At 71.1% G+C, this 114737-nt stretch carries 104 protein-coding genes, 3 pseudogenes and 2 riboswitches (1 of these 109 running past the window's edge); of the genes and pseudogenes, 34 read left to right on the top strand and 73 right to left on the bottom strand.

Annotated elements, in window-relative coordinates:
- Nucleotides 1–394 precede the first annotated feature (394 nt).
- Nucleotides 395–838 (bottom strand): annotated as a pseudogene (locus tag ACGFIV_RS12915) (IS3 family transposase); the annotation flags it as partial.
- A gap of 63 nt (nucleotides 839–901) precedes the next feature.
- Here ACGFIV_RS12915 and ACGFIV_RS12920 point away from each other — a divergent pair.
- Nucleotides 902–2605 (top strand): ISAzo13 family transposase, encoded by a 1704-nt coding sequence (locus tag ACGFIV_RS12920; protein WP_392834496.1) that lies wholly within the window; start codon nucleotides 902–904, stop codon nucleotides 2603–2605.
- A gap of 143 nt (nucleotides 2606–2748) precedes the next feature.
- Here ACGFIV_RS12920 and ACGFIV_RS12925 read toward each other — a convergent pair.
- The 5 genes and pseudogenes from ACGFIV_RS12925 to ACGFIV_RS12945 form a co-directional block, all read right to left on the bottom strand.
- Nucleotides 2749–2940 (bottom strand): annotated as a pseudogene (locus ACGFIV_RS12925) (transposase); the annotation flags it as partial.
- Nucleotides 2941–3021: 81 nt separating this feature from the next.
- A pseudogene (locus tag ACGFIV_RS12930) lies at nucleotides 3022–3906 on the bottom strand (IS481 family transposase); the annotation flags it as partial.
- Between the two features lie 275 nt (nucleotides 3907–4181).
- Nucleotides 4182–4619: a hypothetical protein gene (locus ACGFIV_RS12935; RefSeq protein ID WP_392834499.1), complete on the bottom strand. Its 438-nt coding sequence runs from the start codon at nucleotides 4617–4619 to the stop codon at nucleotides 4182–4184.
- A complete protein-coding gene (locus ACGFIV_RS12940; protein WP_392834502.1) occupies nucleotides 4616–4828 on the bottom strand; it encodes a DUF397 domain-containing protein in 213 nt (70 codons plus the stop codon). Before ACGFIV_RS12940 ends, ACGFIV_RS12935 begins: the two co-directional genes overlap by 4 nt.
- A gap of 13 nt (nucleotides 4829–4841) precedes the next feature.
- A complete protein-coding gene (locus ACGFIV_RS12945; protein ID WP_392834505.1) occupies nucleotides 4842–5738 on the bottom strand; it encodes a helix-turn-helix domain-containing protein in 897 nt (298 codons plus the stop codon).
- Between the two features lie 143 nt (nucleotides 5739–5881).
- Here ACGFIV_RS12945 and ACGFIV_RS12950 point away from each other — a divergent pair, with 143 nt between their 5' ends.
- Nucleotides 5882–6334, top strand: coding sequence for an ATP-binding protein (locus ACGFIV_RS12950; RefSeq protein WP_392834508.1), 453 nt, complete (start codon nucleotides 5882–5884; stop codon nucleotides 6332–6334).
- A 67-nt stretch (nucleotides 6335–6401) separates the two neighbouring features.
- Here ACGFIV_RS12950 and ACGFIV_RS12955 read toward each other — a convergent pair whose 3' ends face one another.
- Nucleotides 6402–6527 (bottom strand): hypothetical protein, encoded by a 126-nt coding sequence (locus ACGFIV_RS12955; protein WP_392834511.1) that lies wholly within the window; start codon nucleotides 6525–6527, stop codon nucleotides 6402–6404.
- A gap of 265 nt (nucleotides 6528–6792) precedes the next feature.
- Here ACGFIV_RS12955 and ACGFIV_RS12960 point away from each other — a divergent pair, with 265 nt between their 5' ends.
- From ACGFIV_RS12960 to ACGFIV_RS12985, 6 genes are all read left to right on the top strand, one after another.
- Nucleotides 6793–7914, top strand: coding sequence for an adenosylhomocysteinase (locus tag ACGFIV_RS12960; protein WP_392834514.1), 1122 nt, complete (start codon nucleotides 6793–6795; stop codon nucleotides 7912–7914).
- A gap of 3 nt (nucleotides 7915–7917) precedes the next feature.
- Nucleotides 7918–8511, top strand: coding sequence for an NUDIX hydrolase (locus ACGFIV_RS12965; RefSeq protein WP_392834516.1), 594 nt, complete (start codon nucleotides 7918–7920; stop codon nucleotides 8509–8511).
- 83 nt (nucleotides 8512–8594) lie between these two features.
- Nucleotides 8595–9551, top strand: a complete 957-nt coding sequence (locus tag ACGFIV_RS12970; protein ID WP_392834519.1) for a cyclase family protein — start codon at nucleotides 8595–8597, stop codon at nucleotides 9549–9551.
- A 467-nt stretch (nucleotides 9552–10018) separates the two neighbouring features.
- Nucleotides 10019–10564: a UTRA domain-containing protein gene (locus ACGFIV_RS12975; protein WP_392834521.1), complete on the top strand. Its 546-nt coding sequence runs from the start codon at nucleotides 10019–10021 to the stop codon at nucleotides 10562–10564.
- Between the two features lie 3 nt (nucleotides 10565–10567).
- Entirely contained in the window at nucleotides 10568–11335 is a 768-nt protein-coding gene (locus ACGFIV_RS12980) for a GntR family transcriptional regulator (protein WP_392834524.1), read from the top strand.
- A gap of 236 nt (nucleotides 11336–11571) precedes the next feature.
- Nucleotides 11572–11964: an ATP-binding protein gene (locus ACGFIV_RS12985; protein WP_392834528.1), complete on the top strand. Its 393-nt coding sequence runs from the start codon at nucleotides 11572–11574 to the stop codon at nucleotides 11962–11964.
- A 19-nt stretch (nucleotides 11965–11983) separates the two neighbouring features.
- Here ACGFIV_RS12985 and ACGFIV_RS12990 read toward each other — a convergent pair whose 3' ends face one another.
- The 19 genes from ACGFIV_RS12990 to mraZ all read right to left on the bottom strand — a co-directional run bounded on the left by ACGFIV_RS12990 (nucleotide 11984) and on the right by mraZ (nucleotide 34045).
- On the bottom strand, nucleotides 11984–12106 hold the full coding sequence (locus ACGFIV_RS12990) for a hypothetical protein (protein WP_392834531.1): 123 nt from the start codon (nucleotides 12104–12106) through the stop codon (nucleotides 11984–11986).
- Nucleotides 12107–12643: 537 nt separating this feature from the next.
- A complete protein-coding gene (locus tag ACGFIV_RS12995) occupies nucleotides 12644–14887 on the bottom strand; it encodes a hypothetical protein (RefSeq protein ID WP_392834534.1) in 2244 nt (747 codons plus the stop codon).
- A 44-nt stretch (nucleotides 14888–14931) separates the two neighbouring features.
- Complete coding sequence (locus tag ACGFIV_RS13000) at nucleotides 14932–15801, bottom strand: DivIVA domain-containing protein (protein WP_358557406.1); 870 nt, start codon at nucleotides 15799–15801, stop codon at nucleotides 14932–14934.
- 48 nt (nucleotides 15802–15849) lie between these two features.
- The gene (locus tag ACGFIV_RS13005) at nucleotides 15850–16140 is read right to left on the bottom strand and encodes a YggT family protein (protein WP_358557432.1); all 291 of its coding nucleotides are present in this window, start codon (nucleotides 16138–16140) and stop codon (nucleotides 15850–15852) included.
- 82 nt (nucleotides 16141–16222) lie between these two features.
- Nucleotides 16223–16732, bottom strand: a complete 510-nt coding sequence (locus ACGFIV_RS13010) for a cell division protein SepF (RefSeq protein ID WP_358557408.1) — start codon at nucleotides 16730–16732, stop codon at nucleotides 16223–16225.
- Nucleotides 16733–16838: 106 nt separating this feature from the next.
- On the bottom strand, nucleotides 16839–17549 hold the full coding sequence (locus ACGFIV_RS13015; protein ID WP_392834539.1) for a YggS family pyridoxal phosphate-dependent enzyme: 711 nt from the start codon (nucleotides 17547–17549) through the stop codon (nucleotides 16839–16841).
- A 105-nt stretch (nucleotides 17550–17654) separates the two neighbouring features.
- Nucleotides 17655–19109 carry a cell division protein FtsZ gene (ftsZ, locus tag ACGFIV_RS13020; protein ID WP_392834542.1) on the bottom strand — a complete coding sequence of 485 codons (1455 nt, stop codon included), beginning with the start codon at nucleotides 19107–19109 and terminating at the stop codon, nucleotides 17655–17657.
- 235 nt (nucleotides 19110–19344) lie between these two features.
- A complete protein-coding gene (locus tag ACGFIV_RS13025; RefSeq protein ID WP_392834545.1) occupies nucleotides 19345–20016 on the bottom strand; it encodes a cell division protein FtsQ/DivIB in 672 nt (223 codons plus the stop codon).
- Nucleotides 20013–21422, bottom strand: coding sequence for a UDP-N-acetylmuramate--L-alanine ligase (murC, locus tag ACGFIV_RS13030; RefSeq protein WP_392834548.1), 1410 nt, complete (start codon nucleotides 21420–21422; stop codon nucleotides 20013–20015). Before murC ends, ACGFIV_RS13025 begins: the two co-directional genes overlap by 4 nt.
- Nucleotides 21419–22510: an undecaprenyldiphospho-muramoylpentapeptide beta-N-acetylglucosaminyltransferase gene (murG, locus tag ACGFIV_RS13035; protein WP_358557423.1), complete on the bottom strand. Its 1092-nt coding sequence runs from the start codon at nucleotides 22508–22510 to the stop codon at nucleotides 21419–21421. Before murG ends, murC begins: the two co-directional genes overlap by 4 nt.
- 10 nt (nucleotides 22511–22520) lie before the next feature.
- Nucleotides 22521–23825, bottom strand: coding sequence for a putative lipid II flippase FtsW (gene ftsW, locus ACGFIV_RS13040; protein WP_392834552.1), 1305 nt, complete (start codon nucleotides 23823–23825; stop codon nucleotides 22521–22523).
- Complete coding sequence (murD, locus tag ACGFIV_RS13045) at nucleotides 23822–25195, bottom strand: UDP-N-acetylmuramoyl-L-alanine--D-glutamate ligase (RefSeq protein WP_392834555.1); 1374 nt, start codon at nucleotides 25193–25195, stop codon at nucleotides 23822–23824. The genes ftsW and murD overlap by 4 nt, the downstream gene beginning before the upstream one ends.
- On the bottom strand, nucleotides 25192–26250 hold the full coding sequence (gene mraY / locus ACGFIV_RS13050) for a phospho-N-acetylmuramoyl-pentapeptide-transferase (protein WP_358560688.1): 1059 nt from the start codon (nucleotides 26248–26250) through the stop codon (nucleotides 25192–25194). Before mraY ends, murD begins: the two co-directional genes overlap by 4 nt.
- Entirely contained in the window at nucleotides 26247–27620 is a 1374-nt protein-coding gene (murF, locus tag ACGFIV_RS13055; RefSeq protein WP_358560690.1) for a UDP-N-acetylmuramoyl-tripeptide--D-alanyl-D-alanine ligase, read from the bottom strand. Before murF ends, mraY begins: the two co-directional genes overlap by 4 nt.
- Nucleotides 27621–27730: 110 nt before the next feature.
- Nucleotides 27731–29248: a UDP-N-acetylmuramoyl-L-alanyl-D-glutamate--2,6-diaminopimelate ligase gene (locus ACGFIV_RS13060; protein WP_358560693.1), complete on the bottom strand. Its 1518-nt coding sequence runs from the start codon at nucleotides 29246–29248 to the stop codon at nucleotides 27731–27733.
- Nucleotides 29249–29289: 41 nt separating this feature from the next.
- Nucleotides 29290–31083, bottom strand: a complete 1794-nt coding sequence (locus ACGFIV_RS13065; protein ID WP_392834561.1) for a peptidoglycan D,D-transpeptidase FtsI family protein — start codon at nucleotides 31081–31083, stop codon at nucleotides 29290–29292.
- A gap of 650 nt (nucleotides 31084–31733) precedes the next feature.
- Complete coding sequence (locus ACGFIV_RS13070; protein ID WP_392834565.1) at nucleotides 31734–32351, bottom strand: hypothetical protein; 618 nt, start codon at nucleotides 32349–32351, stop codon at nucleotides 31734–31736.
- Nucleotides 32348–33319 (bottom strand): 16S rRNA (cytosine(1402)-N(4))-methyltransferase RsmH, encoded by a 972-nt coding sequence (gene rsmH, locus ACGFIV_RS13075; protein ID WP_358554798.1) that lies wholly within the window; start codon nucleotides 33317–33319, stop codon nucleotides 32348–32350. The genes ACGFIV_RS13070 and rsmH overlap by 4 nt, the downstream gene beginning before the upstream one ends.
- A gap of 294 nt (nucleotides 33320–33613) precedes the next feature.
- Entirely contained in the window at nucleotides 33614–34045 is a 432-nt protein-coding gene (gene mraZ, locus ACGFIV_RS13080) for a division/cell wall cluster transcriptional repressor MraZ (protein WP_358554804.1), read from the bottom strand.
- A gap of 432 nt (nucleotides 34046–34477) precedes the next feature.
- Between mraZ and ACGFIV_RS13085 the strand changes: the two genes are divergently transcribed.
- The 3 genes from ACGFIV_RS13085 to ACGFIV_RS13095 are packed head-to-tail and all read left to right on the top strand — an operon-like array spanning nucleotide 34478 to nucleotide 39308.
- Nucleotides 34478–35554 carry a MoxR family ATPase gene (locus ACGFIV_RS13085; RefSeq protein WP_358554795.1) on the top strand — a complete coding sequence of 359 codons (1077 nt, stop codon included), beginning with the start codon at nucleotides 34478–34480 and terminating at the stop codon, nucleotides 35552–35554.
- Complete coding sequence (locus ACGFIV_RS13090) at nucleotides 35554–36834, top strand: DUF58 domain-containing protein (protein WP_358554792.1); 1281 nt, start codon at nucleotides 35554–35556, stop codon at nucleotides 36832–36834. The genes ACGFIV_RS13085 and ACGFIV_RS13090 overlap by 1 nt, the downstream gene beginning before the upstream one ends.
- Nucleotides 36831–39308 (top strand): DUF3488 and transglutaminase-like domain-containing protein, encoded by a 2478-nt coding sequence (locus ACGFIV_RS13095; RefSeq protein WP_358554789.1) that lies wholly within the window; start codon nucleotides 36831–36833, stop codon nucleotides 39306–39308. The genes ACGFIV_RS13090 and ACGFIV_RS13095 overlap by 4 nt, the downstream gene beginning before the upstream one ends.
- Before the next feature lie 110 nt (nucleotides 39309–39418).
- Here the strand turns inward: ACGFIV_RS13095 and ACGFIV_RS13100 are convergent, their stop codons facing one another.
- From ACGFIV_RS13100 to ACGFIV_RS13130, 7 genes are all read right to left on the bottom strand, one after another.
- On the bottom strand, nucleotides 39419–39808 hold the full coding sequence (locus ACGFIV_RS13100; RefSeq protein ID WP_358554786.1) for a DUF3040 domain-containing protein: 390 nt from the start codon (nucleotides 39806–39808) through the stop codon (nucleotides 39419–39421).
- Nucleotides 39809–39955: 147 nt separating this feature from the next.
- On the bottom strand, nucleotides 39956–41212 hold the full coding sequence (dinB, locus tag ACGFIV_RS13105; RefSeq protein WP_392834572.1) for a DNA polymerase IV: 1257 nt from the start codon (nucleotides 41210–41212) through the stop codon (nucleotides 39956–39958).
- Between the two features lie 65 nt (nucleotides 41213–41277).
- Complete coding sequence (locus ACGFIV_RS13110) at nucleotides 41278–42063, bottom strand: methyltransferase domain-containing protein (RefSeq protein WP_358554783.1); 786 nt, start codon at nucleotides 42061–42063, stop codon at nucleotides 41278–41280.
- Nucleotides 42064–42124: 61 nt separating this feature from the next.
- Complete coding sequence (gene nusB, locus ACGFIV_RS13115; protein ID WP_358554780.1) at nucleotides 42125–42535, bottom strand: transcription antitermination factor NusB; 411 nt, start codon at nucleotides 42533–42535, stop codon at nucleotides 42125–42127.
- A gap of 1 nt (nucleotide 42536) precedes the next feature.
- Nucleotides 42537–43097: an elongation factor P gene (gene efp, locus ACGFIV_RS13120; RefSeq protein ID WP_358554777.1), complete on the bottom strand. Its 561-nt coding sequence runs from the start codon at nucleotides 43095–43097 to the stop codon at nucleotides 42537–42539.
- A gap of 52 nt (nucleotides 43098–43149) precedes the next feature.
- A complete protein-coding gene (locus ACGFIV_RS13125) occupies nucleotides 43150–44199 on the bottom strand; it encodes a M24 family metallopeptidase (protein WP_392834578.1) in 1050 nt (349 codons plus the stop codon).
- Between the two features lie 63 nt (nucleotides 44200–44262).
- The gene (locus ACGFIV_RS13130; RefSeq protein WP_392834582.1) at nucleotides 44263–45837 is read right to left on the bottom strand and encodes an MFS transporter; all 1575 of its coding nucleotides are present in this window, start codon (nucleotides 45835–45837) and stop codon (nucleotides 44263–44265) included.
- A 104-nt stretch (nucleotides 45838–45941) separates the two neighbouring features.
- On the opposite strand from ACGFIV_RS13130, the gene ACGFIV_RS13135 reads away from it, so the two are divergent.
- Nucleotides 45942–46505, top strand: coding sequence for a TetR family transcriptional regulator (locus ACGFIV_RS13135; protein ID WP_392834584.1), 564 nt, complete (start codon nucleotides 45942–45944; stop codon nucleotides 46503–46505).
- Nucleotides 46506–46563: 58 nt separating this feature from the next.
- Here ACGFIV_RS13135 and ACGFIV_RS13140 read toward each other — a convergent pair whose 3' ends face one another.
- Genes ACGFIV_RS13140 through ACGFIV_RS13160 form a run of 5 tightly spaced genes read right to left on the bottom strand, consistent with a single transcriptional unit; the run spans nucleotide 46564 to nucleotide 51521 of the window.
- On the bottom strand, nucleotides 46564–47604 hold the full coding sequence (locus tag ACGFIV_RS13140; protein WP_358554765.1) for an LLM class F420-dependent oxidoreductase: 1041 nt from the start codon (nucleotides 47602–47604) through the stop codon (nucleotides 46564–46566).
- A gap of 58 nt (nucleotides 47605–47662) precedes the next feature.
- Complete coding sequence (locus ACGFIV_RS13145; protein ID WP_358554762.1) at nucleotides 47663–48325, bottom strand: nucleotidyltransferase family protein; 663 nt, start codon at nucleotides 48323–48325, stop codon at nucleotides 47663–47665.
- Nucleotides 48322–49470, bottom strand: a complete 1149-nt coding sequence (locus ACGFIV_RS13150) for an XdhC/CoxI family protein (protein WP_358554759.1) — start codon at nucleotides 49468–49470, stop codon at nucleotides 48322–48324. The genes ACGFIV_RS13145 and ACGFIV_RS13150 overlap by 4 nt, the downstream gene beginning before the upstream one ends.
- Complete coding sequence (locus ACGFIV_RS13155) at nucleotides 49463–50629, bottom strand: VWA domain-containing protein (protein ID WP_358554756.1); 1167 nt, start codon at nucleotides 50627–50629, stop codon at nucleotides 49463–49465. The genes ACGFIV_RS13150 and ACGFIV_RS13155 overlap by 8 nt, the downstream gene beginning before the upstream one ends.
- Nucleotides 50622–51521 carry an AAA family ATPase gene (locus tag ACGFIV_RS13160; protein ID WP_392834591.1) on the bottom strand — a complete coding sequence of 300 codons (900 nt, stop codon included), beginning with the start codon at nucleotides 51519–51521 and terminating at the stop codon, nucleotides 50622–50624. The genes ACGFIV_RS13155 and ACGFIV_RS13160 overlap by 8 nt, the downstream gene beginning before the upstream one ends.
- 162 nt (nucleotides 51522–51683) lie before the next feature.
- On the opposite strand from ACGFIV_RS13160, the gene ACGFIV_RS13165 reads away from it, so the two are divergent.
- The 5 genes from ACGFIV_RS13165 to ACGFIV_RS13185 all read left to right on the top strand — a co-directional run bounded on the left by ACGFIV_RS13165 (nucleotide 51684) and on the right by ACGFIV_RS13185 (nucleotide 56329).
- Nucleotides 51684–52553, top strand: a complete 870-nt coding sequence (locus tag ACGFIV_RS13165) for an ABC transporter permease (RefSeq protein WP_392834593.1) — start codon at nucleotides 51684–51686, stop codon at nucleotides 52551–52553.
- Entirely contained in the window at nucleotides 52526–53284 is a 759-nt protein-coding gene (locus tag ACGFIV_RS13170; protein ID WP_392834596.1) for an ABC transporter ATP-binding protein, read from the top strand. Before ACGFIV_RS13165 ends, ACGFIV_RS13170 begins: the two co-directional genes overlap by 28 nt.
- Before the next feature lie 34 nt (nucleotides 53285–53318).
- Entirely contained in the window at nucleotides 53319–54314 is a 996-nt protein-coding gene (locus tag ACGFIV_RS13175) for an ABC transporter substrate-binding protein (protein WP_358554744.1), read from the top strand.
- A 3-nt stretch (nucleotides 54315–54317) separates the two neighbouring features.
- Nucleotides 54318–55484, top strand: coding sequence for an LLM class flavin-dependent oxidoreductase (locus ACGFIV_RS13180; RefSeq protein ID WP_358554741.1), 1167 nt, complete (start codon nucleotides 54318–54320; stop codon nucleotides 55482–55484).
- Nucleotides 55485–56074: 590 nt separating this feature from the next.
- A complete protein-coding gene (locus ACGFIV_RS13185) occupies nucleotides 56075–56329 on the top strand; it encodes a hypothetical protein (protein ID WP_358554738.1) in 255 nt (84 codons plus the stop codon).
- A gap of 165 nt (nucleotides 56330–56494) precedes the next feature.
- Here ACGFIV_RS13185 and ACGFIV_RS13190 read toward each other — a convergent pair whose 3' ends face one another.
- Genes ACGFIV_RS13190 through ACGFIV_RS13210 form a run of 5 tightly spaced genes read right to left on the bottom strand, consistent with a single transcriptional unit; the run spans nucleotide 56495 to nucleotide 59951 of the window.
- Complete coding sequence (locus tag ACGFIV_RS13190) at nucleotides 56495–56947, bottom strand: PH domain-containing protein (RefSeq protein WP_358554735.1); 453 nt, start codon at nucleotides 56945–56947, stop codon at nucleotides 56495–56497.
- A gap of 47 nt (nucleotides 56948–56994) precedes the next feature.
- Nucleotides 56995–57465, bottom strand: coding sequence for a 6,7-dimethyl-8-ribityllumazine synthase (gene ribH / locus ACGFIV_RS13195; protein WP_392834602.1), 471 nt, complete (start codon nucleotides 57463–57465; stop codon nucleotides 56995–56997).
- A gap of 46 nt (nucleotides 57466–57511) precedes the next feature.
- On the bottom strand, nucleotides 57512–58729 hold the full coding sequence (locus tag ACGFIV_RS13200; protein ID WP_358560996.1) for a bifunctional 3,4-dihydroxy-2-butanone-4-phosphate synthase/GTP cyclohydrolase II: 1218 nt from the start codon (nucleotides 58727–58729) through the stop codon (nucleotides 57512–57514).
- The gene (locus tag ACGFIV_RS13205; RefSeq protein WP_358560994.1) at nucleotides 58726–59346 is read right to left on the bottom strand and encodes a nicotinamide mononucleotide transporter family protein; all 621 of its coding nucleotides are present in this window, start codon (nucleotides 59344–59346) and stop codon (nucleotides 58726–58728) included. The genes ACGFIV_RS13200 and ACGFIV_RS13205 overlap by 4 nt, the downstream gene beginning before the upstream one ends.
- Nucleotides 59343–59951, bottom strand: coding sequence for a riboflavin synthase (locus tag ACGFIV_RS13210; protein ID WP_358560991.1), 609 nt, complete (start codon nucleotides 59949–59951; stop codon nucleotides 59343–59345). Before ACGFIV_RS13210 ends, ACGFIV_RS13205 begins: the two co-directional genes overlap by 4 nt.
- Nucleotides 59952–60289: 338 nt before the next feature.
- A riboswitch (FMN riboswitch) is annotated at nucleotides 60290–60420 on the bottom strand.
- A gap of 553 nt (nucleotides 60421–60973) precedes the next feature.
- On the opposite strand from ACGFIV_RS13210, the gene ACGFIV_RS13215 reads away from it, so the two are divergent.
- The 9 genes from ACGFIV_RS13215 (at nucleotide 60974) to ACGFIV_RS13255 (ending at nucleotide 74217) form a co-directional block, all read left to right on the top strand.
- Nucleotides 60974–62002, top strand: a complete 1029-nt coding sequence (locus ACGFIV_RS13215; RefSeq protein WP_358560988.1) for an ABC transporter permease — start codon at nucleotides 60974–60976, stop codon at nucleotides 62000–62002.
- A gap of 57 nt (nucleotides 62003–62059) precedes the next feature.
- On the top strand, nucleotides 62060–63841 hold the full coding sequence (locus ACGFIV_RS13220; RefSeq protein ID WP_358560985.1) for an ABC transporter substrate-binding protein: 1782 nt from the start codon (nucleotides 62060–62062) through the stop codon (nucleotides 63839–63841).
- 79 nt (nucleotides 63842–63920) lie between these two features.
- On the top strand, nucleotides 63921–64901 hold the full coding sequence (locus tag ACGFIV_RS13225) for an ABC transporter permease (protein ID WP_358557622.1): 981 nt from the start codon (nucleotides 63921–63923) through the stop codon (nucleotides 64899–64901).
- A 38-nt stretch (nucleotides 64902–64939) separates the two neighbouring features.
- Complete coding sequence (locus ACGFIV_RS13230; protein ID WP_358557616.1) at nucleotides 64940–66004, top strand: ABC transporter ATP-binding protein; 1065 nt, start codon at nucleotides 64940–64942, stop codon at nucleotides 66002–66004.
- Nucleotides 66001–67041: a dipeptide ABC transporter ATP-binding protein gene (locus tag ACGFIV_RS13235; protein WP_358557613.1), complete on the top strand. Its 1041-nt coding sequence runs from the start codon at nucleotides 66001–66003 to the stop codon at nucleotides 67039–67041. Before ACGFIV_RS13230 ends, ACGFIV_RS13235 begins: the two co-directional genes overlap by 4 nt.
- An 89-nt stretch (nucleotides 67042–67130) precedes the next feature.
- The gene (locus tag ACGFIV_RS13240) at nucleotides 67131–67874 is read left to right on the top strand and encodes an SDR family oxidoreductase (protein ID WP_358557610.1); all 744 of its coding nucleotides are present in this window, start codon (nucleotides 67131–67133) and stop codon (nucleotides 67872–67874) included.
- Between the two features lie 117 nt (nucleotides 67875–67991).
- Nucleotides 67992–69176: an ROK family protein gene (locus ACGFIV_RS13245; RefSeq protein WP_358557608.1), complete on the top strand. Its 1185-nt coding sequence runs from the start codon at nucleotides 67992–67994 to the stop codon at nucleotides 69174–69176.
- Between the two features lie 484 nt (nucleotides 69177–69660).
- Nucleotides 69661–70800 (top strand): TIM barrel protein, encoded by a 1140-nt coding sequence (locus ACGFIV_RS13250; RefSeq protein WP_358557605.1) that lies wholly within the window; start codon nucleotides 69661–69663, stop codon nucleotides 70798–70800.
- A 102-nt stretch (nucleotides 70801–70902) separates the two neighbouring features.
- Nucleotides 70903–74217 carry a PQQ-dependent sugar dehydrogenase gene (locus ACGFIV_RS13255; protein WP_358557602.1) on the top strand — a complete coding sequence of 1105 codons (3315 nt, stop codon included), beginning with the start codon at nucleotides 70903–70905 and terminating at the stop codon, nucleotides 74215–74217.
- A 150-nt stretch (nucleotides 74218–74367) separates the two neighbouring features.
- Here the strand turns inward: ACGFIV_RS13255 and rpe are convergent, their stop codons facing one another.
- The 22 genes from rpe to pyrR all read right to left on the bottom strand — a co-directional run bounded on the left by rpe (nucleotide 74368) and on the right by pyrR (nucleotide 98947).
- Nucleotides 74368–75030 (bottom strand): ribulose-phosphate 3-epimerase, encoded by a 663-nt coding sequence (gene rpe / locus ACGFIV_RS13260; protein WP_358557599.1) that lies wholly within the window; start codon nucleotides 75028–75030, stop codon nucleotides 74368–74370.
- Between the two features lie 114 nt (nucleotides 75031–75144).
- Complete coding sequence (locus tag ACGFIV_RS13265) at nucleotides 75145–75639, bottom strand: cupin domain-containing protein (protein WP_358557597.1); 495 nt, start codon at nucleotides 75637–75639, stop codon at nucleotides 75145–75147.
- Nucleotides 75640–75700: 61 nt separating this feature from the next.
- Entirely contained in the window at nucleotides 75701–77107 is a 1407-nt protein-coding gene (locus ACGFIV_RS13270; protein ID WP_392834614.1) for an RsmB/NOP family class I SAM-dependent RNA methyltransferase, read from the bottom strand.
- A gap of 69 nt (nucleotides 77108–77176) precedes the next feature.
- The gene (gene fmt / locus ACGFIV_RS13275; protein ID WP_358557594.1) at nucleotides 77177–78127 is read right to left on the bottom strand and encodes a methionyl-tRNA formyltransferase; all 951 of its coding nucleotides are present in this window, start codon (nucleotides 78125–78127) and stop codon (nucleotides 77177–77179) included.
- Between the two features lie 4 nt (nucleotides 78128–78131).
- Nucleotides 78132–78680, bottom strand: a complete 549-nt coding sequence (gene def, locus ACGFIV_RS13280; protein WP_358557591.1) for a peptide deformylase — start codon at nucleotides 78678–78680, stop codon at nucleotides 78132–78134.
- A gap of 167 nt (nucleotides 78681–78847) precedes the next feature.
- On the bottom strand, nucleotides 78848–80209 hold the full coding sequence (locus ACGFIV_RS13285; protein WP_358557588.1) for a hypothetical protein: 1362 nt from the start codon (nucleotides 80207–80209) through the stop codon (nucleotides 78848–78850).
- A 63-nt stretch (nucleotides 80210–80272) separates the two neighbouring features.
- Nucleotides 80273–81991, bottom strand: coding sequence for a hypothetical protein (locus ACGFIV_RS13290; protein WP_358557585.1), 1719 nt, complete (start codon nucleotides 81989–81991; stop codon nucleotides 80273–80275).
- Nucleotides 81992–82041: 50 nt separating this feature from the next.
- Nucleotides 82042–84273: a primosomal protein N' gene (locus ACGFIV_RS13295; RefSeq protein WP_392834620.1), complete on the bottom strand. Its 2232-nt coding sequence runs from the start codon at nucleotides 84271–84273 to the stop codon at nucleotides 82042–82044.
- 87 nt (nucleotides 84274–84360) lie between these two features.
- Nucleotides 84361–85554 (bottom strand): methionine adenosyltransferase, encoded by a 1194-nt coding sequence (gene metK, locus ACGFIV_RS13300; protein WP_392834623.1) that lies wholly within the window; start codon nucleotides 85552–85554, stop codon nucleotides 84361–84363.
- A 132-nt stretch (nucleotides 85555–85686) separates the two neighbouring features.
- Nucleotides 85687–86055 carry a hypothetical protein gene (locus ACGFIV_RS13305; RefSeq protein ID WP_392834626.1) on the bottom strand — a complete coding sequence of 123 codons (369 nt, stop codon included), beginning with the start codon at nucleotides 86053–86055 and terminating at the stop codon, nucleotides 85687–85689.
- 88 nt (nucleotides 86056–86143) lie between these two features.
- The gene (coaBC, locus tag ACGFIV_RS13310; protein ID WP_392834629.1) at nucleotides 86144–87364 is read right to left on the bottom strand and encodes a bifunctional phosphopantothenoylcysteine decarboxylase/phosphopantothenate--cysteine ligase CoaBC; all 1221 of its coding nucleotides are present in this window, start codon (nucleotides 87362–87364) and stop codon (nucleotides 86144–86146) included.
- A gap of 26 nt (nucleotides 87365–87390) precedes the next feature.
- A complete protein-coding gene (rpoZ, locus tag ACGFIV_RS13315; protein WP_203982740.1) occupies nucleotides 87391–87654 on the bottom strand; it encodes a DNA-directed RNA polymerase subunit omega in 264 nt (87 codons plus the stop codon).
- Between the two features lie 98 nt (nucleotides 87655–87752).
- On the bottom strand, nucleotides 87753–88346 hold the full coding sequence (gene gmk, locus ACGFIV_RS13320; protein ID WP_358554122.1) for a guanylate kinase: 594 nt from the start codon (nucleotides 88344–88346) through the stop codon (nucleotides 87753–87755).
- A gap of 121 nt (nucleotides 88347–88467) precedes the next feature.
- A complete protein-coding gene (mihF, locus tag ACGFIV_RS13325) occupies nucleotides 88468–88791 on the bottom strand; it encodes an integration host factor, actinobacterial type (protein WP_114031276.1) in 324 nt (107 codons plus the stop codon).
- A gap of 298 nt (nucleotides 88792–89089) precedes the next feature.
- On the bottom strand, nucleotides 89090–89788 hold the full coding sequence (pyrF, locus tag ACGFIV_RS13330) for an orotidine-5'-phosphate decarboxylase (RefSeq protein ID WP_358554120.1): 699 nt from the start codon (nucleotides 89786–89788) through the stop codon (nucleotides 89090–89092).
- Entirely contained in the window at nucleotides 89785–90759 is a 975-nt protein-coding gene (locus ACGFIV_RS13335) for a dihydroorotate dehydrogenase (RefSeq protein WP_392834636.1), read from the bottom strand. The genes pyrF and ACGFIV_RS13335 overlap by 4 nt, the downstream gene beginning before the upstream one ends.
- Nucleotides 90749–91645, bottom strand: coding sequence for a dihydroorotate dehydrogenase electron transfer subunit (locus ACGFIV_RS13340; protein ID WP_358554114.1), 897 nt, complete (start codon nucleotides 91643–91645; stop codon nucleotides 90749–90751). The genes ACGFIV_RS13335 and ACGFIV_RS13340 overlap by 11 nt, the downstream gene beginning before the upstream one ends.
- Before the next feature lie 14 nt (nucleotides 91646–91659).
- The gene (gene carB, locus ACGFIV_RS13345; protein WP_358554111.1) at nucleotides 91660–94950 is read right to left on the bottom strand and encodes a carbamoyl-phosphate synthase large subunit; all 3291 of its coding nucleotides are present in this window, start codon (nucleotides 94948–94950) and stop codon (nucleotides 91660–91662) included.
- On the bottom strand, nucleotides 94943–96097 hold the full coding sequence (carA, locus tag ACGFIV_RS13350) for a glutamine-hydrolyzing carbamoyl-phosphate synthase small subunit (protein ID WP_358554108.1): 1155 nt from the start codon (nucleotides 96095–96097) through the stop codon (nucleotides 94943–94945). The genes carB and carA overlap by 8 nt, the downstream gene beginning before the upstream one ends.
- Nucleotides 96094–97398 (bottom strand): dihydroorotase, encoded by a 1305-nt coding sequence (locus ACGFIV_RS13355; RefSeq protein WP_358554105.1) that lies wholly within the window; start codon nucleotides 97396–97398, stop codon nucleotides 96094–96096. The genes carA and ACGFIV_RS13355 overlap by 4 nt, the downstream gene beginning before the upstream one ends.
- Nucleotides 97395–98330, bottom strand: coding sequence for an aspartate carbamoyltransferase catalytic subunit (locus ACGFIV_RS13360; protein ID WP_358554103.1), 936 nt, complete (start codon nucleotides 98328–98330; stop codon nucleotides 97395–97397). Before ACGFIV_RS13360 ends, ACGFIV_RS13355 begins: the two co-directional genes overlap by 4 nt.
- Complete coding sequence (gene pyrR, locus ACGFIV_RS13365) at nucleotides 98327–98947, bottom strand: bifunctional pyr operon transcriptional regulator/uracil phosphoribosyltransferase PyrR (protein WP_358554100.1); 621 nt, start codon at nucleotides 98945–98947, stop codon at nucleotides 98327–98329. The genes ACGFIV_RS13360 and pyrR overlap by 4 nt, the downstream gene beginning before the upstream one ends.
- A gap of 461 nt (nucleotides 98948–99408) precedes the next feature.
- Here pyrR and ACGFIV_RS13370 point away from each other — a divergent pair, with 461 nt between their 5' ends.
- Nucleotides 99409–99903 (top strand): transcriptional regulator, encoded by a 495-nt coding sequence (locus tag ACGFIV_RS13370; protein ID WP_189166358.1) that lies wholly within the window; start codon nucleotides 99409–99411, stop codon nucleotides 99901–99903.
- 521 nt (nucleotides 99904–100424) lie between these two features.
- Here ACGFIV_RS13370 and ACGFIV_RS13375 read toward each other — a convergent pair.
- The 3 genes from ACGFIV_RS13375 to ACGFIV_RS13385 form a co-directional block, all read right to left on the bottom strand.
- Nucleotides 100425–100865: an SAV_6107 family HEPN domain-containing protein gene (locus ACGFIV_RS13375; RefSeq protein WP_358554096.1), complete on the bottom strand. Its 441-nt coding sequence runs from the start codon at nucleotides 100863–100865 to the stop codon at nucleotides 100425–100427.
- A 598-nt stretch (nucleotides 100866–101463) separates the two neighbouring features.
- Entirely contained in the window at nucleotides 101464–102294 is an 831-nt protein-coding gene (locus ACGFIV_RS13380) for a phosphotransferase enzyme family protein (RefSeq protein ID WP_392834646.1), read from the bottom strand.
- Between the two features lie 310 nt (nucleotides 102295–102604).
- Nucleotides 102605–103444, bottom strand: coding sequence for a L,D-transpeptidase family protein (locus ACGFIV_RS13385; RefSeq protein WP_392834649.1), 840 nt, complete (start codon nucleotides 103442–103444; stop codon nucleotides 102605–102607).
- Nucleotides 103445–103574: 130 nt separating this feature from the next.
- Between ACGFIV_RS13385 and ACGFIV_RS13390 the strand changes: the two genes are divergently transcribed.
- On the top strand, nucleotides 103575–104051 hold the full coding sequence (locus ACGFIV_RS13390; RefSeq protein ID WP_392834652.1) for a YbaK/EbsC family protein: 477 nt from the start codon (nucleotides 103575–103577) through the stop codon (nucleotides 104049–104051).
- Between the two features lie 85 nt (nucleotides 104052–104136).
- The gene (locus ACGFIV_RS13395) at nucleotides 104137–104691 is read left to right on the top strand and encodes a GNAT family N-acetyltransferase (protein ID WP_358554084.1); all 555 of its coding nucleotides are present in this window, start codon (nucleotides 104137–104139) and stop codon (nucleotides 104689–104691) included.
- A gap of 7 nt (nucleotides 104692–104698) precedes the next feature.
- Here the strand turns inward: ACGFIV_RS13395 and metF are convergent, their stop codons facing one another.
- On the bottom strand, nucleotides 104699–105637 hold the full coding sequence (gene metF / locus ACGFIV_RS13400) for a methylenetetrahydrofolate reductase [NAD(P)H] (RefSeq protein WP_358554081.1): 939 nt from the start codon (nucleotides 105635–105637) through the stop codon (nucleotides 104699–104701).
- A 243-nt stretch (nucleotides 105638–105880) separates the two neighbouring features.
- Here metF and ACGFIV_RS13405 point away from each other — a divergent pair, with 243 nt between their 5' ends.
- On the top strand, nucleotides 105881–106948 hold the full coding sequence (locus ACGFIV_RS13405; protein ID WP_358554078.1) for a polyprenyl synthetase family protein: 1068 nt from the start codon (nucleotides 105881–105883) through the stop codon (nucleotides 106946–106948).
- A gap of 170 nt (nucleotides 106949–107118) precedes the next feature.
- Here the strand turns inward: ACGFIV_RS13405 and thiE are convergent, their stop codons facing one another.
- Genes thiE through ACGFIV_RS13420 form a run of 3 tightly spaced genes read right to left on the bottom strand, consistent with a single transcriptional unit; the run spans nucleotide 107119 to nucleotide 109328 of the window.
- Complete coding sequence (thiE, locus tag ACGFIV_RS13410; protein ID WP_392834657.1) at nucleotides 107119–107757, bottom strand: thiamine phosphate synthase; 639 nt, start codon at nucleotides 107755–107757, stop codon at nucleotides 107119–107121.
- Nucleotides 107735–108109, bottom strand: a complete 375-nt coding sequence (locus tag ACGFIV_RS13415) for an Rv2175c family DNA-binding protein (protein WP_358554072.1) — start codon at nucleotides 108107–108109, stop codon at nucleotides 107735–107737. The genes thiE and ACGFIV_RS13415 overlap by 23 nt, the downstream gene beginning before the upstream one ends.
- Nucleotides 108110–108158: 49 nt before the next feature.
- Complete coding sequence (locus tag ACGFIV_RS13420) at nucleotides 108159–109328, bottom strand: FAD-dependent oxidoreductase (RefSeq protein WP_358554069.1); 1170 nt, start codon at nucleotides 109326–109328, stop codon at nucleotides 108159–108161.
- 138 nt (nucleotides 109329–109466) lie between these two features.
- Nucleotides 109467–109579, top strand: a riboswitch (TPP riboswitch).
- Here ACGFIV_RS13420 and thiO point away from each other — a divergent pair.
- The 4 genes from thiO (at nucleotide 109575) to pknB (ending at nucleotide 113931) form a co-directional block, all read left to right on the top strand.
- Nucleotides 109575–110876 (top strand): glycine oxidase ThiO, encoded by a 1302-nt coding sequence (gene thiO / locus ACGFIV_RS13425; RefSeq protein ID WP_358554066.1) that lies wholly within the window; start codon nucleotides 109575–109577, stop codon nucleotides 110874–110876. Its footprint overlaps the riboswitch before it by 5 nt.
- Nucleotides 110873–111073 carry a sulfur carrier protein ThiS gene (thiS, locus tag ACGFIV_RS13430; protein WP_358554063.1) on the top strand — a complete coding sequence of 67 codons (201 nt, stop codon included), beginning with the start codon at nucleotides 110873–110875 and terminating at the stop codon, nucleotides 111071–111073. Before thiO ends, thiS begins: the two co-directional genes overlap by 4 nt.
- Before the next feature lie 73 nt (nucleotides 111074–111146).
- Nucleotides 111147–111935: a thiazole synthase gene (locus tag ACGFIV_RS13435; protein WP_358554136.1), complete on the top strand. Its 789-nt coding sequence runs from the start codon at nucleotides 111147–111149 to the stop codon at nucleotides 111933–111935.
- A 73-nt stretch (nucleotides 111936–112008) separates the two neighbouring features.
- On the top strand, nucleotides 112009–113931 hold the full coding sequence (pknB, locus tag ACGFIV_RS13440) for a Stk1 family PASTA domain-containing Ser/Thr kinase (protein WP_392834661.1): 1923 nt from the start codon (nucleotides 112009–112011) through the stop codon (nucleotides 113929–113931).
- Between the two features lie 22 nt (nucleotides 113932–113953).
- On the opposite strand, the gene alc is transcribed toward pknB, so the two are convergent.
- On the bottom strand, nucleotides 113954–114737 hold the 3' portion of the coding sequence (gene alc / locus ACGFIV_RS13445) for an allantoicase (protein ID WP_358560436.1). Its footprint extends 191 nt past the window's final position; 784 of the gene's 975 nt are visible here — the last part of the coding sequence; its start codon lies off the right edge, out of view — the gene reads right to left on this strand; the stop codon is at nucleotides 113954–113956.

The raw sequence follows: 114737 nt of genomic DNA on the forward strand, positions 1-114737 counted from the left end.
TGACGACTGGCGACGCGTCACTCAACCTTCGGTGGCACGAAACTAGTGGTCATCAACCTTCGGTGACAATGCTCAGCCTTCGCTGTCACAGGACATCGATCACCGTGGCCAGGTACAGGAAGCGGTGGTTTTGTTCGCCATTTCCGACCGCAGTTGTTCGCGACCGGCGACCGCACCCCCCGACCCGGCGGAGTTGATGTTCGCCAGTTCTGACCGCACCCGGCCGCCACGCGAGTGGACGCCGCTGACCTCGGCCAATGCCCTACCTCTCGTCGATGCCAATGGCCCTGAGCCGATGGCTGCGGTCACTTCTCGCGAACACCGACGCCCTGGCGCCCGCCTCGGTGCGGTCGAAAGCGGCAAACATTTGCGGTTGCTTCTCACGAACGAAACCAAAGCGGCCCTCGGCTACGGGCAGATAGGTGATGTCGCCCACGTACCGCTGGTTCGGCCCGGGTGCGGTGAAGTCCCGCCCCAGCAGGTCAGGCACCGCCTGCCGCGACCGTTCGGGCACCGTCGTGCGGACCTTCTTGCGCAGATGCACACCGACGATGCGATGGGCGCGCATCACCCGCTCCACCCGCTTGTGATTGACACGCACACCGCCGTGGCGCAGCTCAGCGGTGACACGCGGACTGCCGTAGGTGCCGTCGAACTCCGCGTGAATCGTCCTGATCCGCCTCGCGAGCTCGGCATCAGCGTGAGCGCGGGCCGCCCGCACCTGTGCGGCGGCACGCCACCGGTAGAACCCCGAGCGGGAAACAGCAAGGACACGGCACAGTCGCTTCACGCCGAAGGCGCTGGCGTGGTCGGCGACGAACTGGAAGCGACTCAGGACCCGTAAGACAATTACTGCTGGTTTCGGTGCGACTTCAGTGAGTGGTGTGCTAACTGGCTTTCCATGGCGATGTCGGAGACGGGCTTGGCGGTCCTGGATGTGAAGTTCGCGGCTGTGCTTCCGCATCTGGACGAGCGGCAGCGCCGTTTGTATCTGGCTGCTGAGGCGGATGCGCTCGGGCATGGCGGGATCGCGGTGGTGGCCAGGCTGGCAGAAGTATCGGAGTCGACCATCACGCGGGGACGTCTCGAGCTCGCGGGCGGTGCGCCGGTCTTGGGACGGGTGCGCCGTCCTGGTGGCGGACGTAAGTCGGCTGCTGAGCGGGATCCTGGTCTGGTTCCGGCGCTCGAGGCGTTGATCGAGCCGCGGGAGGTCGGTGATCCGGTTTCTCCGCTGCGCTGGACCACTGCCTCGCTGCGGGACCTGGCCGGAGAGTTGACCGAGGCGGGCCATCCGATCAGCGCCCCGGCGGTAGGCGATCTGCTGCGCTCGATGGGATTCAGTCTCCAGGGCATGGCCAAGAAGCGTGCCGGCAGCCAGGTTCCTGACCGCGACGCCCAGTTCCAGCACATCAACACCACGGTCGAGCAGTTCCTGGCTGAGGGCTTGCCGGTGGTGAGCGTGGACGCCAAGAAGAAGGAGCCGATCGGTGACTTCGCCCGGGCCGGCCGCACCTACCGGCCGAAGGGGAACCCGATCACGGCCCCAGATCACGACTTCACCTTCGCTGATACCCCGGTCGCGATCCCGTATGGCGTCTATGACCTGGGTCAAGACGTCGGCTGGGTGAATGTGGGCACCGACCGCAACACCGCGGCGTTCGCGGTGGAGTCGATCCGCCGCTGGTGGAACCAGCAAGGCCGAGATGGCTACCCGGACGCGACTCGGCTTCTGATCACCGCCGATTCCGGAGGGGCGAACTCCGCTGACTCCCACCTGTTCAAGAACGACCTGGCCGACTTCGCCGACGAATGCGGGCTGGCCGTCACCGTGCTGCACTTTCCGCCCGGGACATCGAAGTGGAACAAGGTCGAGCACCGCTTGTTCTCCCGCATCACCCACAGCCTGCGTGGACGGCCCCTGACCAGCTATGAGGTGCTGCTGCAGAGCATCTCGGCAACCCGCACCAGCACCGGCCTGACCGTCAGCGCCGTCCTGGACGAGGGCGACTACCCCACCGGCCGGACCCTCACCAAGGAGCAGCGCCAGGTACTCCTGCAGCGCGTCCAGCGTGACGACTTCCACGGCGAGTGGAACTACACGATCGCGCCCTACGATCCCAGCACGGCGCCACCAGCCGAGCCGGAACAGGGCAAGGCGCCCCCGATCCCGGCTGAGGGCACCTACCTGCTCACCCACCCCGCTCTGACCGGCATGTCCCGCGACCAGTTCGACCGGCTCGTGACCGAACTCGAGCCCTGGCGCCGGACCCTGGCCGAGGCCGAACGTGAGAAACGCAAGGGCATCAACCGGCGTGGGCACAATCCCGGGTTCGGGTTCCTCGACCACCAGCACCACGTCCTGGCCGCGGTGCTGAGCCACCGCAACACCGTCACACTCACCCTGGCCGCCCGGCTACTCGGCCGAGACCGCAACACCCTCAGCTACCACGCCCACCGGACCCGGCCCCTGCTGGGCTTCGCCGCCCCCGACCTGGCCGCAATCCTCGCCCAGCCCCGCCGCCGGACCCACCCGCCCCGCTCGATCGAGGCCCTCCAAAACGAGATCACCGCCTACGAAACCAACATCAACTCGGGCAGTAGTTAATTGACGGGTCCTCACCAGTTGGTCTCCCCGGCGAAATACTTGGCCGCCCGGCGCAGGATGTCGCGCTCCAGCTCCAGCTCCCTGATCCGGGCCTTGAGCTGCTTGTTCTCCTCTTCCACGTCGTCGGAGGGTATCGGGGCGTTCGAGCGCTTCGGCACCGGCCCGGCCTTGGCCGGTGCGGTGCCGGCCGCTTGGGCCTGGCGCACCCACAACCGCAGCGTCTCCCGGCTGATACCCAGATCCCGGGCCACCGAGGCGATCGTCCGGGCCGGATCCGACAGGTACAACGCGACAGCATCGGCTTTGAACTCAGCCGGATAGACCTTCATGACCACCAGGAACTCCTTGGTCTCCAGATCTCCATGATCTGGCACTCAAGGTGTCCACGCTTCGGGGGGAGGGGCCGGATCAAGTGCTGCGCGGCGTTCGGCTTCTGAGGTGTAGGGGCGGGCGTAGGCCCATTCTTCGGCCAGGGTGCGGTGGAAGCGTTCGACCTTGCCGTTGGTCTGTGGCCGGTAGGGGCGGGTGCGCTTGTGGGTGATGGCCAATTGGGCGCAGGTGTCGGCCCACAGGCGTGATCGGTAGCAGCTGCCGTTGTCGGTCAGGACGCGCTCGATGGTGATGCCGTGAGCGGCCAGCCAGGCTTGGGCGCGGGTCAGGAAGGCGGTTGCGGTTTGCTTGGTCTCGTCGGTGAGGATCTCGGTGTAGGCCAGCCGGGAGTGGTCGTCCAGGGCAGTGTGCAGGAAGCCGTGGCCCAGGCGTGGGTTGCCGTGGGCGTTGCGTGAGGTGACGGGGGTGGCTTGGCGGTTGCGTCGTCCGGCGGCGCGGCCCAGGACGCGGTGGCCGCCGCCGTCGGGGATGTTGCCCAGTTTCTTGATGTCGATGTGCACCAGCTCGCCGGGGCGTTCGCGCTCGTAGCGGCGGATGGGTGTGGCGGTGGCCCGGTCCAGGTGGGCCAGCGGTGGCATGCCGTACCGGATGAGGACGCGGTGCACGGTGGAGGGCGTCAGGCCCAGGCGGGCGGCGATGCGGGCTGGTCCTAGCCGCAGGGTCACCCGCAGCTTGCAGATCCGCCGTTCGGTGCGTTGCCGGGTGCGGGCCGGGCTGCGGTGCGGGCGGGAGGAGCGGTCGGCCATCCCGGCCGGGCCGTACTGGCGGTAGCGGCCGGCCCACCGGGCCGCGGTGGTGTGGGAGACCTGAAAGCGTTCGGCCGCGCGGCGGATGCTCCAGCCGTCCTCGACGATGCAACGCGCGAGCCGAAGTCGGCCGGTCTCGGTCAGCGGGGCGTTACGGTGGGGCATGAGGGCCTCCGGCGGGCGATGTGAATCTTGGTCGACTCACACCACGCCAGAAGGCCCTCACCCATTTCAAGACCATCAACAGCGTGTCGCTGATCCTGTCGTGCTGTCACCAACGTCCGTGGTCAGTACACCAGGCCCGCCTCGGGCAACCCTCCGGCGTGGCAGACGTCGTAGCCTTCCTCGCCGGCCCCGACGCCCTCTGGCTGACGGCCACGCCAATGGCGGGCTGGCCTGACCGCCATCAGCGAACGTCTAGGTTCCGGTGAAGGCGGGCCTCAATCCCTTGGCGCTAGCACTTTCTCCCGCACGAGGGGACCGTAACAGTGACCGAGAGTGTCGTACCGCGTCATGAGCTCCTTCAGGAACATCATCTCGAAGCTCTCGTCCACAACCTCGGAGCCCATTGCGAGGATCCGTTCGAAAGCCCGCATGAAGTTTCGCAGGATCGGCAGGTCCCCGGTCTCCACAGCGGGATAGAAGAGGGCTTCCCACAGTTCGAGGAAGTACATGTAAGGGTTGTCCTGAGGTACGGCGACAGGTGGCTCGCCAGGCGCGACCCCTTCGAGCGCGTTGATGGTCGGTCGACCCTCCGGAACCTCCTCCCAGAGGATGGCCCGGACCCCCAGCGAGTAGTCGTAGGTGGGATCCGGCTTCCACTTCCTGGCGAGATCAACCAGCGACGGAGCCCGCCTACGCCACCTGAAGTTGATCAAAGGGTTGCGGCGAGGCTGCCGGACTTCACGCCTAGGACGAAGGCGTGCCACTCGTCAGAGTTGAACGCCAGGACAGCGCCGCCGAGGTTCTTGCTGTCTCGAACACCGATCACACCGGCGTGAGCCGCTACTTCGACACATGCGCCGTTGGCACCGCTTCGGCTGCTCTTTCGCCAGATGGCGAGGGACAGGTCGGGGGTCTGCGACATCCTGCGGTTCCTCTCACTTGATCTCCGCTTCCAGCACAGCGGCCACCATGGCTCGGGTAGCCTCTGGGCTCGCGGCGACGGCCCGAAGGTGTTCAAAGACCAGGTTATATCGCTGGATGTCGGTCTCGTTCTCCAGAAACAGATCGGCCGTCGTGCCCTCGATGTAGATCACATCTTCGTTTCCCTCGCCGAACTGCATGATGATGAAGCTCCCATGCATACCTGGGTGTGCGCCTCCGTTGAACGGGACCACTTGGAGCGTGATGTTGGGCTCCTGGGAGACCTCGTGCAGCTTGCGAAGCTGGGCTTTCATCACATTCCGTCCGCCCACATGGCGATGAAGCACCGCCTCGTCGATGACGGCCCAGAGGTGCAGTGGGCGCTCCTGGGCGAGGAGAGCCTGCCTCTGCAGACGAGCCTCGATTCGGGCTTCCACCTCTTCACGGCTTGCCATCGGCGGCATGCTGCGGATGACGGCACGAGCGTAGTCCTCGGTCTGAAGGAGTCCCGGGACGAACAGGGATTCGTAGTTGAGCAGACGCTGAGCCTCCTGCTCGAAGCCGATGTAAGCCGTGTACTGATCGGGTAGCTCACGCTCGAACGTGTGCAGCCAACTCCGTTCGGCCGACTCTTTCAGGATCGCCTGAAGCTCTTCACGTAGCGGCCCTTCGACCTTGTACAGGTCGAGAAGCGTCCTCAGCGTACGCACCTGGGGGCGGGCCTTGGCGGTTTCAAGGCGGTAGAGCGTCGCCCCGTTGATGCTCGTGATCTCGGTGACCTCGTCTCGGGTCATGTCGGCGGCGGCCCGGAGTTTGCGCAGTTCGGAAGCCAGGCGCCGGAGACGGACGGTGGGGGTGGTACCTCGCCGTGACATGACGACCTTCTCTCTATGCCGTGTGCGTTCACGCATACCTTGCGTTATTCCTTGACGCGAACGAGCTGTAGTCATTAGATTACCGCGAGTCACCAAGCGATGTCGCGCGAAGCCCAGAGTCCAGGGCATCGATTCGGCTTCGCGTCCTCTGTCCAAGGTCTCCCGATAGGGGCAGCACCGTGAACCCAACGAGCGTCCAAGCGGCCGAACCGCCCCCAACGAGCCGCCTCGCGCTGGCTGCCCTCCCCGGTTCGGTACGTACCGCCCGCCGCCACGTCCACGATCTTCTGCACAGGTGGGAGCTTCCCCACCTCATCGAGACCGCCGAACTGGTGGTCTCCGAGCTGAGCACCAACGCCATCAGGGAGACGGGCATCATGACCGACAGCCCCGGCTACGGCGAGCTCACGAGCGGCCTCAACGCGATCTGCGTCAGCCTGCACGTCGTGGACTCGCGAGCCGTGATCGAGGTGTGGGACGCAAGCCCCAGCCCCCCGCACATCAAGGACGCCGACCCTGACGACGAGGGCGGCCGTGGCCTCTTCCTGGTCGAGGCGCTCACGACGCGATGGGGTTTCCGCCGGCCCGAGACCGGCGGCAAGGTCGTCTGGGCGGAGATCAAGCCCGGTTGACGCCGGCCGGTGCCACAGCCGCAAGCATCCTGGAGGCCCACATCGTGAGACGTGAAGCGGACCTGCATCAGGCCGCCTCGGCGCTCCAGCGGGAGAACGCCGGGTGGGTCGTCATGTGGGCGAGTTGGCGGAGGAGGTTCTGCGCCTTCTCGGGTCTGATCCACCCGACCGGCGTCATCGTGGAAGCGACCACCCCGCAACGCCTCCTCGTCCTGATGCGCCAGGTCGAAGCAGAAACCCGAACCACCCGGCCTGTCTCAAGCCCCGAGAAACCGGTGAACATTCATCCCGCGTAGCCCGCCGATGAGCTGGGTTCCAGCGGCGAGGTCACCGATACCCATCGTTCAAGGGCACACCGGCGACCTCTCCGGCCGTATCCGGGCCGGTGTCACCCCGCCCGACCCCTCACCGCGCCAAAGCCAGACGTCTCCGCCCCTCGTCCCCCAAGAGAGAACTACATGGAGTCATTCGAACGTGCCCGGCTCGACGCCTACTTCGGCAAGATCGGCGCTCAGCTCGCACCCGCCGCGCGGCCGACGTGTTTCATGGTCACGCACCTGCTGTCCGAGCGCCCGAGCTTCGTACAAGCCGTCGCCTCCGTCTCCCGGTTGCGCTCGGTGCTGCCCAAGCCGAAGTCGATCGACCCCATGGCGCGGCGCGAGGTCGAGCGCCTGGTCTCCTGCGACCCCCTGTCCCGCGAGCTGTTCGGGACGCCCGAAGCCGCCCTGGACTACTTGGAAGCGCGAGCGGCCGGCGAGCCGCTCGTGCTTCTGGACGTCGGCGGCTACTTCGCGCCCTCGCTGGCCGCGCTGTGCGAGCGGTTCTCCGGGTCCGTCCTCGGCGTGGTGGAGGACACCGAGAACGGGCATCGCCGCTACGCCGGGCTCGCCGATCTGGCCTGTCCGGTCGTCTCCGTCGCCCGATCCCCGCTCAAGGATCCCGAAGACTTCCTCGTCGGGCAGTCCGTCGTGTTCTCCACCGAGGCTCTCCTACGCGGCCGGGGGGACATCCCGTCCGGCCGACCGGCCCTGGTCGTCGGCTTCGGCAAGCTGGGCAGCTCCATAGCCCGGCTCCTGCATGCGAAGGGTGTGCACGTCACGGTGTTCGACATCGACCCCGTGCGGCGTGCCCAGGCGCTCAGTCAGGGATTCGCCGTGGCCCGCGACCGCGAGACGGCGCTGGCGGGAGCCGGGCTCGTGCTGTGCGCCACAGGTGCGCTGTCACTGCGGGGCGAGGACTTCCCTCGCCTGCGCAACGGCGCCTACGTCGCCACCGTCACCAGCAGTGAGGACGAGCTCGACCTCGCTGGCCTCCCGAACGTGTACAGCCGGGCCGACGCCGGCGAGCACATCACCCGCTACCAGACAACCGGGCATTACTTCTACCTGCTCAACGAGGGCAACGCCGTCAACTTCCTGCACGGCGCCAGCGTGGGACCGTTCATCTACCTCGTACAAGCTGAGATAGTCGCCGGGATGCACATGCTCAGCCGGGGCGACCTCGCCCCCGGGATGCACGAAGTCAGCGCCACCGACAGAGCCGCGATCGCGGCGACCTGGCTCAACTACTTCGACAGGTGATCCATGACCATCACGGCACGGCACATCCGCGACACCCTGACCGGCTACCTCGCCGCCCACCCGGACGAGACGGCGGCGCTCACGCCCGTACTCGGCCTTCTGGACGCCGGGGCCGACATCGCCACCCGCAAGGAGTTCCGTGGCCACGCCACCGCCGGAGCCGTTCTCGTCAACGACCTGGGTCTCGTCCTTCACGTCCACCACCGGGTCCTCGGCACCTGGCTGCTCCCCGGCGGACACCTCGAAGACACCGATGAGACCCTGCTCGGCGCGGCCCTGCGGGAACTCTCCGAAGAGACCGGCATCCCGGCCGGCGCCGTGAACCCGATGGGAGACGGGCCGCTCCACATCGACGTGCACCCCATCCCCGCCAACGACGCCAAGAGCGAACCGGAACATCAGCACTTCGACTTCCGTTTCCTCTTCCACACGACGGCCGACATCGCCGAACTACAAATGGAAGAAGTCACCGCCGCCACCTGGCGCCCCGCCGAAAGCCTTCACGACCAGCACCTACGCCGGCGCCTGCCGATCGGCAAGACGAAAGCCCGGTCACGGCGGGCCAGACCCTCTCACTCACAATGGCCCAGCGGATAGCCGAGGCTGAAGAGGGGTTCGAGGAAACGGGATACCCTGCCTGCTGTGCCTCGAAGGACGTGACCGGAGGAGTCGATGCGGGGATGACGGCAGGACGACCGGTGCCCACACAGGACGACGTGCTCGGGTATTTCAACACGCTGTCGAACTGGGGACGGTGGGGTGACGACGACGAGCTCGGCACTCTGAACCACATCACCGACGACGTCCGGCTGGCGGCGGCGCGGGCCGTGCGCCACGGCAGGAGCGTGTCGTGCGCATGGGAGGTCGCCGTACCGGAGGACATGGAGCGGTCGACGACGACGTGCCCGTGCGCCGCCGACATGCCGGGTGCCGAGGACATGCCGGTGCCCGGATTCCGCGACGACCGGCGCTGGGGCTTTTCGTCCGAGCGGCTCGGCGTCACGTTCCACGGCAACACCCTCACCCACGTCGACTCGCCGTGCCACATCTTCTGGGACGGCACGATGTACAACGGGCGGTCGCACTCGCTGGTCGACGCCGCGACGGGATCGGCGTGGGCGTCCGTCACGGCGGCGGCGAACGGGATCATCACGCGTGGTGTCCTGCTGGACATCGCGAGCGTGCGGGATGTGCCGTGGCTGGAACCGGGACAGGGTGTGTTTCCCGACGATCTTGAGGAGGCCGAGCGTCGCCAGGGTGTGCGGGTGCGATCCGGCGATGCGGTACTCCTGCGGACCGGCTATGGCCGCGCCCGGCACGAGACCGGTGCGGTCAGCGGTTTCACGCAGGCCGGGTGGCACGCGTCCTGCCTGCCGTGGCTGCATGAACGGGAGGTCGCGCTGATCGGCGCTGACACCCCCCAGGACGTTCAGCCATCGGGGTACGAAGCGGTGTTGATGCCGGTTCACGCCGTGAGCCTCGTCGCCATGGGCCTGTGGATGCTCGACAACTGCGACCTGGAGGCGTGCGCGACGACGGCTGCCGAACTCGGCCAGTGGGACTTCCACCTCGCGGTCGCGCCGGTCCGCTTCGCCGGTACGTCCGGCAGCCCGGTCAACCCGATCGCCACATTCTGACCGCGGTCCACGAGGAGGTGCGACGCCACCCGGCCCGCACCTGGAACGCGGTCGTGGTCGCTTGGGACACGCCGCCGGGCCGCCCGCCCTGATCAGGACCGAGCGGCTCGTTTGATCTCGTTGACGAGCTTGTCCACGTGTACGACGTCGATCCGGGCCCGTAGCGTGCCGTCGGGAACGAGCAGATCGAGCTGATGGGCCAGAGCTTCCACGAGGTCTTGGTGAACGTGGTGACCAGGATTGGCCGGTGTCCGCTGAATGCTCGGCGAGGTTGGCCGCCCGGTGCAGACGGTGACGCGACTCTTCGATGACGGCCTGTTCCCGCCGAATGGGCACATTGTTCTAGAGGGAACAGAGTAGCGATGCACTGTTGCGTGCCCTTCAAGCGGTCGTGAGGCGCGGGAACAGTGGCCGGTAGAGTGAGACCAGCCTTACTACTTTGCCACCTAAACCGCTCGGAGTGCTCCATGGACCATTTCGGAGGCTGGATCGGCAGTTCGGAGTCATACCTGTCCCCACGTGCGCAAGGCCAGGCGGATGCCTGGTCGGAGGAACTTTCCGAGAGGGGCAGGTCCGGCTCTCAGCGCCTTCGTGAGGTGACCGAGATAGTGCCGCCCGCTCCGGTGGCCCAGGCTCTGCGGATCGAAGAGGGTGGCACCGCCATCGTTCGCCGCCGCGTGATGCTTGTGGATGAGCGCCCGGTTGAGCTCACCGATTCGTACTACCCGGCAGCGGTCGCCGCCGGCACACGGCTTGCCGAGTCCCGCAAGATCCCTGGTGGAGCGTCTACTCTTCTGACGGAACTCGGCTATGTCCCCGACGAGGTGTACGAGGACATCTCCATCAGTCGGGCGCTGGAGGAGGAGGCCGCACTTCTCGACGTGGAGGTTGGCACGCTGGTGGTTGTGCTGTTCAGGGTTGTCTTCGCGGCGGGACGGGTGCCGTTCGAGGCTTCGGTGATGACGATGCTTCCCGAAGGTCGCCGTTTCCGTTACCAGTTCAAAGTGAGATGATCCATGACCAAGAAGACAGACCCCCGGCCCCGACACCAGCAGATCGCGGCGGAGATTCGCGCCCTGATCATGTCGGGGGACCTGCTGCCCGGCGTGCGTTTGCCGACGACTCAGCAACTGATGGCCCAGTACAGCGTGACCAGTCAGACCGTGCAGCGGACCCTGAACGTGCTGAAAGACGAGGGCTTCATCGTAGGCCGGGCCGGCGTGGGGGTCTTCGTGCGCGCCGAGCCGGCCTTGGCGATCGTTCCCGCTTCCTACATGCCTCCACGCCGTGACGATGAGGCTTATCCCTGGATGACCGAGGCGGCCAAGCGATCGCTCCGGGGAGCCGTGAAGCTTCTGGATGTAGCCGAGGTGAAGCCTCCCACAGCTGTCACCGAGACCTTCGACCTCACCGAGGACGATCTTGTTTCGGTCCGCCACCAGCTCCTGTTGCTCAACGACGCACCCACCGAGCTCGCGTGGATCTATCATCCGCTCTCCATCGCCACGGGCACTGCCCTGACGGAACGTCGCAGGATTCCTGGTGGCTCGCCACGTCTGCTCTCCGAGCTGGGGCTCCCACCACATCACTGGGTGGACAAGCTTTCCGTGCGGCTCCCTACCACCGACGAGCTGGAGCGCTTGGAGCTTCCCGATGATGTGCCCGTACTACGCACATTTCGCACGGTTCACACCGCTGATAACCAGCCGATCGAAGCACAAATCCTGATCAAGGGTGGCCATCTCTACGAACTGGTTTACCAGCAGCATCTGCTTGGGAACTGAGTTACACCGCCGACCACATCGTGCGAAGAAAGCCACACGGGCCGGTGCACTACCTTGCTACATTAGCGGCTAAGGAGATAAGCATCTCCTGCCACGAAGAGGCCTCGGCGGGATCAATGAGGGGTGCGCCAACAATGCAAGAACAGGCTAACCCGCACGATGTGCCCCCAGGGAGCGAAGCTTCTCGTACGACGCCCGCCCACAGGACCAGTATCAAGGCATTTGAAAACCATCTCATGACGGTCAAAGAGGCAAGGGACTTCGCGACCCACACGATGAGGGCCTGGGGAGTGACGGCACGCGTCGAAGACATACGCCTCTGCGTGTCCGAACTCACGACCAATGCACTCGCTCACGGCGCCGTGGCCGGCCAGGGGTTTGTCGTCAAGATGAAAGCTGCACCCGGCATGCTTCGCATCGAAGTGCATGACAGCAGCAATTGTCGTCCTGAGCTTCGCGAGCCCGAAGACACCGAGACATCCGGGCGAGGACTGCTCATGATCACTGTCCTGTCCGATGACTGGGGCATCGAAGATCGGCACCCCTTCGGCAAGATCGTATGGTCGGTATTCAAGCTCGACGAGTCACCCGTGGCGTTCGAATCCGAGTCCACTGGAGACCCATCGTGAGACCTGAAGCGGACCTGCATCAGGCCGCCTCGGCGCTCCAGCGGGAGAACGCCGGGTGGGTCGTCATGTGGGCGAGTTGGCGGAGGAGGTTCTGCGCCTTCTCGGGTCTGATCCACACGACCGGCGTCATCGTGGAAGCCACCACCCCGCAACGCCTCCTCGTCCTGATGCGCCAGGCCGAAGCAGAAACCCGAACCACCCGGCCTGTCTCAAGCCCCGAGAAGCACGTGAACGTTCATCCCGCGTAGCCCGGCCGATGAGCCGATTCCAGCGGCGAGGTCACTGACACCCACCGTTCAAGGCCACACCGGCGACCCCTCCGGCCGTATCCGGGCCCGGCTCCGGGTTCCAGTCGGACTCGGGACGCCGGCCCCTACCTGTACCGCTCGCACTTCTACGCCACGACCGAGGCCGAGGAGACGGCACGCGCGCTGGCCCACCTGGAGCACGTCATCGCCTTCGAGGGCCCGTCGACCGTCGCCACCGTCGTGCTGGAGATAAGGGACCGGCGCCCAAGCGATCTCCTGTCCCATCGCGGCTCGCCCGAAGCGCCGGCGGATGAACCATGGTCCCCGCACGTGACCCCATGTCACCCGGGATCGCCGCTCGGCCGACGCGGTCGCGAACACGCGGCCCGGCCCGTCAGGAGTCGCGGGCCGGGGGGGAAACGTTGAAAGCTTCAGTCGTCGCGGTCGCAGACGGAGCAGTGGGTCAGGCCGGCGGCCTCGGCGTCGGGCTTGGACATCGTCTCCAGGGTGCCCGGGTCCGATCCCTTGATCAGCGGGCAGGCGGAGCTGTGGTAACGCCGGGTGCCGGGGATGACCTTGACGATGCCGGGGCGCATCACCTCGACGGTCGAGTCACTCTTCCTCGGCCTGTCCCCGGCGGTGCCCTGCCCGTCCCCTGTACCGGTCTGCCTGTCACCGGCGCCGCTCGGCTTGTCACCGGCATCACTTGACGGGGTGCCGGTGTCCCCCGGCTCGACGTCGCTGTGCCCGCTCGTGGAGTCGCTGTCCCCGCGCTTGGCGTCGGTGTCCCTGCGGGCGGGGCCGGTGTCGGACCGCTCGGGGGTGCCGCCGTCCGGCTGCGGCTTCGACGGCTTCTCGGCGGGCGCGGCCGGCTTGGGGTTGGCGCCGGTGGAGCCCGCGCCACCCGAAGTCGCGGTGGCCTTCTCCGGCTTCGCGGGCTTCCCGGCGGCAGGACTGACGGCGCCCTTCTCGGGCCCAGCGCCCTTCTCGGGCCCGGCGCTCTTGCCGGGCTCGGTCCCTCGCTCGGGTCCGGCGCTCTTCGCGGAGTCGGTCCTTCTCTCCGGTCCTGCGCTCTTCGCGGAGTCGGCGTCCTTGGACGTGTCCGCCTTGCCGGGGGTGGCGGCCGTCCTGTCGCTGGTGGTGGCCGTCTTGCCGGGGGTGGCGGCCGGGCGGGGCGCGCCGCTGACCACGACGACCGGATCATCGTCGTTGTCGTCGTCGTGAGCCTCGGCGGGCTTCATGCCTGCCGTTCCGGGCTTGCCCGCGGAGGGGCTCGGGTCGGATGACGCCGTGCGGGGCCCCCCGCCAACGGGCTCTCCGGGCCTCGCGTCACCGGCCGACGGCTTGCCCGGCCCGGCTGACGGCTTGCTCGTGCCGGCTGACGGCTTTGGCGGGTCCGAACGCTTGAAGGCCTCGAAGGGGGAGAGGGCCTCGGGAAGCTTGACGGGGGTGATCGGAAGGTCGATCGGCGTGGAAGAGGGGCCAGGCTTCTTCGCGGAGGAGGAGCCACCGGGTTCGCCCGAAGAGCTGCTCGAAGGGCTGCCGGTCGGCGGCTTGTCAGTGGACGAGCCCGGGGAAGGAGCCGCGAACCATGCCTCGGACCGCCAGGTGGAGGACTGCTCCCCGTCGGGACGCTCGGTCTCGGCGTCCGCGGCGGAACCGGAGGAAGAGGAGCCGGCCTGAGTCCCGGCGCGCCCGGGAGTCTTCTCGATCGGACCCGATGAAGAGGAACCGGTCTGAGTCCCGGCGCGCCCGGGAGTCTTCTCGATCGGATCCATCGGTGACTTGGCGGGGACCTGGGGCACCGGCCGCGTCTCATCGGACCTGTAACCGGACGCGGGCCCGCGTCCCGTCTCGGCGGCCTTGCCCTCGGCCTCGTTCCGGCTCTCGGCCTGGTGCTCGGGCTTGGTCGCGGCCTGGCCTTCAGGCTTGTGCCCTGTGCCGGAGCCGGTCGCCGCCCTGTCGCCCGCCGCGCCCGTGCCGCCGACCTCGGAGCCCCGTCCGGATTCGGACGTGCGACCTGTCTCGGACGCGCGACCTGTCTCGGGCCTGTCGCCAGGCTCGGATCTGTGGCCGGTCTCCGTGGTGCGGGGGGTGGGCTCGGGGGTGCGGACGCTGTCGGACTTGCGGGCGGTGTCGGGCTTGTAGCCGTCGGGGAGGCAGGTGGTGCAGGCCGTGAAGCCCTCCTCGCGGGCCTCCTCGTACGTCAGCTCCTCGAACTCGCGCCCGGCGAGCTGGCGGCACCCACGCAGGTGGAACCGCTTGCGCCCGGAGATGACCAGCACGATCGCGTCGGCGGACGGCCCGCCTCCCGCGCCACGCCCCGGCCCTGTCGCGGGGAACGCCCGCGGCGGAGCCAGCGTGGCCGTCTGGAACCCCAAGTGGGGCGCGGCCATGAGGGGGACCCCCGGGGAAGCCGCCACTCCACCGGGACGGCCCATCGAGCCACCCGCGACTCCGGCGCCTGCCACGGGCATCGGCGACGCGGTGGCCGCCGTAGTGCCGCCGGAGGGGAACAACTCATGGCGACGCAGCAGCGCCCCGATCATAAGGAAGACCGCGGACAGCACGCTGACCACGATCGACCACATGACCAGGACCGCTGTTCCGGTCACCACGCCCGCGACCAGCAGGCCGAAGGCGAGCACCACCAGAATGGCGCTGAGGTAGATCACAGGGACTCCAAGTCGCGGGTCGGTGAGGAACCTGACCCGTTACCCTAACGGCGATCGTTGTGGGGGCCGTCGACTCCCTGGAAGGCTCCGGAGTGCTGCGTGGGCTCGGGGCCGAACGGGTTGTTCTGGCCACCGGGGATCTGCTGCTGGCCACCGGGAGCGACAGCGTGGGACATGGCAGGAGCCCCGCCCATCTGAGCACCCACGACGGGGAAGCCGCCACTGCCCTCGGCCGACACGTTGAGCTCGGCGAGCTGGTTCTCAAGGTAGAGCTTCAGCCTGCTGCGGTACTCGCGCTCGAAGCTCCGCAGCTCCTCGACCTTGCGCTCAAGCTCGTCACGGGTCTGCACCAGCGAGCCCATCGCCTGCCTGTGGCGCTCCTGCGCGTCGCGCTCAAGCGTCTCAGCGCGGGCACGGGCGTCACCGATGATCTGCTCGGCCTGGCGGCGGGCCTTGCCGAGGACCTCGTCGGCCTCGCGCCGCGCCCGGGTGACCGTCTCGTCGGCCTCGCGGCGCGCGTCGGCGATCGCCTGGTCCGCGGTCTGCTGCGCCAGGGCGAGCACGCGGGCGGCGGTGTCCATGTTGTCCTCGGCGGGGGGCATTCCCATGCCGACGGGGACAGGCTCGGGCCTGATGGGCTCCGGTGGCTTCATGGGCTCCGGCTGCGGCATCATCATCTCGGGCTTGGGCTCGGCCACCGGGGCGGGCGCCATGCTCATGCCCATCCCACCCGGCACCTTGCCACGCAGGCACTCGGTCAGCTTCGCACGAAGCTCCTCGTTCTCCTGGATGAGGCGGTCGAGCTCGGCCTCCACCTCATCAAGGAAGGCGTCGACTTCTTCCTCGTCGTACCCCGGCCGCAGCCGGGTGGTACTGAACTGCTTGTTCCGCACATCAGCGGGCGTCAGCGGCATTTCGGTCTCCTTGGCGCGCTCGGAGTCTGTCCGGAGGACGGTACCCGATCAAAAACGAAGCGCGGACACGATTTGGATCATGACCAAGACCACAATGAACAGCACTGTGAAGCTTAGGTCAAAGGCCACCGTACCCAACCGGAGGGGCGGAATGAAACGGCGGAGGAACTTGAGAGGTGGATCGGTTGCCGTGTATGTGGCTTCCGCGAGCACCAGGACGAGCCCTGTGGGACGCCAGGAGCGGGCGAACGCCTGCACCGTCTCGAAGATCATCCTGCCGATCAACAGTATGAGATAGATGTACAGGACTCCGACCAAGATGTCCTTAACGATCCCCACGGTCGCGTCCTGCCTCCATCCCGATCTGCCGACCTCGGTCCGGGCGGGCCATGTCTGGCCGTTCACTGTTCATGGTGGAACTCTAGCTCTGGTTGAAGAACCCGCGTTCCGCGATTCGGGCCTTGTCCTCGGCGGTCACCTCGACGTTGGCAGGGGACAACAGGAACACCTTGTTGGTAACACGTTCAATGCTGCCATGTAGGCCAAAGACCAGACCTGCCGCGAAATCAACAAGACGCTTGGCGTCGCTGTCGACCATTTCTGTCAAGTTCATGATGACGGGAGTTCCCTCGCGGAAGTGCTCGCCGATCGTTCGCGCTTCGTTGTACGTACGAGGATGAAGGGTTGTGATTCGCGCCAGATCGGTCGTACGGCGCTCGACGACCGCGGACCCGGACCTCGGAGCCGGGACCGGGGTCTCGACCTCCTCCTGGCCGTCTTGGGGCGTTCCAAGCCCGCGCTCGTCACCGCGGCGCCGGTCGACATAGTCGTCCGTGTAATCCTCGTCGTCGGCGTAATTGCCATAATCCGGGTAGCGGTCGTCCTCCACGAGACCGAGGTAGACCGCCATCTTGCGCATCGCGCCGGCCATCGCTACGTCGTCCTCCTGCTCATGGTCGCCGTACCCAAGGCAACCTAAGGCACCGCTGTCGACCTCTGCTCGGATACATGGACATCAAGGTCCACTCGGGGGGACATTACCTGACGAAGGGCTTCCGGCGACCGAGCAACGCCGTACCGACACGCACGTGTGTCGCTCCATGCGCGATCGCCTCGGCCAGATCTCCACTCATTCCCGCCGAAACGACGGACGCATCCGGATGGATCACCCTTAGAACAGATGAAAGTTCTGAAAGCCTCGCGAACGCCCTATTTGGATCGCCCCCGAGTGGGGCCACCGCCATGACGCCGCCGAGGGCCAGACCCTCGGTCCCGGCGATCAGGTCTGCCATGGCCGGCAGCTCCGCCGGCGGCACTCCGCCGCGGCCCGGATCGTCGTCCAGGGCTACCTGGACCAGGCAGGTGACCCGCCGGCCCGCCTTGACGGCCTCGCGGCCCAGGGCCCCGGCCAGCCGCGCGCGGTCGACCGAGTGGATCACGTCGGCGTAGGAGACGACGGACCTGGCCTTGTTCGTCTGGAGCTGCCCGACGAAATGCCACGTCAGAGGCAGGTCGGCGCATTCGGCGGCCTTGGCGGCGGCCTCCTGGTCGCGGTTCTCGCCGACGTCGCGGATGCCGAGCCCGGCGAGGATTCTCACGTCGGAGCCGGGATAGGTCTTGGTGATCGCGACAAGGGTGACGTCCCGGCGCGCGCGCCCGGCCCTCTCACAGGCGCCGGCGATCCGGCGCTCCACCTCGGCCAGGCTCGCCGCGATCTCGTCGCGTCGTGTGGTGTTCGCGTTCTTCACGTGGGGGTTCGGTCACTTCAGAAGGTCAGGAACATGCGGATGGGACGACGTCGCGAGCGCGGCACGTGCCCGGCTCCCCGGAGGGGAACAGGCACGTGCCGGCACTCACTTCAGGAAGTCAGGGACGTCCAGCTCCTCTTCCTGCTCCTCGAAGACCACCGGACGGCGCCGGGCGGGCTCGGAGACGCGGGAGGTGATGGGAGTGGGCGGCTCGGGCGCCGGCCTCGGGATCGACACCGGCCCCTGGAGCTGCTGCTCGGAATGCGAGGCGGAGCCATGCGAGCTGTTCGAGGACTCCCCGGTCTCACGCCCGAACGGGGTGGGAGCCGAAGCGGTCACGGGCGCCGGGTCGGGCGCGGGAGCGGGCTCCGGCGCCGGGGGCGGAGGCGCGGCCTGGGTCACCGGAGCGGGCTGCGCGGGCGGCAGCGGACGTACCGGGGCCGGGCGCTGCTCGGCGCGCGCCGGCTCGCTCTTGGGCGCGGGGAAACCCGATGTGACCGGGCGGGACTGCTGGCTCGGCTGGGACACGGGCGCCGGCGCCGCCTGCGGGGCGGGACGCGCCGCGGGCTGGGGGCGCGCGGCGGGCTGCGGCGGGGCGGCCGGCTTCTCCGGCTCGGGCTCGTCGAAGCCCGCGGCGATCACCGTGACCCGCACCTCGTCGCCGAGGGCGTCGTCGATGACCGTGCCGAAGATGATGTTGGCGTCCAGCGCGGCGGCGTTGGACACCAGCTGCGCCGCCTCGTTGATCTCGAAGAGCCCGAGGTCGGACCCGCCCGCGATGGACAGCAGGACCCCGTGGGCCCCGTCGATGCTCGCCTCCAGCAGCGGGCTGGACACCGCCATCTCGGCCGCGGCGACGGACCTGTCGTCCCCGCGCGCGTGGCCGATGCCCATCAGCGCCGAACCCGCGCCCGACATGACCGACTTCACGTCGGCGAAGTCCAGGTTGATCAGACCGGGGGTGGTGATGAGGTCGGTTATGCCCTGCACACCCGAGAGCAGCACCTGGTCGGCCGCCTTGAAGGCGTCGAGCACGCTGACCTGGCGGTCGGAGATCGACAGCAGGCGGTCGTTCGGGATGACGATGAGCGTGTCGACCTCGTCGCGGAGGGTCTCGATGCCCGCCTCCGCCTGCGCCGCGCGCCGCCGCCCCTCGAAGCTGAAGGGCCGGGTCACGACACCGATGGTCAGCGCGCCGAGCGACCGGGCGATGTTCGCCACGACGGGCGCTCCGCCCGTGCCGGTGCCGCCGCCCTCGCCCGCCGTGACGAAGACCATGTCGGCGCCCTTGAGCACCTCCTCGATCTCCTCGCGGTGGTCCTCGGCGGCCTTGCGCCCGACCTCGGGATTGGCTCCCGCGCCGAGGCCGCGCGTGAGCTCGCGGCCCACGTCCAGCTTGACGTCGGCGTCACTCATCAGCAGCGCCTGGGCGTCGGTGTTGATGGCGATGAACTCGACGCCCTTGAGTCCCTCCTCGATCATCCGGTTCACGGCGTTCACTCCGCCGCCGCCGATGCCGACGACCTTGATGACCGCGAGGTAGTTCTGCGGTGCTGCCACGACGAGGGGCCTTTCCGCTCGTTTACTTGCATTACGTGAAGCCCGAAACGGGGCCGGACCTTCTTGTTTAACTCTCACCCTCAAGTTGAGATTTAGAGTTATGTCAACCTGAGGAATGATACGGACAGTAGGGTTGCCCCTCCCCCAGGGTCAACTCACCGCGCCGCAAGCTCGCCCGGCGTGTCGCAGCCTGTCCCATTCGCTCCTGCCGGATCCTGTCCGGCTGTGGGGCATATCACTTGACTGTCACGACATCCGGTGAGCTGACGTCGTAACTGTCGGCCGGGCGTTGGAGCAGCGTGAGGGCGATGCGCGCCTTGTCACGGGTGCGCTCGGCCCCGCCCCACACGATCGTACGGCCGTCGGCCAGGCGAAGTGAGACATCGTCCGGCGACACGGCCCGCACCATCTCGACTCTGCGCGCCAGATCGCCGGGAAGGCCGCCGGCGACCGCGAGCGCGGCCTTGGTGGCGGGGTCGTCCGCGGCGAAACGGTCGACGTGGAGGGCGGGAAGGCCGCCCGGGGCGACGTCCCTGACCTCGATCACGACCCCGTGCCGGTCGACCACCGACGCCTTGCCGCCCCCGAGGACGACCGCCACCGGCCTGCGCTCCACCAGGCGGACGCTGAGGGTGGCCGGCCAGTTCCGCTCCACCTCGACCGACTCGACCTGCCGCAGCGCGGCGATCCTGCTCCGGACCGTCTCCAGGTCGACCATGGCCATCGGCTGGCGGTCGGGCACCGCCGCCGCCTGGCGGACCTGGTCGCCGGGAAGCGTGAGGTTCCCCGAGATGGCGATGTCGCGCACGCCGAGGACCGGCGAGAAGAACACCAGCCAGGCGGCCGCTCCCACCACCCCGCAGGACAGCAGGACGGCGAAGGCCGTGCGCCACGCCGACTGGCTCACCGCGAGGCGAGCTCGGCGACGATGTGCGGGCCGAGCTCGGTCACGTCTCCCGCGCCCATGGTGAGCACGACGTCACCCGGCCGGGCCCGCTCGGCCACGATGGCCGGGACCGAGGCCCGGTCGGGCACGTAGATCACCTGCTCGGGCGGGAGCGGGACCTTGCCGGCGACCAGGGCGCCGGAGACCCCGGGCTCGGGGTCCTCGCGGGCGCCGTAGACGTCGAGGACGATGGCCTCGTCGGCCAGCCCGAGCGCGGCTCCGAACTCGTCGGCGAAGAAGCGGGTGCGGGAGTACAGGTGGGGCTGGAAGACCGCGATGACGCGGCCGGACGGCCCGGAGAACGACGCGACCACGTCGCGGGCGGCGCGCAGGTCGGCGGCCAGCTCGGTCGGGTGGTGGGCGTAGCTGTCGAACACCGCGACCCCGGCCGCCTCGCCCTTGGCCTCGAAGCGGCGCTTGGCCCCGGTGAACGCCGCGAGCCCGTCGCGGAACTCGTCGAACGGGACCCCGAGCTCCTCGGCCACCGCCAGCGCAGCGGTGGCGTTCAGCGCGTTGTGGCGGCCCGGCACCGCCAGCCGGACGTCGCCCTTGCCCTCCACCGTGAACGCGACCCCGAACCCGTCGGGAGCGATGTCCACGACGCGGAGGTCGGCGTCCTCTGACTCGCCGTAGGTGCGCACGAGCAGGCCACGGGCACGCGCCAGCGGGATCAGCGCAGCGGCGCCCGGGTCGTCGGCGCAGACCACCAGCGCCGAGCCGATGCGCTCGACGAAGCGGGCGAAGCTGTCATGCACCGCCTGCGGGTCGCCGTAGTTGTCGAGGTGGTCGGCCTCGACGTTGGTCACCACCGCCACCCGGGGGGCGAGCATGAGGAAGGACCCGTCGCTCTCGTCGGCCTCGGCCACGAAGACGTCTCCCGCGCCCTCGTCGGCCCCGAGGCCGGTGGTCACGAGCTGGCCCCCCACGCAGTAGGAGGGGTCGCGCCCGCACTTCTGCAGGGCGACCGTGAGCATCGAGGTGGTGGTGGTCTTGCCGTGCGTGCCGGCGACCGCGATGCCGACGCGCCCGACCATCACGGCGGAGAGCGCGGCGGCGCGCGGGATGACGCGCAGCCCCTGGCGCAGCGCCTCGCCGAGCTCGGGATTGGAGTCGCGGATCGCGGTGGACACCACCACGGTGTCGACGTTCCTGATGTGCGAGGCGGCGTGGCCCACGTGCACGGTGGCGCCGAGCTCGCGCAGCTCGGACACCATCTGCGAGCTGCGGGCGTCGCTCCCTGACACGTCGACGCCGCGCTTGAGCAGGATGCGCGCGATGCCGGACATGCCGGAGCCGCCGATGCCGATGAAGTGCACCCGGCCGAGGTCGCCCGCGGCCACCGGCTCGATCAGCTTCACAAGGCTCATCGGCGGCCTCCGGCGGAGACGATCTCGATGACCTTGCGTGCCAGCACCGTGTCGGCGTCCTTGCGGCCCATCCGCGAGGCGGCGTCGGACATCGCCACCACCCGCTCGGGGTCGCGCAGGACGGGAAGCACCGTCTGGATGATCCAATCAGCGTTCAGGTCGGCGTTGTCGACCATCATCCCTCCCCCGGCCTCGACGATCGGCATCGCGTTGAGCTTCTGCTCGCCGTTGCCGTGCGGCAGAGGCACGTACGCCGCGGGGAGCCCCACGGCGGTGAGCTCGGCGCAGGTCATCGCCCCGCTGCGGCACAGCACGAAGTCGGCGGCCGCGTACGCCAGATCCATGCGGTCGACGTAGGGCAGCACGACGTACTGCGGGTCGCCGGGCGGGGGCTCCTGGCTGACGGTGTTCTTCGGGCCGATCACGTGGAGCACCTGGACGCCCGCGTGGCGCAGGGCCGGGGCGGAGGCGAGGGCCGCCTCGTTGATGGCGCGCGCCCCCTGCGAGCCGCCGAAGACCAGCAGCGTCGGCCGGTCGTTCTCAAGGCCGAAGTAGGACCTGGCCTTGTCGCCCGTCGACAGCCGGTCGAGCGCGACGATCTCGCGCCGCAGCGGGATGCCGACGTACTCGGCGTGGGGCAGCGCGGCGTCGGGATGGCCGGTGAACACGTGGTCGGTGAGCCGGGCGCCGAGCCGGTTGGCGAGGCCGGGACGCGGGTTCGCCTCGTGCACCGCGATCGGCACCCCGCGCCGCCGGGCGGCGAGGTAGGCGGGGGTCGCGACATACCCGCCGAAGCCGACCAGCACGTCGGCCCGCACGCGGTCCATGACGCCGGCGGCCGCGTTGATCGCCCCGGCCAGCCGGCCGGGGACCGTCAGCAGCTGCGGCGTGATGGCGCGCGGCAGCGGGACCGCGGGCACCAGCGCCAGCTCGTACCCGCGCGCGGGAACCAGCCTGGTCTCCAGGCCGCGCTCGGTGCCGAGGCAGGTGATCCCGATGCTCGGGTCCTGCCTGCGAAGCGCGTCGGCCAGCGCCAGGGCGGGTTCGATGTGGCCGGCGGTGCCGCCGCCTGCGAGGACCACCCTCATGTCGGTCCTTTCACTCCACGTGCCTCGATGTCGGTCGGGGCCGCCCCGTCCGGCGAATCTTCGCCAGCGTGCGACCCAGGCCAAGCCAGCTTAGAGCCCGCGCCGCGGGCCCGGGTCCACGAGCGGCGAGCGCGGCGGCCGCGCCGGGCTCGCGCTTGGCGAACGACAGCAGCATGCCGAGCGCCGCCAGCGTGGGCAACAGCGCCGACCCACCGTAGGACACGAGCGGCAGCGGGATGCCGGTGATGGGCAGCACACCGATGACCGCGCCGATGTTGACGATGGCCTGACCTGCGATCCAGGCCACGGCGGCGGAGGCCGTCAGCCGGATGAACGGGTCCTTGACGCGGGACGCCACGCGCAGCCCGGCGTACCCGAGGAGGCCGAAGAGCGCGACCACGAGCAGCGTGCCCATGAGCCCCAGCTCCTCGCCGATGATGGAGAAGATGAAGTCGCTCTCGGCGTGTGGCACCCAGCTCCACTTCTGCCTGCTGCTGCCGAGGCCGAGCCCGAACCAGCCGCCCGAGCCCATCGCGATCTGCCCCTGCGCCGCCTGGTACCCCGACCCCTGGGCGTTGCCCCAGACGTCCAGCCAGCCCTCGATGCGGGCCGAGCGGTAGCCCTCGACGCTGATCATGATGATGGTGGCCAGCGCGGCGACGGCGAGGATGCCGGAGAACAGCCGCAGCGGCGCGCCGACGACCCACAGCAGCGCCAGGAATATCAGCATGAGCACGAGCGTGGTGCCGAGGTCGCGCCCGAGCATGACCATGACCGCGAGGATCGCGGTGCCGGGCATGAGGGGGATCAGGAGCTGCCGCCACTCGATGAGGCCGCCCTTGGCCTTGCGCGCGAGCAGGTCGGCGCCCCAGAGCACCAGGCCGAGCTTGGCGGGCTCGGACGGCTGGATGGTGAGCCCGCCCATGTAGATCCACCGCTGGGCGCCCAGCTCGGTCTCGCCGATGAAGATGACCATGATCAGGCCGATGATGGACAAGGCCATCAGGGGGTAGCCGGCGAGCCGGAAGAACCGCTGCGGCAGCCGCGAGCAGATCCACATCACCGGGATGCCGAGCCCGACCGACAGCGACTGCTTGAGGAACCAGTAGAAGGGGTTCCCCGTCTTCTGCAGCGCCTCGATGCTGGAGGCCGACAGCACCATCATCAGCCCGAGCGCCAGCAGCAGCGCGCTGCACCCGAGCACCAGGTAGTAGGAAGTGAGCGGGCGGTTCAGCAGCTCGCCGAGGGCGGACAGCCGCTCGCGCCGCCATCCGGCGGCCTGCGCGCGCCCCGGCGCGATCGGGACGTCGCTCATCGCGCCCGCAGGCGGTGGACGGCTCGGGCGAAGGCCTCCCCACGGGCGCCGTAGTCGGCGAACATGTCCAGCGACGCGCCGGCGGGGGCGAGCAGCACGGTGTCCCCCGGGGAGGCGAGCCTGGCGGCTTCGGTGACGACACGGTCCATGACCCCAGTGTCTTGCCCATCGACCTCCACGACCGGAACATTCGCCGCGTGTCGCGCCAGAGCCTGGCGAATTCGTGCCCGATCGGCCCCGAGGAGGACGGCTCCGCGCAACCGGCCCGCCGCCCGCCGCACGAGGTCGTCGACGTCGGCGCCCTTGAGCAGCCCCCCGGCGATCCACACGATGGTGGAGTAGGAGGCCAGGGACGCGGCGGCGGCGTGCGGGTTGGTGGCCTTGGAGTCGTCCACGTAGTCGACCTCGGCGAGGCGCGCGACGTGGGCGATGCGGTGCGGGTCGGGCACGTAGTTGAGCAGTCCCTGCCGCACGGCGGCGGCGGGGACCCCGTGCGCGCGTGCCAGCGCCGCGGCGGCCAGCGCGTTGGCCACGTTGTGCGGGGCGAACGGGCGGACGTCGGCCAGCGTCGCGAGCTCCTCGGCCCCCCCGTCGGGGTCCTCGACGAAGGCGCGGTCGACGAGCAAATCCTCCACGAGGCCGAGCTGCCCGCGCGCGGGCACGCCGAGCGTGAAGCCGGCCACCCGCGCGGGCCCGCCGGCGTACGGCGCGGCCAGGCGGGCCGACCACGCGTCGTCGGCGTTGTGGACGACGACCTCGGCGCGCTCGTAGACGCGGGCCTTGGTGCGGGCGTACTCCTCCATCGAGCCGTGCCAGTCGAGGTGGTCGTCGGCCACGTTGAGTATCGAGGCGGCGCGGGGGGCCAGGCTCGACGACCAGTGGAGCTGGAAGCTGGACAGCTCGACCGCGAGCACGTCGTACGGCCCGCCGACGGCCTCGACGATGGGGGTGCCGACGTTGCCCACGGCCGCCGCGTCGTGCCCGGCGGCCCTCAGCATGGCGGTGAGCATGCGCACCGCGGTGGTCTTGCCGTTGGTGCCGGTGAGTGCCAGCCAGGGGGCGGCGCCCTCGGGCCGCTGCCGCCAGGCCAGCTCGACCTCGCCGATCACCTCGACGCCCCTGGCCGCCGCCTCCAGCAGGAGGGGGTGGTCGGGACGCCAGCCCGGCGAGGTGACGACCATGGCGGCCTCGGGCGGCAGCCCGCCGCCGAAGCGCACCTCCACGCCGAGCGCGGCCAGCTCGGCCGCGGCGGCCCGCTGCCGCTCGCCGTCTCCGGTCTCCACCACGATGACGTGCGCGCCCGTACGGGCGAGACCGCGGGCGGCGGCCATCCCCGACACCCCGAGCCCCGCCACGCAGACGGTGCTCATTGCTTGGGCATCCACTCGACGTAGAACAGCCCGAGGCCGGCGGCGGCGCACAGCATGGCGATCAGCCAGAAGCGGACCACGATGGTCGTCTCGGCCCAGCCCGCCAGTTCGAAGTGGTGCTGGAGCGGGGCCATGCGGAAGACCCGTCTGCCCGTCATCTTGAAGAAGCCGACCTGGATGATGACCGAGGCGGTGATGATGACGCACAGGCCGGCGAGGATGAACAGAAGGAACTGCGTGCGCGTGGTGATCGCCAGCCCGGCGAGCACCCCGCCGAGGGCCAGGGAGCCGGTGTCGCCCATGAAGATCTTCGCGGGCGGGGCGTTCCACCACAGGAAGCCGACCAGCGCGCCGAGGACGGCCGCCGCCACCACCGCGAGGTCCAGCGGATCGCGCACCCAGTAGCAGCTCGGGCCGAGCTGGTTCAGGCAGCTGTTGCGGAGCTGCCAGTTGCCGATCAGCACGTAGGCCGCGAGGACGACGCCGGTGGCGCCGCTGGCGAGGCCGTCGAGGCCGTCGGTGAGGTTCACGGCGTTCGAGAAGCCCACGATCATGATGAGGACCCAGATCGTGAAGACCACGATGCCGACCGACGGCCCGAAGTCCCGAAGGAACGACAGGCGCGTCTCGGCGGGCGTGATCGAGTAGGCGTTCGGGAACCGGACCACCAGCACCGCGAAGACGGCGCCGACGATGAGCTGCCCGAGGGCCTTGGCCCCGCTGCGCAGGCCGAGGCTCCGCTGCTTGTAGATCTTGATGAAGTCGTCGAGGAAGCCGACCGTGCCGAGCCCGGCCATGAGGAACAGCACCAGCACGGCGGAGACCGTGGGCGGCGTCCACGTGGCGAGGTGGGAGCAGGCGAACCCGATGAGCGCGGCGATGACCAGGACCGTGCCGCCCATGGTGGGCGTGCCGCGCTTCTCGTGGTGGCCGGAGGGCCCTTCCTCACGGATGTTCTGACCGTAGCCGCGGCGGCTGAACAGCCTGATCGCCAGAGGGGTGCCGAGCATCGACAGCAGCAGCGCCACCGCCGCGGCGACGAGGACGTCCATCATCGGGCATCACCGCCCAGCAGCGCCTCGGCGACGCGTTCGAGACCGGCGGCGCGGGGGCCCTTGACGAGCACCACGTCCCCTGGACGCAGCTGTGCGGCCAGCTCGGCCGCGGCGTCGGCCGCGGCCGGCACATGGACGGCCGGAGCCCCCTTGGCGCCCGCGAGGACCGGCCAGGGATTCTCCCCGACCACCCACAGCCCGGTGAGGCCGGCCTCGGCGGCGAGCCGGCCGACCCCCTCGTTCAGCGTGTCGCTCTCGTCCCCGAGCTCGCGCAGCGAGGCGATCACGGCGAACCTGCGCCGCTCCCCGCCGAGGACGCCGAGCGTCTGGAACGCCGCGCGCATGGAGTCGGGGTTGGCGTTGTACGCGTCGTTGATCACGGTCACGCCGTCGGGCCGGTCGGTGACCTCCATGCGCCACCGGCTGCGCGGCTCGGCGCGCGAGAGCTCCTCGGCGATGGTCGCCACCGGCAGGCCCAGCTCGTACGCGGCCGCCGCGGCGGCGAGGACGTTCTCGACGGCGTGCGCCCCGTAGAGGCGCAGCCGTACGTCCGCGGCGCCCGACGGGGTCACCAGCCTGAACGACGCCCTGCCACGCTCGTCCATCGTCTCGTTCTCGGCCCGCACGCCCGCGCCCGGGGAGCGGCCGAACCAGCTGACGCGGGCCTGGGTGCGTTCGGCCATGGGCCGTACGAGCGGGTCGTCGGCGTTGAGCACCGCGACCCCGCCTGCGGGCAGCGCCTCGACCAGCTCGCCCTTGGCCTTGGCGATCTGCTCGCGGCCGCCGAACACGCCGAGGTGGGCGGTGCCGACGTTGAGCACCACGCCGATCTTGGGCGGGGCGATGCGCGCCAGGTCGGCGATGTGGCCCTCGGAACGGGCGCTGAGTTCGAGGACGAGGAACCGGGTGTCCTCGCCGGCCCTCAGCACCGTGAGGGGGTGGCCGATCTCGTTGTTGTAGGAGCCGACGGGGGCGACCGTCGGGCCGATCAGCGCGGTCAGCCTGGCGAGCAGGTCCTTGGTGGTGGTCTTCCCCGCCGACCCGGTGACGCCGACGACGGTCGTGCGCGGCAGCGCGGCGACCGTGGCGGTGGCCAGCTCGGCCAGCGCCGTGAGGACGTCGCCCACGATGAGACAGGGCGCCTCCACGGGCCGGCTCGCGAGCACGGCCACCGCGCCGGCCTCACATGCCTGGGCGGCGAAGTCGTGCCCGTCGGCCCGCTCCCCCCTGATCGCCACGAACAGCGATCCGGGCTCGGCGGCGCGCGAGTCGATCAGGACGGGCCCGCGGACCACGGCGCGGGGATCGGCCATGCCCGCGAGGGCACCCGAGGTGATCTCGGCGATCCTTGCCAGCGGCAACGGGATCATTCGTTTCTTCCCTACTTCCATACAAGCTGCTCGTGGGTGTGCGGGGGGCCCGCGCCTCGCCCCTGGGCGCCCGGCCGGGCTACCGGCTCAGCCTCGCACAACGCCGTCGGTCACATGCGCTCTCGTCTGCCGATGGCCTCGGCGACCACCTGCCTGTCGTCGAACGGCAGCACTTCACCGTCGATGTACTGACCCTGCTCATGGCCCTTGCCGGCGACGACGACCACATCGCCGGGTACGGCCCGGCCGATCGCGAGGTCGATCGCCGCGGCCCTGTCGGGTTCCATGATCACATGGGCGCGCTCGTGCGGGGGCACGCCGAGTGCCCCCTCCAGCATCTCGCCGAGGATCCGCAAAGGGTCCTCGGTGCGGGGGTTGTCACTGGTGAGGATCGCCACGTCGGCGAGCCGCGCGGCGGCGTCCCCCATCATGGGCCGCTTGCCCCGGTCGCGGTCGCCGCCGCACCCGAGGACGATGATCAGGCTGCCCGAGGTGACCTCGCGCAGCGCCGCCAGCACCGACTCGACGGCGCCCGGCTTGTGGGAGTAGTCGACGATCGCCTGGAAGCCCCGGGTGCCCGGCACGCGCTCCATGCGGCCCGGGACGCCGGTGACGGTCCCCACGCCGTGCACGGCGGCCTGCAGCGGCACCCCGGCCTCCACGAGGGTGACCAGCGCGCCCAGCGTGTTGGCGACGTTGAACGGGCCCGGCAGGGCCACCGACACGTCGGCCTCGATGCCGCCGGGGCCGATCACCCGGAAGGTGCTGCCGTCGGCGCCGAGACGCACGTCCTGCGCCCGCCAGTCGGCCTCTGGCGCGCCCCGGGCGGAGAACGTGGTGACGGGCACCTTCGCGAGGCCCACGAGCTCCCTGCCGTGGTCGTCGTCGATGTTGACCACGCCCACCCGGCACAGCTCGGGGGTGAACAGCCGGGCCTTGGTCAGGAAGTAGTCGTCGAGGTCGCTGTGGAAGTCGAGGTGGTCCTGCGAGAGGTTGGTGAACAGCGCCACGTCGTAGAAGACGCCGTCGACGCGCTTGAGCGCCAGGGCGTGGCTCGACACCTCCATGGCGGCGGCGGTGACGCCCTCCTCGCGCATGAGCGCGAACAGGCCCTGCAGGTCGCTGGCCTCGGGAGTCGTCAGCGTGGGCGGGAAGCTCTTGTCCCCCACGTGGATCTCCACGCCGCCGATCAGGCCGGTGCGGTGGCCCGCGGCCCGCAGGCCCGCCTCCAGCAGGAACGTGGTGGTCGACTTGCCGCTGGTGCCCGTCACGCCGAGCACGACGACGCCCGCGGCGGGCCGGCCGTACACCCAGGCGGCCGCCTGGCCGAGCACGGAGCGCGGGTCGGGCACCACGAGCACCGGCACCCCGGCCGCGACCGCGGCGGGACGGCCGGCGGGGTCGGTCAGGATCGCGACGGCCCCGCCGGCGACGGCGTCACCGGAGAACGCGGCGCCGTGGGCGGCGCGGCCGGGCAGCGCGACGTACAGATCGCCCTGGCGCACCTGGCGCGAGTCGATGGTGATGCCGGTGACGGCGGCGAGCGGCGCGCGAGGGCCGCCGGAGGGCGCGCCGAGCAGGGCCGCCAGGCCGGACAGCGGGCGGACCGGGCATGCCGTGGGACGCATAGACGACGGGGGACGCACGGGCGAGAGCGTACCTTCCCCCGTCACCCGTCGGTGCTCATGCGCACCGATGGAGCGGTCGTACCGGTCGGCGGAATCTTTCGGCTCTTCAACGCGAACGTCATGACATCCTTGAACACAGGCGCGGCGATCTCCCCGCCGAAGTGGCCGTTCTCGGGTGCCTGAATGACGGCCAGCACCACCAGACGCGGCGCGTCCGCGGGAGTGAACCCCACAAACGTAGCGGTATATCCGCAATACCCTCGGCAGTTCTCGTCGTATCGCATTGCGGTGCCGGTTTTACCCGCTACTCGGTATCCCTTGATGGCGGCGAGCGAGCCGGTGCTGCCCTCGGCGCTCACCGCGGCCTCCAGCATCCGCGAGATGTCCTTGGCCGTACGGGGACCGATGACCCTGGTCTGCTTGGGCGCCTTCGCCGGGATGAGCCTGTGGTGCTGATCGACCGTGCCCGCGACGATCTGCGGCGTGATCCGCACGCCTCCGTTGGCGATGGTCTGGTAGACGCTCGCCATCTGCAGGGCCGTCACCGAGACGCCCTGCCCGAAGGCGATCGTGCACCGCTGGCTCCCCGACCACGACTCGCGCTTGGGGAGCAGCCCGGCCTCCTCGCCGTAGAAGCCCCCGCCGGTCTTGGCGCCGAAGCCGAACCCCTTGAGCATGTCGTACAGCGACTGGTCGCCGATCCGCTCGGCGGCCATGATCGTGCCTACGTTGCTGGACTCGGCGATGATCCCCGTGAAGGTCAGATGCTCGGGCGGGTGCGGGTGGGCGTCGCTGAGCAGCCGGTCGGCGCACTGGTACTTGTCCTTGACCTCGAACACCGTCTCGGGCCTGACCGCCCCCGCCTCCAGCGCGGCGGCGGCCGTGATGACCTTGTTCGTGCTGCCGGGCTCGAAGACCTCCGACACCGCCCGGTTGCCCCAGTCGGTGGCGGGAAGCGACCTCCACTTGTTGAGATCGACCTCCGGGGCGTTGGCCATGGCCAGCACCTGGCCGTTGCGCACGTCCATGACGATCACGCTGCCGCTGCGGGCCCCCGCGGCCTTGACCTGCTTGGCGATCGCCTCCTGCGCGGCCCACTGGATGTCGCGGTCGATGGTCAGCCGCACGCCCTGCCCTGCCACCGGCTCCTGCCGGGTGCTCCGCGTCATGGGGATGCGCTGCCCGGTGCCGCCGATCTCGATGGTCTGGCGGCCGTCCTTGCCGCCGAGGAGCTTGTCGTAGGTCTGCTCGAACCCGGTCAGGCCGGTGCCCGCGTCGCCGACGAAGCCCACCAGCCCGCCTGCGAGGTTCCCGCCCGGGTAGAGCCTGCGGTACTGCGGCGCGGCGGCGACCCCGTCGATCTTCAGGTCGAGCACGCTCTTGGCGGTGCCGAGGGGGACGTCGCGCGCGAGCAGCGTGTAGTGGGTCCTCGGCAGGGAGAGCTTGGCCACGATGTCGGCCCTGTCGGCGCCGAGCGCCGTGGCGAGGGTCGTGGCGACCTGGTCGCGCTCGGCGGGCGGCACCTTGGTCGGGTCCGCGGAGATCTCGCGGGCCTCCACCGTGACGGCCAGCGCGTGGCCGTTGACGTCGGTGATGGAGCCACGGCGCGCGGGCAGCGTCTCCTCGCGCACCCGGAGCGAGGCGGCCTTGGCCTCGAAGACCTTGGAGTCGAGCCCCTGGAGCTGGACGAGCCGTCCGGCGAACAGCGACAGCACGACGGCCATGCCCATCAGGCCGATGTTGATCCGCCGGGCCGGGTTGCCGAGGCGCAGCGGGGCCACGGGCCGGGGCGCCCAGGAACGGGGGGGCACCGCGCGGCGGGTCGGCCCGTCCATGCCGGCGCGTCCCGCCGGCGGGACGCGCCGCGAGTCCCGGCCTTGGCCGAGGAGGCGGCGGGGCAGCGGGCTTGTGGCCTCGGGCCCGCCCCTGCCGGGCCTTGGGGGGCGTCCGGCCGCGCCCGTCCTGGACGGGCCGTCGGGGCGGGGCGGCCGTCCGGATCCGGAAGCCTCGGATCGTGGCGGACGGCCGGACCCGGCGGAGCCGGGCGCCGTCTCGGGACGGCCGGTGCGCCCGTCGGTCCGGCCGGATCCCTGTGACCGGCCCGGCCCCTTGGCCCGCCCGGCCCCGTCAACCCGCCCGGAGCCGTCGATCCGTCCAGAGCCCTCGGAACGTCCAGAGCCTTCCGGCCGTCCGGAACCGCCGGAACGTCCAGAGCCTTCCGACCGGCCGGAGCCATCGGAACGTCCGGAACCCTGGGGGCGATCGGCGTCGCCTGGACGCCCTCCGGAGCCGGGACGCCCGGGGCCGTCGGGACGCCCTCCAGAGCCGTCGGGACGCCCGGGGCCCTCGGGCCGTCCGGTGCGCCCTCCGGAACCGGAGGTGCGCCGGGGGCCGCCGGGGCCGCCCCGCCCGCCCCCGGATCCACCGCCGGGCCCGTTGCCGGGCCCGCTGCGGCCCGGCCCCGGGGGACGGCCGCCGCCTTCTCTCACGGCCTCGCGACCTCCGCCTGCGCCTGAGCGTCCGCTCCCGCCGCGTTCGCCGTGTCGTCACGGCCGGAGCCGCCCGAGCCCTCCTGGACCACGAGGACCTCCGGCTCGGTGGTGTCCGGCCTCACGCCCGAGCCGTCGTTCTTGACGCGCTGGTCGAGCGCTCCCGGCTGGTCCTTCAGCATGACCTCGGTGTCCTTGTCCTGGGCCTGCTGGCGTAGCTGCTCGGTGGTCTTGCGCAGGTCGTTCACCCTGAAAGAGTCCTGCGCGAGCACCAGGTTGAGCAGCAGCAGGCTCACCAGGCCGCCGCACAGCAGGCCGACGACGAGCAGCACGAACGGGGCCCGCGGCGCGGACGCCCGCCGCGTGCCCTGGGCGGCGCCGCCACCGGCGGCCGGCCTGGTCGCCGCGCCGCGCCGCGCCGGGCGGGGCGCGGCGGAGCGCCGCACGGTCCTTCCGGGCCCCGAAGGAACGGTCCTCCCGGGCCCCGAGGGCACGGTCCTTTCGGGCCTCGGAGGCGCCGCGACCCCACCCGGCGCGCGCGAGGGCCTCTCACCGAGCGCGATCGCGCCGTCGCCCATGCCGGTGTCCTGGGTGTTCTCCTTGTCAACGCTCATTCCGGCTCCCGGATCCTCTCTGCGGCCCGCAACCTGGCCGAGGCAGCGCGCGGGTTGCGCGCGACCTCCTCCTCGTCTGGGAGCTCGGCTCCCCTCGTCACCAAGCGGAACCTCGGCTGGTGGGCCGGCAGCGGGACGGGCAGCCCCGGAGGGCTGGTGTCCCTGGTTCGCGCGGTGAGGGCCTGCTTGGTCAGCCGGTCCTCAAGTGAGTGGTAGGAGAGCACGACCACGCGCCCTCCGACCGCCAGTGCGTCGAGGGCGGCGGGAAGCGCCCGTTCGAGAGCGGTCAACTCCCCATTCACCTCGATCCGTAACGCCTGGAACGTTCTTTTTGCGGGATTTCCCCCGGTTCGTCGGGTCGCGGCGGGGATCGCCTCGCGGACGATCTCCGCAAGTCGCTTGGTGGACGTGACGGCGCTCGCGGCGCGCTCCCTGATGAGGAAGCGCGCGACGCGGGACGCGAAGCGCTCCTCGCCGTAGTCGCGCAGGATGCGGGTCAACTCCCCCTCGGAGTAGGTGTTGACCACCACATCGGCCGTGAGCTCCTGCTCGGGATCCATCCGCATGTCGAGTGGAGCGTCGTAGGAGTAGGCGAATCCGCGCTCCGCCTCGTCGAGCTGCGGGGACGAGACGCCCAGGTCGAACAGGACGCCGTCCACCCGTGGGAACCCGGCGCGGGAAAGCACCCCCGGAAGCTCGTCGGAGACCGCCCTCACCAGGGTCACGCGCCCGGAGTACGGCGCCAGGCGCGCGGTGGACCGCTCGATGGCGGTGGGATCGCGGTCGATGCCGACCAGGTGAAGATCGGGATGCGCTGCCAGCAGTGCCTCGGCGTGACCGCCAAGGCCCAGGTTGGCGTCGACCAGAACGGGGCTGGGACCGGAGAGCGCGGGAGCGAGGAGCTCCAGGACACGGCGGAGCATCACCGGAACGTGCCCGCCCGGCTCGGCATGATTTTCGACATGCATGGTCAAACCCCCTTTGCCGCCATGGTTGTGTCGGTTCAACCCCGGGACACTACCTGCTCGCGGATATGCGGCTTTTGTATCGTCTTGTCGCCGGTGGGCTCACGCCCCCACCCCTGTGAACGGCTCGCCCGGCCAGGTCCCCATCCGCGTCCCCAGGTCGCGCCCCGCCACCTGACACCGGGGAAGGTGCATCAGCTGGCGGCGGCGCTGGTGGTGGACCGGGAGTCTCCCAGGCACCGTGGGAGCGGGTGGAGACCTCGCCGAACGACGTCTTCACCGACGAGTCGACCGTTTCTAAAGGACTCCTGGCAGCACCTCCTCCGACAGCTCGGAGAACGCCTGCTCTTGGTCGGCCAGGTAGGTCTCCCAGGCCGTCGCGTCCCAGATCTCCAGCCGGGTGTTGGCCCCGATGACCGCACAGTCTCGGCGGAGGCCAGCGTATTCACGCAGGCTCTGGGGAATGGTGATCCGCCCCTGCTTGTCGGGCGTCTCGTCGGAAGCACTCGCGAAGAAGACACGACTGTAGTCGCGGACGGCCTTGGCTGTCACAGGCGCGGTGCGCAGCGCATCGGTAATGCGCTGGAACTCCTCCACGGGAAAGACGTAGAGGCACCGCTCCTGGCCCTTGGTGATCACAAGACCCTCCGCCAGCTCCTCACGGTACTTCGCCGGCAGGAACAGTCGTCCTTTCTCATCCAGACGCGGTTGATGGGTGCCGAGGAACACCGGCCCCACCTCCCGTGCCATGTGGAACGGCTGGCGCATGGACCCCAGCCCCTCCACTGCGCACCACCATACTCCACTTCTCCCCACCGTCAACTGATTCAAACGGTATTCGACCGGGGTTCCGCTCGCGTTTACGCAGGTCAGACGGGGTGGAGCGGAGTGGAGCGCCAGAGGGCCCCCGCACAGGCGCACGGGCGTGTCGGCGTCCGCCCTTGACACGCTTGGCCCGCTCTCGCCGGGGATGCCGGGAAAGGGGGTCCGCGGGTGGGGGGAAGTGGGGGGCCGGACCCGCCCCGACGTCGCCTTATGTCACGGGATTCGCACCTCGGCGCGACAGGAACATGACCCCGGAGAAGAACACTTAGCCTGTTCACCCGAAATATTACGGAAAGTCGCTCCGGAACCTGCGGCATCGTAGTGTCGGTAAGCACAATGAAGAAGGAATCGCAAAGCCCCCCGCATAACGATCCCGGCGCGGGGCTGCCGCACCCCCATGGAGGCCCAGTGGGAATAACCCACGATGTCGGACAGGAGCTGGAAGGTCTGGTCGCCACGGCGCATCGGATCCGTGAGGCGATCGAGTCGGTGATCGAGGGAAAGAGCGATGTCATCCGCCTGACCCTCACCGTGATGCTGGCGGAGGGGCACCTCCTGATCGAGGACGTGCCCGGCGTCGGCAAGACGATGCTGGCCAAGGCGTTGGCGCGGTCCATCGACTGCCCGGTGCGCCGCGTGCAGTTCACCCCCGACCTGCTTCCCAGCGACATCACGGGCGTCAGCGCCTTCAACCAGCAGTCGCGTGAGTTCGAGTTCAAGCCCGGCCCTGTCTTCGCCAACATCGTGGTGGGCGACGAGATCAACCGCGCCTCCCCCAAGACCCAGTCAGCGCTGCTGGAGTGCATGGAGGAGCACCAGGTCACCGTCGACGGCACGACGTACTACCTTGAGACGCCGTTCATGGTCATCGCGACCCAGAACCCCATCGAGATGGAGGGCACCTACCCCCTCCCCGAGGCCCAGCGCGACCGCTTCACCGCGAGGATCGCGATGGGCTACCCCGAGCCCGCCGCCGAGCTGGAGATGCTCGACGTCCACGGCGCGTCCTCGCCGCTCGACAAGCTGGAGCCCGTGGCGACGACCGCCGAGGTCCGGGCCCTGATCGACGCCGTGCGGGCGGTCTACGTCTCCCAGCCCGTCAAGAAGTACGCCATCGACATGGTCACCGCCACCCGCCAGTCCCCCGACCTGCGCCTGGGCGCCTCCCCCCGCGCCACGCTCCATCTCGTACGGGCGGCCCGCGCCCACGCCGCCCTGTCGGGCCGCGACTACGTCATCCCCGACGACCTGCAGGACCTGGCCATCCCCGTGCTGGCCCACCGTCTGCTGCCGAGCCTGGAGGCCCAGGGTCAGCGCCGCCGCCCCGAGCACGTCATGGCCGACCTCGTGCGCCGCGTCCCCGTGCCCGAGAGCCTGGAGAAGGGGTTCGACGGGGCGGGATCGCGGCGGTGATGGCGGGGCTGAGGGCGCTCACCTCACGTGGCAGGTCGTTCCTCGCCTCCGGCACCGCCGCACTTCTGTGCGCGATCGCCCTCGGAGAGCACGACCTGCTGCGCGTCAGCGTGCTCGTCATCGTGCTGCCGCTGCTCGCGGCCCTCGTCGTCGCGCGCACGCGCTACCGCCTGAGCTGCGCCAGGCGGCTCGACCCGAGCAGGGTCGCGGTCGGCTCCGACAGCACGGTGACGCTACGGCTGGAGAACGTCACCCGGCTGCCCACCGGCCTGCTCCTCATCGAGGACACCGTTCCCTACGCCGTGGGCACCCGCCCCCGGTTCGTCCTCGACCGGGTCGAGTCGCGCGGCATCCGGGAGATCGACTACAAGGTGCGGTCCGACCTGCGGGGCAGGTTCCCGGTCGGGCCGCTGTCGGTCCGCATCACCGACCCCTTCGGCCTGGTCGAGCTCACCCGGGCGTTCAACACGACCGACACGCTGATGGTGGTCCCGGAGGTCGTGCCGCTCCCGCACATCCGGCTCTCGGGAGAGTGGACCGGCGGCGGCGAGAGCCGTACCACCAGCGTCGCGTCGGCCGGGGACGACGACATCGGGCCCCGCGAGTACCGCCAGGGCGACGACCTGCGCCGGGTGCACTGGCGCTCCACCGCCCGGTACGGCGAGCTCATGGTCCGCCGCGAGGAACAGCAGTGGCAGAGCCGGGGCGCGCTCCTGCTCGACACCCGCAGGCACGCCCACCGGGGCGAGGGCCCCCGCTCGTCCTTCGAGGTCGGGGTCTCCGCGGCGGCGTCCATCGGGGTCCATCTGGCCCGCGAGAGCCTCGGCCTGCGACTGGTCACCGACCAGGGCGCCCAGCACCTCGCCGACGGCGGCGCGGGCAACTCCCTGCTCGACGCGCTCGCCGTCGTGCGGCAGAGCACCGCGCGGTCGCTGGAGTCCGGCATCACGGCGCTGCGGCAGGGCGGCGGCGACGGGCTCATCGTCGCCGTGCTCGGCGACCTCGACGCCGAGGAGGCCCATGCGCTGGCCCGGCTGCGCCACGGCGGCATCACCGGGGTGGCGGTCATGCTCGACGTGCGGAGCTGGCAGCAGACCCCCTCCCACCACTCCGAGGCGGACGAGTCGTACGAGACCGCGCGCGCCGTGCTCGCCGGTTCGGGCTGGCGCGTCGTACGGCTGCCGGCCGGCACCTCGCTGGCGGCGGTCTGGCAGGACGCCGCCCAGAACAGCAGGTACATCGGGCCGCAGGCCACGATCACGGCAGGAGACGCCGCATGAGACTCCCGATCGCGGCGGGCCTGGCCACGGCCGCGGTGTCGATCACCCTGTACCCGCTGTTCAGCGGGGGCGCCTGGTTCTGGACCGGGATGGGCGCGATCGCCGTGGTGACCGTCGCCTCGGCCCTGACCATGCGTCACACGGTGCCCCGGTGGCTCGGCCCCCCGCTGGAGCTGCTGCTGCTGTGGATCTACCTGACGCTGGTGTTCGCCGGTGACGAGACGTGGGCCTGGGTGATCCCCACCAAGGACACGGTGGTCGCCCTCGCCGACCTGACGCGCGCCGGGTTCGCCGACATCCAGCAGTACGCCGCCCCGGTGCCGTCCAACCCGGGGATCTCCCTGCTCACCGCGGGGGGCATCGGCCTGATCGCCCTGCTCGTCGACCTCCTCGCCGTACGGGCGCGCCGCGCCGCGCTCGCGGGGCTGCCGCTGCTGGCGCTGTTCACGGTCCCCGCGGCGGTGATCTCCGACCCCATCGCGTGGCCGGCGTTCCTCATCGGCGCGCTCGGGTTCGTGGGCCTGCTCACCGCGGACGGGCGCGAGCGCCTCAGCCACTGGGGCCGCGCGGTGCTCGTACGCCGCTCGCGCGGCACGGACGCCAGGGTCAAGACCGACGCCGCCCCGCTGTCGCTGGCCGGAAAGCGCATCGGGTTCGCGGCCATCGCCCTGGCCATCGGGCTCCCTGCCACGCTGCCGACCCTCCAGCCCAACCCGTTGTTCGGCTTCGGCGTGGGCTCCGGCACCGGCGAGGGCGGCAACACGATCACGATCCCGAACCCGATCGCGAGCCTGCGCGGCCAGCTCACCCTGCCCGACAACGCCACGGTCCTCACCTATACCAACAGCGACAACATCCCGCGCTACCTCAGGATGTACTCGCTGGACACCTTCGACGGCGTGCAGTGGACCATGTCGCAGCCGAAGGGCCGCCCGGAGAACCGCGTGTCGCGGGGCCCGCTGCCCTCTCCCCCCGGCCTCTCCCCGACCGTCCCCCTGAAGGGGGTGACGACCCAGGTCACGGTCAGCGACGATGTCGAGAAGCTCAGCTTCCTGCCTCTGCCTTACCCGGCGACGCAGGTGCGGGTGGAGGGCGACTGGCGGGCCGACGAGAGCACGCTCATGGTCTTCTCCACCCACGACACGGCCGGCGGCCAGAAGTACGACGTCGCGAGCCAGGAGCCCCAGCCGACGCCGGACGGCCTGACGGGGCTGACCGAGCCCCCCGCGCCGGAGGTGGGCGAGCGGTACCTGCAACTGCCCCCGGACCTGCCTCAGCAGATCGCCGCCGCGAGCGAGCGCCTGGTCGACGACTCCGACACGCCGTACCAGAAGGCGGTCAAGCTCCAGGCGTGGTTCACCTCCAACGGCGGGTTCGCCTACAGCCTCCGCACCCAGGGCAACGGCACCGAGGCGCTGCTCGACTTCCTGAACAACCGCAGGGGCTACTGCGAGCAGTTCGCCGCCGCCATGGCGGTGATGTCCCGTGTGCTCGGCATCCCCGCCCGCGTGGCGATCGGCTACACCGGCGGCTCCCTCATCGACGGCGTGTGGCAGGTCCGCACCCACGACCTGCACGCCTGGCCGGAGCTGTACTTCGAGGGAGCCGGATGGCTGCGCTTCGAGCCCACCCCCGCGGGCGGTCTCGGCCAGGCGACGGCCCGCGTCCCCGACTACTCGCGCCCGCCCGTCTCGACGGCCGCGCCCGGCGACGGGGAGACCGCGAGCCCGACGTCGGACCCCGACTCCACCGACCTGGCCGAGACCCTGGCCGGGAGGAAGCGGGACCCCCGCGACCCCGACGCGGGCCTGTCCACCGACCCGATCATCGTCGACCAGGGCCTGTCCGTGCCCGCGAAGATCGGCGTCGGCCTCGGGATCCTGCTGCTGGTCGTGCTGGTCCCCGCGGCAGGGCGCGCGGTGACCCGTCACCGGCGCCGGCGCGCCTGGACGCTCCAGGCGGCGGCCGGGCCCTCGGCCCAGGAGGCGCGTGTGAGCGGGCGCCCAGACGGAACCGCGCACCTCGGGCACGCGGTCCACGCGGCCTGGCGCGAGCTGATCGACACTCTGCACGACCTCGGGCTCGGGCACGAGGCCAGCGAGACCCCGCGCGCGCTCGCGAGACGGCTCACCGAGAAGTACGAGCTGGACGCGGAGACCTCGGCCTCGGTCGCGAGGATCGCCTCGGCCGAGGAGCGGCTGCGGTACGCGCCCACGCCCGGCCCGGTCGGCTCGCTCGGGGCCGACGTGCGGCGCGTGCGGGGGGCGCTCATGGCGGCGGTGCCGCGCGGGCGGCGGCTGCGGGCCGTGTTCCTTCCGCCCTCGACCCTGCTGAGGGTGCGGAGGGCGGGCGAGAAGGTGCTCGACGGGTTCGACAGCCTGGAGACGCTCCGGCTGTGGCCGCGCCGCGACCGCCCCGAGCCGCCCGACGGGCAGGCGGCCGGGGAGCGCGTGCTCACCGGCTCCCACCGCTGACGACCCCCCGGGCGGACCGGCTCAACGGTCGTACGAGCCGTCCGCCCGGCCAGGTCTGATCGAGGTCTCCCCGGCGGGCGCCCCCCGAAGGGGGCCCGCCGTGACGCGGCTCAGCGCTCTTCGCCCCTGCGGCGCCAGCGCTCCTCCATGCGTTCCATGAAACCGGGGCGGTTGGCACGCCGCCGTTCCGGCTGCCCGGGGGCACCCGGCCTGGCTTCACCGCCGAACCCGTTCATGCGTTTCCAGCTGGACAGACCCCACAGACACGCGGCGAGCATGACCACGAAGCCGCCGACACCGAGTGGGATAATCGGTGCCACGACGCCGACCATCAACAGGACGACACCGAGGACAAAGCCGATGGAGGCTTTCACCAGGCGACGTTTGTAGTGGTTGCGTGGATCACTGATCCGAACGGTATTGGCCCACTTCGGGTCCTCGGCGTAGAGGGCCTGCTCGATCTGGTCGAGCAAGCGCTGCTCGTGCTCAGAGAGCGGCACGGCGCCTCCCAAGGACAGCCCCTTGACGGGGAAGACGGCAACGGGCACCACAGGGTGTCCGGACCTCGCGGTCGGTTATCCCCAGAATACGAGGCTGTAGACGTAGGCGAAAGAAAACGTCCAACGTAGACCAAACCGGAGGTGACGTCATAGATCTATTCCATCAAACGGAGACCGGACCAGCGACGCCGGGCGGACCGCTTCGGGACCGAACCTCCGCATCGCCTTGTCCATAGCCATTTCGGCCTCCCGCCAGCCTGTTTCGCGCTCCCCGAGGCCGAGCTGGCGGGTCGCCGTGCCCGCCGGGCGCAGGTTCTCCACCCTCACACCGACCAGGCGGAGCCGCACACGATCGAGCCCGGCGGCCCCGTAAAGGTCACAGGCAGTGGCATATATCTCTTTCGCAACATCGGTCGCCTCGCGGAGGGTGCGGGAACGGGTGATCGTCGTGAAGTCGGAGCGGCGGAGCTTCACGCTGACGGTGCGGCCCACGTGACCGCCGCTCCGCAGCCGCGCGGCGACCCGCTCGGAGAGCCTCAGCAGCTCGCGGCGGATCGCCTCCGGGTCGTCGACGTCGTGGGAGAAGGTCTCCTCGGCGCCGATGCTCTTGTCGGGGACGTGCGGGGTGACCCTGCGGTCGTCGCGGCCCCAGGCGAGTGCGGCCAGATGCGCGCCCGCGGCCCCGAACTCGCGCTGGAGGGTCGAGGGGGGCACCTGGGCCAGATCGCCCACGGTCTTGATGCCCAGGCGCACCAGGGCCTGCTCCGTGCGCTCCCCGACGCCCCACAGGGCCGCGACGGGCAGCGGGTGGAGGAACTCCACCACCCCGCCCGCGGGGATGACCAGGAGGCCGTCAGGCTTGCAGTGCCGGGAGGCGAGCTTGGCCACGAACTTGCTGCTCGCCACGCCCACCGAGCACGTGATGCCGTGACGCTCGGCGACCTGGGCGCGGATCAGCGCGGCGATCTCGGCGGACGGCCCCAGCCTGCGCAGGGCCCCGCCCACGTCGAGGAACGCCTCGTCGGAGGAGATCGGCTCCACCTCGGGGGTGATCGCGTGGAAGATCTCCATCACGCCCTTGGAGACCGCGGAGTACTTCCCGTGGCTGGGCGGGATGATCACGGCCTGCGGGCAGAGCCGGCGGGCGCGCGTCATCGGCATCGCCGAGTGCACCCCGTACGCGCGGGCCTCGTAGGTGGCGCTGAGCACGACCCCGCGAGCGCCGGCGGCCCCGATGATCACCGGGGTGCCCTTCAGCTCGGGACGGTCGAGCAGCTCGACGCTCGCGAAGAAGGCGTCCATGTCGACGTGGAGGATCGGGCACCCGGTGTCGTCGGCCAGCGGCGCCCGGCCAGGGCCAGGGCCCTGCCCTGGCTCCGACCGCAGAACCTGCTTGCGCGACACAGGGCAATCCTAACCGAACAGGCGTTCCATCAGGGGCCTGCGCCGGCGGCGTCCGGCCGTGGCGCTCATCGGTGGCCGAGGACGTGGAGCTGGGTGGCGATGTCGCGGAGCACGGGATGGGCGGCGGCGGCCTGCTCCAGCGCGATCAGCGCCTGGGCGGCCCCCGGCTCCCCGTCGAGCAGGCGGCCGGGCACCAGGTCGGCGAAGACGCGCACGCCCCTGGCCTCCCCGGGGGTGAACCCGGCGGCCGAGAGCAGACCGGCGAGCGCTTCGCCGCTGAACCGGCGGGGCGTCGGGTCCTGGTCTCCCCACCTGCCGGAGGGGTCGGCCAGCGCCTGCCTGGCCTCGTCGAAGTGGCCGGAGAGCGAGCGGTGGATCGCCGTGGCGACCGGGTTGGCCGCGAGCACGCTGACGACCCCGCCCCGCCTGAGCAGGCCCGCGACGGCCGACAGCGCGCTCTGGGGATCCTCGACGTACTCAAGGACGCTGTGGCACAGCACGAGGTCGGCGCTGCCCGGCTCCAGCAGGTCGCGCAGGTCGGCCGCGTCGCCCTGGATGCCCTTGACGGCCACCCCCGCCTCGGCGGCCCGCCGCTCCAGGCCCGCCAGCGAGTCGGGGCTGGGATCGACCACGGTGACCGCGTGGCCCAGCTCGGCGAGCGGCACGGCGAACCCGCCGGTGCCGCCTCCGGCGTCCACGATGTCGAGCCGCTCACGCCCGCAGGCGCCCGCCCGCTCGGCCAGCACGGCGCGAAGCGCTTCCCAGACCACGGCGGTGCGCACCGCCGGGGAAGTGGCCGCCTGGCGTGTGGCGCCTTCGGTGCGCAACTTCAGCTCGCCTCCTTGAAGCATGTCGGTCCGCCCCAGCCTACGCCGTGGGCCGGGCGCCCTCCGAGCCACGGCCGGAGCCGGCTCAGAGGGCGAGGGACGGCTTGAGCTGCTTGAAGCGGGCCAGCAGCCCGTTGACGAACTGCGGCGACTCGTCGGTGGACAGCTCCGAGGCCAGATGGACCCACTCGCTGATGACCACCGCCTCCGGGATGTCGGGCACCCACAGCAGCTCGTACGTGCCGGCGCGCAGAAGGTTGCGGTCGACGGCGGGCATGCGGTCGAGGGTCCAGCCCTCGGCGTAGGTCGAGATCAGCTCGTCGATGCGCGACCGGTGGCGGTTGACACCCTCGACCAGCGTCGCGGTGTACTCGTTGACCGGCGGCTCCGCCCGCTCGACGCGCTCGGCGAGCACGTTCGCCGGGGGCTCGCTCCGCAGTTCCGCCTCGAAGAGGATGTCGAGTGCGCGCCTGCGCGCCTTTCCCCGGGCCGACACCTCAGGCCCGGCCGAGGTACTCGCCGGTGCGAGTGTCGACCTTCACCCTTTCGCCCGTCGTGATGAACAGCGGCACCTTGATCTCGGCGCCGGTCTCCAGCGTGGCCGGCTTGGTGCCGCCGGTGGAACGGTCGCCCTGCAGGCCGGGCTCGGTCTGGGCGACCGTCAGCTCGACGGCCGCGGGGAGCTCGATGTAAAGGACGTTGCCCTCGTTGACCGCGACGGTCGCCAGGGTGTTCTCCAGCAGGTAGTTGGCCGCGTCGCCGACGGTGGGCCGCGAGACGTTGAGCATGTCGAAGGTCTCGGTGTCCATGAAGACGAAGTCGTCGCCGTCCATGTACGAATACTGCATCTCGCGCTTGTCGACGTTGGCCACCTCGACCTTCACCCCGGCGTTGAAGGTCTTGTCGACCACCTTGCCCGAAAGCACGTTCTTGAGCTTGGTGCGGACGAAGGCGCCGCCCTTGCCCGGCTTGACGTGCTGGAAGTCGACAACGCTCCACAGCTCACCACCGTCGAGCTTGAGCACCAGGCCGTTCTTTAGGTCGTTGGTCGTCGCCACTCGTTCTCTCCTGCGTCGTCATGGTCGCGCTCGCTCGGCCGCCGTCCTGTGGTCACAGGATCAGCAGCTCCTTCGTCGTGCGGGTGAGGAGTTCCGGACCGTCGGCGCGCGTCACGAGAGTGTCCTCGATCCGGACGCCGCCCCTGCCTGGCAGGTAGACGCCGGGCTCGACGGTGATCGGAACCCGATCCTCAAGTCTACCGGCACCGGCAGGACGCAGGAACGGGTCCTCGTGGATCTCCAGGCCGACGCCGTGACCGAGGCCGTGACCGAAGTGCTCACCGTATCCGGCGTCCTCGATCACCCGGCGCGCGGCGGCGTCCACCTCGCCCAGGCCGGCCCCGGGCGCGAGCGCGTGCCGCCCGGCGCGCTGCGCCTCGCGGACCAGGTCGTACACCTCCCGCTGCCACCCGGAGACGGCTCCCACGGCGACCGTCCTGGTCATGTCCGCGTGGTACCCCTCGTACAGCGCGCCGAAGTCCATGGTGACGAGGTCTCCGCGCTCGATGGGCCGGTCCGAGGGCGAGTGGTGGGGGATCGCGCCGTTCGGCCCGCTCGCCACGATCGTGTCGAAGGCCGGACCGTCGGCGCCGAGCTCGGCCATGCGGGCCTCCAGCGCGCGGGCGACCCGCTTCTCGGTCATGCCAGGCGCGATCGTGCCGAGCACGTCGGCGAAGGCCCGGTCGGTCAGGTCGCAGGCGGTGCGCAGCGCCTCGATCTCGGCCTCGTCCTTGACCACCCGCAGCAGCTCCACGAGCCTGCCGACCGCGGCCGGCTCGCGGTCGAGGCTCCTGTACCTGGCCACGGACATGTCGTGCGCCTCGATGCCCGGCCGCTCCGCCATCTTCACGAGGCCGCCGACGACGTCGCGATCCTCGACGACCTCGACCTCGGCGCAGACGCGGCGCGCGGACTCGATGTAGCGGGAGTCGGTGGCCAGCACCGCGGACGCGTCGTCCCGCACCAGCACGGCGGCGTTCGAGCTGACCAGCCCCGTCAGGTACCGCACGTTGACGCCCCGGGTGACCAGCAGCGCGTCCACGTCGTGCTCGGCCAGCAGTGCGGCGAGCCGGGCACGCCGAGATTCATGAATGACGGACATGTCCCAGACTGTACGGCCTGATCTCCCCCGTCCGGCGGGGCCCCCAAGCCGGGCGCGAGGGGCTCACTCGGGCTTCGCCTCGGCGTTCCTGGCCGACCGCAGCGGCAGCTCGCGCAGGAACAGCACGGCGAGGAAGCCCAGCACGGCCGCGGGGAGGCACGCGAGGAACACCGACTGCATGGCCCGGGTGAAGGCCTCGATCACGATGTGCTGGAGCGCCGGAGGGAGGTGGCCGATGGCCTCGGGGGTGCCGAGGCTGAGGCCGCCGCCCGGCGGCACCTGGACGCCGCTCGCGGCGAGCATGCCGGTGATCTCGTCCCTGACCCGGTTGGTGAGGACGGCGCCGAGGGCCGCGACCCCGACCGAGCCGCCGAGGTTGCGGAAGAAGGAGATGCCCGACGTGGTCACGGCCATGTCCCTCGGCCGGGAGGCGTTCTGCGCGGCGAGGATCAGCACCTGCATGCTGAGGCCGAGCCCGACGCCGAGGACGGCGATGTCGGCGCCGACGATCCAGTCGCTGGAGCCGGTGTGAAGCAGCGAGAGCAGCGCCGTGCCGGCCGCGACCAGGAGCAGGCCGGCGGCCGGGAAGATCTTCCACCTGCCCGTGCGGGTGACGACCCGCCCGGAGCCGATCGAGGCGACGAGCAGGCTCACGACCAGCGGGGTGGTCATGATGCCGGACATGGTGGGACTCATGCCCTTGACGATCTGCAGGTACTGGGGCAGGTAGATCATCACCCCGAACATCGAGACGCCCACCAGCAGGGACGCCGAGCCGGCGAGCACGAACGTGCGGTCGCGGAACAGGCGCGGCGGGATGATCGGGTCGGCGGCCCGCCGCTCGGCGAGCACCGCGAGGCCGAACAGGACCGCGGAGGCGCCGCCCAGCCCGTAGGCCCAGGCCGAGTTCCACGCGAACTCGTGGCCGCCGAAGGAGAGCATCAGCATCAGGGCGGAGGCCCCGCCGGTGATCGTGAGCGCCCCCCACCAGTCGATCCGGGCGTCGCGCGGGTCGTGGTCGAACCTGAGCACCCTCTGGATGACGACGAACGCGACCATCGCCAGCGGGACGCAGACGTAGAAGCACCAGCGCCAGCCGAGCCAGGAGGTGTCCACGAGGAAGCCGCCCAGCAGGGGCCCTCCGACGGTGGAGACGCCGAACACCGCGCCGATGTAGCCCGAGTAGCGGCCCCGCTCCCTCGGCTCCACCACGTCGCCGAGGATGACCTGCGTCAGCGCGGCCAGGCCGCCGGTGCCGAGGCCCTGCACCGCGCGGGCGGCGATGAGCGTGCCCATGTTCTGCGAGAGCCCGGCGATCATGGAGGCGGCGACGAACAGCCCGAGGGCGACCTGGAACATGCGCTTGCGCCCGAACAGGTCGGAGAGCTTGCCCCACAGTGGGGTGGAGGCGGTCATCGTCAGCAGCGTGGCGCTGGCCACCCAGGAGAGCTGGTCCTGCGCGCCGAACTCGCCGACGATCGTCGGGAGCGCGGTGGCGACCACGGACGTGGAGATCATCGAGGTCAGCAGGGCGAGCATCAGCCCCGACATGATCTCCATGATCTCGCGGTGGGTGTAGGTCCGGCGTGCCCCGGAACCACCGTGCGCGCCCGCTAGGGCGTCCTCCTGAACTACCACCACAGTCCCCCAAAAATCGATGCCTTTACCAACGGGTTGTAGTAGGCGCTTGTTTACCTGTCAAACAACTACACTGCGTCATATAGGGCGAAAAGGGGGTATAGATGGTTGCTTTGGCACAGGTACGTGACCGTGAGGCCACAACGCGCCGGATCCTCGTCGCCGCCCGGCACCTGTTCGCCGAGAACGGCTACGACCACGTGACCGTACGCATGATCGCGGCGGCGGCGGGAGCCAATGTCGCCCTGATCAACCGCTACTTCGGGTCCAAGGCCCGGCTGTTCGCCGAGGTCCTCGCCGGCGAGTCGGCGATGGAGTCCGTCATCGAGGGGGACCTGGACCGGCTGCCGCACCGGCTGGCGGCCCACATGGCCCACCGGCTGAGCGCGGGCGCCTCCGACCCGATCGTGCGCGTCATCGACCGCGCGGGCACCAGCCCGGAGATCAAGGCCGTCCTGCGCGCCCGGGTGGAGTCGGCGATCGCCGGGCCGCTCGCCCGGCGGCTGACCGGGCCGGGGGCCGAGGAGCGCGCGCTGCTGGCCGCGTCGGTCATCCTCGGCGGAGGGTCGCTCCGCCGCGTACTCGGGGCCGACTCGCTGCGCGGCGCCGACCCCGCCTACCTGGAGGAACGGCTGACGGCCGTCTTCACCGCCTGCCTCGCCCCCTGAGCCCTCTGAGCCCCTTGAGGCCCCTGAGCCCCCTGAGGCCCCGTGAGGCTCCCGCCGATCAGGCGGCCAGGTCCTTGATCTTCTCGATGAGCTTGAGGCGCTCCTCGTGGGTGCCGGCGACCGGGTTGACGTTGATCGTCGTGACCCCGGACTCCTTCAGGGCCGCCAGCCGGTCGCGGACGAAGCCCTCGGAGCCGATCAGCGACATGTTCTCCAGCAGCTCCATGGGCACGAGCGCCGCGGCCTCGTCCTTCTTGCCTTCGAGGTAGAGGTCCTGGATCTGCTCGGCCTCCTTCTCGTAGCCGTAGCGCCGGGCGAGGTCGTTGTAGAAGTTCCTGCCCTTGGCTCCCATGCCGCCGATGTACAGGGCCGCCATCGGCCTGCCGAACTCCAGGTAGCCGGAGACGTCGTCGCCGATCGCCAGGGTGGCCTGCGCGATGACGTCCAGCTCCCCGAGCTCCTCGGCACGCTTGGCCTTGCCGGCCGCCAGGGAGGCGCCCCACACGTCGGCGGCCTTCTCGGGCACGTAGAAGATCGGCTCCCAGCCCTCGGCCAGCTCGGCGGTCAGCTCGACGTTCTTCGGGCCGATGGCCGCGACCACGATCGGGACGCGCGGGCGCACGGGGTGGTTGATCAGCTTGAGCGGCTTGCCGAGGCCCGTGCCCTGCTCGGGGGGCAGCGGCAGCGTGTAGTGCCTGCCCTGGTGGGTCAGCCGCTCGCGCCGCCACACCTTGCGGCAGATCTCGATCACCTCGCGGGTGCGGCCCAGCGGGGCGGTGTACGGCACGCCGTGGAAGCCCTCGATGACCTGCGGGCCGGACGCGCCGATGCCGAGCACGAAACGGCCGTCGGAGACGTAGTCCATGCCCGCGGCCGTCATGGCGAGCAGCGTGGGCGTGCGCGAGTAGATCGGCAGGATGCCCGAGGCGATCTGCAGCCGCTCGGTCTTGGCCGCGATGTAGCCCATCTGGCTCACGGCGTCGAAGCTGTAGGCCTCGGCGACGAAGACGATGTCGAGCCCGGCGCTCTCGTAGTCGGCCAGCTCCGCCACGGTCTCCTTGAAGCCTCCGGCGTAGTTCAGGGCCATGCCGATGCGCATCCCGCGTCCTTTCCGTCCAAGGCAAACCGAATGATGTTCCGGTAAGTGCACGGTCAGGCTATCGAGTCGCCCCGCCGGGGCCAACCCCAGGTGGCCCGTCCCCCGCGTCCGCGGCCTGGCCGCGCGGGGACGGCGCCCGGTCCCCGGAGAGCCGGGCGAGGTCGTCCCTGGTGTCGATGTCGGCCGGATCGCCCACGTCGTCGCAGGGGACGAGCGTGATCAGGCCCGGGTGCGCCCGCAGGAAGGGACGGGCCCCGACGTCCCCGACCGCGAGCCTGCCCACCTCGCCGAAGTGCTCCCTGCCGATCAGCACGGGGTTGCGCATCGCGCCGCCGTACGAGGCGGCGGCCACCTGCGCGCCGCCCCGCCTGGCCTCGATCAGGCGGCGTACGGCCTCGGCCCCGATGAGCGGCTGGTCCACCAGGGCGATCACGACGGCCTCGGCCGAGAGCGGCAGCGCGTCCAGCCCGACGCGCAGGGACGAGCCCATGCCCGTCGCCCAGTCGGGGTTGCGCACGGCCACCGCGGCACGGACCTGCACCGTGACGGCTCCGAGGACCACGACCACCGGATGGCATCCGCCCTCGTCCAGCAGGCGCGCCCCCCTGTCGACCAGCCGCTCGCCCCGGAACTCCAGAGCCGCCTTCGGGGTGCCGAGCCGGGCGCCCTGCCCCGCGGCGAGCAGCAGCCCCGCGCACGCCGATCCGGCCGGCGTGTTCACAGGCCCCCTCCCCTCTGCTCCTCCCCCGGCCCGTCCGCGTCGTCGCGGCCGGCCACTCCGTGGATGCGGCCCCTGGTCTCGGTCAGCGCCCTGCCCGACCCGCCCCAGCGGAGCTGGATCAGCTCGGCCGCGATCGACACCGCGGTCTCCTCGGGCGTGCGCGCGCCGAGGTCGAGGCCGATCGGCGAGCGCAGCCGCGCCAGCTCCTCCTGGCCCAGGCCCGCCTCGCGCAGCCGGGCGAGCCGGTCCTCGTGGGTGCGGCGCGACCCCATCGCCCCGACGTACCCCGCCCTGGTGCGCAGGGCGACCTCCAGCAGGGGCACGTCGAACTTCGGGTCGTGGGTGAGCACGCAGATGACCGTGCGCTCGTCGACGTGGGCGGCCGACAGGTAGTCGTGCGGCCACTTCACCACCACCTCGTCGGCGTCGGGGAAGCGCTTGGCCGTCGCGAAGACCGGGCGGGCGTCGCACACCACGACGTGGTAGCCGAGGAACTTGCCGACCCGCGCGACCGCCGCGGCGAAGTCGATGGCCCCGAAGACCAGCATGCGCGGCGGCGGGGCGAAGGACTGGACGAAGACCGAGAGGTCGTCGAGCCGCCGCTCGCCCTCGGGGCCGTAGCGGCGCACCCCGGTCAGGCCCTGCGCGAGCATGCCGCGCGCGTCGTCGTCCACGGCGGCGTCGAGCCTTGGGGGTCCGAGCGAGCCCGACGCGCGGCCGGCCCACATGACCCTGCGGGCGCCGGCGCGTCCCGGCCCTGACAGGATCGTCGCGACGGCCACCGGCTCGTGCCGCCGCACCGAGTCGGCGATGTCCCCGAGCTCGGGGTAGGTGTCCCTGGACACCGGCTCGACGAGGATGTCGATGATGCCCCCGCAGGTCAGGCCGACCGAGAACGCGTCGTCGTCGCTCACCCCGTACCTCCGCAGCACCGCCCGGTCGTCTTTGACGACCTGCTGCGCCAGGTCGTACACCGCGCCCTCCACGCAGCCGCCCGAGACGCTGCCGACGGCCTCGTCGCCGCACACGGCCATGGACGCGCCTGGCGGCCTCGGCGCGCTGTGGAAGGTGCCGACCACCGTGGCGAGGCCGAACCGCTCCCCCGCGGCCCACCACCGCACGATCTGCGACAACACATCACGCATGAGACAGCCTTTCAGCGAGCTCCTCGAAGGCGGCCAGGCTGTGCCCGGCGACGAAGGCTCCAACGTACGGCAGGGCCGCGCGCATCCCGCCGGTCAGGGGCTGGTAGCCCTCATGGCCCTTGTGGGGATTGACCCAGATCACCCGGTGGGCGAGCCGCGACAGGCGGGCCATCTGCAGGCCGAGCAGGGAGGGGTCGCCCCGCTCCCACCCGTCGGAGGCGATCACGACGACGGCCCCCCGCGCGCGGGACCCCCGGTCGAGGAACTCCTTCAGCTCCTCGCCGAGCCGGGTGCCCCCGCTCCAGTCGGGGATGGCCGCCGACACCTCGCGCATCGCCGTGCCCGGATCGCGGTGGCGCAGCTCGGCGGTGATCCGCGTGAGCCGGGTGCCCGCGCTGAACACCTCGGTGGCGCGCGGCTCGCACCGCACCAGCGCGTGGGCGAACCGCAGCACCGTGTCGGCGTAGGGCGCCATCGACCCGCTGACGTCGACCAGCAGCACGACGCGGCGCGGCCGTACCCGGTGGGTCCTGCGGCGCAGGCGGGCCGTCTCGCCGCCCCGGCGCAGGGTCTCCCTGATCGTCCGGCGGGGGTCGAGACGGCCGCGGTGCGCCGGGGCGAACCGCCGGGAGCGGCGCCGCTCCCGGCGCGTGCGCAGGATCGCGAGCAGGCGGTGGACCTCGGCCAGTTCGGCGGCGGTCATGCGGGCGATGTCCCGCCGCCTGAGCACCTCGGTGCGGCTCGCGGTCGCGGGCAGGGCCTCCTCGTCCCCGCCGTCGTCCGGCCCCGCGCCGTCGAGGGAGACCGTGTGCCGGGTGACGGTCACCACGGGCGGCGCGGTACGGGCGGGGCGGGGCCGCTCGCCGCCGAAGTAGGCCGCGAAGCACCGGTCGTAGCGGGGAAGGTCGTCGGGGCCCGCGCACAGGGTGAGCCGGCCGGCCCAGTAGACCGCGTCGCGATCGGTGACGTCGAGGTGACCGGCCGCCCGCAGGAGGTTCTGGGTCCGCTCGTGGTCGGCGGCGACCCCGGCCGCCCGCAGTGTACGGGCGAAGCCGGTCAGCGTCGCGGTGAGGCCGTCCGGGGCGGCCGTGCCCGCCGCTCCGGTCGCGGCGGGGCCGTCCGAAGCGGGCTTCCCGATGGGGGGCGCCGGGTCATCCATGGCGGAGAAGCCCGTTCTTGAGCACGGCCTCCTGGTCCTCGCGGTACTTCAGCACCGCGCCGAGGGTGACCGCGGCGAGGCCGGGGTCGAGGTCGCGCGCGCCGAGCGTGATCAGCGCCTCGGTCCAGTCGAGGGTCTCGGCGACGCCCGGCGGCTTCACGAGGCCGGCGCCGCGCAGTCCCTCGGCGGCGCGCGCGACCTGGCCCGCGAGGGTCTCGGTGCACTCGGGGAGGCGCCGGAGCAGGATGGCGACCTCGCGCTCGAACGCCGGGTGCTCCAGCCAGTGGTAGAGGCACCGGCGCTTGAGCGCGTCGTGCACGTCGCGGGTGCGGTTGGAGGTGACGATCACGACCGGGGGCGTCTTCGCGCTGATGGTGCCGAGCTCGGGGATGGAGATCGTGAAGTCCGACAGCACCTCCAGCAGGAACGCCTCGAACTCGTCGTCGGCCCGGTCGATCTCGTCGACCAGCAGCACGCTCGGCTGGGTCTCCAGTGCCTTGAGCAGCGGGCGGGCGATCAGGAAGCGCCGGTCGTACAGCTCGCCCTCCAGGCGCACGGCGTCGGTGGCGCCGGTGGCGCCCGTCGCCTCGGCGGCCTTGAGGTGCAGCAACTGCCGGGCGAAGTCCCAGTCGTACAGGGCCTGGGCCGCGTCGAGCCCCTCGTAGCACTGCAGGCGGATGAGCGGCGCGCCGAGGACGGCCGCGAGCGTCTTGGCCAGCTCGGTCTTGCCGACGCCGGCCTCGCCCTCGAGGAACAGCGGACGGCCCATGCGCAGCGCGAGGAAGCACGCCGTCGCCAGCCCCTCGTCGGCGAGGTAGGCGTGCGCGTCGAGCAGCTCGGCGAGCCTGCCTGGGGTTTCGATGTCAGACGCCCGGAGTGTCCTGTGCAACACCCCCTCAGATTACGCGTCACCGGTGTCACACGGCTGTGGCCGAAGTCGCCAAAGGGCGCCCCGGTGCGAAGTCCGGGACAAAACCTATTGACTTGGTAGGTAATAGGGTAAATTATGCGGAAGACGCCGCACCGCGACAACCCCCCCTGCGAGGTTCCCTCGATGCCCACCCCCGCACTGGACGTTCAGGCGGCACGCGAGCCCACCCGGCCCGCCGTCCCGCCCCTGGCACCCGACCGCCCCCCACGACCGCGGCCCTCCCGGCCGGCGGGACGCCCCAGGGCCTGGCGGCGGTGGATCAGTCCCCTCGCCGTCGTCGTCATCTGGCAGATCGCCAGCGGCACCGGCCTGCTGTCGGAGGACCTGCTCGCCGGTCCCACCACGATCGCCGCCACCACCGTCGACCTGGTCACCAGCGGCACGCTTCCCACCGCCATCGCCGTGTCCCTCCAGCGGGTCGCCGCCGGGTTCGTGCTCGGCGGGCTCGCCGGCGTGCTCCTCGCCCTGGTCGCCGGGCTCAGCCGGGCCGGCGAGAACGCCGTGGACCCGCTCATGCAGATGCTCCGCGCCCTGCCGTTCTTCGGGCTGATCCCGCTGTTCATCCTGTGGTTCGGCATCGGCGAGACCCCGAAGGTCACCCTGGTGGCGCTCGCGGTCTCCTTCCCTCTGTACCTCAACACGTTCGCGGGCGTCCGCGGGGTGGACGGCAAGCTCGCCGAGCTGGCGCGCACCCTGAAGCTCGGCCGCGCGGCGCTGATCCGCCACATCGTGCTGCCCGGCGCGCTCCCCCAGACCCTGGTCGGGCTGCGGCAGAGCCTCGGCGTGGCGTGGCTCGCCCTCATCGTGGCCGAGCAGGTCAACGCCGACGCCGGGCTCGGCTACATGATCAACGACGCCCGTGAGTTCCTCCGCACGGACGTCATCGTGGTCGGGCTGCTCGTCTACAGCGCGCTCGGCCTGCTCACCGACGCCGTCGTACGGCTGCTGGAACGGAGGGCGCTCTCGTGGCGGCGCGGCTTTCTGGCCGAGTAGCCGGGGGCCGGGGCCTGACCCGGCGGTTCGGCGACCGCACCGTCCTCGACGGGCTCGACCTCGACATCCACGGCGGAGAGTTCATCGCCCTGCTCGGGCGGAGCGGCTCGGGCAAGCCGACCCTGCTCCGCGCGCTCGCCGGGCTCGACTCCGGCGTCGACGGCGGCCTGGAGGTGACCCCCTCGGTCGCGGTCGCCTTCCAGGAGCCCCGGCTGGTGCCCTGGAAGCGGGTGGAGGCCAACATCGCCCTCGGCCTGAGTTCTCCCGACGCCGGGGAACGCGCCCGCCGCGCCCTCGCGGAGGTCGGCCTCACCGAGCGGGCGGGCGCCTGGCCGCTGACGCTGTCAGGCGGCGAGGCGCAGCGCGCGAGCCTCGCCCGCGCTCTGGTCAGGGAGCCCGAGCTGCTCCTGCTCGACGAGCCGTTCAGCGCGCTCGACGCGCTCACCCGCATCACCGTGCACCAGCTCGTGCTTCAGCTGTGGGCCGCGCACCGCCCGGCCGTGCTGCTGGTCACCCACGACGTAGACGAGGCGCTGGTCCTCGCCGACCGCGTGCTCGTCCTGGACGAGGGCCGCATCGCCCACGAGGCCGTCATCGCCGCCGCCCGCCCGCGCCACCGCGACCATCCCGAGCTGCTTTCCCTGCGCACCCGCCTGCTCACCGCCCTCGGCGTGGCTCCGGAAGGACGCCCCGCCCCAGTACGGCCCGAAATCCCGGAGGCACAGCCATGACCACCACGCCCGGAGTCACCCCGGAGGCGACACGATGATCGGCAAGGCCGCCCGGCTGCTCGGGACGCTGGGCCTCGCCGCGGTGCTCGCGGCCTGCGGGGGCACCTCCGAGGGAGGCTCCTCCACCGGCCCGGCCTCCGGCGCCTCCGAGGTCACCCTCAAGATCGGCGACCAGAAGGCCGGATCGCAGGTGCTCCTGGCCGCGGCCGGCGAGCTCGACAAGCTGCCGTACAAGGTCACCTGGGCGCAGTTCCCCTCCGGGCCCCCGCTGCTGGAGGCCGTCAACGCCGGAGGCGTCGACCTCGGCGCCGTGGGCAACACACCGCCGATCTTCGCCGCCGCCGCCCGTTCGAAGATCGCCGTCGTGGCCGCCGACAGGCAGAACGTCGCGGGCGCGGCCATCGTCGTCCCCTCCGGGTCGGCCATCACGGGCCCGTCCCAGCTCAAGGGCAAGCGGATCGCGGTCGCCAAGGGCAGCTCGGCGCACTACCACCTGCTCGCGGTGCTGAAGAAGGAGAACCTCACCTTCAAGGACATCACGGTGAGCTACCTGCAGCCCGCGGACGCGCTGGCGGCCTTCACCTCCGGGCAGATCGACGCCTGGGCCATCTGGGACCCGTACACCTCCCAGGCCCGCCTGCAGAACAAGGCCCGGCTGCTGGTGGACGGCACCGGGTACGTCAACGGCTACAACTTCCAGGTCGCCGGCCAGGCGGCGCTCGCCGACCCGGCCAAGGCCGGGGCGATCCGCGACTACCTCACCCGCCTGCAGCGCGCCAAGATCTGGGCCAACTCCCACCAGGCCGAGTGGGCCAAGGTGTGGGCGAAGGAGACGGGCCTGCCGGTGGAGGTCACTCTGGCCGCCGCCGGCAACCGGACCACCACCCCCGTGCCGATCGACGACGCCCTGGTGGCCTCCGAGCAGGAGATGGCCGACGCCTTCACCGCCGAAGGGCTGCTCCCCGGGAAGATCGTCTTCGCCGACTTCGCCGACCGCCGGTTCAACGACATCGTCAAAAAGGACATCTGAGCCATGCCTTCGAGGGATGAAGATTTGAAGTTCCACTGGTTCCTGCCCACCTCCGGGGACAGCCGCGCGATCGTCGGCGGCGGCCACGGGCTCCAGCGCGGGCACGGCCATCCCACCGCGAGCGCCTTCCGGCCGCCCACCATCGACTACCTCGGCCAGATCGCGAGATCCGCCGAGCAACTCGGCTTCGAGGCGGTGCTCACCCCGACGGGCACCTGGTGCGAGGACGCGTGGCTGGTCACCGCCGCGCTCACCCAGCAGACCACGCGGCTGAAGTTCCTCGTGGCCTTCCGGCCGGGCTTCGTCTCCCCCACGCTGGCCGCCCAGATGGCCGCGACCTACCAGCGGATCTCCGGCGGGCGCCTGCTGCTCAACGTCGTCACCGGAGGGGAGAGCACCGAGCAGCGCCGGTTCGGCGACCACCTGTCGAAGGACGAGCGGTACGCGCGCACCGACGAGTTCCTCTCGATCGTGCGCGGGGCGTGGAGCGGCACGCCGTACGACTTCACCGGCACGCATTACCAGGTGGAGGGCGCCACGGTCGCCGAGACGCCCGACCCGGTGCCCGAGCTGTACTTCGGCGGCTCGTCGGCGGCGGCGGGCACGGTCGCGGCGCGGCACGTCCAGACGTACCTCACCTGGGGCGAGCCGCCCGCGCAGGTGGCGGAGAAGGTCGCCTGGGTGCGCGGCCTCGCCGCCGAGCAGGGACGGACGCTGAGGTTCGGCATCCGGCTGCACGTCATCACCCGTGACACCTCCGAGGAGGCGTGGGCGGAGGCCGGCCGCCTGCTGGACGCCATCGACCCCGCCGACGTCCGCACCGCGCAGCAGACGCTCGGGCGGAGCGACTCGGTCGGGCAGAAGCGCATGCTCGCCCTGCACGAGGGCTACCGGCGCGACGGCGGGAGCGTCCACGACCTGGAGGTCCACCCGGGCCTGTGGGCGGGCGTCGGGCTGGTGCGCGGCGGCGCGGGGACGGCGCTCGTCGGCAGCCATTCCGAGGTCGCCGACCTCATCGGCGAGTACGCCGACCAGGGCATCACGGAGTTCGTCCTGTCCGGCTACCCGCACCTGGAGGAGGCCTACTGGTTCGGCGAGGGGGTGCTGCCGGAGCTGCGCCGCCGGGGCGTCCTCGGCCGCACGGGTGAACCCGTCCGGCTCAGCGCCTGACCTGATCGAGCCTTTCCGGCGCGTACGAAGAATTCCCGCCGGGGGCAGGCGGGAATTCTTCGCTCAACTCCCGCTGTAAGGAAGGTTTTTCCCGCGCGGAAGGCGCGCCGGGTGGTGGAATTAAACATCCTTCTCATGGTTTAGCCGTTCAGGAGCGAAGATCGCCGTTCATCCAGTTCCTGGGGAACGGCCGCCGAAGGCGTATTCCAGCGGCGGCACGACCGCGCGGGCGTCGGCGCCCCCCGGCGAAGGCCCGCCCGCCGCCGCGAGCGTGAAAGGCGACGAGTCCTCGACGCGCGGGACCGCGCGGAGGAGGGGGCACCATACCCCCGGTAACACCTAATCGAAATGACAGAAAGGCTGGACGGCAAGAAGAATTCGTCGGAGAGTCATCCGGAGAGCCCTCTCCTCCGAATGACGTTTAACGAGCGCACCACGCTCTGTAAACGCGATATTGACTCGGGTTTCCGACGAAGGGAAGCTGTCCTAGTGGTCCCCACGCACGCCGCCCCCCGCAACGCGCCGCACGGCGCCCCCGTAAAGGCCTCCGTGAAGCTGAGACGACCGCGCCTTCACCCCGGAGGCGCGACATGCGACCGGTGACCGTGAACCGGCTGACGCTGGCGCAGGTCCAGCAGAGCCACGGCAGGACGTGGGAGATCCTCGACTTCTACGGCGGCTGGGTGGCCTACCGGCGTCACCCGTGGTCCACCACCGCGGCGAGGTTCGGCGTCTGCAACGTGCTCGGCGCCGACAACCTCGAAGACCTCGCCCGGCAGCTCGACGAGCAGGCCGCGGCCGAGGCCCGGCGCAAGAGCCGCCATCCCCCCACCGAGGCCGGCTGAGACGTGCCGCCCCGGTCGCGCGGCCGGTCGTCAGGCCGGCCGCGCGGCGTACGACCGGACGCGCGGCGTACGACCGGACGCGCGGCGTAAGATCGGCCGCGCCGTCGCGCGCCTCCAGCGGCCCCGTGGTCCGGAATTCCACGGCGGATCCTCGCGATCACCGGCCTAGCGGCGGTCGGGGGCCTCGCCGTACTGGTGGATGAGCGCGCGCAGCTCGGTCACGGCCTTCTGCGAGCGGCCCTTCTCGGTGCCCTGGATGCCCATCGCGCCGACGCTGGAGCCGTCCGCCAGGTCGAGCTTGGGCCAGGGCTCCCCCTCGGGGAGGTTCACGCCGAGCACTTCGGGCCATTCGTACCGATGGACGCGCACGGCGTTGACGATCGTCACCCCCCGCTCGTCGGCCTCGACGCGGAGCCGCCCGAGCAGGTGCAGGACGAACGCGACCAGGCAGCCGAAGACCACCAGGCCGATCTTGTCGGGCAATTTGAACGGCGGGGGGAGGAGCACGGCGAGCACGATCGAGCCGGCCACCATCACCGTCGCGAAGCCGTACGCCAGCACCCGGGCGCGGCGCGGACGCCAGATGACCGGCAGGGGCGGGATGTCGCTGTCAGGCACGGCGGCCCGTCCGGCGGGCGCGGCAGGTGGATCGGCGCGGCACGTTCTCATCCCTTCAGGTCACGCAGGACCATCGCTGTCTCGATCGCCGCGACCGTGGCCTCGTATCCCTTGTCCTCGTGACTGCCGGGCAGGCCCGCACGGTCGACGGCCTGATCAAGGTTGTCACACGTGAGGACCCCGTTGCCCACCGGAGTCGACTCGTCCAGGGACACCCGGGTCAGTCCTGAAGTGACCGAGTCGCATACGTACTGGAAGTGGGCCGTCTCCCCGCGCACGACCACCCCGAGCGCGACGACGGCGTCGTACCGCCGGGCGAGGGCCTGCGCCACGACCGGGATCTCCAGCGAGCCCGCCACCCGCACCGTGACACAGGCCGCGCCGCACTCCCCGGCGGCCTGCTCGGCGCGGGCGACGAGCTGGTCGGTGATCCGCTCGTGCCACCGGGCGGCCACGATGCCCACGGTGAGGCCCTCGGCGGCGACGGGGGCGGCCTGCGGCCGTCCCGCGCCGCTCATCGGCTCTCCCCGCGCGCCGGCGCGTCCAGGTCCCGCTCGACCCCGCTCATCGCACTCCTTCGATCTGGTGGCCGAGCCTGTCGCGCTTGGCCGTGAGGTACTTGATGTTGTACTCGTTGGCGGCCACCGGCATGGGCTCGCGGCCGATCACCTTGATGCCGTAGCCGTCGAGGCCGCGCAGCTTCGCGGGGTTGTTGGTCAGCACCCGCACCGACTTGACCCCGAGGTCGGCCAGCATCTGGCCGGCGTTGGAGAACTCGCGGGCGTCCACGGGAAGGCCGAGCTCCAGGTTGGCGTCCACGGTGTCGCTGCCGTTGTCCTGGAGACTGTAAGCCTTGAGCTTGGCCAGCAGCCCGATGCCGCGCCCCTCGTGGCCGCGCAGGTAGACGATGACGCCCCTGCCCTCGGCCGCGACCGCGCGCATGGCGTGGTCGAGCTGCACCCCGCAGTCGCACCGCAGCGAGCCGAGGACGTCCCCGGTCAGGCACTCCGAGTGCGCGCGGACGAGGATGTTCTCGCCGTCGCCGAGGTCCCCGTAGACCAGGGCCATGTGCTCGCCGCCGTCGATGCCGCTGGAGAAGCCGTACGCGCGCCACAGGCCGTACCGGTTCGGGATCTCGGTGACCGCGACCCGGACGACCACGCGCTCGGTGCGGCGGCGGTACTCCGCGAGCTGCTCGATGGAGACGAGCGCGAGGTCGTGCTCGTCGGCGAACTCGCGCAGCTCCGGCAGCCGCGCCATCGTGCCGTCGTCGTTGACGATCTCCGCGAGCACGCCGGCGGGGGTGAGCCCGGCGAGCCGGGCGAGGTCGACCGCCGCCTCGGTGTGGCCGCGGCGGGCGAGCACCCCGCCGTTGTGGTAACGCAGGGGGAAGATGTGGCCGGGACGTACCAGGTCGAAGGGCTCGGTGGCCGAGTCGGCGAGGGTGCGGATGGTCTTGGCCCTGTCGGCGGCGGAGATGCCGGTGGTCACGCCGTCGCGGGCGTCCACGCTGATCGTGTACGCCGTGCGGAGCCGCTCGCGGTTCTGGTGGACCATCAGGGGCAGGCCCAGCCGGTCGAGGTCCTCGCCGAGCATGGGGACGCAGATCACGCCGCTGGTGTAGCGGATGGTGAAGGCGAGCAGCTCGGGGGTGGCCTTGGAGGCGGCGAAGATGATGTCGCCCTCGTTCTCGCGGTTCTCGTCGTCCACGACGACGACGGGACGGCCCTCGCGGATGTCCCTGATCGCGCGCTCGATCGGGTCGAGCGTGATGTCGCTCATGCGGTCACTACCTCCAGCCGGCGGCTGTACTGCCGCCTCCATTCGCGGATCCCGAGCAGAACCATGACGAAGAAGACGCCGTACACCACGCCGGAGACGACGAGGCCGGAGCTGAACGCCAGGGGGACGCCGACCAGGTCCACCGCGATCCAGATCCACCAGAAGTCGATCAGCGCCCGGCCCTGGGCGTAGGTGGCGATGGCGCTGCCGACGAAGATGTAGGCGTCCGGGACCGGGGCCCACGACCATCCGGTCACGGTGAAGAAGAGGGCGACCAGCGCGGTGGCCACCACCATGACCGCGATCAGCGTCACCCGCTCGCGGGTGCTCCCCGGCCGTACGGGCAGCGTCTGGCCCTCCTTGGTGCCCCGCGCCCAGCGGACCCAGCCGTAGAGGGCGAGCACGCCGAACATCGCCTGCTTCAGCGCGTTGCCGGTGATGTGCGCCTCGATGGAGGCGGCGAACAGCAGCACCGATCCGACGAGCTGCACCGGCCAGGTCCAGATGGTGCGCCTCATCGCCAGCCACACGGTCGCGAGCGCGCAGACGTTGCCGGCCAGGTCGATCCAGAGCAGGTGCTGGCCGGCCAGGCTGAAGCCCGCTTCTGTCCAGTTCACGACGCGGCTCCCGGGACGTGCGCGCCGACGAGCTTCTCGACGTACTTGGCGATCACGTCGACCTCCAGGTTCACCGGATCGCCCGGCCGCTTGATGCCGAGCGTGGTGAGCTGGAGCGTGGTGGGGATGAGGCTCACGGCGAACTCGGCGTCACCGACGCTCACCACGGTCAGGCTGATGCCGTCGACGGCGATCGACCCCTTCTCGACCACGTACCGGCCGAGGCCGGGCGGCAGCGAGACGCGCACGACCTCCCAGTGCTCGGCGGGCTCGCGGGACAGCACCTCGCCGGTGCCGTCGACGTGGCCTTGCACGATGTGGCCGCCGAGCCGCTGGTCGGCGCGCACCGCCCGTTCGAGGTTGACCCGCGTGCCGGGGGTGAGGGACCCGAGAGAGCTGCGGTCGAGGGTCTCCTTCATCACGTCGGCGGTGAAGGTGTCGCCATCGGCGCCGGCGACGGTCAGGCAGACCCCGTCGACCGCGATCGACTCGCCGTGACGGGCGCCGGGGGCGACGATCTCGCCGCGGATCGTGAAGCGCGCCGCGTCGGGCAGCACCTCGACCCCCGCGAGCTCACCGAGCTCCTCAACGATTCCAGTGAACATCAACGCTCCTTATGCGATGCGGCCGTGCGGGGAGCCGGAGGCTCGGGCCGATCGGATCCTGCGTGAGGAAGCAACCCATGAGGACCCGCGCGTCTTCCGTGGGGCAAGGGGAACCAAGGGAACCCGTGGAAGAGGCGAGGACGGCGGCAGGCGCGCGCGAGAGGGCCACGGATGGCAGGAGAGGGTGCGGCGCGTGCGATCGCGCGGCACATGATGACGTCCGGTCGCCCACCCGGCCCCTCCTACTCGCCAGTAGCTTTGCTGCCACGGCGGGCCCCGGGGTGATCGGGTGCGGCACAACGCACCACGGAGGCGTTCGGCGACGGGTCGCCGAACGCTCGCGCGCTTCCTCCCATCCGGACTTTAACCGTCGGTCCCGGAATTCCACCGGATCCACCGGCCGATGGACTCGGCCGGGTCGCGGACTGTCACCGCCGGTTCGGAATTTCACCGACCCCGGAGCACGCTGCTCTGCCTATCAGTGTGCCATGTCCAGCAAAGGGGACGTAACCCTCATTACCCCCTACTTTAACCAAGCGCTTGCTAGGTGGGGTGACCCCAGCCGGGCGGCGGCGCGTCGAACGACGTGCGCAGAGGGGTCGAGCGACACGCGCGGAGGGGTGGGGCGCCCCGGGTGCCAGACACGGCCGGAGCGCTCACGGCCGGAGCGAGCGCCATGGTCCATCGCGCCATCTCCGGGGAACTTCGCAAGTGGGGCATTACCACTCGGCACCCACATCCGCACCCATTTGCGTGGTTGGCGGGTAATCGGGCGATTCCGTCATGGCGATGTCATGCTTGTGTCACAGAATCGTGACAATTCAAAATGCGAGCATTCGGTAGTGTGTCCCACGACATCGGCGCAGGTCAATGGGTTCAGGGACACAACCTGATTGACTTTCCACAACGAACGGCGAAATCGTGTAAAGGATGAGTCGCGGACATTGACCCGCGGGTAATAAATTGCCAAGGTTCCCTCAAGTCACGATTTACTGCGATCGATCTCTGGTGGCACCCGCACAATGACTCTCCCCTCACAGGCCGCGACCGAGGCTGGTTCCGACCCCGTCGACGCCGTCCCTGCCGCGACGGCCGGCGCGGACGGCTCCCCCCTCGTGGGCCGCTCCCCCGCTCAGCTCATGTGGCGGCGATTTCGCCGTGACCGCACCGGGGTGGTGTCAGCCGCGATCGTGGCCTTCTTCTTCCTGGTCGCGATCCTCGCACCGGTGATCTCGTGGCTGTACGGCAAGGACCCGTACACCACCTACGGCCAGAACGCGCCGGGACTGCTCAACGACTACGGCTACCCGATCGCCCCCAACGGAGGCGTCAGCGGCGACTTCTGGTTCGGCCTTGAGCCGGGCCTGGGCCGCGACGTGTTCATGCAGCTCGTCTACGGCATCCGCACGTCGCTGTCCATCGCGATCGTCGTCACGGTCGTCACGACGATCATCGGCGTCGTGATGGGCATCTGGTCGGGCTACGTCGGAGGCAAGACCGACTACGTGATCGGCCGGATCATCGACACACTGCTGGCCTTCCCGTCCCAGCTGTTCCTCATCGTGTTCCTGCCGGTCGTCGAGGCGGCGTTCGTCACGCCGGAGGAGGAAACGCCGATCTGGCTGCGTTACGCCTCCATCTGCGTGGTGCTCACCGTGCTCGGCTGGGCGACCATCTCCCGCCTTCTCCGCTCGCAGGTACTCTCCCTGCGCGAGCGCGAGTTCATCGAGGCGGCCAGGGTGACCGGGGCCTCGCCGTTCCGGATCATCTTCAAGGAGCTGCTGCCCAACCTCTGGACACCCATCATCATCCAGTCCACGCTCGCGCTGCCGCTATACGTCGGCGCGGAGGCCGGGCTCGGGTTCCTCGGCGTCGGCATGACCGAGCCGACCCCAGACTGGGGGCGCATGTTCCTGGTCGGCTCGAACGTCTACCACCAGGACATCACCTACCTGGTCTTCCCCGGTGTGTCCATGGTGATCTTCGTCGTCGCCTTCAACCTGCTCGGAGACTCCCTGAGGGACGCCTTCGACCCCAAGACCCGGCGATAGCCGTCCACCCGCTGACCTGCTGACCAGGACAGCAAGCACATGATCAGGAAGGTCGATATGACATTCGCACCCAGGAGGGCCACCACCGCGGTGGTGATCCTCACCGCCGGGGCCCTCGCGCTGGCCGGTTGCGCCAAGGGCGGTGGCGGCGGTCCCGTCGCGTCGGGTGGCGCCGCCGCTTCGCCGACCGCGACGCAGGCGGCCGTCAGCACCATCGTCGTCGGCACGGCCACGGACTCGCAGGGGCCGGCCACCGCGGTCGAGGGCGCCAAGTCGGGCGGCACGGTCAACATGATCGACCGTGACGACTTCTCGCACCTCGACCCGGGCCGCGTTTACCTGAACTACAACGCCACGGTCTCCAAGCTGTTCACCCGGCAGCTGACCGGCTACCGCACCGGCGCCGACGGCATCAAGCTGGTCGGCGACCTCGCCACCGACACCGGCACCACGACCGACGGCGGCAAGACGTGGAAGTTCACGCTCAAGGACGGCCTGAAGTGGCAGGACGGCACGCCGATCACCTCGGCTGACATCAAGTACAGCGTGGAGCGCCTGTACGCGCCGTTCATCACCGAGGGCCCGACCTACGTCCAGCAGTGGCTGGTCGACGGCGACTACCGCAAGGCGTACGAGGGCCCGTACAAGGGCAAGTCGCTGGACGCGATCGAGACGCCCGACGAGAAGACCGTCGTCTTCAACCTGAAGTCCGCGCACCCCGACTTCAACTTCACCGTCGCCATGACCGGCTACGGAGTGGTGCCCAAGGCGCAGGACACCAAGGAGAAGTACGACAAGAAGCCCTTCTCCTCCGGGCCGTACCAGATCGAGAGCCATGTGACCGACAAGTCCCTGGACCTCGTGCGCAACCCGAACTGGGACCCGAAGACCGACCCGATCCGCAACGCCTACCCCGACAAGTGGCACATGGAGTTCGGCGTCCAGTCGCAGAACTCCACCGAGCGCTTCCTCGCGGACTCCGGGCCGGACAAGACCGCGATGACGTTCCACAACGCCATCGCGGCCGAGCGGGTGCAGGAGGTGCTGGACAACGCCGAAGCCATGAAGCGCTCGATCCAGGGTCTGACGCCTTTCACCACCTTCTACAACATCAACACCAAGCGGATCACGAACGTGAAGGTCCGCCAGGCGATCATCAAGGCCTGGCCGGCCAAGCAGCTTCAGCTGATCTCGGGCGGTGAGGTCAACACCGGCAAGATCGCCACCACGGTGATGAGCCCGACGGTCCTCGGCTACGAGGCCTTCGACCTGTACGGCACGCTGGCCAAGCCGACCGGCGACCCCGAGGCCGCCAAGGCGCTGCTGAAGGAGGCCGGTGAGCCGAACCCGACGGTCGTCTACGCCTACAACCAGACGCCGACGCAGGAGAAGATCACCGTCGCCATCAAGGACGCGCTGACCAAGGCCGGCTTCAACGTCGTGGCCAAGCCGCTCAACCCGGCGACCTTCTACGACGCCATCGGCCCGAAGGACAACAAGTTCGACATCTACTGGGGCGGCTGGGCGGCCGACTGGCCGACCGGTTCTACCGCGATCCAGCCGCTGTTCGACGGCCGTCTGATCGCCGACAACGCCTCGAACTACAGCCACCTCAACGTCCCTGAGATCAACGAGGGGATCGACGCCGCGAACGCCATCACCGACGCGGCCGAGGCGGGCAAGGCCTGGGCCGCGCTCGACAGGAAGATCATGGAGCAGGCCGCCATCGTGCCCGAGTACTACCAGACCTACTTCGGTCTGTACGGCTCCGGCCTCGGCGGCGTGGAGTTCAGCGCGCTCGACGGCGAGCAGTCGCCGACGAACGTCTACGTCAAGTAGTCACAGATTCGCCGCCGTCCGGGCCCCGGCCCGGACGGCGGCTCTCAGTCCCACCCAGCAGGAGAAGAAGCCCGAGGCCATGTTCCGGTTTTTCGTCCGTCGACTCATCGGCGCAGTCGTGATCCTGCTGATCATCAGTGCCGTCACGTTCTTCCTTTTCTACGCGATCCCCCGCGACCCCGCCCGGGCCTTCTGCGGGAAGATCTGCCCACCCCAGAACCTCGCGCTGATCCGCCACAACCTGGGCATGGACGAGCCGCTGTTCCTGCAGTACTGGCACTGGTTGATCGGCATCTTCGCCGGGCGCGACCTCGTGCAGTTCGGCGAGTGCTTCGCGCCCTGCCTCGGTTACTCGTTCGCCACCCAGGAGCCCGTCTTCTCGGCCATCATCGACCGCTTCCCCGTCACCCTCTCGGTGACCATCGGCGCGGCGGCCGTGCTCCTGAGCTTCGGCATCGTCACCGGCATGATCGCGGCCTGGCAGCAGGGGAAGCCGCTCGACAAGATCGCCAGCACGTCGTCGGTGGTCGGCGCCTCGCTGCAGATCTACTTCATCGGGCCCATCCTGGTCTTCTTCATCGTGGACAGCCTCGGCCTGCTACCGCGCCCCTCGTACGTCCCGTTCACCGAGGACCCGCTCGGGTGGTTCATCCACCTGCTGATCCCGTGGGTCGTGCTGTCGATCATCTTCACCGCCAACTACACCCGCATGACCAGGTCGGTGATGGTGGAGCAGCTCGCCGAGGACTACGTGCGCACGGCGCGGGCCAAGGGCATGTCGAGCCGCACGGTCTTCCTCCGGTTCGCCTGGCGTGGCGCGATGATCCCCATCGTCACCATCTTCGGCGTGGACCTCGCCACCCTCCTCGGCGGCGCGATCATCACCGAGCAGACGTTCACGCTGCACGGCATCGGCGAACTGGCCGTACGCGCCGTGCAGAACACCGACCTGCCCATGCTTCTCGGTGTCACCCTGGTGGGAGCGTTCGCGATCGTGTTGCTGAACATCGTGGTGGACATCCTTTACGCCTTCATCGACCCGCGCGTCAGGCTGGGCTGACCGGCCATGCGCACACGTACGACTCCGAGGAGCAGCAAGTGACCACCGTCACCTGGGACCGCGAGCCCGTTGCACCGCGTGGTCCCGGGCCGTTCCTGTCGGTCCGCGACCTTTCGGTGGAGTTCAGCACCGAGGACGGCGTCGTCCACGCGGTGGACGGCCTCTCGTTCGACCTGGAGAAGGGCACCACCCTCGGCATCGTGGGCGAGTCCGGGTCGGGCAAGTCGGTCTCCAACCTGGCGATCCTCGGCCTGCACGACCCGGCCCACACCAAGATGGGCGGGGAGATCTGGCTGGAGGACCAGGAGCTCATCGGCGCCGACCGCGCCACGATGGAGAAGCTCCGCGGCAACCGGGTCGCCATGATCTTCCAGGACCCGCTGACCTCGCTGTCGCCGTACCACACGGTCGGCCGGCAGATCTCCGAGGTCTACCGCAAGCACAAGGGCGCCAGCAAGAAGGACGCCCGGGCACGGGCCGTCGAGATGCTGGAGCGGGTGGGCATCCCCCACGCCAAGACCCGGGTGGACGACTACCCCCACCAGTTCTCCGGCGGCATGCGCCAGCGCGTCATGATCGCCATGTCGCTGGTGTGCGACCCGGACCTGCTCATCGCCGACGAGCCGACGACCGCCCTGGACGTCACCGTGCAGGCGCAGATCCTCGACCTGCTCAATGACCTCCAGCAGGACTTCGGCACCTCCATCATCCTGATCACCCACGATCTCGGCGTGGTGGCCAAGACCGCGCACAACGTGCTGGTGATGTACGCGGGGCGGTCGGTCGAGCAGGGCAGCGTCCAGCAGGTGCTGCGCGAGCCGCACCATCCCTACACCTGGGGCCTGCTCGGCTCGATGCCGAAGCTGAACTCCAACGTGGACCTTCCGCTGCTGCCCGTGCGCGGCACGCCGCCCAGCCTGCTCAACCCCCCTCCGGGCTGTCCCTTCCACCCCCGGTGCGACTACCGCCAGGTGGTCGGTTCCGATCTGTGCGCCCGCGAGCGGCCCGAGCTGTCCCCGGCGGAGGGACACAGGGACGCCTGCTACCTGACGCTCGCGCAGAAGCGGGAAATCTTCGACGGCACCATCAAGGAACGACTGTGACCGAGACTCTGCTGGAGCTGTCCGGCCTGACCAAGCACTTCCCCGTCATGGGCGGGATGGTCTTCAAGCGCCAGGTCGGGCGCGTGCACGCCGTGGACGGCATCGACCTGACCGTGGGGGCCGGCGAGGCCCTCGGCCTGGTGGGCGAGTCGGGTTGCGGCAAGTCCACCACCGGCCGCCTGGTCGCCCGGCTGCTCGAACCGACGGCCGGCACGATCCGCTACCGTGGCAACGACATCAGCCACGCCAGCCGCCGCGAGCTGAAGCCGATCCGCTCCGAGATCCAGATGATCTTCCAGGACCCGTACTCGTCGCTGAACCCGCGTCACACCGTGGGCACGATCATCAGCGGGCCCATGGAGGTCAACGGGATCCAGCCCGAAGGCGGGCGGCAGAAGCGCGTCCAGGAGCTGCTGGAGATCGTCGGCCTCAACCCCGAGCACTACAACCGGTTCCCCCACGAGTTCTCCGGAGGACAGCGGCAGCGCATCGGCGTCGCCCGCGCGCTGGCCCTGTCTCCCAAGCTCATCGTGGCCGACGAGCCGGTGTCCGCGCTGGACGTGTCCATCCAGGCCCAGGTGGTCAACCTCCTGCAGCAGCTCCAGCGCGACCTCGGCATCGCGTTCCTGTTCATCGCCCACGACCTCGCGGTGGTACGGCACGTCTCCCAGCGCGTGGCCGTGATGTACCTCGGCAAGATCGTCGAGGTCGGCGACCGGGATTCGATCTACGAGCGGCCCCGCCACCCCTACACCCACGCGCTGCTGTCCGCCGTGCCCGAGGTGGCGGTGCCCGAGGAGGGCGTCGCGACCGAGCGGATCCGCCTGGCCGGGGACGTGCCCTCGCCGATCGACCCGCCGTCCGGCTGCCGGTTCCGCACGCGGTGCTGGAAGGCCAAGGAGAAGTGCGCGGCCGAGGAGCCGCCGCTGATCCAGATCGGCGGCAACCGCGAGGGTCACCTCACCGCCTGCCACTTCCCCGAGGAGCCCACCACCCACGGCGAGAAGGAGATCGTCCTGGACCCGGCGCTCGCCTGACCGCGTCCGCCTCCTCCCCTGGCACTGATCGTCGCGACGCCATAGGTTCGAGCCAGGCCCGTGACAGGCGAACGAGGGTGGAGGCAGCAGTGGCAGCGCTTCAGGGGAAGATGGCCGTCGTCACCGGAGGGTCCCGGGGCATCGGCAGGGCGATCGTGGAACGGCTCGCCCGCGACGGCGCCGAGGTCGTGTTCACGTACGCGAGCAACGCCGGGGCCGCGGCGGAGGTCGAGGAGACGGTGAAGGCCGAGGACGGCGCGGCCCACGGGATCCAGGCCGACCTGGGCGAGCCAGGATCCGCCGAGCGGGTGATGGAGAGGGCCGCCGAGCTTCTCGGAGCCCTCGACATCGTCGTCAACAACGCCGCCGCGACCTTCACCCCGGCCCCCATCGCCGAGACCGGCGACGAGCTGTTCGACCGCGTCATGACGGTCAACGCGAGGTCGGCCTTCGTCATCATCCGGTACGCCGCGAGGCACCTGCGCGACGGGGGCCGCATCGTCAACATCTCCACCCTCAACACCGCCCGCCCGGCGCCCGGCATCGCGCCGTACGCCGCCAGCAAGGGGGCGCTTGAGCAGCTCACCGCCGTCGCGGCGCAGGAGCTCGGCCCGCGCGGCGTCACCGTGAACACCGTCTCCCCCGGCGCCACCGACACCGACCTGCTGCGGGCCACCAATCCGGCCGACCGGCTGCGCATGGTCTCCGCGATCACCCCGCTCCGCCGCGTCGGGCAGCCCTCGGACGTGGCCGACGTCGTGGCGTTCCTCGCCGGTCCCGACGGCCGCTGGGTGACCGGGCAGAACATCCTCGCCACCGGAGGCCTGGTCTGACCGGACTTTGTCCAGTGAGAGGAAGAAGGGGTACTATGCGGCAGAACTTCGCGCGGTGCCCGCGTAGGTAGCCATCCTCACTCGCGCAGTCCCCGACCTGGAGGGCGCGTCCGGCGAATGACAGCTCGCCCCGAAAACATCCATCAGTCGCGGCTCCTCCTGCTCCTGCGCGGAGAGGGCCCACGCTCGCGCGCCGAGCTCGGCGACGTCGTCCGGCTCTCCCGGTCGAAGCTGGCCGTGGAGCTCGACCGGCTCGCCGATCTCGGGCTCGTGGAGCCCGCCGGGCTGGCGGCCTCCCGTGGCGGCCGGCGCTCCGGCATCGTGCGCATCGCGTCGGACCTGCGGTTCGCCGGCATCGACATCGGCGCCACGTCGATCGACGTGGCGGTGACCAACGGCGAGCTGGAGGTGCTCGGGCACCTGTCCGCCCCGGCGGACATCCGCGAGGGCCCGGCCGCCGTCCTCGCCCAGGCCCGGGAGCTGCTGGACAAGCTGCGGGCCAGGGGCATCGCCGGCGAGATCCACGGCACAGGCGTCGGCCTGCCGGGTCCGGTCAGCTTCCCCGAGGGCGTGCCGGTGGCGCCCCCGATCATGCCCGGCTGGGACCGCTACCCGGTGCGGGAGGCGATGAGCGAGGAGCTCGGCTGTCCCGTGCTCGTCGACAACGACGTGAACATCATGGCGCTCGGCGAGCTGCACGCCGGGCTCGCCAGGTCGGTGGACGACTTCCTCCTCGTGAAGATCGGGACCGGCATCGGGTGCGGCATCGTGGTCGACGGCCAGATCTACCACGGGGTGACCGGCAGCGCGGGCGACATCGGGCACATCCAGGTCGACGACCACGGCCCCATGTGCGCCTGCGGCAACACCGGCTGCCTGGAGGCCTACTTCGGAGGCGCCGCCCTGGCCAGGGACGCCCTCGCGGCGGGGCGGTCCGGCCGTTCCGCGTTCCTCACCGCGCTGCTCGCCGAGAGGGGCGCGCTCACGGCGGAGGACGTCGGGGCGGGGGCCGTCGCGGGCGACGCGATGGCGCTGAGCATGGTCCGTGACGGGGGCCGGCGGGTCGGCAGGGTGCTCGCGAGCCTGGTGAGCTTCTTCAACCCCGGCCTGGTGATCATCGCGGGCGGGGTGGCCGGGCTCGGCCACGTGCTGCTCGCCCAGGTCCGCAGCGTCGTCTACCAGCGGTCTCTGCCCCTGGCCACGGGGAACCTCCCCATCGTGCTGTCCGAGCTGGGGGACACCGCGGGCGTCCTCGGGGCGACCCGCCTGATCAGCGACCACGTGTTCGCCGCGCACGCCTAGCCGCGGGTCCACGGCCGGTCGGCCATCGACAAGGCGCACGGCAGATCTCCATCATCGCGGTGATACAGCGCATTACTGCGACATTTCGGATCCTAGGTAGGACATCCGCCACTGGCAAGGGTCCACACTGGAGCCGCCCGGCCGGCCGGAGGGTCCACCGCGCCTCGCCTCGACACATCCGGTCACCAGGGACAAACCGGTCTAAGCAGGGACTTTGTCCAGCTGTGAGGAAAAGTCCAAATTGAGATGACGAAACTTCTTCCAAAACCGGCAAAAGCCGCGTAACTTCCACGCCAAGTTCTTCGCACAGTAACAAGGGGCTGGAGTGAGCCGAGCGGCGGCATCGACCGGCAGCACACCGGGGCCACAAGTGCCGAGGGAGTCGCTGCGTCCGGAACGGAAAGGAGCCGGCCACCAGCTCTGCCACGGCATCGGGGACCAGCACGTTCTTCACCACCCACGCGCAAGGCGGGAGTACAACGCAATGAGTGCACACGAAGAGGAGATCCAGGTGGGCGGCGCGCTGCGCCGCGGTCTGGGGCTCAACCGGCGTCAGTTCCTGGCGGCCACGACCGGGGTCACCGCGGTGGCCGCCGTCACCGCGGTCGGCGGGCTCGGGTCCGCGGCCCGCGCGGCCGCCGGCCCGAACGGCGTCCTCATCCCGCCGCCCAGGCGCGGCATCATCCTGTACACCGTCCGGGACGCGATCTCGCGCGACCCGAACTCGACCCCCCTGGCCTCCGGCTTCCGCAAGGTCTTCGAGGAGCTCGGGCGGATCGGCTACGCGCAGGTCGAGTTCGCGGGCTACACCCAGCACGCCAACTCCGAGGGGGGCGCGAACCTGGAGAGCGTCGCCGGCGCCCGACTGCTGCGTGGGTGGCTGGACGACAACGGCCTCAAAGCGCAGGGCAACCACGGCTACATCCCGGGCTCGTGGCCGTTCACCCAGCCCGACCTGGACCGCTTCAAGCAGCACCTGGAGATCGCCAACATCCTCGGCATGGACCACGTGGGGACGGGCAACGACCCCACGGGCAGCGCCTACAAGGCCGACTGGGACATCGCCGCCGCCAAGTGGAACGCGCTCGGCTCGATCGCCCGCGACGCCGGGCTCAAGCTCTACACTCACAACCACGACGTGGCGTACAGCTTCCTGCTCGACAGCGGCCCGCTCGACGCGCAGGGCCGGCCCACCCGCTCGTCGGGCATCCGCAGGCTGGAGTACTTCCTCCAGATCAGCGACCCCAAGGCCGTCCACCTGGAGATGGACATCTTCTGGGCGCACGTGGCCCAGTACAAGCACCGTACGTTCACCGCGCCCGACGGCTCGGTCCAGACCGACATCTTCGACCCGCTGTCGGTGGTCAGGCCGAACACCAAGCGCTTCCCGCTGTTCCACGCCAAGGACGGCAGGTCCAACCCGGCGACCGGCAACGGCTACGACATGGTGCCCTTCGGCACCGGTGACATCGACTACGCCGCCTTCTTCAGGGGCGTGGGCGCCAAGGGATCCCACAACCCGATGTACGAGCAGGACAACGCCCCCGGCGGCACGGCCAACCCGGGGCAGTCACTGCAGTACGCCGAGGTGAGCTACGACAACATGGCCGCGCTGCGGGGGTAGCGAACCCCGACGGTCCCCGGCGGACCGCCACGTGCTCCTTGCAGCGGCACGCGTGGCGGCCCGCCCTCTATCTGAGCCCCCCCAGAAGAAGAGGCGCAGCTGTTGAAGCTTACCCGTACCCTGCTCGGCGGTGTCGTGGCCGCCATGGCACTGTCGCTGACGGCGCCCGGCGCCGTCCCCGCCTACGCGCACCCGGGGCACGACCCCGCGACCGAGTGGTCCAGCTACGAGAAGATCACCCTCAGCAAGAGCGTCGGCGAGCCGATCGACATGGCGGTGCTGCCCGACAGGCGCGTGCTGCACACCGCGCGCACCGGCGACATCCGGCTGACCGATCCCGCCACCGGCATCACCAAGATCATTAATACCATCCCGGTCTACAACAACTCCGAGGACGGTCTCCAGACGATCGGGATCGACCCGGACTTCGCCGACAACAAGTGGGTCTACGTCTACTACGCGCCGAAGACCATGACGGCGCCTTACCCGGAGACCACCCCCACCGGCGCCTCGCCGAACGCCGTGCCCGCCGGCGCCGACGAGACGTACTGGAACCAGTGGAAGGGCTACAACCAGCTCTCCCGGTTCAAGTGGACCGGTGACGCCCTGGACCTGACCACCGAGCAGGTCATCATCAAGGTCGAGACGCAGCGCGGGCAGTGCTGCCACGTCGCCGGCGACTTCGACTGGGACGACGACGGCAACCTCTACCTCGCGACCGGTGACAACACCCCGGCGAGCGCCCCCGGGGCCAACGGTTTCGCGCCCAACAACGACGCCCCGGGCATGAACCCCGGCTTCGACTCGCGGCGCGGCGCGGGCAACAGCAACGACCTGCGGGGCAAGATCCTCCGGATCAAGGTGGGGGCCGACGGCTCGTACACGATCCCCGCCGGCAACCTGTTCCCGGTGGGGACCGCGAAGACCCGTCCGGAGATCTTCGTGACGGGCGTGCGGAACCCGTTCCGCATGGACGTCGACCCCGGCACCGGCACGGTCTCCTGGGGCGACTACGGCCCCGACGCCGGCGCTCCGGACGCGGCCCGCGGCCCGATGGGGTACGTGGAGTGGAACGTCACCCCCATCACCAAGCCGGTGAACGCCGGCTGGCCGTACTGCACGGGCGACAACTTCAACTACAACAACTGGAACTTCGCCACCGCCACGCCGCGTGAGTGGTTCGACTGCGCGGCAGGGCCGTCGAACACCTCCCGGTGGAACTCCGGCCTGGACAAGCTGCCGCCCGCGACGCCGGCGGACCTGTACTACGGCGACAACAACACCCACCAGCCCGCCGAGTGGGCCGGGCTCACCGACTTCGACCTGCAGCAGAACGGCCAGGGCCCGATGGGCGGCCCGGTCTACCACTACGACGCGGACAACCCCTCGCCCACCAAGTTCCCGCAGTACTGGGACAAGAAGTTCTTCTTCGCGGAGTTCTCGCAGGACTACCTGGCCGCGTTCACCGTGACGGGCTCGGACGGGCCGGTCACCGCGATCGAGCAGTTCCTGCCGAACAGCGAGCTGAAGAAGATGGCGATGCCCATCACCGACAGCCCGATGGACATCGAGTTCGGCCCCGACGGCTCGCTGTACGTGCTCGACTACGGCAACGGCTTCTTCCGCGAGAACCCCGAGGCGGGCCTGTACCGCATCGACTACACGCCGGGGAACAAGTCGCCCCAGGCGAAGATCGCCGTCGACAAGCGGTCCAGCAGCACCGCTCCCCTCACCGTCGGGTTCAGCGGCGCGGCGTCCACCGACACCGAGCCGGGCCAGCTGACCTACGAGTGGGACTTCGACGGCAACGGCTCCTTCGACGCCACGGGCGTCACCGCCTCGCACACCTACGACAAGCTCGGCCAGTACATCGCCCGGCTGCGGGTGACCGACGCGCAGGGCAAGTTCGGGCTGACCACCATCGAGATCAGCGTGGGCAACACCGCGCCGAAGGTGACCATCGCCACTCCCGGCGACGGCGCGTTCATCGACTGGGGCAACGCCGTGCCGTTCCGCGTGGAGGTCACCGACGAGGAGGACGGGAACAGCCCCGTCTGCGGCAGGGTGCAGTGGACGTTCGGCCTCGGCCACGACACCCACGCCCACCCGATCACCACCGGCACCGGCTGTACGGGCGCGTGGGCCACGCCCGCGGACGCGCCCGACCACGGCGTGACCGAGAACATCTTCGGCGTCGTCGTGGTGAGCTACCGGGACAACGGCGCCAACGGCATCCCCGGCGCGCTCGGCGACACGACGCTCATCCTCAACCCCAAGCTCATGCAGGCCGAGCACGCCGACGCCCTCAGCGGCGTCACCAGGACCCCGGACGAGACCGCGTCCGGGCTGAGCAAGATCACCTCGTTCGACGCCGGGGACTGGATCGCCTATGACCCGGTGAACCTCGCCGGCATCACGTCGGTGAAGACGCAGGCCTCCGGCGCGGGCACGCTGTCGCTGCGCTGGAACTCCCCGGCGGCCGCGCCGTTCGCGACCGTCACGGTGCCCGCGGGGACGGGCTGGCAGACGGTCACCACCGGGCTGCCGAACGCCCCCACGGGCAGCGGCAAGCTGTACGTCACCTCGACGGGCGGCGTCGACGTCGACGCGTTCACCTTCGTGGGCGACGGCGCCGCCGACAAGACGCCGCCGACGGTCTCGGCGACGCTCAACCCGGCCCAGCCCGGCGGCGAGAACGGCTGGTACACCGGCAACGTCACGCTGACGGTCACCGCCACCGACAACGGCACGGTGTCGAGCCGTCAGTATTCGCTCAACGGCGGCACGACCTGGTCGAACGCCAACAACCCGGTCACCCTGAGCACCGAGGGCACGACCGAGGTGCGCTACCGGGCGACCGACAACGGCGGCAACGTCTCGCAGGTCGGCACCATCACGGTGCGGATCGACAAGACCGCCCCGGCGCTGTCGGTGAGCGGGGTGGAGGCCAGGCAGTACGGCGACTCGGCCTCGGTCACGCCCGTCTTCTCGGCGTCCGACGCGACCTCGGGCGTGGCGAGCGTGACGGCGACGATCGACGACAAGGCGGTCGTCTCCGGGCAGCCGCTCGCCCTGTGGAAACTGGCGCTCGGCCGGCACACGCTGACCGTCACAGCGAAGGACAAGGCAGGGCAGACCACCAAGCAGACCGTCACGTTCGAGGTCACGACCTCCTTCACCGACCTCGGCGCTCTCCTTGACGCCTTCAGTGCGGCGGGAAAGGTGCACAGCGGCTCGCTCGCGGCGCAACTCAAGGAGGCCGAGAAGCAGGCGGGCAAGGACGCGCCCGCCAAGGCGATCAAGAAGCTGGACCAGTTCACGGAGTTCGCCCGTGACCCGCAGAAGGTGACCGACCCGGATGTACGCGACGTGCTCGTCCGCGACGCGGAAGCCCTGATCGCACGACTGCGCGGCTAGGCCCACCGGCCCGGGCCCCGCTCACGGCAGGGCTCGGGCCGGTGCGCATCAGGGCGGGGAGAACCCAGGGGCTCTCCCCGCCCTGGCTTGGATCCCCACCGCATCGCGGCGAGGGGAAAGGGAGACGCGGCGAAGGCAGGCGGTCCGGCGCTAGAGCGCGCGCTCGGCCTGGGCGCGGAGGTCCTGTACGGCCCTCGCCGGGTCGTCGGAGCCGTAGACCGCGTTGCCGGCGACGAACACGTCGGCGCCGGCCTCGGCGCAGCGCTCGATGGTCTTGGCCGAGACCCCGCCGTCCACCTGGAGCCAGATCTCGCCGCCGTGCTTGCCGATCAGCTCGTGCGCCTTGCGGATCTTCGGGAGCATGATGTCGAGAAAGGACTGCCCGCCGAACCCGGGCTCGACGGTCATCACCAGGAGCATGTCGATCTCGCTGAGCAGGTCCTCGTAGTCCTGGACCGCCGTGCCCGGGTTCAGGGCGAACCCCGCCCTCGCGCCGGCGGACCTGATCTGGCGCAGGGTCCGCACCGGGGCCTTGGCGGCCTCGGCGTGGATCGTGACGCTGCCCGCCCCCGCCTCGGCGTAGGCGGGGGCCCAGCGGTCAGGGTCCTCGATCATCAAGTGGCAGTCGAGCGGCAGGTCGGTCGCCTTGAGCAGCGACTCGACCACCGGCAGCCCGATGGTGAGGTTGGGCACGAAGTGGTTGTCCATCACGTCGACGTGCAGCCAGTCGGCCACGCCCGCGACCTTGGCGGCCACGTCCGCCAGTCGGGCGAAGTCGGCGGTGAGGATGCTTGGTGAAATCTGTACGGCCATGATGCCGCAGTCTAGGACGTCCGCGCCCGGTCACGTCCTCCGGCGGTGCTCTGCCGGATGACCAGGCGGCGGGGCACGGGGATCTCGCGGGCCTCGTCCCCGTCGCCACCCGGGTCAGACCATGTACTGGTCGTGGCGTAGGTAGAGGTCGGTCCACTCTTCGGGGGTCAGGCCGCGGCCGGTGGCGGCGATCTCGGCGAGCTCCTCGAAGTAGGCCTCGCGCGGCGCGCCCGGAGCGAAGTGCAGCAGCATCGACGCGGGCTCACCCGACTCGTTGCGGAACGCGTGGACACCGCCCTCCGGCACGTGCAGGAAGTCGCCCGGGGTCGCCTCGATCCACGTGTCGCCGTTGTAGAGGCGGATCGTCCCGGACAGGACGTAGAACGACTCCGACATCGTGCGGTGGAAGTGGGCGCTCGGCCCGCTGGGCTTCGGGCCCATGTCCCACCGGTACAGGCCGAACTGGCCGTTCGTCGTCGCGCCGGTGGCCAGGTAGCTGACCTCCGTGCCGCCCTGGCCGATGGTCAGCTCGGCCGCGTGCCCGGCACGCCGGTACGTCGCGCTGACTTCGCCCTCGGCGGCGAAGTACGTCGGCTCCGGATATGACATGTCGCCCCTTCCACTTTGTACGATCATCACTGCTCGCCACCGCCCCGGCGAGGAGCGCCGGTCAGGACCCCTTGCGGAGCAGGGCCAGGAACATCGCGTCGGTGCCGTGGTGGTGCGGCCAGAACTGGGCGTACGGCCCGTCGCCGAGATGGTCGACCTCGTCCAGGAACGCGGGGGCGTCGAGGATCTCCACGTCGCTGCGGCGTTTCGCCACGTCGCCGACCACGGCCTGGGTCTCGGCCAGGTGCGGCGAGCAGGTGACGTAGGCCACGACGCCGCCCGGCCGGGCGGCGTCCAGGGCCGAGCCGAGCAGGCGGCGCTGGAGCGCGGCCAGCTCCGGCACGCTCTCGGGGGAGCGCCGCCAGCGCGCCTCGGGACGACGGCGCAGAGCGCCGAGACCCGTACACGGCGCGTCCACCAGCACCCGGTCGAACGCCGAGGCCCGCCAGGCGGGCTCGGTGCCGTCGGCGGTGACGACCCCGGCCCTGCGCGTCGCCTTCCACACCAGCCTGGCGCGGTGGAACCGCTGGTCGGAGGCCAGCAGGTGGCGCCCGTCCTGGATGGCGAGCGCGTCGAGCAGCCCCGCCTTGCCCCCCGGGCCGGCGCACATGTCGAGCCACAGGCGGTCGGAACCCTCCACCGGCACCCGCGTCAGGGCCAGGGCCACAAGCTGGCTGGCCTCGTCCTGGACGGCCGCGCGGCCCTGCGACACCGCCTCGATCGAGGCCGGGTCGCCCTCGGGCAGATAGGCCGCGTACGGCGAGTAGCGCGCGGGGACGGCGCCCCCGTCGACCAGCTCGCCGACCGTGCTGCGCCCCGGCCAGGCGACCAGGGTCACCCCCGGACGCTCGTTGTCGGCGGCGAGCAGCGCGGCGGTCTCCTCGGCGTCGCCCCCCACGGCGTCACGGAGCGCCGAGGTGATCCACCGGGGGTGGCTGTGGGCGACGGCGAGATGGCCGATCGGGTCGTCCTCGAAGCTCGGGGCCACGATGGGCAGCCACTGGTGGAAGTCCCTGGTGGCGACCTTGCGCAGGATCGCGTTGGCGAACTTGGAGGCGCCCACGCCGATGCGCAGCCGTACGAGGTCGACGGTCGCGCTGACGGCGGCGTGCGGGGGCACCCGGGTCTTCAGGAGCTGGTGGACGCCGATGCGGATGGCGTCGAGCAGCGGAGGGTCGATCTCCTCGGGGGGCCGGTCGCTGCACGCCGCGATGATCTCGTCGTAGGTGCCGAGGCCGCGCAGGGTGCCGTAGGCCAGCTCGGTCGCCAGCGCGGCGTCCCGCCCGGCCAGGCCGCGCTCGCGCAGCAGCGTGGGCATCAGCAGGTTGGCGTAGGCGTCGCGCTCGTCGACGGCCCGCAGGAGATCGTAGGCGACGTTGCGCGCCTCGTCGCGCACCGGCTTCGGCCGCTTCCCGTGGGCACGGCCCCCGTTCTTCGACCGGCCCGCCTGTCTGTCCCCCGGCGTCACATTTCCCCCGTAGTCATGTCCGACCGGTCTGCCCGATCCCCACCAGCTTCGCGTCCGCCCATGTCCGGGTCAGCCGAGCCGGTCGCCGGCCTCGACGCGGGCACCGCGTGCCCACTCGCCGGCCGTCATCTGGCGCTTGCCCTGCGGCTGGACCTCGCCGAGCAGCACCGGGTGGCTCGCGGTGCCCACCAGGACGGTGTTCTTGGCGACGGCGATCTCGCCGGGCGCGAGCGTCCCCACGCCGGGGACCAGCGCCGTGGCGTCCTGCACCGGCCGGACGGGGCCGAGCTTGAGCCGCCCGCCGCGGAACTCGGCCCAGGCGCCCGGAGCGGGCGTGCAGGCTCGGACGAGCCGGTCGACGCGCATCGCGGGCGCCGTCCAGTCGACCCGGGCGTCGACCACGTCGATCTTGTGGGCGTAGCTGATGCCGTCGGCGGGCTGCGGGCGGGCGTCCAGCTTGCCGTCCTGCACGCCGTCGAGCGTCGCCGCGAGCAGCCCGGCGCCCGACTCGGCGAGGCGGGCCAGCAGCTCGCCGCTGGTGTCGGTGGGCCTGATCTCCTCGGTCACGACGCCGTAGACGGGCCCGGCGTCGAGCTCCTTGACGATCTGGAACGTCGCGGCCCCGGTGATGGGGTCGCCGTGCAGCACGGCGTGCTGCACGGGAGCGGCGCCCCGCCACGCGGGCAGCAGCGAGAAGTGCAGGTTGATCCAGCCGTGGCGCGGGATGTCGAGCGCCGCCTGAGGCAGCAGCGCGCCGTAGGCGACCACCGGGCAGCAGTCGGGCTCGATCTGCCTGAGCCTGTCGAGGAACTGCGGGTCACCCGCCTTGGCCGGCCTGAGCACCTCGACCCCGGCGGACTCGGCCAGCTCCGCCACGGGGCTGGAGTGGACCTTGCGGCCCCGCCCCGACTGGGCGTCCGGCCGGGTCACCACGGCCACCACCTCGTGCCGGGGCGAGTCGAGCAGCGCCCGGAGCGACGGCAGGGCGGTTTCCGGGGTTCCGGCGAAGACGAGGCGCACGGTGCTAGAGGGCCTTCCCTTGAGTGGCGTGCGGCGAGAACTTGACCGCGGGAGCCGAAAGGCCGCTCCACTCGGCCTCGCGGATCGCCTTCATCGCCAGCTTGCGCTGCTTGGGGTCCATGCGGTCGATGAACAGCACGCCGTCGAGGTGGTCGGTCTCGTGCTGCACGCACCGGGCCAGCAGGTCGGTGCCCTCGATCGTGACGGGCTCACCGTGCATGTCGAGCCCCTTGGCCACGGCGCGGATCGCGCGCGGCGTCGGGAAGGCGAGGCCCGGGAAGGACAGGCAGCCCTCCTCGCCCTCCTCGTCCTTCTCGTCCGACAGATCGAGGGTGGGGTTGATCAGATGGCCGAGCGTGTCGTCGACGTAGTAGGTGAAGACACGCAGGCCCACGCCGATCTGGGGCGCGGCGAGCCCCGCCCCCGGCGCGTCCATCATGGTGTCGGTGAGGTCCTTGACGAGCTTGCGCAGCTCCTTGTCGAAATCCCTGACCGGCTCCGCGGGGGTGCGCAGCACCGGATCGCCGAACAGGCGGATCGACTGAATTGCCACGGACAACTCCGTTCACATCACGAATTGAAGGTCCCCCTAGTTTATGGCTCGCCGGGAACGCGGCGTTTGCGGTCGGGCCCGCCACGCGCCGCGGGCCCGCAGCCATGCCCCGCCCGCCGTAGGCCCGGAGCGACGCCCCGCCCGCCCACGGCCACGCCCGGCCGTGATCAGCGGGACCGTGCCTTCATGGCCGCCTTGCGTGACGCCTTGGCCACCGCGGGGTCCGGGTGGTGGGCGCCGAGCAGCTCAAGGACGGCGATGGCGTCGGGGTGGCCGCTGCGGCTCATGTCCTCCACCAGGCGCAGCAGCTCGTCTCCGGCCTCCAGCGCCTCGAACTCGCCCATCGCCTCGTGGGCGTCGGGGATGTGCAGCAGCGTCGCCAGCGTGTCGACCGCGAGCCAGGTGCCGTCGTCCTCGGTGAGGGCGGGAGCGTCCAGGTCGCGCACACCGAGCCAGACGGCCGCGTGCCGCCACATCGAGGGCTCGGCCAGCGCCTCGCGCATCGCGGGCTCGGCCTCCGGCCCCATCTCCTCAAGGACCGTGCCGATCACGCCGCGCTGCCCGGCGGTGCCGGACGCCGCGACCTTGATCAGCTCACGGGCGGCGTCCTCGGGAACGCGGCGCTCGACCCAGAGCATCGGGGCGCTCGACGGCGCCTCGCCCGACAGCATCGCGTCGACCAACTCGGCGGCGCTGAGCTCGGCGAACCCGGCGATCTCCGACAGCAGCGGCGCGTCGTGGCCCTCGCGCAGCAGATCTTGCCGCACGGCCCACACGCCGAGCGGGGTCAGGCGGACGCTGTCGGCCGTGCGCTCGAAGAGCCCGCAGTAGCGCAGGAGGTCGAGGGCCACGTCGAGCTCGGCGGGAAGCTTCTCGCGCAGCCGCCGCATCTCGGGGGCACGCGCCTCGCAGCCGATCTCGTGGGCCTGGAGCATGCCCTCGACCAGGGCGGCGTAGGTGATGCCGTCGCTGGTGGCGTAGATCGTGGCGAGCATCTCGGTGAGGTGCTCGTCGGCCACCGCCGAACCCGTGAGCCCCTCCTCGGTGCGGTCGAGCACGTCCATGACCACACCGTCCCAGAACTCCATCAGGTCGGAAGGCAGGCCGGGCCCGGCGGAGACGCCGGTGCGGACGACGCGGAGCAGGCCGGTGTTGACGGCGACGATCCAGGCCAGGCGCAACCGGTCGTCGCCGACGCCGAGCTCCGCCGCGGCCTCGCGGGCGTCGGCGGCGAGCAGCAGCCCCTCGCCCGTCACCTCACGGGTGCCGGTCCACGCGGCGAGCAGCCGGGCGTCTCTCACGAGCGGCACGGAAAGGACCGCCTCGGCGAGCTCGGCAGAGGACGCGATCTCGACGGGCGGGAAGCTCAGCACCTCGCTCTCGCACTCGCCGCAGTCGCAATCTTCGTCGCCGCCCGCCATCTCGGCGAGCAGCGCCTCACGCTCCTCGCCGGACACGCTTCCCAGCTCGTCGATGAGGTTGCGCAGCTCTCCAAGATCGAAGATGCCGCCGTTCCCGCTGTTGGCCATTCAGGCAACTTACTCCACACCAGCCACAGCCGATGACGGACTGCGGACGTTGACCGAGACCACTCAGTGAATGCCACGGGAGCGCGCCTTGAACGCCGCCTTGCGTGCGGCCTTGGCGAGGTTGCGATCGGGCAGGTGGCGGCCGAGGAGGTCGAGCACCTCGGCGACGTCGGGGTGCTCGACCCGCCACATCTCCTCGATGACATGGGCCGGAGGCCCCGCGGCGGCGAGGCTCCCTGCGAACTCCTCAGGGTCGTCCTCGGCGCCCGGCATGGCCAGGGCCAGCATGTCGACGCTGACCCACAGGACCTCCTCGGGCGTCAGGACGGGCGCGCTCAGGCCGTGGGAGGCCAGCCAGTGGACGACGTGCGGGCGCAGCTCCGGGTCGTCCAGGAACGGCCGTACGGCCGGGGCCGCCTCGGGCCCGAGCCCGTCGACGACCGTGACGGCGACCCCGCGCGCGACCGCCGTCCCCCCTTTCACGGCGGCGAACAGCTCCCGCGCCGCCTCGGCCGGGGAGCGCCGCTCCAGCCACCCGTCTATGTCCCGCTCGGCCTGCTCGGCGGACACGCCCGCCAGCAGGCCCGCCACGAGGCCCTCGGCGTCTCCCTCGGCGGGGTCGGGGGCGACGGGCGCGGCGAGGCCCATGCGGGAGTACATCTCGCGCAGCCCCCACAGTCCGTGCGGGGTCAGCCGGACGGCCTCCCCCGCGCGCTCGACCGTGCCGCAGCGGCCGAGGACGTCGAGCGCCGCTTCCAGCTCGCCGGGGGCCTCCCCGGGGCGGTCGTCCGCCCAGGTCTCGTCGAGGTGCTCGCGCACCGCCAGGACGGCCATGGGCGCCCGCAGCCGGTAGAGCAGCTCGTGGATCGCGTAGAGCTCCCGGTCGACCTGGACGGAACCGGTGACCTCCGCCGCCGGGCCGCCGGTGAGGAACGCCACGGTGCCCGCCCAGAGCTCCAGCACCTCGCCGTCGTCGCGGGAGGCCGGCGGCCGGAAGCCCGGCGCCGCCGTCACCCCCGCGCGGGAGACCTCCGCCAGCTCCAGGGCGACCGCCAGCTCCCAGGCGAGGGAGGGAGAGGCGACGCCGAGCTCCCGGGTGACGCGCGCCGCGTCCCTGACGCGCAGGGCCCCCTTGACCGTCGGCGTGTGGCCGCCCTCCACCATCCAGGCCACCACCAGGTGGGCGTCCCGGAGCAGGCCGGTCTCGCGGGCCGCGCGCGCGACCTCCCCGGGCGGCGCGAGCCGTACGGGCGGGAGCGGCGAGCAGCCGGGGCAGTCGCACCCCTCGTCGTCGGCCGTGACGCCCCGCAGGTGCTGCGTCCCGGCCGCCTCCTCACCCAGGGAGAGGGACGCCCCGGTGCCGAGCGCGTCGGCGTCGGCGTCGGCGCCCATCGCGCCGAAGATGCTCTTGGCCATGCCGAACTTGGAGGTGTCGGCCAGGGCCGCCGGCATCTGGGGCGCGATCTCGTCGATCTTCGCCCGCATGCGGGTGGCCATCTTGGCGCCGATCTCGCCGCTGTCGAGCAGGAAGTCGACGAGCGTGCGCGCCGCCGCGACGGTCTCCGCCGCGCTCTCGGGCGGGGCGATGACCTTGCGCGGGTAGATGTCGAGCAGCAGGTGCTCGAACGTGCCGGGCGTGAAGTCGGAGAGCTCGCTGACGTCCAGGTAGTCGCTGGCGTAGTCGCACAGGAGCCGCACCTCGTCGACGTCCACCGCGACATCCTTCGAGCGCCCCCACGCCCGGATCTCCTCGATGGCCCCGTTCACCCATTCGATCGACACAGGGAGAAACTAACGGCTTACTTTCAGCACCGCGAATCGGCGACCTGGGGTCAGATCAGATCGATCGGATCCATACACACCCGGACCAGGTCGGGAGCCTTACGCGCGGATCTCACGCCCTCCGCTCCCTTGAGCGTCCGCGCCAGCGCGCCGCCGGCTCCCCGGGGCACCCGGATCATGATCCGTTCCTCCGGCTCGCCCGGCGCGTGCCTCGGTGTGTCGACGGGGACGGGGCCGAGCACCTGCGCGCCCTCGGGAAGCGTGAGGCCGGCCGCCATCTCCCTGACCCCGGCGGCGGAGCCGGTCAGCGTGGCCACGCGGACGGCGGGCGGGAACCCCAGCACGGCACGCTCGGCGAGCTCCCGCTCGGCGTGGGTGACCGGGTCCCAGCGCACCAGCGCCTGCACGGCCGGGACCGCCGAGTCGGCGAGCACGACCAGCTCTGCCGCAGAGCGCAGCAGCGCCGCCGCGTTCATCCAGCGGCGCAGGGTCTCCTCGGCCGCGCGCAGGTCGGGACGGCCCAGCAGGGCCCAGCCGTCCAGCAGGACGGCCGCCGTGTAGCCGCCCGCGGCCACCGGCTCCGCTCCCGGCGTGGCCACGACCAGGGCCGGGTTCGGCCCCACCGTGGCGAGGACGCCGTCGCGCCCGGAGGTCTTCACGGGGACGGAGGGGAAGGCGCGCCCGAGCTCCTCGGCCGTGCGCCGTGCGCCGACCACCACGGCCCTCATCCGGTTGCTCCCGCACGCCTGGCAGCGCCAGGTGCCCGCGATGCGGCCGCACCACCGGCAGTACGGCGCGGCATGCCCCCCTCGCAACGCCAACGGCCCCCCGCACAACGCCCCCCCGGCTCCACCGGCCTCCCCCGGTCCCGCGGACGGGGACTGGGTGCAGCGGGCCGGGGCGCGGCAGTGCTGGCAGGCGAGGGCGGGGAGGTAGCCGCGGCGCGGCACCTGGACGAGGACCGGGCCGCTCGCGAGGCCGTGCTTGAGCGCCGCCCATGCCACGCTCGGCAGGCGCGCCGCGCGCGCGGCCTCGTCCCGGGCGAGATCGGTGTCGTCGCCCGCCGGCCGGACGCGGGGCGCGTGCCGCCGGAGCTCCTCCCTCGACGGAGCGATCGGCCTGGCCCAGCCCGTCGCGATGAGCTGCGTCGCCTCGGCCGTACGGGCATAGCCCGCGATCAGCAGGGCCGCTCCGGTCTGGTGGGCGCGCAGGGCGAGGATCTCGCGCGCGTGAGGGTAGGGCGCGAGCCGCTCGGCGTGCAGGTCGTCGCCGTCGTCCCAGACCACCGCGAGGCCGAGGTCGGGCACGGGGGCGAACGCCGCGGCCCTGGTGCCGACCGCCACCCGCGCCTGCCCTCGCAGCACCCGCAGCCACCTGCGGTAACGCTCGGCGGGCCCGAGGTCGGCGGTCAGCGCCACATGCCGGCCCTCCCCGAGGACACGGCGCAGGGCGGCGTCGAGCAGCGCCACGTCCTTGCCGTCGGGCACCACGACCACGGCTCCCCTGCCGCCTTCCAGCGTGGCGAGGACCGCCAGGGAGATTCCCTCGGGCCACTCGGGCCCTTCCGGGGGGCGGCCTTCGCCACCGGTCCCGGGGAGAACGTTCCACACCGCCCTCGGGGAGCGCCCCTCGGCCAGAGCGGTGAGGAACGACGGCCCCATGGGGTACCCACTCCAGGACCCGCCACCCACCGGCACCGCCGGCCCCTGGCTCCCCGCCCCACCGGTCTCGCCCTGGACTCCCACGCCGGTCTCGTCTTGGGCCCCCCCACCGGTCACGTTCTGGGCCATCGCGCCGGTCTCGTCTTGGGCCCCCGCGCCGGCCTGGGCCACCTGCGCCCGCTCCTCGGCGGCCCGTCCCGCTTCGGCCTCCACCTTGGCGTGGCGGGGCGGTACGGCGAGGCGCAGGACGTCGGACATGGTGCCGGCGTAGCGGTCGGCCACGGCACGGCAGAGGGCCGCTACGCGCGGCGTGAGCACCGGCTCGGGCGACACCACCCGCTCCAGGCCCAGCAGCTTGCCCTCGTGCTCGCTGCTCTCGGCCCGCTCCAGCAGGAACCCGTCGACGAGCTTGCCGGCGAAGCGCACGCGCACCCGGCAGCCCGGAACCGCCGAGGCGTCCATGGCCTCCGGCACGAGGTAGTCGAAGGGCCGGTCGAGATGGGGCAGCGGGGTGTCGACCAGGACGCGGGCGACGGGGAGCGCCTCGGCGGGCACGAGCGCGCCCTTGGGGACACCGGACGCACCCTTGGGAGCGCCGGGCGCACCCCTGGCTTCGGTCACCTTTAGGTCCTACCAGACGACACCGATGGGGCCGGAATCAAATCGCGGCCCGTGGAAACATCCACGGGCCGCGATCGTCGCCTGGGATCAGAGGCCGGCGGCCTCACGGAGCTGCTCCGCGCGGTCGGTGCGCTCCCACGAGAAGTTGGGCTCCTCGCGGCCGAAGTGACCGTAAGCGGCGGTCTCGGAGTAGATCGGGCGAAGCAGGTCGAGGTCGCGGATGATCGCGGCCGGGCGCAGGTCGAAGACCTGGAGGATCGCCTGCTGGATCTTCTCGATGTCGACCTTCTCGGTGCCGAAGGTCTCCACGAACACGCCCACCGGCTGCGCCTTGCCGATGGCGTACGCCACCTGCACCTCGGCGCGGTCGGCCAGCCCGGCGGCCACGACGTTCTTGGCGACCCACCGCATGGCGTACGCCGCCGAGCGGTCGACCTTGGACGGGTCCTTGCCGGAGAACGCGCCGCCACCGTGACGGGCCATGCCGCCGTAGGTGTCCACGATGATCTTGCGGCCGGTCAGGCCCGCGTCGCCCATCGGGCCGCCGATCTCGAACCGGCCCGTCGGGTTGACCAGCAGCCGGTAGCCCTCGATGTCGATGTCGAGGTCGGCGAGCACCGGCTCGACCACGTGCTCGCGGATGTCGGGGGCCAGCATCTCCTTGAGGTCGATCTCAGGGGCGTGCTGGGTCGAGACCACGACGGTGTCGAGGCGGACCGGGCGGTCACCGTCGTACTCGATGGTGACCTGGGTCTTGCCGTCGGGACGCAGGTAGGGGACCGTGCCGTTCTTGCGGACCTCCGACAGGCGGCGGGCCATGCGGTGCGCCAGCGTGATCGGAAGCGGCATCAGCTCGGGGGTCTCGCGGCAGGCGTACCCGAACATCAGGCCCTGGTCACCGGCGCCCTGGCGGTCGAGCTCGTCGGCGCCCTCGCCCTCGCGGTGCTCGTAGGCGTCGTCGACGCCCTGGGCGATGTCGGGCGACTGCGCGCCGATGGACACCGACACGCCACACGAGGCGCCGTCGAAGCCCTTGTGGGAGGCGTCGTAGCCGATCTCAAGGATCTTCTCGCGGATGACGCCTGGGATGTCGATGTAGGTGTCGGTCGTCACCTCACCGGCGACGTGCACCTGACCGGTGGTGATCATCGTCTCGACCGCGACACGGCTCGTGGAATCGTCCTTGAGCATGGCGTCGAGGATGGCGTCACTGATCTGGTCGGCGATCTTGTCGGGGTGGCCCTCGGTAACCGACTCGGAAGTGAACAGGCGGCGGGACAACTCAGTGGCTCCTCATGCAGCGGCTGCTGACGTCGTGGGCTTGGCGTGAGACGGCCAAAGCGCTCCGCCGAGTCTAGCCTCACCTTAAGCGGCGTCGCTCAACCGCCTTGTCAGATGGTCGTGGCCGACGGCCTAGAGATCGGGAAGCGGATCCCTCGGCAGGTCGTCCGGGGAGAACGCCTCGGCGTCCGCGGCCCCGACGACAGCGACGTACTCATCGTCGACCTCGAAAACCGTACCACCCAATTCGATCGTGGGCCCGGCGCCGAAGCTCAGCGGGCCGAGGCGAGTCCGCCGGGGGTAGGTCGCCCACACGGCGGCGGGCTCGTACCGGCTGAACACCTTCGTGGCCAGCACGGTGATGGACCGGTCGGAAACCACGATCATGTAGTTGGCCACGCCGCTCGAACCGACCAGCGTGACGGGAAAGACGTAGTGGACGCTCTCGCCGGGGGACAGCAGAGCGCGGCAGCGTCCTCTGATGGCGGCGGTCACCGGCATAGTCTCAGCCCTCTCACTGCGGCCTGCTCCTGGAGTATCCGCCGGTTGGCGCCTCCCAGCAAGCGCCCCGAGGCCGCTGTCGGCCCGCTCAGGCCAGCCGCGCGGCGACCAGGTCCCAGACGGTGTCGGCCAGGGCTTCCTTCGGGCCGCGCGGGACCTCCACGGACTCCGCGCCGGCCACCAGGATCACCGCGGCGTTGTCGGGCGTGCCGAAGGCGAGCCGCTCGCCCACCTGGTTGACGACGAGCAGGTCACAGCCCTTTCGGGCGAGTTTGGCCCGGCCGTTGGCGAGCACGTCGTCGGTCTCGGCGGCGAATCCGGCGATCACTTCGGGAGCGGGCTTCCGCCCCTCCCTCCGCCGGTCGCACAGCTCGGCAAGGATGTCGGGATTTTTCGTGAGATGGATGGGCTCGGGCTCGCCGGACGTCTTCTTGATCTTCGAGTCGCTCCGGGCGGCGGGCCGGAAGTCGGCGACGGCCGCCGCCATGACCACCGCGTCGGCGCCCTCGGCGGCCGCGAGGACGGCGGCGCGCAGGTCGAGCGTGGACTCCACGCGCACCATCGTGACCCCGGCGGGGTCGGGCAGCGCGACGTTGGCCGCGACCAGGGTGACCTCGGCGCCGCGCGCCACGGCCGTGCGGGCCAGGGCGTACCCCTGGAGGCCCGAGGAGCGGTTGCCGATGAAGCGGACCGGGTCGATCGCCTCGCGCGTGCCCCCGGCCGAGACCACGACGCGGCGGCCGGCGAGGTCGCGCTCGCGCCCGGCCAGCACGCGGCGGCAGACCTCGAAGATCTGCTGGGGGTCGGGAAGGCGGCCGGGCCCGGTGTCCGCGCCGGTCAGCCTGCCCACGGCCGGGTCGATGACCAGCGACCCCCGCTCGCGCAGCGTCGCGACGTTCGCGCGGGTGGCGGGGTGCTCCCACATCTCGGTGTGCATGGCGGGGGCGAAGACCACGGGACAGCGCGCGGTGAGCAGGGTGTTGGTGAGCAGGTCTCCGGCGAGGCCGTGCGCGGCCTTTGCGAGGATGTCGGCGGTCGCGGGCGCGACCACGACCAGGTCGGCGCCCTGGCCGATGCGGACGTGGGGCACCTCGTGGACGGACTCCCAGACCTCACTGGTCACGGGGTTGCCGGACAGGGCGGCCCAGGTGGGCTCGCCGACGAAGCGCAGAGCGTCACGGGTCGGGACGACCCGGACCTCGTGCCCCGACTCGGTGAACAGCCGCAGCAGCTCGCAGGCCTTGTAAGCGGCGATGCCCGCGCCGACGCCGAGGACGACTCCCGGCCTCGCGCGGACCTGGCTCGCCATCACGTCGTCCGCAGGAAGGGGGCCGGTCAGCCCTCGATCGGCTCGGAGGTGAGCAGACCTTCGGAGACCTCGCGCAGCGCGATGGACAGGGGCTTCTCCTGCGCGTGGGTCTCCACGAGGGGACCGACGTACTCAAGGAGGCCCTCGCCCAGCTGGGAGTAGTAGGCGTTGATCTGGCGCGCCCGCTTCGCGCCCATGATGACCAGGCTGTACTTGCTGTCGACGACCTCAAGCAGCTGGTCGATCGGCGGGTTGGTGATGCCTTCGGCAACCGGGGCAGTGCCTGCCACGTCGTCGGCCTCTCAGTCGGATGGCGAGTCTTGGGTCTTGGCCTCGAAGGATACCAAGGGGAATCGGCAGGGCCGACTCGCACAGGCCAGGCCGATCTTCACTTCATCAAGGCTATCAGCCGGCCGCACACTTCCTTGACGGCCGTGTTGACGAGCGTGAGATCGAACTCCTTCTCGGAGGCCAGCTCGACGCGGCCCGCGGCGAGACGGCGCTCGATGACGTCCTCGGGCTCGGTGCCGCGACCACGCAGGCGGCTCTCCAGCTCTTCCCAGCTCGGCGGGGCCAGGAAGACGAGCAGAGCCTCGGGCATGGTCTCACGCACCTGCCGGGCGCCCTGCAGGTCGATCTCCAGCAGCGTCGGCACGCCATGGGCGAGCTTCCGCTCCACGGGCACGCGGGGCGTCCCATACCGGTTGCCGGCGAACTCGGCCCATTCGAGCAGCTCGCCATCGGCGATCATGCGGTCGAACTCGTCGCCGGTGACGAAATAGTACTCGACACCGTGCGTCTCGCCCGGACGGGGCGTCCTGGTGGTCACCGAGACCGACAGCCACACCTCTGGGTGGGACCGCCGAAGCTCGGCGACGACCGTGGACTTGCCCACGCCCGACGGCCCGGAGAGGACCGTGAGGCGGTTTCCCGTCGGTCCGGAGGAGACCACGGTCGCCTCCGGACTCCCGGATGGAGGCATGGAGTCACCGCCACGGGCCCCAGACCCCCCGAAAACGGGCGCCTCGTGGGCTCCGCCCTCTTCGGGCCAGGACGTACCGGTCACACCACACCCCCGTTGATCTTGTTCGTACGGACCGAGATCAGCTCTCGGCGCCGCCGAACTCGCGCTCCAGAGCTGCGCGCTGGTTCGCGCCGAGGCCCCGTACGCGACGGGACTCGGCGATACCGAGCCGCTCCATGAGCTGCTTGGCGCGGACCTTGCCCACGCCGGGGAGCGACTCCAAAAGCGCCGACACCTTCATCTTGCCGATGACGTCGTCGGTCTGACCATCCTTGAGCACCTCAGCCAGAGAAACCGCGCCGTGCTTCAGCCGGTTCTTGACCTCGGCACGCTCCTTGCGGGCCTTGGCAGCCTTCTCCAGGGCTGCGGCGCGCTGCTCGGGGGTCAGGGGAGGAAGAGCCACGCCGGGTCACCTCGAATTTCTGTCGATGTACTCGGACGGGAGGGGAAACTAGCTGGTCTTCGGCCTTCAAGCAACGTCAAGACCAGTTTCTCCCCTCACAAAATCCATTTCACTACTCTTCGTGTTCGAGATATCGCAGTGCGTCGACAAAATGCGCCTGTACAGGCCCCTCACGGGCTAGTCACCGCGGCGGCGCGCGGGGCCACCCGGGCTAGTCCCCCGGACGCGGCGCGGGCCCCCGCGCGGCCCCGGAGGAGCCGCGGGAGGCCCGCGGAACGCGAAGGGATGAACTTCGCATTCAGCCCGAAAGGACGCGGCGGATGGCCGCGGCGATGCCCGCGGCGGCGGCTCCCGGGTCGGCCGATCCGGTGATCGGGCGGCCGATCACGAGTAGATCGGCCCCGTCGGCGATAGCCTGCTCGGGAGTCGCTACTCTTGCCTGATCCTGGGTGTCCGAACCGGCGGGCCGGACCCCCGGGGTGATCAGCGTGATGCCGGGCCCGACCTCCGCGCGCACCGCGGCGACCTCGCGCGGCGAGCACACGAGGGCCTGGGCGCCCGCGCCGACGGCCTCCACGGCCAGACGGCGCACGGCGTCCCCGGCGGGTCCCCTCACACCGATGCGCTCCAGATCGGCCTCTGAGAGCGACGTGAGGGCCGTCACGGCGGCGATGACGGCGTTCGGGGCCGATTCCACCGCGGCCTGGATCATGGCGCGCCCTCCGGCCGCGTGGACGGTCAGGATGGCGGGCTTGAGCCGGGCCACGGCACGGGCCGCTCCCGCGACGGTGTTCGGGATGTCGTGGAGCTTGAGATCGAGGAAGACCTGGATGCCGGTGGCCCCCCTCACCGAAGCGATCACATCGGGGCCGTAGCGCAGGTAGAGTTCGAGGCCGACCTTCACGGTGCTCACGTGCGGAGTGACCAGGGCCGCCCAGCGGGCCGCCGTCTCCAGATCGGGTGCGTCCAGGGCGACGGCGATGGGTGCGGACGTCACAGAGAGCTCTCCTCCAGGTCGATTCGGTGCCGGGGCCCGGCCCCGGGTGGTCGGTGGGCCAGCCCGACGGCGTCGGCCAGGCGCTCGAAGCCCCGCTCCTTGAGCAGGTCTTCGAGCTCCCGCAGGATCCGCAGGCAGGCGTAGGGGTCGTTGAACAGCGCGGTGCCCACCGAGACGACGCAGGCGCCCGCGAGGATCAGTTCCAGGGCGTCGCGCCCGGTCATGACGCCGCCCATGCCGACGATGGGGACGCCGGGCAGCGCGGCGTGCACCTGCCACAGGCAGCGCACGGCGAGCGGCCTGATGGCGGGCCCCGAGAGCCCGCCGGTGCCGGCGGCGAGCGAGGGGCGCATGGTGTCGACGTCGATGCTCATGCCGAGGGGCGAGTTGATCATGGCGAGCGCGTCGGCGCCGCCGTCCACGCACGCGCGGGCCACGGCGACGATGTCGGCCACGTCGGGGGCGAGCTTGGCCACCACGGGGACGTCGTAGCGCATGGTGGCCCGCACCGAGGCGACGACCTCGGCGGAGGCGGCGGGGTCGCGGGCGAACACCCGCCCGAGGTCCTCGACGTTCGGGCAGGACAGGTTCACCTCGATCGCGGCCACTCCCGGCGCGTCGGCCAGCCTGCGCGCGAGCGCGGTGTACTCCGCGACGCTGCCCCCGGCGACCGACACCACCGCGCGCCCCCCTCGCTCGACCAGGCGGGGCAGCTCGTGTTCGAGGAAGGCGTCCACGCCCGGCCCCTGGAGCCCCACGGCGTTCAGCATGCCCGAGGGAGTCTCGGCCATCCGGGGGGTGGGCCGCCCGGCCCTGGGCGCCATGGTGATCGACTGGGTCACGACGGCGCCGAGGCGGGCGAGGTCGAAGAACTGGGAGAGCTCGGCGCCGGAGGCGGCGCACCCGGCGGCCGTGGTGATCGGGTTGGCCAGTTCGACGTGCGCGAGGTACGTCCGCATGTCAACTGACATTTCGGGTGTGAACACCTCCCTCCTGTGCTCGTCCCCCAGGCGCTCCCAGGGCGTCGAACGGGATGGTGCCGATGTCCTCGAACCGCACCCGCTCGCCGCGGAACACCGGCCCCTCCACGCAGGATCGCACCATGCGGGTGACGCCGTCGTCGCCCATGACAGGAAGCACGCACGTCATGCAGACGCCGTACCCGCACGCCATCGACTCCTCGACGGAGACCTGGACCGGGATGTCGAACTCGACGGCGACGGCGGTCACGCCGCGCAGCATCGCCATAGGGCCGCACGCGTAGACCACGTCGGCGCGCGCGTCGGCGATCACCGAGGGCAGGGCGTCGGTGACGCGGCCGCGCAGGCCGAGCGAGCCGTCCTCGGTGGTGAGCGTCGTGGTCTCGCCCATGCGCCGGGCGCGCAGCGCGCCGAACACCCGGTCGGCCGAGGCGGCCCCGAGCACGAAGTCGACCCGGCACCCGCGCTGCTGCAGCGTGTCGGCCAGGGCGAACAGCGACGCCGAGCCGTACTCACCGCCGACGAGCACGCACGCGCACGGGTCGCGCGGCACGGGGAACGGGCGGCCGAGCGGGCCGACCAGGTCGAGGCTGTCCCTGGCCTTGCGCTCGGCGAGCCACGCGGTGCCCCGGCCGCGCACGGCGAAGACGAGCTCCACCGTGCCGCCGTAGTCGGGCTTGACGTCGTGCACGGAGAAGACCCGGCGCGTCGGCATGGAGGTGTGCGGCCCGCCGACGGCCACGGAGACGAAGTGGCCGGGACGGAAGCGCTCGGCGATGCCGGGCGCCACCACGGTCAGCGCGTGATACGCGTCGACACGACGCGTCGTCAGCACCGTGCCCGTCACCTGCACCGGAGTAACGGCCGTCTCCCTCACCTCCCGCCTGGTCGTCAGCCCCTCAGCCGCTGGGCGTGCTCCTGGAGCGACCGTACGCCCACGGAGCCCGCGGCGATCGCCTGGATGCCCTGTACGGCCGCACCGAGGCCCTGCACAGTGGTGACGCACGGGATGTCCCGCAGGACGGCCGCCGTGCGGATCTCGTATCCGTCGAGCCGGGGGCCGGACTGGCCCGGGCTGCCGAAGGGGGTGTTCACGATGAGGTCCACCTCGCCGTCGAGGATCCGGGTCACGATGGTCGGCTCACCGTCCGCACCGGCGCCGTCGCTCTGCTTTCGCACGATCTTGGCATGGACGCCGTTGCGGCGCAGCACCTCGGCGGTGCCCTCCGTGGCCAGGATCTCGAACCCCAGGTCGGCAAGAGCCTTCACCGGGAAGATCATCGCCCGCTTGTCGCGGTTGGCCACCGAGACGAACGCCCGGCCCTTGGTCGGCAGCGAGCCGTAGGACGCCGACTGCGACTTGGCGTAGGCCGTGCCGAAGACCTCGTCGATGCCCATGACCTCGCCCGTGGAGCGCATCTCGGGGCCGAGGATCGTGTCGACGCCCAGGAACCGGTTGAACGGCAGCACGGCCTCCTTGACCGCGATGGGCGCGTCCAGGGGCAGAGTGCCGCCGTCGCCCGTGGCGGGCAGCATGCCCTCCTCGCGGAGCCCGGCGATGGTGGCGCCCATCATGACCCGGGCCGCGGCCTTGGCCAGCGGCACGGCGGTCGCCTTGGACACGAACGGCACCGTACGGCTCGCACGCGGGTTGGCCTCAAGGACGTACAGGACGTTGGCCGACATGGCGTACTGGACGTTCAGGAGCCCGCGCACGCCCACTCCGCGCGCGATGGCCTCGGTGGCGGCGCGGATGCGCTTGATGTCGAACCCGCCGAGTGTGATCGGCGGCAGCGCGCACGCCGAGTCGCCGGAGTGGATGCCGGCCTCCTCGATGTGCTCCATGACCCCGCCGAGGTAGAGCTCGGCGCCGTCGTACAGCGCGTCCACGTCGATCTCGATGGCCTCGTCGAGGAACTTGTCCACCAGCACCGGGTGGTCGCTCGCCGCCCCGGCCAACGCCATGTACGCGCTCAGCGTCTCCTCGTCGTACACGATCGCCATGCCCGCGCCGCCGAGGACGTACGAGGGGCGCACGAGGACGGGGTAGCCGATGTCCCCGGCGATGGCCCGCGCCTCCTGCACGGTGACGGCGGTGCCGTGCTTGGGAGCGGGCAGCCCGGCCTCGGCGAGCACCCGCCCGAACGCGCCGCGCTCCTCGGCCAGGTGGATCGACTCGGGGCTGGTGCCGACGACGGGCACGCCCGCGTCCTTCAGCGCCTGGGCGAGGCCCAGCGGCGTCTGCCCGCCGAGCTGGACGATCACCCCGGCGACCGGCCCTGTCGACCGCTCGGCGTGCACGACCTCAAGGACGTCCTCCAGGGTGAGCGGCTCGAAGTAGAGCCGGTCGGAGGTGTCGTAGTCCGTGGAGACCGTCTCGGGGTTGCAGTTGACCATCACGGTCTCGTACCCGGCGGCCGAAAGTTCGAACGAGGCGTGCACGCAGGCGTAGTCGAACTCGATGCCCTGCCCGATGCGGTTCGGCCCGCTGCCCAGGATGATCACCTTGGGGCGGTCGCCGTACGGGACCTCGGTCTCCTCGTCGTAGGTCGAGTAGAGGTAGGGCGTCTTGGCGGCGAACTCGGCGGCGCAGGTGTCCACGGTGTTGTAGACGGGCCGCACGCCGAGCCCCTGGCGCAGCGCCCTGACCTCGGGCTCGGGAAGGCCGTGGATCTCGGCGATCTGCGCGTCGCTGAAGCCGTGCCGCTTGGCGCGGGCCAGGGCGGCCTCGGTCAGCTCGCCCTCGCCGAGCGCCCGGGCCTCCTCGTCGATGAGGAAGAGCTGGTCGAGGAACCACGGGTCGACGCTCGTGGCCTCGTGCAGCTCCTCGATCGTCGCCCCGGCCCTGATAGCCTGCTGCATCGTGCGCAGCCGCCCGTCGTGCGGCGCGCGGGAGGCGTTGAGAAGGGCCTGCTTGTCGCCGGGCTCCCCCGCCCAGCTGAAGGACGATCCCTTCTTCTCCAGCGATCTCAGGGCCTTCTGGAGGGCTTCGGGGAAGGACCGGCCGATGGCCATGGCCTCGCCGACCGACTTCATGTGGGTGGTGAGGGTCTGGTCGGCCCCGGCGAACTTCTCGAAGGCGAAGCGCGGCACCTTGACCACGATGTAGTCGAGCGACGGCTCGAACGACGCCGGGGTCTCACGGGTGATGTCATTCGGGATCTGGTCGAGGGTGTAGCCGACGGCGAGCTTGGCCGCGATCTTGGCGATCGGGAAGCCGGTGGCCTTGGAGGCCAGCGCGCTCGACCGCGACACGCGCGGGTTCATCTCGATGACGACCATGCGCCCGGTGCGCGGGTCGACCGCGAACTGGATGTTGCAGCCGCCGGTGTCGACCCCGACCTCGCGGATGACCGCGATCGCGACGTCGCGCATGTTCTGGTACTCGCGGTCGGTCAGCGTCAGGGCCGGGGCCACGGTCACGCTGTCGCCGGTGTGCACGCCCATCGGGTCGATGTTCTCGATGGAGCAGACGATGACGACGTTGTCGGCCCGGTCGCGCATGACCTCCAGCTCGTACTCCTTCCAGCCGAGGATCGACTCCTCAAGGAGCACCTCGGTGGTCGGCGAGGCGTCGAGCCCGGCGCCCGCGATGCGGCGCAGGTCGTCCTCGTCGTAGGCGAACCCGGACCCGGCGCCGCCCATGGTGAAGCTCGGCCGCACGACCACCGGGTAGCCGAGGCCGTCCGCCGCGACGAGGCACTCCTCCAGCGTGTGGCAGATCGCCGACCTGGCCGACTCGGCGTTGAGGCCGTACTCGTCGGCCACCTTGGCGACGATCTGCTTGAACAGCTGGCGGTTCTCGCCCGCCTGGATCGCGTCGATGTCCGCGCCGATGAGCTCGACGCCGTACCGCTCCAGCACCCCGGCCTCGTGCAGCGCCACGGCGGCGTTGAGCGCCGTCTGGCCGCCAAGGGTGGGCAGCAGGGCGTCGGGCCGTTCCCTGGCGATGATCTGCTCGACGATCTCGGGCGTGATCGGCTCGACGTACGTCGCGTCGGCGAACTCCGGGTCTGTCATGATCGTCGCCGGGTTGCTGTTGACCAGGATGACCCGGTAGCCCTCGGCGCGCAGGACCCTGCACGCCTGGGTGCCCGAGTAGTCGAACTCGCACGCCTGCCCGATCACGATCGGCCCGGAGCCGATGACCATGATCGAGCTGATGTCAGTGCGCTTAGACACTCTCGCCCTCCGTCTTCACCGTCGTGCCCGGGCGCGCCATCAGGGCGCAGAACTCGTCGAACAGGCCCGCCGCGTCGTGCGGGCCGGCGGCGGCCTCGGGGTGGTACTGCACGCTGAACGCGGGGTAGTCCAGCAGGCGCAGCCCCTCCACGCAGCCGTCGTTGAGGTTCACGTGGCTGACCTCCGCGCGGCCGTACGGGGTGTCGAACGGCCCGTCCAGGGGCGCCTGTACGGCGAAGCCGTGATTGTGGGCGGAGATGTCCACCTTGCCGGTGCGGCGGTCCTGAACCGGCTGGTTCACGCCCCTGTGGCCGTACCGCAGCTTGTACGTGCCGAGCCCGAGGGCGCGGCCGAGGATCTGGTTGCCGAAGCAGATGCCGAAGACCGGCCTGCCCGCGTCCATCACGCCCGTGAGCGCCTCGACGGCGTAGCCGGCGGTCGCCGGGTCGCCCGGCCCGTTCGACAGGAACACCCCGTCAGGGTCGAGGGCGAGGATGTCGGCCGCCGTCGCGCCCGCCGGGAGCACGTGGACCTCACACCCCCGCTCGGCCATGCGGTAGGGCGTCATCGCCTTGATGCCGAGGTCGACCGCCGCGACCGTGAACCGCTTCCTCCCGTGCGCGGGGACGACGTACGGCCCGGCCGTGGAGACCTCCTTGGCGAGGTCGGCGCCCACCATGGAAGGGCTGTTCCGCACCCTCTCGGCCAGCTCCTCCACCGAGGCCGTGGGAGAGGTGAAGACCCCGGCGCGCATGGCGCCGCGCTCGCGCAGGTGGCGGGTGAGCGCGCGCGTGCCCGGCATGGCGATGCCGACCACGCCCTGCGCGCGCAGTTCCTCGTCGAGCGAGCGGCGGGAGCGCCAGTTCGAGGCGACCCGCGCGGGCTCGCGCACGACGTACCCGGCGACCCAGATGCGGGACGACTCAGGGTCCTCGTCGTTGACGCCGGTGTTGCCGATGTGCGGCGCGGTCATCGCCACGATCTGCCGGTGGTAGGAGGGGTCGGTGAGGGTCTCCTGGTAGCCGGTCATCCCGGTGGAGAAGACCATCTCGCCGAACGTCTCGCCCTCGGCGCCGTACGGCGTGCCGTGGAAGGCCCGGCCGTCCTCCAGGACGAGGACCGCTGTGCCCGTGGTCGCGCGCGTCACGTGAGCTTCCCTTCGAGAACGGTGGGACGGCCGCGCAGGAAGGTCGCGACGACCCTGCCCGGCAGCGTCATGCCCTGGTAGGGCGTGTTGCGGCTCTTGGAGGCGAATCCGCCCGGGTCGACCGCCCAGCGTACGGAGGGGTCGACCAGGGTGAGGTTCGCGGGGGCGCCCGCCCGGAGCGGCCCGCCGTGGCCGGACAGCCGCCCGATGCGGGCGGGACGCGCGGACATGCGGTCGGCGACGCCCTCCCAGTCGAGCAGGCCGGTCTCGACCATGGCCTCCTGGACCACCGACAGGGCGGTCTCCAGGCCGATCATGCCCATGGCCGCCGCCGGCCACTCGGTCTCCTTGTCCTCGACCGGGTGCGGCGCGTGGTCGGTGGCCACGCAGTCGATCGTGCCGTCGGCGAGGGCCTCGCGCAGCGCCCGCACGTCGGTCTCGGTGCGCAGCGGCGGGTTCACCTTGTAGATCGGGTTGTACGCGCCCGCCGGCGAGGTCTCCGCGCAGGCGTCGGTGAGCAGCAGGTGGTGCGGGGTCACCTCGGCGGTGACGTCCCAGCCCTTCGACTTCGCCCAGCGGATGATCTCCACGGAGCCCGCCGTCGAGACGTGGCAGATGTGGAGCCGGGAGCCGACGTGCGCGGCCAGCAGGCAGTCACGCGCGATGATCGCCTCCTCGGCGACGGCCGGCCAGCCGGTCAGCCCGAGGCGGCCGGACACCGAGCCCTCGTTCATCTGCGCGCCCTCGGTCAGGCGCGGCTCCTGCGCGTGCTGGGCCACCACCCCGTCGAACGCCTTGACGTACTCAAGGGCCCGGCGCATCAGGACGGCGTCGGAGACGCACACCCCGTCGTCGGAGAAGACCCGGACCCGGGCCGCGCTGTCGGCCATCGCGCCGAGCTCGGCGAGCTGCCTGCCCGCGAGGCCCGCCGTGACGGCGCCCACCGGCTGCACGTCGCAGTGCCCGGCCTCCTGGCCGAGCCGCCAGACCTGCTCCACGACGCCCGCCGTGTCGGCGACCGGCGAGGTGTTGGCCATGGCGTGGACGGCGGTGAACCCGCCGAGCGCCGCCGCCGCGGTGCCGGACTCGACGGTCTCGGCGTCCTCACGGCCGGGCTCGCGCAGGTGGGTGTGCAGATCGACCAGGCCGGGGAGCGCGATCAGCCCCTCGGCGTCGACACGGGCCGCGCCGGCGCCGCCGATCTCGCCCGGGGCGCCGATCGCGGCGATGTACCCGTCTTCGATGAGGATGTCCCGCGGCTCGCCCCCGAGGACGCGGGCGGCTTTGACGAGATAGCTCACTGGTTCCCCCCGATCGCGGGCTCGGAGCCGGACAGAAGCAGGTAGAGGACGGCCATGCGCACGGTCACGCCGTTGGTGACCTGCTCGACGATGGTCGAGCGGGCGGAGTCGGCGACCTCGGCGGCGATCTCCATACCGCGGTTCATCGGCCCCGGGTGCATCACTATCGCCCCCTCGGGCATCCTGCCGAGCCGTTCGGGGTCCAGGCCGTAGCGGCGGCTGTACTCGCGGGCGGAGGGGAAGTACGAGGCGTTCATCCGCTCGTGCTGGACGCGCAGCATCATCACCACGTCGGACTTGGGCAGCACGGCGTCGAAGTCGTAGGAGATCTCGCACGGCCAGTCGCCCATGGCCACCGGCAGCAGCGTCGGCGGCGCGACGAGCGTCACCTCGGCGCCCAGCGTGTGCAGCAGGTGGACGTTCGAGCGGGCGACCCTGCTGTGCAGCACGTCGCCGACGATCGTCACCCTTCGGCCGTCGAGCTCGCCGAGGCGCCTGCGCATGGTGAAGGCGTCCAGCAGCGCCTGGGTCGGGTGCTCGTGGGTGCCGTCCCCGGCGTTGACCACGCTTCCGTCGACCCAGTTGGCCAGGCGGTGCGGGGCCCCGGAGGCGCCGTGGCGGATGACCACGGCGTCGGCGCCCATCGCCTGCAGGGTGAGCGCGGTGTCCTTGAGGCTCTCGCCCTTGGACACGCTCGACCCCTTGGCCGAGAAGTTGATCACATCGGCTGACAGGCGCTTGGCGGCGGCCTCGAAGGAGATGCGGGTGCGGGTGGAGTCCTCGAAGAACAGGTTCACGACGGTGCGCCCGCGCAGGGTCGGCAGCTTCTTGATGGAACGGTCCGAGACCTGCGAGAGCTGCTCGGCGGTGTCGAGGATCAGCAGCGCGTCGTCGCGCGACAGGTCGGCCGTGGACAGCAGGTGGCGGTTCATCGCTGGCCTCCCCTCAGCAGGACCGCGTCACGCTGGTCGGTCTCCGCCAGGCACACCCGTACGGTCTCCGCGCGCGAGGTCGGGAGGTTCTTGCCGACGTAGTCGGCGCGGATCGGCAGCTCGCGGTGGCCCCGGTCGACCAGGACGGCGAGCCGTACGGCCGTGGGACGGCCGAGGTCGTTGAGCGCGTCGAGGGCCGCGCGTACGGTGCGGCCCGAGTACAGGACGTCGTCGACGAGCACGACGATGCGGCCGTCCACCCCGTCCTCGGGGAGCTCGGTGCGGCCGAGGGCGCGCGCCGGCTTCAGCCTCAGGTCGTCGCGGTACATGGTCACGTCGAGGGAACCGGTGGCCACCGGATGACCTTCGACCTGCTCGATGCGGTCGGCGAGCCTGCGCGCCAGGAAGGTCCCCCGGGTGGGGATGCCGAGGAGCAGGAGCTGGTCGGGGCCCTTGGCGCGTTCGAGGATCTCGTGGGCGATGCGGGTGAGGGCCCGGTTGATGTCGGGGGCCTCCAGCACCGCGCGCTCGCCGTCATGCGGCCGCTGGCCGTCACGCGGCTGGTCACCGTCGTGCCGTGGATCGTCGTCGCGCGCCTGGTTTCGGGCGGCGTTCATGAGGGTCACCACCTTTCCCGCCTCACAGGACGGGTCTTAAAGGAACTGGCTCGCCCACGTTATCAGCCTTGAAGGAAACCTCCCGAACCGGTTCGGCCTCCCTAACCTGGGCAGATGCCCGTATGCCGGGATCATGCGCCGGGCCTGCCGGCCCCATCCGCCGCGCCGGAGCCGTACGGAACCCGTGCGGCCGCTGTAAGGAAGGAGCGGGTGCGGCGCTTGAGACCGAGCAGATCAGGGCCGGACCGGACAGGATTCGGCATCTTTTTTCCAATCAGCTTGACCAAACACGTCCACACCTTTACCGTCACTGTCCGTAACCACACCTCGCGACGTTCTCGGGTAAACCACGACGCGTCGGTCACCGATGGTGCCTCCCCGGGTGCCACCCGATCGCCGTGGCATTCGTCGCAAGGCGCACAATAAGTGAGAACGTTCATAGAAAGCCGGGGGGCCAAACGATGCCGTCTGACTACGCCAAGTCGCTGGGCGCACGACTCCGCGCCATCCGCACCCAGCAGGGACTATCACTGCATGGAGTCGAAGAGAAGTCGCGGGGAAGGTGGAAGGCCGTCGTCGTGGGCTCCTACGAGCGTGGCGACCGTGCCGTGACCGTGCAGAAGCTCGCCGAGTTGGCCGATTTCTACGGGGTGCCTGTTTCGGAGCTGCTCCCTGGCGGCTCGGCGCCGAGCCCTCTCGGGCCCACGCCGAAGCTCGTGATCGACCTTGAGCGCCTTGCCCAGTTGCCCAAGGAGAAGGCCGGGGCACTCGCCCGTTACGCGGCCACGATCCAGAGCCAGCGTGGTGACTACAACGGCAAGGTGCTGTCGATCCGCCAGGAGGACCTCCGCTCCCTGGCGGTCATCTATGACAAGTCCCCCACCGAACTCACCGAAGAGCTCATCAACTGGGGCGTCCTCGACGCCGAGGCCCGCCGCGCCGTCGAGTCCTTCTAGCCGAGTCGCACGGCCACCAACCGTGCCGGCAGGGCCCCAGCGGACCGCGTGCCCCGCACCGGCCTGATCGCCGAGCGCGCATCCGGCACGCTCGCCGGGGCGGGCATACCAGCTCGGTCGCCGGACGGACCTCCCGGCCTGATCGCCGGGCGGGCTCCCGGCCCGCCCGGCGGACTCGTCTCCACCGGGGTGGTCCGTCGTGGCGCTGGTCCGTTAGGCTGTCGCCAGCGCCGCTGGACCCACACATCACAAGCGGGGCCGGTGGTCGCCACCCTCACAACGTGGACCACGGGGACAGGCGACAGGCACGCCGTCGACCGGACAGGTGACGTGGACCACGGGACAGGCGACAGGCGCGCCGTGGACCACGGGACAGACGGCGCATACGCCGGCCCACGGGCAGGCGACAGCCACGCTCGGGCTCACCGCCGGAGCAGGTCGAGCTCACCGCCGGAGCAGGACGTTCGTCAGCGACGCTCGGGCTTCATAGAGGCGGGCCGTGTGCGCGGGACCCCGCCGGATCACCCGGCCAAGGGAGCCCTCACCGGAAGCGTGGACTGGCCGGGGACACCCAGGATGCCCTCGACGACGCCGACGAAGGTGTCGGCCTCGGTGATCAGCTCATCGGCGTCTCGCGCCGACACCACGCGCACCATGCCGGCCTCCGCCGAGGCACGCTTGGTGGCGCTCACCGCGAAGTAGGCCGCCCACTGCGCGAGCCTGGGCTCGGCCTCGGGGAGCAGCTCCCACGCGCTGCGGAGCCGTCGCCTGCGGCCGTCCATCGGCCGGGGCAGGGCCGCGAGGATCGCGGCCGCCGCACGCAGTGCGGCGAGATGTGCCGAGACATAACGCTCGGCGGGGGTGTGGGCCGCCGACGCGTCGGCGAGACAGGAATGCGCGTCGGCAAGGTGCGCGCGCACGGTCTGTGAAATCCGGGGACCTTCTCCGGACTCTCGAGTCATGACACCCTCCTTGGGGTCGTGGCCCCGGCGGTGACCGCCGGTGATAACACAGTCGCAGACACCACCGACAATTTCGGTGGTCCGCTGGTCGTGGTCACTCGGCCGGCTCGTACCTCGCTCCCTCGCCCCGGTCGCCCTCTGGCGCCCGGCGGCGTCACGCCCGGGCGCTGTGCGCACCCGTTCCCATGCCTCTCGGCCCGCCCCGCCATCCGCCGGAGCGGTGCCAGGCCCGGTGGTTCTCGTTCCGCCCCGGCTTTTCGCCGCGTCGGTTCTCGATCCGCCCGGCTCTCGGCCCACCCCGTCTTCCGCTGGGGCGGATCTGGGTTCGATGGTTCTCGGTCCGTGGGTTCTGGTCCGTGGGTTGTCGGTCCGATGGGTTCTCGGCGGGCCTTGGTGCGTTCTCTCGGGCCGGACGAGGAGCTTCCCCTCTCCCCGTCCGGCCATCGGTGCGCGTGGCGAGACCGTCGCCGACGACGCTCTCTCGCCGTGTGGTGAGGGCGGGCCGCGAGTCCCACCCTCACCATGTCGAACATAAATTCGATGACCCACGATGTCAAGCGTCAAACGAACACAGGTTCGATCACGTGCGACACCGTGGTCATATGAGCCGGTCGGCGATGGCCGGGCCCTCCCGCCGGATCCAGGCCTCGGCCCGGGGCAGCCGGTGCCTCGCGCCCTCGTCCCACATGCGCCTGAACGCCGGGTCGACCTCGGCGGCGGCGCGCATGTTGACGTGGAAGCGGTGCACCATGCGCGTGACGGCGGGCACCAGAGCCCGGCGCTGGCCGGCGGTCATGCCGTAGGCTCCGGCGAAGATCGCGACCCTGCGGGGAATGTCGAGGTCCACGAAGGCGGGAGCCCTGTCCCGCTCATCCAGCAGCGGCGCCCAGTAGTACAGGGCGTTGGCGAGGTCGTCGACCTTCGACGTCGGCTTGGCGAGGTCGAAGTCGATGAGCGCCGCCGGCAGCCCGTCGCGGAAGACGACGTTGCCGGGGCAATAGTCCCGGTGGCCGACCACGGGGGCCTCCCCGTCGGGGGTCGAGCTCGTGACCCGGACCCCGGGAGTGCCTCCCCAGACCGCGTCCTGAGGCGGCGTCCACCCCTGGGCGGCGTCGTGGAGCCGCCGGATGAGCCGCGCGAGCGCGATCAGGACCTCCTCCCCCGCCGTCTCCGGCGGCAGGGGTTCGCGCGGGACGTCTCCCGGGACGAACGAGAGCACCTCCCGGCCCTGGTCGTCGACGCTGAGGGGAACGGGAGCGTGCGGGAATCCGGCGGCGTGCAGGTGCGCCAGGTACGCCTGCACCGTCATCGTGAACGGCCTCACGGGGCGGCGGACGGTGTCGCCCGCGCGCGTGATCCACTGGGTGACGCCGTCTCCCACCAGGGGCACCTCGCCGGGCGGGACTGGGTCAGGGTTCGAATCCGTCATGCGGCTCCTCGGCTCCTCGGCACACCGGCCGGCGCGGGCATCCATCCCCAGCATGGTCGCACCCCCCGGCCTGGAGGAGATCGCCGGCGAGCGAGGCGGGCCAGGCCGGAGACGGCGAGCGGGACGGGACGGGCCCCAGACGGCGAGCACGGCGGGTGGCGAGACGGGGAGCGTGGTGGGGCGGGGGCGAGATGGCGAGGGCCGCGGTCGTCGGGACGACCGCGGCCCTCGTGCGGGACGGCTCGGCTCAGCGCTGGAACTTGCCCCCCACGCGCACCGGGACCCCGGTGCCCCAAAAGGACGGCTCGGCTCAGCGCTGGAACTTGCCCCTGACGTGCACCGGGACCCCGGTGCCCAAAAGGGACGGCAGGACCTGGGCGACGTGCATCGGAAGCCGCACGCACCCGTGGGACGCCGGGGCGAGCGGGACCGACAGCGCACCGTGCAGGGCGATGCCGCCGTTGAAGAAGATCGGGTTGTACAGCTGGCCGAGGTAGGACTTGTGCCAGCCGGACCGGCGCCAGGTGGTCTTGAAGTCACCCGTCGGGGTCCTCGCGTCACCGCAGAACCGCTGCGTCTTGCCCTGCCAGGTGGCCGTCTCGCAGTAGGGGATGCCGCTCCCCGAGGAGATGTGGGTGATGAGCTTCACCTGCCCGGCCCTGTAGAGCACGGCGGTCTGCTTGGTGAGGTTCACCTCCACCCGGTCGGGCTTGCCGGTCGGGACGAGGACCTGAGGCGCCTTGGGGGCCTCAAGCGCCCGCCACGTACGGCTGTTGACGGTGCTCGTCGGGGAGATGCCCTGGACCTTCTGGAAGGCCCAGACGGCGGACTGCGTGGTGCCGCCGTACCTGGAGTCGATCTTGCCGGGCATGTAGCCGAGCTCGCGCAGCCTGGCCTGGAGCACCTTCACCGTGACGCCCTTGGCGCCGAACCTGAGAGTGCCGTGCGGCGCCACGAAGGGCTCCGCCGCGAGCACCCGGCTGACCGGCGTCACATTGATCGTGACCGCCGGAGTGGCCGCGCGACCGGGCGCCGGGGCACCCGCTAACGCCACCGGCCCGGCCTGCTGGGCCCCCAGCCCGCAGCCCGAGACGAGCACGGCTCCCGCGGTCAGCACCACCGCGGCGGCGAGCCGCCTACCAACCCCCATGTCAGAACTTCCCTTCGAACACACCACCATCAGTTGACCGGACCCTAGCGCAATGGTCATGCCGCACCCCATACAGTCACGGAGATGTAATCAATCGCCCATGCCCGGCCGTCCTGTTTAGAGTGTTCGCGTGCCAGAGAAGCCGCATCCAAGCGTGATCAAGGTCTCCGACGCCCTCCGAGAGGCCGGAGCCGCCGGCGAGGTGGTCGTGCTCACCGACTCGGTCCCCACCGCCGCCTCGGCCGCCGCCCAGCTCGGGTGCGAGGTGGGCGCGATCGCCAACAGCCTGATCTTCGACGCCGACGGGGAGGCGTTGCTGGTGCTCACCAGCGGCGCCCACCGGGTCGACACCGGCCTGATCGCCGGGCTCGTCGGCGCCTCCAAGGTCAGGCGGGCCAGCCCCGATTTCGTGAAGGCGGCGACGGGGCAGACGATCGGCGGCGTGGCCCCGGTCGGGCACCCCGCGCCCATCCGCACGCTGGTGGACACCTGGCTGGGCAAGCACGACGTTGTGTGGGCCGCGGCCGGCCACTCGCACACGGTCTTCCCGACGACCTTCGAGGAACTCGTCCGCATCACCGGCGGCACCCCGGTCGAGGTGGAGTAGGCGGCAAATGTCGGAAAAAGGCCACGAAGGTCGGTCTCGCCACGTTCGCCCGCCGGGTGATCGCCGCCCTGCTAGTGTGCGATGAGTGATCGAACTGCGACGCGCCGGTCCCGAGGGGTTCGTCTCCGCGCTGGACACCGTGATCGACATCTACATGGCGGCGATGCGCCCACCGGTCGATCAGCTCTCAGGTCGCCAGGGCATCATGCGCAATCACGCGACATTTCCTCAATTCACCTGCCTGTTCGCCGAGACCACGGACGGCGCCGCGGTCGGTTTCGGCTACGGCTTCCACGGCATGCCCGGCCAGTGGTGGCACGACGTCGTGCGCCGCGCCCTTGCGGAACGGTCGGGCCTGCCCGTCTCTGCCGGGTGGTTCGGCAACGCCTTCGAGATCGCCGAGATCCACGTACACCCCGGCTACCAGGGCAAGGGCATCGGCCGCCGGCTGGTGCGGGGCCTGTGCGAGGGCAGGCCCGAGAGCACCGCCGTGATGTCGACCCACGACCAGCCCACGGCCGCGCGCCATCTCTACCGCCGGCTCGGCTTCATCGACCTCATGAGCATGTTCGTCTTCCCCGGCGGCTACGAGCACTACGCGATCGTGGGCAGCACGCTCCCCCTGCGCCCCCTGACGTAGAGGTCCGCTAGCCCGCGGGGACCGGGGTGGGCACAGGCGTCGGGGCCAGGGCCTGGTAGACCTCGCGGGTGGCGCTCGACTTGTTGAAGGTGATGAAGTGGATGCCCGGCGCTCCCTCGTCGAGGAGGGTCTGGCACAGCTCGGCGGCGTGCTCGATGCCGAGGCTGCGCACCGCCGCGGGGTCGTCGGCGACCGCCGCGAAGCGCTCGGCCACCTCGGGCGGGAAGGGGGCGCCCGACAGCTGCTCCGACCGCGCGATCGTGCTTATCTGGGTCACCGGCATGATGCCGGGAATGATCGGCGTGTCACAGCCCTGGGCCGCCACCCGGTCGCGCAGCCGGAGGTACTCGTCGGCCTTGAAGAACATCTGCGTGATGGCGTAGTCGGCACCGGCCCGGCACTTGCGCACGAAGTAGTCGGTGTCGGACTCGATCGACGGCGACCTCGGATGACGGTAGGGGAAGGCGGCCACCCCCACGCAGAAGTCGCCCGCCTGGCGGATGAGGCGCACGAGATCCTCGGCGTACAGCACACCCTCGGGATGCTTGACCCACTCGGCCAGCGGGTCGGCGCCGCGGGGGTCGCCGCGCACGGCGAGGATGTTGCGCACGCCCGCGTCGGCGAACCTGCCGATCAGGTGGCGCAGCTCGCGGATCGAGTGGTCGACGGCGGTGAAGTGGGCGACCGGCGTGAGCGTCGTCTCGTGGGCCAGCCGCTCGACGATCTCGACCGTGCGGTCTCTGGTGGAGCCTCCCGCGCCGTACGTCACGGAGACGAACGTGGGGCGAAGCGCCTCCAGCTCGCGGATCGCGCGCCACAGCAGCCGCGCGCCCTCATCGGTCTTCGGCGGCATGAACTCGAAGGAGAACGACCGCCCCCCGGAGGCGAGCAGCTCCCGGACGGTGGGAACGCGGTCGGGCAGGAATGAAGGACGACCCAGAGCCATGGTCCCAAGGCTACAGGTCCGGTCCGGCCCACACCCCTGGTGAACGTGCGCTCCTTGGACCGGCTTCGCGTCGCACAGGGCCACCTGGGTTCACGGCCGTGTTGTGCGACGTCTTCCCCGGCTTCGCAAGCTCACAGGCTGCCCACTCTCACCCAAGCTCCACGCCGCTTCTTTCCCCCATGAGCGAGATCACACCGGGGGCAGGTAATCGGGGCGCTCTCGTGTGGCCGTTAATCTCAGAGCATGACCACTTCCTTCGCCCTGTCGGACGCCTTCCGCTCCGAGGTGGACCGCCGCCTCCGGATGTTCGTCGACCGGCAGCGTCCCCTGGTCAGCGCCCCCGAGCTGAGTCCCCTGGTGACGACCGCGGAGGACTTCCTGTCGGGGGGCAAGCGGCTGCGCCCGGCCTTCTGCTACTGGGGCTGGCGTGGCGCGGGCGGGGAGGAAGACCCCGCGATCTACACCGCGGCGGCGTCGCTGGAGCTGCTCCAGGCGAGCGCGCTGATCCACGACGACGTGATGGACGCGAGCGACCTGCGCCGTGGCAAGCCCGCCGCGCACCGGCGGTTCCAGGCCATGCACGAGGAGTCCGGCTGGCGGGGCTCGTCGGTCCAGTTCGGCGAGGGGGCGGCGGTGCTCCTGGGCAGCCTGCTGCTGGTCTGGTCGAGCGAGATGTGGCGTACGAGCGGCCTGCCGGCCGAGGCGCTCGCCGCGGCAGAGCCGGTACACGACCTCATGCGCACGGAGCTGATGTGCGGGCAGTACCTCGACCTGCTGGAGCAGGCGCACGGGGACAACACCTTCGACAGCGCGCTGAGGGTCGCCCTCCACAAGAGCGGCAAGTACTCCGTGGAGCAGCCACTGCGCCTCGGCCTGCTGCTCGCCGCGCGCGGTCAGGAGCCGTGGCTCGACCGGCTGTGCGTGGAGTACGGCCAGAAGGTCGGCATCGCCTTCCAGCTCCGCGACGACGTCCTCGGCGTGTTCGGCGACCCGGCGGAGACCGGCAAACCGGCGGGCGACGACCTGCGCGAGGGCAAGCGCACCATGCTGATCGCCCGCACGCTCTCGGCCGCGTCCGACGGGCAGGCCGCCGACGTGCGGCGGCTGCTCGGAGACTCCGGCCTGGACGCGGCCGGCGTCGAGCGGCTTCGCGAGATCATCGAGGAGACCGGGGCGCTGACGGCGAGCGAGGAGACGATCAAGCGCTACCTGGACGACGCGCTGAGCTCGCTGGAGCGCGCGCCGATCACCGGCGAGGCCCGCGACGCCCTCGCCGAGCTGGCGGTGGCCGCCACCTCGCGCCGGAGCTGAGCCCACGACGGGCCGTACGGCACCGCAAGGCCGGGGTCAGCACCGCAAGGCCCAGGTCCGTAACGCAAGGCCCAGGTCCGTAACGCAAGGCCCAGGTCCGTAACGCAAGGCCCAGGTCAGCAGCGCGAAGCTCGGGTCGGTGCGGCGCGAGGGCGCCGTGAGCCGGGGTGTCAGCCCGCCGCGAGGCGGCGGGCGAACTCGGCGGCCGCCGCGCCCGGGTCGTCGGCCTCGGTGATGGCCCGTACGACCACGACGCGCGTCACGCCGTACGACATCACCTCGTCGAGCGTGGAGAGGTCGATGCCGCCGATGCCGAACCACGGCCGGTCGGTGTCCAGCGCCGCCGCGTGCTTCAGCAGGCCGGGCCCCGGCGCGAAACGCCCGGGCTTGGTCGGCGTCGGCCAGATCGGCCCGCAGCAGAAGTAGTCGACGCCTTCCTCGGCCGCCGCCGCGGACGCCTCCGCGTCGCTGTGGGTGGACCGCCCGATCAGGATGTCCGGCCCGAGCAGCTCGCGCGCCACGGCCACGGGAAGGTCGTCCTGCCCGAGGTGGAGCACGTCGGGACGCGCCGCGTAGGCGATGTCGGCCCTGTCGTTGACCGCGAGCAGGGTCCCGTGCCTGTCGCAGGCCGCGCGGAACACCTCAAGGAGCGCGAGCTCCTCGCGGGCCTCCAGGCCCTTCTCGCGCAACTGGACGATGTCCACACCGCCCGCGAGGACGGCGTCGAGGAACCGGTCTAGATCGCCCTGGCGGCGGCGCCCGTCGGTGCAGAGGTAGAGCCTGGCGTCAGAAACCGAGCGCCTGGGCACGCCTCTTCACCTCGGTGTGGCGGCCCGCGACGATCGCGTCGATCGGGGCCCCCGGCAGGGAGTCGTCGGCGGTGAACAGCCACCGCAGGGCCTCGACGTCGTCGTAGCCCGCGTCGGACAGGACCGTCAGCGTCCCTGGGAGGCCCTTCACCACGTCGTCTCCGGCGATGAAGGCCGCGGGGACCTCCGGCTCGGATCCGCCCCGCCGGACTCCGATGAGCCTTTTGTCCTTGAGAAGCTGCTTGGCACGCCCGGCACTCAGCCCGAGCCGCCTGCCCACTTCCGTGAGGGGGAGCCACTCTCCCACCAACTGGTCGGTTTCCCGGTCGATCTGCGCAACAGAAAGCGTCACGGAACCACAACTACCACGTCGTGCCTCTTCTCAAACACCCCACAGGGGGTCACAAGCAGTCACGCAAGGGTACCGAGGGGTCCATCGCGCGATCCACATCGAGCCTTTGCCCGCCCTCGACGATACGGCGGCCCTGCACCAGGTCACGGGGACGGTCGACGGTAAGAATAGCGGCCATCCGGTGGTCGTCGGTCAGCCAGCACGCCGCCCACTTGCGGTCGGTGGCGGGATCGCCGCGCAGCACCAGCCGGGCGCCGTCGTGGTGGCCGGCGTACTGCAGCATGCGGCCGAACTGCTCGGACCAGAAGTAGGGGACCGGGTCGTAGACGGCGGTCTCGCCCAGCAGCGTGGCCACGGCCGTCTCGGGCGCGTTCAGCGCGGTGTCCCAGTGCTCGACGCGCATGCGGCGGCCGAAGCGCCGTGACCACCAGTTCGCGCAGTCGCCGACCGCCACCACGCCCTCCATCGAGGTGCGCAGGTGCTCGTCGACCACGACGCCGTTGTCGATCTCCACGCCGGAGCCCGCGAGCCACCCGACGGTGGGCCGCACGCCGACGCCGGTCACCACCACGTCGGCGGGGATCCACGAGCCGTCCATCATGGTCAGGCCGCCCGGGTCGACCGAGCCGACCATCGTGCCGAGCCTGAGGTCGATGCCCGCCTCGGCGTACCAGGGCACGGTGCGCCCGCCCACCTCGGTGCCGAGGGCGACGGCCAGCGGTGACTGGGCGGCCTCGACGACGGTCACCTCGCATCCGGCGCGGCGCGCCGCCGTGGCGACCTCGGCGCCGATCCAGCCCGCGCCGACGACCACCACGCGGGCGCCGGGGACCAGCAGTTCCCGCAGGGCGAGCGCGTCGTCGATGGTGCGGAGCACGTGCTGGGCGCCCTCGCCGCGCAGCCTGATGGGCGAGGCGCCGGTGGCGATGATCAGGCCGTCGTACTCCAGCTCGCCTTCCGTGGTCTCCAGCGCGCCGTGGCGCAGGCCCTTGGCCGACACGCTGGTGCGCAGGTCGACGTCGAGGGCGCCGAGGTCGGAGTCGACGACCGTGGAATCCAGGTCGCCGAGCAGCACGGCCTTCGACAAGGGGGGACGATCGTAGGGGCGATGGTTCTCATCTCCGACCAGAGTGACGCGTCCTCGGTACCCGCGCGCCCGCAGCGCCTCGACACTCCGCACGCCGGCCAGTCCGGCTCCGACCACCACGACATGATTCACATCCTGACCCTAAGCGGCCAGCCGGGTAACTCGCCAACGGCGATTTGGTAACGAATTGGCTCACTATCGCGCACAGGCAGTAATGAGAACACTCAAGCAGGTGCGCAAGTCGTACGGAGGCAGGAATAGGCTGGTGTCGTCAGCACGCGCGGGAGTCCGGCGAGACCGGGCTGAGAGGAGGGCTCACGGCCCTCGACCGCCAGAAACCTGATCCGGATCATGCCGGCGAAGGGAGCGGGACCTTTGGTGGACACGCACGCGGACGTGGTCGTCGTGGGCGGGGGTGTGATCGGCCTGTCGGTCGCCTGGCGCGCCGCCCAGCGCGGGCACGCGGTGACCGTGGTGGACCCGGCGCCCGGCTCGGGCGCCTCACACGCGGCGGCGGGGATGCTCGCCCCGGTGAGCGAGGTCACCTACACCGAGGAGCCCCTGCTCCGGCTCGGCCTCGCGTCCCTGGCCCGCTGGCCCGGCTTCGCCGCCGAGCTGGCCGGCGAGTCCGGGATGGACGTCGACTACCGCACCGACGGCACCCTGGACGTCGCCTTCGGCGCCGACGACCTCGCGGCGCTCGGCGAACTGGCCGGCTTCATGGAGAAGCTCTCGCTCCCCGTGGAACGCCTGACGGGGCGCGAGTGCCGCCGCGCCGAGCCGATGCTCGCCCCCTCGGTCCGCGGCGGCGTCCTCGCTCCGGGGGACGCCTGGGTGGATCCGCGCCGGGTGACGGCCGCGCTGCTCGCCGCGCTCTCGCGCCGGGGGGTGGGCATGGTCGCCGACCGCGTCACTGGCTTCGCCGTCGAGGGCGACGCGGTGCGCGGGGTACGGCTGGCGGGCGGCGGGGCGATCGCCGCGGACCAGGTGGTGCTGGCCGCCGGAGCCTGGTCGGGATCCCTGGACGGCCTGCCTCCGGAGGTCCTCCCGCCGGTGCGCCCCGTCAAGGGCCAGATCATGCGGCTGCGCGGCGCTCCGGGGTTCCTCGGCCGCTGTGTGCGCGGGGTGGTCCACGGGTCCAGCGCGTACATGGTGCCGCGCGGCGACGGGGAGATCGTGCTCGGGGCCACCCAGGAGGAGATGGGGTTCGACACCCGCGTGACCGCCGGAGCCCTGTGGGAGCTGCTGCGCGACGCGCGCGAGCTCGTACCGGGCGTCACCGAGCTGGAGGTGACCGGCCTGTCCGCCGGCCTGCGCCCGGGGACCCCCGACAACCTCCCGGTCATCGGGCGGACCACGCTCCCGGGGCTCGTGCTGGCCACCGGCCACCACCGCGGCGGCGTCCTGCTCTGTCCCCTGACCGCCGACCTCGTCGCCGGGGAACTGGCTCCGGACGCCGGGGAGCCGGCCCCGGACGCCGGCCCCGGCCACGAAGGGGGGCTCCCTCCCGGCCACGATCCGGCCGGACGGCCCGGCCCGGCCTTCGCGGCGATCTGCTCGCCCCTGCGTTTCGGCGGGGCGCGGCACAAGGACATCACCGGCCCTCACCGATGGACGAAGGAGGAACGGGGCTCCTCCCCCGGCCGCCGGCCGGGGTCTCCCGCCCCGGAAGCGCGATGAGAGTGACCATCAACGGCTCCCCCCACGACCTGCCCCCCGGCACCACCGTCGCCCAGGCCGTCCAGACGCTGACCTCGGCCGTCGCCGGGGTCGCGGTCGCCCTGAACGACGAGGTCGTGCGGCGGGGCGCGTGGCAGTCGACCCCGCTCGGCGAGAACGACCGCGTCGAGGTGCTCACGGCGGTGCAGGGTGGCTGACCGGCGAGACACGAGCCCCGTCCTTGCGACCGGCGAGCGGCGTGAGGGCCCCGTCACCGTCGACGCGGACCCCATGGACGACGCGCTGGTCCTCGGCGGCGAGAAGTTCCGCTCGCGCCTGATCATGGGAACGGGCGGCGCCCCGTCCCTTGAGGTGCTGGACCAGGCGCTGGCCGCGTCCGGCACCGAGATCACCACGGTGGCGATGCGGCGCCTGGACCCGGCTTCGCGGGGGTCGGTGCTCGACGTCCTGCGCGACCGGGGCGTGAGGGTGCTGCCCAACACCGCCGGCTGCTTCACGGCCGGCGAGGCGGTGCTGACCGCGCGCCTGGCCCGCGAGGCGCTCGGCACCGACTGGGTGAAGCTGGAGGTGATCAGCGACGAGCGCACCCTGCTGCCGGACCCGATCGAGACCTTCGACGCCGCCGAGAGGCTGGTGGCCGACGGATTCGTGGTGCTGCCCTACATCGGGGACGACCCGGCGCTCGCGCGGCGGCTGGAGCAGGCGGGGTGCGCGGCCGTGATGCCCCTCGGCGCGCCGATCGGCTCGGGGCTCGGGATCCGCAACCCGCACAACATCGAGCTCATCGTGGAGGCGGCGGGCGTCCCTGTCATCCTGGACGCCGGCATCGGCACGGCGAGCGACGCGGCCCTGGCGATGGAGCTCGGATGCGACGCGGTCCTGCTCGCCAGCGCGGTGACGCGGGCCCGCAGGCCCGGCCTGATGGCGGGGGCTATGCGCGACGCCGTCACGGCGGGTCGTAGGGCGCGCCTGGCGGGCCGGATACCCCGGCGCCGGTACGCTGAGGCGTCCTCGCCGGCCGTCGAACCGGTCGGCGGAGAGCCATCAACGCCTTCCTGACGGGAAAACATGTCGGCATCGGTTTGGGATGTGCTTGCCCTCCCCCTGGCAAACCGCCCGTAAACTCACTCCCGTGGACACGACGGTTGCGGACCCCCTTGTAGGGCGGCTGCTGGACGGGCGCTATCGCGTTGAGTCCCGGATCGCCCGGGGTGGGATGGCCGCCGTCTACCTGGCCCTGGACATCCGGCTCGACCGCACGGTGGCTCTGAAGGTGATGCACCGATCGCTGGCCGAGGACCCCGACTTCGTACGGCGGTTCATCGGCGAGGCCAAGTCGGTGGCCAGCCTGTCGCACCCCAACGTGGTGCACGTCTTCGACCAGGGCACCGACGGCGATCACGTCTACCTCTCGATGGAGTACGTCCCGGGGCGCACCCTGCGCGACGTGCTGCGCGAGAGGAAGCGCCTGCCGGCCCGCGAGGCCCTGGAGATCATGATCCCGGTGCTCGCCGCGCTCGGCGCGGCCCACCAGGCGGGCATGGTGCACCGTGACGTGAAGCCCGAGAACGTCCTGCTGACCGACGACGGCCGGGTCAAGGTCGTCGACTTCGGCCTGGCCAGGGCGATCGAGGCGGGCAACCAGACCCGCACCGGCGTCATGATCGGCACGATCGCCTACATGTCGCCCGAGCAGGTCACCGCCGGGGTCGCCGACGCGCGCAGCGACGTCTACGCCGCCGGGGTGATGCTGTTCGAGCTGCTGACCGGGCGCCAGCCCTACCAGGGCGACAACCCCATGTCGGTGGCCTACCGGCACGTGCACGACCGGGTGCCCGCGCCGTCCTCGCTGGCGGGCGACGTGCCGCCCCTGCTCGACACGCTGGTCCTCTCGGCGACCGACCGCGACCAGAACCGGCGGCCGGCCGACGCCACCGCGCTGCTCGTCGCGGCCGTGGACGCCCACCGCATGCTGCCGCGCGACATGGGGCCGCAGCGCCCGCCCACCGGCGCGGCGGCCCCCGGGCCGGTGGCCGCGCACCAGATGGGCGCCGCGCCCGCCAACCCGACCCTGATCCACTCGCAGACCGAGATGCTCACCGCCCCGGCGGTACGGCCGGCGGCCGAAGGCCCGAAGCGCCGCGGTTTCCGGCCCCACTGGTTCATCGTCGTGCTGGTGGTCCTGATGGCCGCTGCGATCGGTGGCACCGGCTGGTGGTTCTCCGAGGGCCGCTACACCAAGGTCCCCGACCTGTCCGGCCTGAACATCACGATCGCCAAATCGGAGGCCGAGAAGCAGGGCTTCGAGGTCAAGATCGGCACCCCCGAGCACGACAAGGAGGTGGCCGAGGACAAGGTCCTGCGCACCGAACCCGAGCCGGGCAAGGAGGTGCTCGCCCAGTCCAGGATCACGCTGATCCCCTCGGCCGGGCCCGTCAAGATCGCGGTGCCGAACGTCGTCAACCTGCCGGAGGCCGACGCGCGGGCCAAGATCTCCGAGGCGAGCCTCACCGCCGGCACCGTCAGCCGGGTACCGAGCGACACCGTGCAGCGCGGCCTGGTGCTGCGCACGAACCCCCAGGTCGGCACCAAGGTCAGGGAGGGCAGCCGGGTGCAGCTCGTGCTGAGCGCCGGGCAGCTCATGCCCGACGTCAGCGAGATGCAGTGCGACCAGGCCGAGGCGTTCCTGCGGGGGAAGGGGTACAACCCCACGATCGTCCAGCAGACCGACAACGCCCAGCCTGGCACGATCATCGCCCAGAACCCCGCCGCGCGTGCCGAGGTCACCGCCGGGCAGAACGTGCAGCTCACCTGCTCCAAGGGGCCCGACACCGGCTTCCACTGGCCCTGGGAGAACCCCGACAACGTCCAGCCGGGCCAGGCCCTCGTGGCCATCCCCGACGTCCGGTTCAAGAACGTCGGGGACGCCACCCGCGAGCTTCGCACCGCCGGCTTCCAGGTACGGGTGCGCAAGATCGCGGGCGCGGGCTCGGTGGTCGCGGAGAACCCCCTGGGACAGGCCCCGGCGGGCACCCGCATCACGATCTGGCACTGACCCGGCGGGAGCCTGCCCGGTCTTACAGGTCGCGGGGAGTGCCGTGGAGGCGGAGGCGGCCCATGCCGCCGTCGGGGTAGATGTCGAGGCGTACGTGCGTCGCGACGCGGTCACCCGGCAGGCGGAACCTGTGGCGGGTGTCCGGCTGGAGCCGGGTGCGCGGGAGCAGCTCGAACCACTCGGTGTCCTCCCCCGGCGGGCCGTCGCCGGCCTCGGCGGCCATCAGGGAGGCCGCGCCGGGGGCGTTGTACACCAGGTTGGTGGTGTCCAGCTCGGCGACGCGCACGACGCCGGGCACCGCCAGCCGTACGACCAGCCAGTCGTTGCCGCCGTCCCGGCGGCGGGAGGTCTCCCACCCCTCGGCCTGGTGCCGGGGCAGCCCGGGGGCTATGACGTTCGCCGGCGAGGAGTAGAACTCGTCCGAGCAGGCGGTGACCATGGCCCCGTTCTCCAGGGCGGCGAGGTCCACGGTCATGCCCTCGTACAGCGCCAGGTCGGGCGCCACCTCGCCGTGGACGCGCAGCCGCGAGACCCCGCCGTCGGGGAAGATGTTCAGCCGCACGTGGGTGAACCGGCGGCCGTCGCCGACGGCGAACTCGTGCGCGGCGTCCCCGCCCAGGGGGCTCCTTGGCACGATCTCCACCCACTCGGCCTCCTGGAGCTCGGCCACCGAGGGGTACCCGCCGACCGCGCACGCCTCGACCGAGGCGAAGGGCGGGTAGTTGCCGGTGAACCACGCGGTGTCGACCACCACACACCGGACGGCACCGGGCATGCCGAGCCGCACGATCGCCCAGTCGTGGCCG

Origin of the sequence: Sphaerisporangium sp. NPDC049003, from assembly GCF_043197795.1 — a bacterium.
Taxonomy (GTDB): domain Bacteria; phylum Actinomycetota; class Actinomycetes; order Streptosporangiales; family Streptosporangiaceae; genus Sphaerisporangium.

Coding starts and splice junctions, on each gene's coding strand:
- ACGFIV_RS12920 (WP_392834496.1), top strand. CDS start 902: ATGGCGATGTCGGAGACGGGCTTGGCGGTCCTGGATGTGAAGTTCGCG.
- ACGFIV_RS12940 (WP_392834502.1), bottom strand. CDS start 4,828: ATGTCGCAGACCCCCGACCTGTCCCTCGCCATCTGGCGAAAGAGCAGC.
- ACGFIV_RS12945 (WP_392834505.1), bottom strand. CDS start 5,738: ATGCGTGAACGCACACGGCATAGAGAGAAGGTCGTCATGTCACGGCGA.
- ACGFIV_RS12960 (WP_392834514.1), top strand. CDS start 6,793: ATGGAGTCATTCGAACGTGCCCGGCTCGACGCCTACTTCGGCAAGATC.
- ACGFIV_RS12965 (WP_392834516.1), top strand. CDS start 7,918: ATGACCATCACGGCACGGCACATCCGCGACACCCTGACCGGCTACCTC.
- ACGFIV_RS12970 (WP_392834519.1), top strand. CDS start 8,595: ATGACGGCAGGACGACCGGTGCCCACACAGGACGACGTGCTCGGGTAT.
- ACGFIV_RS12975 (WP_392834521.1), top strand. CDS start 10,019: ATGGACCATTTCGGAGGCTGGATCGGCAGTTCGGAGTCATACCTGTCC.
- ACGFIV_RS12980 (WP_392834524.1), top strand. CDS start 10,568: ATGACCAAGAAGACAGACCCCCGGCCCCGACACCAGCAGATCGCGGCG.
- ACGFIV_RS12985 (WP_392834528.1), top strand. CDS start 11,572: ATGACGGTCAAAGAGGCAAGGGACTTCGCGACCCACACGATGAGGGCC.
- ACGFIV_RS13000 (WP_358557406.1), bottom strand. CDS start 15,801: ATGCCGCTGACGCCCGCTGATGTGCGGAACAAGCAGTTCAGTACCACC.
- ACGFIV_RS13010 (WP_358557408.1), bottom strand. CDS start 16,732: ATGGCCGGCGCGATGCGCAAGATGGCGGTCTACCTCGGTCTCGTGGAG.
- murC (WP_392834548.1), bottom strand. CDS start 21,422: ATGAGCCTTGTGAAGCTGATCGAGCCGGTGGCCGCGGGCGACCTCGGC.
- murG (WP_358557423.1), bottom strand. CDS start 22,510: ATGAGGGTGGTCCTCGCAGGCGGCGGCACCGCCGGCCACATCGAACCC.
- ftsW (WP_392834552.1), bottom strand. CDS start 23,825: ATGAGCGACGTCCCGATCGCGCCGGGGCGCGCGCAGGCCGCCGGATGG.
- murD (WP_392834555.1), bottom strand. CDS start 25,195: ATGAGCACCGTCTGCGTGGCGGGGCTCGGGGTGTCGGGGATGGCCGCC.
- mraY (WP_358560688.1), bottom strand. CDS start 26,250: ATGATGGACGTCCTCGTCGCCGCGGCGGTGGCGCTGCTGCTGTCGATG.
- murF (WP_358560690.1), bottom strand. CDS start 27,620: ATGATCCCGTTGCCGCTGGCAAGGATCGCCGAGATCACCTCGGGTGCC.
- ACGFIV_RS13060 (WP_358560693.1), bottom strand. CDS start 29,248: ATGCGTCCCACGGCATGCCCGGTCCGCCCGCTGTCCGGCCTGGCGGCC.
- ACGFIV_RS13065 (WP_392834561.1), bottom strand. CDS start 31,083: ATGGACGGGCCGACCCGCCGCGCGGTGCCCCCCCGTTCCTGGGCGCCC.
- ACGFIV_RS13070 (WP_392834565.1), bottom strand. CDS start 32,351: ATGAGCGTTGACAAGGAGAACACCCAGGACACCGGCATGGGCGACGGC.
- rsmH (WP_358554798.1), bottom strand. CDS start 33,319: ATGCATGTCGAAAATCATGCCGAGCCGGGCGGGCACGTTCCGGTGATG.
- ACGFIV_RS13085 (WP_358554795.1), top strand. CDS start 34,478: ATGAAGAAGGAATCGCAAAGCCCCCCGCATAACGATCCCGGCGCGGGG.
- ACGFIV_RS13090 (WP_358554792.1), top strand. CDS start 35,554: ATGGCGGGGCTGAGGGCGCTCACCTCACGTGGCAGGTCGTTCCTCGCC.
- ACGFIV_RS13095 (WP_358554789.1), top strand. CDS start 36,831: ATGAGACTCCCGATCGCGGCGGGCCTGGCCACGGCCGCGGTGTCGATC.
- ACGFIV_RS13110 (WP_358554783.1), bottom strand. CDS start 42,063: ATGCTTCAAGGAGGCGAGCTGAAGTTGCGCACCGAAGGCGCCACACGC.
- ACGFIV_RS13125 (WP_392834578.1), bottom strand. CDS start 44,199: ATGTCCGTCATTCATGAATCTCGGCGTGCCCGGCTCGCCGCACTGCTG.
- ACGFIV_RS13135 (WP_392834584.1), top strand. CDS start 45,942: ATGGTTGCTTTGGCACAGGTACGTGACCGTGAGGCCACAACGCGCCGG.
- ACGFIV_RS13140 (WP_358554765.1), bottom strand. CDS start 47,604: ATGCGCATCGGCATGGCCCTGAACTACGCCGGAGGCTTCAAGGAGACC.
- ACGFIV_RS13150 (WP_358554759.1), bottom strand. CDS start 49,470: ATGCGTGATGTGTTGTCGCAGATCGTGCGGTGGTGGGCCGCGGGGGAG.
- ACGFIV_RS13155 (WP_358554756.1), bottom strand. CDS start 50,629: ATGGATGACCCGGCGCCCCCCATCGGGAAGCCCGCTTCGGACGGCCCC.
- ACGFIV_RS13165 (WP_392834593.1), top strand. CDS start 51,684: ATGCCCACCCCCGCACTGGACGTTCAGGCGGCACGCGAGCCCACCCGG.
- ACGFIV_RS13175 (WP_358554744.1), top strand. CDS start 53,319: ATGATCGGCAAGGCCGCCCGGCTGCTCGGGACGCTGGGCCTCGCCGCG.
- ACGFIV_RS13180 (WP_358554741.1), top strand. CDS start 54,318: ATGCCTTCGAGGGATGAAGATTTGAAGTTCCACTGGTTCCTGCCCACC.
- ACGFIV_RS13185 (WP_358554738.1), top strand. CDS start 56,075: ATGCGACCGGTGACCGTGAACCGGCTGACGCTGGCGCAGGTCCAGCAG.
- ribH (WP_392834602.1), bottom strand. CDS start 57,465: ATGAGCGGCGCGGGACGGCCGCAGGCCGCCCCCGTCGCCGCCGAGGGC.
- ACGFIV_RS13200 (WP_358560996.1), bottom strand. CDS start 58,729: ATGAGCGACATCACGCTCGACCCGATCGAGCGCGCGATCAGGGACATC.
- ACGFIV_RS13210 (WP_358560991.1), bottom strand. CDS start 59,951: ATGTTCACTGGAATCGTTGAGGAGCTCGGTGAGCTCGCGGGGGTCGAG.
- ACGFIV_RS13215 (WP_358560988.1), top strand. CDS start 60,974: ATGACTCTCCCCTCACAGGCCGCGACCGAGGCTGGTTCCGACCCCGTC.
- ACGFIV_RS13220 (WP_358560985.1), top strand. CDS start 62,060: ATGACATTCGCACCCAGGAGGGCCACCACCGCGGTGGTGATCCTCACC.
- ACGFIV_RS13225 (WP_358557622.1), top strand. CDS start 63,921: ATGTTCCGGTTTTTCGTCCGTCGACTCATCGGCGCAGTCGTGATCCTG.
- ACGFIV_RS13245 (WP_358557608.1), top strand. CDS start 67,992: ATGACAGCTCGCCCCGAAAACATCCATCAGTCGCGGCTCCTCCTGCTC.
- ACGFIV_RS13250 (WP_358557605.1), top strand. CDS start 69,661: ATGAGTGCACACGAAGAGGAGATCCAGGTGGGCGGCGCGCTGCGCCGC.
- rpe (WP_358557599.1), bottom strand. CDS start 75,030: ATGGCCGTACAGATTTCACCAAGCATCCTCACCGCCGACTTCGCCCGA.
- ACGFIV_RS13265 (WP_358557597.1), bottom strand. CDS start 75,639: ATGTCATATCCGGAGCCGACGTACTTCGCCGCCGAGGGCGAAGTCAGC.
- ACGFIV_RS13285 (WP_358557588.1), bottom strand. CDS start 80,209: ATGGCCAACAGCGGGAACGGCGGCATCTTCGATCTTGGAGAGCTGCGC.
- ACGFIV_RS13305 (WP_392834626.1), bottom strand. CDS start 86,055: ATGCCGGTGACCGCCGCCATCAGAGGACGCTGCCGCGCTCTGCTGTCC.
- coaBC (WP_392834629.1), bottom strand. CDS start 87,364: ATGGCGAGCCAGGTCCGCGCGAGGCCGGGAGTCGTCCTCGGCGTCGGC.
- gmk (WP_358554122.1), bottom strand. CDS start 88,346: ATGCCTCCATCCGGGAGTCCGGAGGCGACCGTGGTCTCCTCCGGACCG.
- ACGFIV_RS13335 (WP_392834636.1), bottom strand. CDS start 90,759: ATGTCAGTTGACATGCGGACGTACCTCGCGCACGTCGAACTGGCCAAC.
- ACGFIV_RS13360 (WP_358554103.1), bottom strand. CDS start 98,330: ATGAACCGCCACCTGCTGTCCACGGCCGACCTGTCGCGCGACGACGCG.
- pyrR (WP_358554100.1), bottom strand. CDS start 98,947: ATGAACGCCGCCCGAAACCAGGCGCGCGACGACGATCCACGGCACGAC.
- ACGFIV_RS13370 (WP_189166358.1), top strand. CDS start 99,409: ATGCCGTCTGACTACGCCAAGTCGCTGGGCGCACGACTCCGCGCCATC.
- ACGFIV_RS13375 (WP_358554096.1), bottom strand. CDS start 100,865: ATGACTCGAGAGTCCGGAGAAGGTCCCCGGATTTCACAGACCGTGCGC.
- ACGFIV_RS13380 (WP_392834646.1), bottom strand. CDS start 102,294: ATGACGGATTCGAACCCTGACCCAGTCCCGCCCGGCGAGGTGCCCCTG.
- ACGFIV_RS13385 (WP_392834649.1), bottom strand. CDS start 103,444: ATGGGGGTTGGTAGGCGGCTCGCCGCCGCGGTGGTGCTGACCGCGGGA.
- metF (WP_358554081.1), bottom strand. CDS start 105,637: ATGGCTCTGGGTCGTCCTTCATTCCTGCCCGACCGCGTTCCCACCGTC.
- ACGFIV_RS13405 (WP_358554078.1), top strand. CDS start 105,881: ATGACCACTTCCTTCGCCCTGTCGGACGCCTTCCGCTCCGAGGTGGAC.
- thiS (WP_358554063.1), top strand. CDS start 110,873: ATGAGAGTGACCATCAACGGCTCCCCCCACGACCTGCCCCCCGGCACC.
- ACGFIV_RS13435 (WP_358554136.1), top strand. CDS start 111,147: ATGGACGACGCGCTGGTCCTCGGCGGCGAGAAGTTCCGCTCGCGCCTG.